The sequence below is a fragment of the Nonomuraea ferruginea genome, from assembly GCF_039540635.1.
Taxonomy (GTDB): domain Bacteria; phylum Actinomycetota; class Actinomycetes; order Streptosporangiales; family Streptosporangiaceae; genus Nonomuraea; species Nonomuraea ferruginea.
In genome coordinates, this window is the sequence record NZ_BAABFD010000010.1 from 230,687 (window position 1) to 331,689 (window position 101,003).

General features: G+C 72.4%; 75 protein-coding genes and 1 pseudogene. 23 read left to right on the plus strand and 53 right to left on the minus strand.

The window, feature by feature from the left end; genetic code table 11:
* Window positions 1–132: 132 nt before the first annotated feature.
* The 3 genes from ABD999_RS20515 to ABD999_RS20525 all read right to left on the minus strand — a co-directional run bounded on the left by ABD999_RS20515 (window position 133) and on the right by ABD999_RS20525 (window position 2,897).
* Entirely contained in the window at window positions 133–504 is a 372-nt protein-coding gene (locus tag ABD999_RS20515) for a helix-turn-helix domain-containing protein (protein WP_148033060.1), read from the minus strand.
* A 592-nt stretch (window positions 505–1,096) separates the two neighbouring features.
* Window positions 1,097–2,338: an NAD(P)-binding domain-containing protein gene (locus tag ABD999_RS20520; RefSeq protein ID WP_148033061.1), complete on the minus strand. Its 1,242-nt coding sequence runs from the start codon at window positions 2,336–2,338 to the stop codon at window positions 1,097–1,099.
* Window positions 2,339–2,348: 10 nt separating this feature from the next.
* A complete protein-coding gene (locus ABD999_RS20525; protein ID WP_148033062.1) occupies window positions 2,349–2,897 on the minus strand; it encodes an OsmC family protein in 549 nt (182 codons plus the stop codon).
* A gap of 80 nt (window positions 2,898–2,977) precedes the next feature.
* On the opposite strand from ABD999_RS20525, the gene metX reads away from it, so the two are divergent.
* The 5 genes from metX (at window position 2,978) to ABD999_RS20550 (ending at window position 10,447) form a co-directional block, all read left to right on the plus strand.
* A complete protein-coding gene (gene metX, locus ABD999_RS20530; protein WP_271277328.1) occupies window positions 2,978–4,198 on the plus strand; it encodes a homoserine O-acetyltransferase MetX in 1,221 nt (406 codons plus the stop codon).
* Between the two features lie 19 nt (window positions 4,199–4,217).
* Window positions 4,218–5,555, plus strand: coding sequence for an O-acetylhomoserine aminocarboxypropyltransferase/cysteine synthase family protein (locus ABD999_RS20535; RefSeq protein ID WP_148033064.1), 1,338 nt, complete (start codon window positions 4,218–4,220; stop codon window positions 5,553–5,555).
* Complete coding sequence (locus ABD999_RS20540) at window positions 5,552–6,034, plus strand: CoA-binding protein (RefSeq protein WP_271277327.1); 483 nt, start codon at window positions 5,552–5,554, stop codon at window positions 6,032–6,034. The genes ABD999_RS20535 and ABD999_RS20540 overlap by 4 nt, the downstream gene beginning before the upstream one ends.
* A 304-nt stretch (window positions 6,035–6,338) precedes the next feature.
* Complete coding sequence (locus ABD999_RS20545) at window positions 6,339–7,724, plus strand: glycoside hydrolase family 43 protein (RefSeq protein ID WP_271277326.1); 1,386 nt, start codon at window positions 6,339–6,341, stop codon at window positions 7,722–7,724.
* Complete coding sequence (locus ABD999_RS20550) at window positions 7,721–10,447, plus strand: beta-L-arabinofuranosidase domain-containing protein (protein WP_271277325.1); 2,727 nt, start codon at window positions 7,721–7,723, stop codon at window positions 10,445–10,447. Before ABD999_RS20545 ends, ABD999_RS20550 begins: the two co-directional genes overlap by 4 nt.
* Before the next feature lie 3 nt (window positions 10,448–10,450).
* Here ABD999_RS20550 and ABD999_RS20555 read toward each other — a convergent pair whose 3' ends face one another.
* Both ABD999_RS20555 and ABD999_RS20560 read right to left on the minus strand, forming a co-directional pair.
* A complete protein-coding gene (locus tag ABD999_RS20555; RefSeq protein WP_271277324.1) occupies window positions 10,451–10,729 on the minus strand; it encodes a cation:proton antiporter regulatory subunit in 279 nt (92 codons plus the stop codon).
* Between the two features lie 20 nt (window positions 10,730–10,749).
* Complete coding sequence (locus tag ABD999_RS20560) at window positions 10,750–11,343, minus strand: SPFH domain-containing protein (RefSeq protein ID WP_271277323.1); 594 nt, start codon at window positions 11,341–11,343, stop codon at window positions 10,750–10,752.
* 322 nt (window positions 11,344–11,665) lie between these two features.
* On the opposite strand from ABD999_RS20560, the gene ABD999_RS20565 reads away from it, so the two are divergent.
* The gene (locus ABD999_RS20565) at window positions 11,666–12,739 is read left to right on the plus strand and encodes a glycosyltransferase family 2 protein (RefSeq protein WP_271277322.1); all 1,074 of its coding nucleotides are present in this window, start codon (window positions 11,666–11,668) and stop codon (window positions 12,737–12,739) included.
* Here the strand turns inward: ABD999_RS20565 and ABD999_RS20570 are convergent.
* A pseudogene (locus tag ABD999_RS20570) lies at window positions 12,703–12,825 on the minus strand (hypothetical protein); the annotation flags it as partial. The gene ABD999_RS20565 and the pseudogene ABD999_RS20570 sit on opposite strands and share 37 nt — an antisense overlap.
* An 85-nt stretch (window positions 12,826–12,910) precedes the next feature.
* On the opposite strand from ABD999_RS20570, the gene ABD999_RS20575 reads away from it, so the two are divergent.
* Both ABD999_RS20575 and ABD999_RS20580 read left to right on the plus strand, forming a co-directional pair.
* Window positions 12,911–13,957, plus strand: coding sequence for an iron-containing redox enzyme family protein (locus ABD999_RS20575; RefSeq protein WP_271277321.1), 1,047 nt, complete (start codon window positions 12,911–12,913; stop codon window positions 13,955–13,957).
* Window positions 13,958–14,062: 105 nt separating this feature from the next.
* Complete coding sequence (locus ABD999_RS20580) at window positions 14,063–14,971, plus strand: glycoside hydrolase family 16 protein (RefSeq protein WP_271277320.1); 909 nt, start codon at window positions 14,063–14,065, stop codon at window positions 14,969–14,971.
* Between the two features lie 63 nt (window positions 14,972–15,034).
* On the opposite strand, the gene ABD999_RS20585 is transcribed toward ABD999_RS20580, so the two are convergent.
* The 3 genes from ABD999_RS20585 to ABD999_RS20595 are packed head-to-tail and all read right to left on the minus strand — an operon-like array spanning window position 15,035 to window position 21,971.
* Window positions 15,035–17,773, minus strand: a complete 2,739-nt coding sequence (locus ABD999_RS20585; RefSeq protein WP_271277319.1) for an NACHT domain-containing protein — start codon at window positions 17,771–17,773, stop codon at window positions 15,035–15,037.
* A complete protein-coding gene (locus ABD999_RS20590) occupies window positions 17,770–18,423 on the minus strand; it encodes a hypothetical protein (protein ID WP_148033072.1) in 654 nt (217 codons plus the stop codon). The genes ABD999_RS20585 and ABD999_RS20590 overlap by 4 nt, the downstream gene beginning before the upstream one ends.
* Before the next feature lie 35 nt (window positions 18,424–18,458).
* Window positions 18,459–21,971, minus strand: a complete 3,513-nt coding sequence (locus ABD999_RS20595; protein ID WP_271277337.1) for a WD40 repeat domain-containing protein — start codon at window positions 21,969–21,971, stop codon at window positions 18,459–18,461.
* A gap of 181 nt (window positions 21,972–22,152) precedes the next feature.
* Between ABD999_RS20595 and ABD999_RS20600 the strand changes: the two genes are divergently transcribed.
* From ABD999_RS20600 to ABD999_RS20615, 4 genes are all read left to right on the plus strand, one after another.
* Entirely contained in the window at window positions 22,153–23,385 is a 1,233-nt protein-coding gene (locus ABD999_RS20600) for a helix-turn-helix domain-containing protein (protein WP_271277318.1), read from the plus strand.
* A 144-nt stretch (window positions 23,386–23,529) separates the two neighbouring features.
* A complete protein-coding gene (locus tag ABD999_RS20605; protein ID WP_271277317.1) occupies window positions 23,530–24,417 on the plus strand; it encodes a cupin domain-containing protein in 888 nt (295 codons plus the stop codon).
* Window positions 24,417–25,529, plus strand: coding sequence for an arginase family protein (locus ABD999_RS20610; RefSeq protein WP_271277316.1), 1,113 nt, complete (start codon window positions 24,417–24,419; stop codon window positions 25,527–25,529). The genes ABD999_RS20605 and ABD999_RS20610 overlap by 1 nt, the downstream gene beginning before the upstream one ends.
* Before the next feature lie 117 nt (window positions 25,530–25,646).
* Window positions 25,647–27,071, plus strand: coding sequence for a S28 family serine protease (locus tag ABD999_RS20615; protein WP_271277315.1), 1,425 nt, complete (start codon window positions 25,647–25,649; stop codon window positions 27,069–27,071).
* Between the two features lie 41 nt (window positions 27,072–27,112).
* Here the strand turns inward: ABD999_RS20615 and ABD999_RS20620 are convergent, their stop codons facing one another.
* Together ABD999_RS20620 and ABD999_RS20625 are read right to left on the minus strand one after the other, a co-directional pair.
* Window positions 27,113–29,746 carry an FtsX-like permease family protein gene (locus tag ABD999_RS20620; protein WP_345482840.1) on the minus strand — a complete coding sequence of 878 codons (2,634 nt, stop codon included), beginning with the start codon at window positions 29,744–29,746 and terminating at the stop codon, window positions 27,113–27,115.
* A complete protein-coding gene (locus ABD999_RS20625; protein ID WP_271276374.1) occupies window positions 29,743–32,754 on the minus strand; it encodes an ABC transporter permease in 3,012 nt (1,003 codons plus the stop codon). Before ABD999_RS20625 ends, ABD999_RS20620 begins: the two co-directional genes overlap by 4 nt.
* Window positions 32,755–32,968: 214 nt before the next feature.
* Between ABD999_RS20625 and ABD999_RS20630 the strand changes: the two genes are divergently transcribed.
* Window positions 32,969–33,580 carry a helix-turn-helix domain-containing protein gene (locus tag ABD999_RS20630; protein ID WP_271276375.1) on the plus strand — a complete coding sequence of 204 codons (612 nt, stop codon included), beginning with the start codon at window positions 32,969–32,971 and terminating at the stop codon, window positions 33,578–33,580.
* 4 nt (window positions 33,581–33,584) lie between these two features.
* On the opposite strand, the gene ABD999_RS20635 is transcribed toward ABD999_RS20630, so the two are convergent.
* Window positions 33,585–34,397: a tryptophan 2,3-dioxygenase gene (locus tag ABD999_RS20635; protein WP_271276376.1), complete on the minus strand. Its 813-nt coding sequence runs from the start codon at window positions 34,395–34,397 to the stop codon at window positions 33,585–33,587.
* Between the two features lie 156 nt (window positions 34,398–34,553).
* Between ABD999_RS20635 and ABD999_RS20640 the strand changes: the two genes are divergently transcribed.
* Window positions 34,554–34,982: an Lrp/AsnC family transcriptional regulator gene (locus tag ABD999_RS20640; protein ID WP_271276413.1), complete on the plus strand. Its 429-nt coding sequence runs from the start codon at window positions 34,554–34,556 to the stop codon at window positions 34,980–34,982.
* Here the strand turns inward: ABD999_RS20640 and ABD999_RS20645 are convergent.
* The 19 genes from ABD999_RS20645 to ABD999_RS20735 form a co-directional block, all read right to left on the minus strand.
* Window positions 34,966–36,090, minus strand: coding sequence for an alpha/beta hydrolase (locus ABD999_RS20645; protein ID WP_271276377.1), 1,125 nt, complete (start codon window positions 36,088–36,090; stop codon window positions 34,966–34,968). The genes ABD999_RS20640 and ABD999_RS20645 overlap by 17 nt on opposite strands.
* 121 nt (window positions 36,091–36,211) lie before the next feature.
* Window positions 36,212–37,225, minus strand: a complete 1,014-nt coding sequence (locus tag ABD999_RS20650; protein ID WP_271276378.1) for an LLM class flavin-dependent oxidoreductase — start codon at window positions 37,223–37,225, stop codon at window positions 36,212–36,214.
* The gene (locus tag ABD999_RS20655) at window positions 37,222–37,548 is read right to left on the minus strand and encodes a TIGR04076 family protein (protein WP_148033081.1); all 327 of its coding nucleotides are present in this window, start codon (window positions 37,546–37,548) and stop codon (window positions 37,222–37,224) included. The genes ABD999_RS20650 and ABD999_RS20655 overlap by 4 nt, the downstream gene beginning before the upstream one ends.
* Entirely contained in the window at window positions 37,545–37,940 is a 396-nt protein-coding gene (locus ABD999_RS20660; protein WP_219546257.1) for a DUF4440 domain-containing protein, read from the minus strand. Before ABD999_RS20660 ends, ABD999_RS20655 begins: the two co-directional genes overlap by 4 nt.
* A complete protein-coding gene (locus tag ABD999_RS20665; RefSeq protein WP_271276379.1) occupies window positions 37,937–39,184 on the minus strand; it encodes an amidohydrolase family protein in 1,248 nt (415 codons plus the stop codon). The genes ABD999_RS20660 and ABD999_RS20665 overlap by 4 nt, the downstream gene beginning before the upstream one ends.
* On the minus strand, window positions 39,181–41,196 hold the full coding sequence (locus ABD999_RS20670) for a hydantoinase B/oxoprolinase family protein (RefSeq protein WP_271276380.1): 2,016 nt from the start codon (window positions 41,194–41,196) through the stop codon (window positions 39,181–39,183). Before ABD999_RS20670 ends, ABD999_RS20665 begins: the two co-directional genes overlap by 4 nt.
* Entirely contained in the window at window positions 41,189–42,886 is a 1,698-nt protein-coding gene (locus ABD999_RS20675; protein ID WP_271276381.1) for a hydantoinase B/oxoprolinase family protein, read from the minus strand. Before ABD999_RS20675 ends, ABD999_RS20670 begins: the two co-directional genes overlap by 8 nt.
* Window positions 42,883–44,934: a hydantoinase/oxoprolinase family protein gene (locus ABD999_RS20680; RefSeq protein WP_271276382.1), complete on the minus strand. Its 2,052-nt coding sequence runs from the start codon at window positions 44,932–44,934 to the stop codon at window positions 42,883–42,885. The genes ABD999_RS20675 and ABD999_RS20680 overlap by 4 nt, the downstream gene beginning before the upstream one ends.
* Window positions 44,935–44,942: 8 nt before the next feature.
* Window positions 44,943–46,871 (minus strand): dipeptide ABC transporter ATP-binding protein, encoded by a 1,929-nt coding sequence (locus ABD999_RS20685; RefSeq protein WP_271276383.1) that lies wholly within the window; start codon window positions 46,869–46,871, stop codon window positions 44,943–44,945.
* Window positions 46,868–47,737, minus strand: a complete 870-nt coding sequence (locus ABD999_RS20690; RefSeq protein WP_148033087.1) for an ABC transporter permease — start codon at window positions 47,735–47,737, stop codon at window positions 46,868–46,870. The genes ABD999_RS20685 and ABD999_RS20690 overlap by 4 nt, the downstream gene beginning before the upstream one ends.
* Window positions 47,737–48,747: an ABC transporter permease gene (locus tag ABD999_RS20695; protein ID WP_148033088.1), complete on the minus strand. Its 1,011-nt coding sequence runs from the start codon at window positions 48,745–48,747 to the stop codon at window positions 47,737–47,739. The genes ABD999_RS20690 and ABD999_RS20695 overlap by 1 nt, the downstream gene beginning before the upstream one ends.
* A 2-nt stretch (window positions 48,748–48,749) precedes the next feature.
* Window positions 48,750–50,411, minus strand: a complete 1,662-nt coding sequence (locus tag ABD999_RS20700) for an ABC transporter substrate-binding protein (protein WP_271276384.1) — start codon at window positions 50,409–50,411, stop codon at window positions 48,750–48,752.
* 145 nt (window positions 50,412–50,556) lie between these two features.
* The gene (locus tag ABD999_RS20705; protein ID WP_271276385.1) at window positions 50,557–51,108 is read right to left on the minus strand and encodes a gluconokinase; all 552 of its coding nucleotides are present in this window, start codon (window positions 51,106–51,108) and stop codon (window positions 50,557–50,559) included.
* Window positions 51,098–52,327 carry a D-mannonate dehydratase ManD gene (gene manD / locus ABD999_RS20710; protein WP_271276386.1) on the minus strand — a complete coding sequence of 410 codons (1,230 nt, stop codon included), beginning with the start codon at window positions 52,325–52,327 and terminating at the stop codon, window positions 51,098–51,100. The genes ABD999_RS20705 and manD overlap by 11 nt, the downstream gene beginning before the upstream one ends.
* Before the next feature lie 24 nt (window positions 52,328–52,351).
* On the minus strand, window positions 52,352–52,975 hold the full coding sequence (locus ABD999_RS20715; RefSeq protein ID WP_219546267.1) for a bifunctional 4-hydroxy-2-oxoglutarate aldolase/2-dehydro-3-deoxy-phosphogluconate aldolase: 624 nt from the start codon (window positions 52,973–52,975) through the stop codon (window positions 52,352–52,354).
* A 2-nt stretch (window positions 52,976–52,977) separates the two neighbouring features.
* Window positions 52,978–54,126, minus strand: coding sequence for a galactonate dehydratase (gene dgoD / locus ABD999_RS20720; RefSeq protein WP_271276387.1), 1,149 nt, complete (start codon window positions 54,124–54,126; stop codon window positions 52,978–52,980).
* A gap of 4 nt (window positions 54,127–54,130) precedes the next feature.
* Window positions 54,131–54,946 carry a carbohydrate ABC transporter permease gene (locus ABD999_RS20725; protein WP_148033094.1) on the minus strand — a complete coding sequence of 272 codons (816 nt, stop codon included), beginning with the start codon at window positions 54,944–54,946 and terminating at the stop codon, window positions 54,131–54,133.
* A complete protein-coding gene (locus ABD999_RS20730) occupies window positions 54,943–55,875 on the minus strand; it encodes a carbohydrate ABC transporter permease (protein ID WP_148033095.1) in 933 nt (310 codons plus the stop codon). Before ABD999_RS20730 ends, ABD999_RS20725 begins: the two co-directional genes overlap by 4 nt.
* 57 nt (window positions 55,876–55,932) lie before the next feature.
* On the minus strand, window positions 55,933–57,171 hold the full coding sequence (locus ABD999_RS20735) for an ABC transporter substrate-binding protein (protein ID WP_271276388.1): 1,239 nt from the start codon (window positions 57,169–57,171) through the stop codon (window positions 55,933–55,935).
* A gap of 184 nt (window positions 57,172–57,355) precedes the next feature.
* On the opposite strand from ABD999_RS20735, the gene ABD999_RS20740 reads away from it, so the two are divergent.
* Window positions 57,356–58,117: a FadR/GntR family transcriptional regulator gene (locus ABD999_RS20740; RefSeq protein ID WP_222709044.1), complete on the plus strand. Its 762-nt coding sequence runs from the start codon at window positions 57,356–57,358 to the stop codon at window positions 58,115–58,117.
* A gap of 55 nt (window positions 58,118–58,172) precedes the next feature.
* Window positions 58,173–58,793 carry an L-threonylcarbamoyladenylate synthase gene (locus tag ABD999_RS20745; RefSeq protein WP_148033098.1) on the plus strand — a complete coding sequence of 207 codons (621 nt, stop codon included), beginning with the start codon at window positions 58,173–58,175 and terminating at the stop codon, window positions 58,791–58,793.
* A 6-nt stretch (window positions 58,794–58,799) separates the two neighbouring features.
* Here the strand turns inward: ABD999_RS20745 and ABD999_RS20750 are convergent, their stop codons facing one another.
* On the minus strand, window positions 58,800–59,261 hold the full coding sequence (locus ABD999_RS20750; protein WP_271276389.1) for a DUF1772 domain-containing protein: 462 nt from the start codon (window positions 59,259–59,261) through the stop codon (window positions 58,800–58,802).
* An 80-nt stretch (window positions 59,262–59,341) separates the two neighbouring features.
* Here ABD999_RS20750 and ABD999_RS20755 point away from each other — a divergent pair, with 80 nt between their 5' ends.
* Both ABD999_RS20755 and ABD999_RS20760 read left to right on the plus strand, forming a co-directional pair.
* Complete coding sequence (locus ABD999_RS20755) at window positions 59,342–60,001, plus strand: TetR/AcrR family transcriptional regulator (RefSeq protein ID WP_271276390.1); 660 nt, start codon at window positions 59,342–59,344, stop codon at window positions 59,999–60,001.
* Window positions 60,002–60,227: 226 nt separating this feature from the next.
* Window positions 60,228–61,679 (plus strand): MDR family MFS transporter, encoded by a 1,452-nt coding sequence (locus tag ABD999_RS20760; protein WP_271276391.1) that lies wholly within the window; start codon window positions 60,228–60,230, stop codon window positions 61,677–61,679.
* A 30-nt stretch (window positions 61,680–61,709) separates the two neighbouring features.
* On the opposite strand, the gene ABD999_RS20765 is transcribed toward ABD999_RS20760, so the two are convergent.
* Entirely contained in the window at window positions 61,710–62,540 is an 831-nt protein-coding gene (locus ABD999_RS20765) for a carbohydrate deacetylase (protein ID WP_345482844.1), read from the minus strand.
* Window positions 62,537–64,117, minus strand: coding sequence for an MFS transporter (locus ABD999_RS20770; RefSeq protein WP_271276392.1), 1,581 nt, complete (start codon window positions 64,115–64,117; stop codon window positions 62,537–62,539). The genes ABD999_RS20765 and ABD999_RS20770 overlap by 4 nt, the downstream gene beginning before the upstream one ends.
* A 271-nt stretch (window positions 64,118–64,388) precedes the next feature.
* On the opposite strand from ABD999_RS20770, the gene ABD999_RS20775 reads away from it, so the two are divergent.
* A complete protein-coding gene (locus ABD999_RS20775; protein ID WP_271276393.1) occupies window positions 64,389–65,582 on the plus strand; it encodes an MFS transporter in 1,194 nt (397 codons plus the stop codon).
* Here the strand turns inward: ABD999_RS20775 and ABD999_RS20780 are convergent.
* From ABD999_RS20780 to ABD999_RS20790, 3 genes are all read right to left on the minus strand, one after another.
* On the minus strand, window positions 65,570–67,795 hold the full coding sequence (locus ABD999_RS20780) for a rhamnogalacturonan lyase family protein (RefSeq protein ID WP_271276394.1): 2,226 nt from the start codon (window positions 67,793–67,795) through the stop codon (window positions 65,570–65,572). The two genes, ABD999_RS20775 and ABD999_RS20780, sit on opposite strands and share 13 nt — an antisense overlap.
* A 172-nt stretch (window positions 67,796–67,967) precedes the next feature.
* Window positions 67,968–69,011 carry a LacI family DNA-binding transcriptional regulator gene (locus ABD999_RS20785; protein WP_148033105.1) on the minus strand — a complete coding sequence of 348 codons (1,044 nt, stop codon included), beginning with the start codon at window positions 69,009–69,011 and terminating at the stop codon, window positions 67,968–67,970.
* A gap of 24 nt (window positions 69,012–69,035) precedes the next feature.
* Window positions 69,036–70,331 carry an aspartate aminotransferase family protein gene (locus tag ABD999_RS20790; protein ID WP_271276395.1) on the minus strand — a complete coding sequence of 432 codons (1,296 nt, stop codon included), beginning with the start codon at window positions 70,329–70,331 and terminating at the stop codon, window positions 69,036–69,038.
* A gap of 177 nt (window positions 70,332–70,508) precedes the next feature.
* Here ABD999_RS20790 and ABD999_RS20795 point away from each other — a divergent pair, with 177 nt between their 5' ends.
* Window positions 70,509–72,209 carry a DUF4132 domain-containing protein gene (locus tag ABD999_RS20795; protein ID WP_271276396.1) on the plus strand — a complete coding sequence of 567 codons (1,701 nt, stop codon included), beginning with the start codon at window positions 70,509–70,511 and terminating at the stop codon, window positions 72,207–72,209.
* 7 nt (window positions 72,210–72,216) lie between these two features.
* On the opposite strand, the gene ABD999_RS20800 is transcribed toward ABD999_RS20795, so the two are convergent.
* The 14 genes from ABD999_RS20800 to ABD999_RS20865 form a co-directional block, all read right to left on the minus strand.
* A complete protein-coding gene (locus tag ABD999_RS20800; protein WP_271276397.1) occupies window positions 72,217–73,833 on the minus strand; it encodes a dipeptide ABC transporter ATP-binding protein in 1,617 nt (538 codons plus the stop codon).
* The gene (locus tag ABD999_RS20805; RefSeq protein ID WP_271276398.1) at window positions 73,830–74,639 is read right to left on the minus strand and encodes an ABC transporter permease; all 810 of its coding nucleotides are present in this window, start codon (window positions 74,637–74,639) and stop codon (window positions 73,830–73,832) included. Before ABD999_RS20805 ends, ABD999_RS20800 begins: the two co-directional genes overlap by 4 nt.
* Before the next feature lie 366 nt (window positions 74,640–75,005).
* Window positions 75,006–75,911, minus strand: a complete 906-nt coding sequence (locus ABD999_RS20810) for an ABC transporter permease (protein WP_219546280.1) — start codon at window positions 75,909–75,911, stop codon at window positions 75,006–75,008.
* Window positions 75,908–77,503 carry an ABC transporter substrate-binding protein gene (locus ABD999_RS20815; RefSeq protein WP_271276399.1) on the minus strand — a complete coding sequence of 532 codons (1,596 nt, stop codon included), beginning with the start codon at window positions 77,501–77,503 and terminating at the stop codon, window positions 75,908–75,910. Before ABD999_RS20815 ends, ABD999_RS20810 begins: the two co-directional genes overlap by 4 nt.
* Window positions 77,500–78,591, minus strand: a complete 1,092-nt coding sequence (locus ABD999_RS20820) for an LLM class flavin-dependent oxidoreductase (protein WP_271276400.1) — start codon at window positions 78,589–78,591, stop codon at window positions 77,500–77,502. Before ABD999_RS20820 ends, ABD999_RS20815 begins: the two co-directional genes overlap by 4 nt.
* On the minus strand, window positions 78,588–79,622 hold the full coding sequence (locus tag ABD999_RS20825) for an LLM class flavin-dependent oxidoreductase (protein ID WP_271276401.1): 1,035 nt from the start codon (window positions 79,620–79,622) through the stop codon (window positions 78,588–78,590). Before ABD999_RS20825 ends, ABD999_RS20820 begins: the two co-directional genes overlap by 4 nt.
* Window positions 79,619–80,770 carry an LLM class flavin-dependent oxidoreductase gene (locus ABD999_RS20830; protein ID WP_271276402.1) on the minus strand — a complete coding sequence of 384 codons (1,152 nt, stop codon included), beginning with the start codon at window positions 80,768–80,770 and terminating at the stop codon, window positions 79,619–79,621. The genes ABD999_RS20825 and ABD999_RS20830 overlap by 4 nt, the downstream gene beginning before the upstream one ends.
* Window positions 80,767–82,086 (minus strand): NtaA/DmoA family FMN-dependent monooxygenase, encoded by a 1,320-nt coding sequence (locus tag ABD999_RS20835; RefSeq protein WP_271276403.1) that lies wholly within the window; start codon window positions 82,084–82,086, stop codon window positions 80,767–80,769. The genes ABD999_RS20830 and ABD999_RS20835 overlap by 4 nt, the downstream gene beginning before the upstream one ends.
* Complete coding sequence (locus ABD999_RS20840; RefSeq protein WP_271276404.1) at window positions 82,083–82,994, minus strand: glutathione S-transferase C-terminal domain-containing protein; 912 nt, start codon at window positions 82,992–82,994, stop codon at window positions 82,083–82,085. The genes ABD999_RS20835 and ABD999_RS20840 overlap by 4 nt, the downstream gene beginning before the upstream one ends.
* Before the next feature lie 13 nt (window positions 82,995–83,007).
* A complete protein-coding gene (locus ABD999_RS20845) occupies window positions 83,008–83,526 on the minus strand; it encodes a flavin reductase family protein (protein WP_271276405.1) in 519 nt (172 codons plus the stop codon).
* A gap of 318 nt (window positions 83,527–83,844) precedes the next feature.
* Window positions 83,845–84,321, minus strand: coding sequence for a (2Fe-2S)-binding protein (locus ABD999_RS20850; protein WP_148033116.1), 477 nt, complete (start codon window positions 84,319–84,321; stop codon window positions 83,845–83,847).
* A 15-nt stretch (window positions 84,322–84,336) separates the two neighbouring features.
* On the minus strand, window positions 84,337–86,649 hold the full coding sequence (locus tag ABD999_RS20855) for a molybdopterin cofactor-binding domain-containing protein (RefSeq protein WP_271276406.1): 2,313 nt from the start codon (window positions 86,647–86,649) through the stop codon (window positions 84,337–84,339).
* Window positions 86,649–87,869 carry an oxygenase MpaB family protein gene (locus ABD999_RS20860; RefSeq protein WP_271276407.1) on the minus strand — a complete coding sequence of 407 codons (1,221 nt, stop codon included), beginning with the start codon at window positions 87,867–87,869 and terminating at the stop codon, window positions 86,649–86,651. Before ABD999_RS20860 ends, ABD999_RS20855 begins: the two co-directional genes overlap by 1 nt.
* A 40-nt stretch (window positions 87,870–87,909) precedes the next feature.
* Window positions 87,910–89,124 carry an oxygenase MpaB family protein gene (locus ABD999_RS20865; RefSeq protein WP_271276408.1) on the minus strand — a complete coding sequence of 405 codons (1,215 nt, stop codon included), beginning with the start codon at window positions 89,122–89,124 and terminating at the stop codon, window positions 87,910–87,912.
* Window positions 89,125–89,317: 193 nt separating this feature from the next.
* Between ABD999_RS20865 and ABD999_RS20870 the strand changes: the two genes are divergently transcribed.
* Window positions 89,318–89,971, plus strand: a complete 654-nt coding sequence (locus tag ABD999_RS20870) for a TetR/AcrR family transcriptional regulator (RefSeq protein ID WP_271276414.1) — start codon at window positions 89,318–89,320, stop codon at window positions 89,969–89,971.
* A gap of 100 nt (window positions 89,972–90,071) precedes the next feature.
* Window positions 90,072–90,206, plus strand: coding sequence for a hypothetical protein (locus ABD999_RS20875; RefSeq protein ID WP_271276409.1), 135 nt, complete (start codon window positions 90,072–90,074; stop codon window positions 90,204–90,206).
* 57 nt (window positions 90,207–90,263) lie between these two features.
* Here ABD999_RS20875 and ABD999_RS20880 read toward each other — a convergent pair whose 3' ends face one another.
* Window positions 90,264–96,311, minus strand: coding sequence for an RHS repeat domain-containing protein (locus ABD999_RS20880; RefSeq protein WP_271276410.1), 6,048 nt, complete (start codon window positions 96,309–96,311; stop codon window positions 90,264–90,266).
* Between the two features lie 204 nt (window positions 96,312–96,515).
* A complete protein-coding gene (locus ABD999_RS20885; protein WP_271276411.1) occupies window positions 96,516–99,776 on the minus strand; it encodes a LamG-like jellyroll fold domain-containing protein in 3,261 nt (1,086 codons plus the stop codon).
* A 500-nt stretch (window positions 99,777–100,276) separates the two neighbouring features.
* Here ABD999_RS20885 and ABD999_RS20890 point away from each other — a divergent pair.
* Window positions 100,277–101,003 (plus strand): RICIN domain-containing protein (locus ABD999_RS20890; RefSeq protein WP_345482847.1); only part of this gene is annotated, 727 nt, incomplete at its 3' end.

Below are 101,003 nucleotides of genomic sequence, written 5' to 3' on the forward strand. Positions count from 1 at the left end.
GCGCCGATTTCTCGCGGCCGTCGTCGGGCAACGGTCCAGCGCGAGCCAGGATGCCACGGTGGTTCCCCTCGGGAGGGATGGCCTGGTCAGCGCGGTCGGAGACCAGGCCGCAGGGTTGGCGAAGCCGCCGCGTCAGTCTCCGGTCTTGCGCTCGCGTTCGTACGCGGCGTTGATGCGCAGCGCCTCGGCGAGCTGGTCTTCCAGGACGATGATCCGGCAGGCGGCTTCCACGGGGGTGCCCTGGTCGACGAGTTCCCTGGCACGGGCCGCGAGGCGCAGCTGGTAGCGGGAGTAGCGGCGGTGGCCTCCGCTGGAGCGTCTCGGCTCGATCAGCTTGGCGGTGCCGAGGGCCCGCAGGAACGTGGGGGTGACACCGAGCATCTCGGCTGCCGCACCCATGCTGTAGGCGGGGTAGTCCTCATCCTCGAACCGGTCGTCGGCCTCGTGTGTGACGCTGCCCGCGGTGCCGCCCGGGCGGGCGCCGGGTGTGTGGGTTTGATCCATAGATGCCTTTCATCATGCGAACAAGGGCCCCGGCGCCTGTATGCGCCGGGGCCCGAAGAGGTTCAACACCATCTACCGGCCATTCGGCCGGCCTACTGTATTCCGCATCCGCCCTGATGTGCGGCGGTGATGCGGGGATCGCGAATGCGTGACCGTAGACCACCTTCCAATCTTGTGGAACTGCGGCACCCGTCCGGCGGGACTCAGCCGGCGACGGGCGATCCTTCGATGGCGTTCAACACTCCCTTCCTCAACTTGCCGGACTGACTGTCCACTTCCACTTCGGCAGCGCGTCCACGATCAGGACCCCTTACCACTGCGTTGGCCCATCACGTCCGACCTTCTGCCTTCACCTACTCAAACCTCGTCACGGGCAGTTCGTCGTGTTGCGGTAACTCTTCTGCTGCCCGGCGGATCCGTTCCTTTCGATGACAGGAACTCTAGCGCGTACGTCTTCGGATGTCTACTACGGCGAACATAGATTTTCGGTTCCAGGCCTCCGCCCCGGCCGGGTACCTGGAAAGGGCGTCGGACGCCGTGCGGGCTGATGCGACGGAGCCGGCGAGGCCGGGGTCCTCGCCGGAAACAGGGCTCAGCTACGTACGGCCAGGTCCTGGGCGAGATGGCCGATGACGTCGCGGGCGTCGTCCTCGATGCCGTTGATGAAGGTGGATCTGCGCCGCCGCAGCATGGGCAGGCCCAGCGCGTACAGTCCCGGGCTGTCGACCACGCCGCCGTCGTGGCGCAGCCGGCCCTTCTCGTCGACCACGGGCACGTCCAGCCAGCCGTAATCGGGCCGGAAACCCGTCGCCCACACGATCGTGCGGATCTCGCCGCTGTTCAGATCGAGCTGCAGGCGCGCCGACTCGGGCACCCGGGTCGGCTCGAAGCTCTCGGGCGGGCCGACCTCGGCCTCGCGGCCGGACGTGCGCGCCCACGCGTCGAAGCCGTCGAGCAGGCGCCTCATCTTGAGGTCCGCGAGCGAGAACACGTTGCGCAGGCCGCCGGAGAACAGCGCGCGGCCGTCGCGCACGGCCGCCCAGCGGCCCACCAGCTCGACGCCCATCGCGGTGAGCGCGTTGAGGTCGAGCGTCGCGCGTTCGGGGGTGCCGACGAGCTGGGGCGAGGGCAGCCGCCTGGCCCGCGTGAGATCGTCGACCTCGTCGTAGCGCTGGTCCCACACGCCGGAGGCGTCCATCCACCACAGCACGTCGCGCCCGCGGTAGGTGCGGGGCAGCCGCACGTGCTCGCCCACCGAGAGGATCACCGGCCGGCCCGACCTGCGCAGCTCGGCGGCCAGTTGCACGCCGGTGGCCGACGCGCCCACGACGAGCACGCCGCCGTCGGGGAGCTGACCGGGTTCGCGGTAGCCGAACGGCGTCAGCTGCCGCACGGAGGACGGCACCGCCTCGCTGAACTTGGGCACCACCGGCTGGTTGCAGGCGCCGCTGGCGATGACGACCGCCCGGCAGCCGATCTCGCCGTGGTCCGTCGTCACGTCGTATCCGCCGTCGGTCCGCCGGACGGACGTGACGTTGGTGCTCGTTCGTACGGGAGCGCCCGAGAGCACGGCGAAACGCTCGATGAACTCGGTCACCTCCCCCATGGTCATGTAGCCGTCGGGGTCCGGGCCCTCGTAGCCGAGGCCGGGCAGGCGGCTCTGCCAGTTGGGGGTGAGCAGGCGGAAGGAGTCCCAGCGCTCGCGCCGCCAGGAGTTCGCCACCTCGCCGCGCTCCAGCACGACATGATCGATCGAACGGTCGCCGAGGAAGCGGCTCGCCGCGAGGCCCGCGTGCCCCGCCCCGATGACGACCGTTGTGACACGCTCGCTGATGACTCGGCCCTCAGGCGACTTCGACGGTGACGTCTGTCGGGTTGGTGATGGCGTCGAACACGGCCGAGCGCTTCTGCGACTGGGCCACCAGCGCCTCGATGTCCTGCTTCGAGGCGTCCGCGTCGATGTTGAAGGTCACCTTGATGTCGGTGAAGCCGTTGCGGACGTCGGCGTCGGCGCCGAGGATCCCGCGGATGTCGTGCTTGCCTTCGAGCGTCGCCTCGACCGAGCGCAGCTGGATGCCGCGGTTCTGCGCGACGGACGCGACGCCCGCCGTCAGGCAGCTGGCCAGGCCGACGAGGAGGTACTCGATCGGCGTGATGCCGTTGTCCTCGGCCGCGAAGACGTCAGGGTGGTCGGCGTCGAACACCGCTTCGTTCTTGTGGGTCTGCTCCTGCCCCAGACCGAAGAACTCCTTGACGGTGGTGGTGCTGTGGACGCCGTTCTGCCACTTGGAGGACGCCCGCCAGACGAACTGCGCGGCCTCCGGCGCGGTCTTCAGCACCTCGCGCGCGTCCAGCAGCGCCTGCACGTTCACTCCGTTGGCGACAGTCGTCATGTCCCGCACCCTTCGGCTACTTCCTGTACTTCCAGTAGGTATTTGACCATACACCCACGGTGGCGGCTACCATAGCTCCCATGTCACAGCCAGCCTCGACGCTCGCGGCCGGCATGGCCGGCACGGCCGGCACCGTGGAAACCCAGTATCTCGACCTGCCGCAGCCTGTCCCCCTCGACTGCGGCAGAGATCTGCACCCGGTGCGCGTAGCGTATGAGACCTACGGAGTCCTCTCGCCCCAGCGCGACAACGTCATCCTCGTGTGCCACGCGCTCAGCGGCGACGCCCACGCCGCCGGCCTGGCCAAGGTGCCGTCCGAGGAGAGCACCCGCGACGGGTTCGGGGCCGCCGACCGCGACGGCGCCGCCGGCAAGGGGCTCGGCTGGTGGGACGGGATGATCGGCCCCGGCAAGGCCTTCGACACCGACCGCTTCTTCGTCATCTGCACCAACCTGCTCGGCGGCTGCGGCGGCACGACGGGCCCGTCGTCCATCGACCCGGCGACGGGCAGGCCGTACGGGGCGGACTTCCCCGTGATCACGGTGGCGGACATGGTACGGACCCAGCGCGCGTTCCTGGACGTCCTGGGCATCGAGCGGCTCGCGGCGGTGGCCGGGGGCTCGCTCGGCGGGATGCAGGCCATGGAGTGGGCGGTCATGTACCCCGACCAGGTCGACGCCGTCGTGGCGATCGCCAGCACGCACGCGCTCCACCCGCAGGGCATGGCCTGGAACGCGATCGCGCGTGACTCGATCATGCGCGACCCCGCCTGGCAGGGCGGCCACTACTACGGCACGGGCCGGGCGCCCGACGGCGGCATGGGCGTGGCCAGGATGGTCGGCCACATCACCTACCTGTCCGCGCCGGCGCTCGACGACAAGTTCGGCCGGCGGCTGCAGTTCGCCGACGACCTCCGCTACACGATCACCGAGCCGGAGTTCGAGGTGGAGAGCTACCTGCGCCACCAGGCCGGCTCGTTCGTCAAGCGCTTCGACGCCAACACCTACCTCTACGTCTCGCGCGCGCTGACGTACTTCGACCTCGCGCGGCAGCACGGCGGCGGATCGCTGACGCGGGCGCTCGAAGGCGTCGCCGCGCGGACGCTGCTGATCGCCTTCAGCTCCGACTGGCTCTACCCGCCGAAGGCGTCGGAGGAGGTCGCGCGGGCGCTGCGCGACCTCGGCAAGCCGGTCGAGTTCGAGGTGATCGAGGCACCGTACGGCCACGACTGCTTCCTGCTCGAAGAAGCGCGCCAGACTCCCATGATCCGCCGGTTCCTGGCTCAGGGCGGGACCGGATGACGTCGAAGAAGAGGCCTTCGTGACCGACCAGTTTTCCCGTGCCGAACAAGCCCGCGAGTTCGGGTTCGAGACCCGGCAGCTGCACGCCGGGCAGCGGCCGGACCCGAACACCGGCGCCCGCGCGGTGCCGATCTTCCAGACGACCAGCTACGTCTTCGAAGATCCCGAGTCCGCGGCGGCGTACTTCAACCTGCAGGAGTACGGCAACACCTACTCGCGCATCATGAACCCCACCGTCGCGGTGTTCGAGGAGCGGGTGGCGAACCTGGAGGGCGGCTGCGGCGCGGTGGCGTTCGCCAGCGGGATCGCCGCGCAGGCGGCCGCGCTCTTCACGCTGCTGGAGCCGGGCGACCACGTCGTCTCGTCCTCGGCGCTGTACGGCGGGACGGTCAACCAGTTCAAGCACCTGCTGCGCAAGATGAACGTGGAGCTGACCTGGGTCGATCCGGACGATCCCGACGCGTGGCGCCAGGCGGTGCGCCCGAACACGAAGGCGTTCTTCGGCGAGACGATCGGCAACCCCGCCGGCAACGTGCTGGACATCGAGACCGTGGCGGCCATCGCGCACGAGCACGGGCTTCCGCTGATCGTGGACAACACGTTCGCGACGCCTTACCTGTGCCGCCCGATCCAGTGGGGCGCCGACATCGTGATCCACTCGGCGACCAAGTTCATCGGCGGCCACGGCACGAGCATCGGCGGCGTGGTCGTCGAGTCCGGCGCGTTCGACTGGTCCAACGGGCGGTTCCCGGTGGTGGCGGACCCGTCTCCGGCCTACCACGGCCTGCGTTTCCACGAGACGTTCGGCACGTACGGCTATCTGATGAAGCTGCGCGCGGAGACCCTGCGCGACCTCGGGGCGGCGCTCTCGCCGTTCAACGCCTTCCTGTTCCTGCAAGGGCTGGAGACCCTGTCGCTGCGGATGGACCGCCACGTCGAGAACGCGCGGGCGGTCGCGGCGTTCCTGGAGTCGCACGAGTTGGTCTCCAACGTGAGCTATGCCGGCCTGCCTGGCAGCAGATACCGGCCGCTGGTGGAGAAGTACCTCCCGCGCGGCGCCGGCGCGGTGTTCTCCTTCGACTGCGCGGGCGGCCGGGAGGGCGGGCAGAGCCTGATCGGCGGGCTGACGCTCTGGTCGCACCTGGCGAACGTCGGCGACGCGAAGAGCCTGGTCATCCACCCCGCGAGCACGACGCACCGCCAGCTCGGCGACGCCGAGCTGCGGGCGGCCGGCGTCGGGCCGGGCACGGTGCGGCTGTCGGTCGGCACCGAGTCCGTCGAGGACCTGATCTGGGATCTGGAGCAGGGGTTCGCCCGCGTCGCCAAGGCGATCGGGGAGAAGGAGGAGACGGCATGACCGAGCTCGGGCGTTACCAGGACCCGCTGACGATCCAGCGCGTGCTCCACGCCACCAGGTCGATCGCGATCGTGGGCCTGTCCGGCAACGAGCTGCGGGCCAGCTACTTCGTCGGCTACTACCTCAAGCGGCACGGCTACCAGGTGATCCCGGTGAACCCCCGGGAGAAGGAGATCCTCGGGGAGACCTGCTACCCGAGCCTGCGCGACGTACCCGTCCCGGTCGACCTGGTGAACGTCTTCCGCGCGCCGGACGCGCTACCCGCCATCGCCGAGGAGGCCGTGGCGATCGGCGCCGCCGCCCTGTGGTGCCAGTTCGGCGTGATCAACGAAGAGGGCGCGCGGATCGCCGAGGACGGCGGCGTGACCGTGATCATGGACCGCTGCATCAAGGTCGAGCACGCGCGCTACGTGGGCCGGATGCACTGGCTCGGCTTCAACACCCAGCGCATCACGTCCGTCCGCGCCGGGCTCCAGTAGTCACGCGCTCCGCCGGGTCGTCCCGTCGCGAACGCGACGGGCTCGGCGACGGCGGCCGCCGGTGAAAGTTTCACGTCGTGGACGCTATAGCGCGGTCTGCTGGACCGTGAAACTCCAGATGCGGGCGCTTCGGGGGCAGGTCCGCACCGCCGGTACGGATCGCCCCCGTTGACGTGAGGGCGGGGTGTCGGATGTACTCCGCGACGACGCACCCACCGGAGCAGGCCATGTGGTTCGGCGGAAAGAAATGGTAGCGCTAACACGCGCTGTGGCCGCCCGCTCCGACCTAGCCAAGGAGCCCTGGATGTCCCTGAGCCGCAGGCAGTTCGGCAAGGCCGCCCTGGCGTCGGCCGCGCTGGCGGCCACCGGTGTGGCCGGTTTTCCCCGCGCGGCGCAGGCGGCCGGCACCGCCTACGTGTTCGCGTACTTCACCGAGTCCCCCAACCAGTCGGCCGCCGACTACGGCCTGCACCTCGCGGTCAGCCGGGACGGCCTGAACTGGGCGCCGCTCAACCAGAACAACCCCGTCGCGACTCCGACCGCCGGGCAGCAGGGCCTGCGCGACCCCCAGATCCACCGCAAGCTCGACGGCGCCTTCGTGGTGATCGCCACCGACCTGAAGGGCCTCGACTTCGGCACGACCAGTCAGTATCTGCACGTCTGGGACTCGGCCGACCTGACCGCCTTCACCGGCTACCGGCGGCTGCGCATGCACACCACCAGCGGCCACACCTGGGCGCCCACGGTATTCCGCGACGCCTCGCGGGGCCAGTACGGCATCGTCTACTCGTTCAACACCGGGGGCCGGGACATCCTGGCGGTCAACTACACCAGCGACTTCCAGTCGGTCAGCGCCCAGCAGCCGTTCTTCAGCCCCGCCTTCAACGTGCTCGACGGGGACATCGTCGTCGACGGCGGCACGACGTACCTCTACTACAAGAACCTCAACGACGGGAACCTCTACGGCGCCCGCTCGGCCACGGGACAGCCGAACAGCTTCACCACGTACACCGGCGGCCTGCGGATGGGCAACGCGATCGAGGCGCCGCTGCTGCAGAAGACCAACGAAGGCGGCTGGCGGCTGTGGGGCGACTCCTTCAGCCCGGTCAACAACGACTACTACCTGTGGTCGTCGTCGAACATCGGCGCCGGCGCGTGGACGGCGGCCAGTCAGCGGGACTACACCCCGCCGCTGAACTCCAAGCACGGCTCGATCGCCTCGATCACCGACGCCGAGTACAACGCGATGGTCGCGCGGTGGGGGCTGCCGAACTGGGTGCGGCTGAAGTCGTACAACTTCCCCGACTATTTCGTCCGGCACGCCGACCGGGTGGGGCGCATCGACCCCTACCCGTTCGACCCGCACCAGGATCAGTTGTGGCGGATGGTGCCGGGGCTGGCCGATCCGGCCGGGGTCTCGTTCCAGTCGGTGAACGTGCCGGGCGACTACCTGCGGCACAGCAACTACGCGGTCCGGCTCGACCCCGACGACGGCTCGTCCGTGTTCCGCGCCGACGCCACCTTCCACCGCGTGGCCGGGCTGGCGGACGGCGGCTGGTCGTCGTTCCGGTCGCACAACTTCCCGACCCACCACCTGCGGCACCAGGGGTACGTGCTGCGCATCGACCCGGTCAGCTCCTCGTCGAGCGCCACCGACCGCCAGGACGCGACCTTCCGGGTGGCCTCATGAGCGAGATCAGCCGCCGCCGGCTCTTCCAGGCCACGGGTGCCGCCGTCGCGCTCTCGGCCGCCGGCCAGGTGGCCGGCGCCTCCCCCGCGTCCGCGGCCGCGCTGCCGTGGGCCAGATCCGACATCGGCGTCTCGGCCTACGCCTTCGACCTCGGCCAGGTCCGGCTGACCTCCGGGCGCTGGCTGGACAACCAGAACCGGACCCTGAACTACCTGCGCTTCGTCGACGTCGACCGGCTGCTGTACGTCTTCCGGGCCAACCACCGCCTGCCGACCGGCGGCGCCGCGGCCAACGGCGGCTGGGACGCGCCCGGCTTCCCGTTCCGGTCGCACATGCAGGGCCACTTCCTGACGGCGTGGGCGCAGGCCTACGCCGTGCTCGGCGACACCACCTGCCGGGACAAGGCCGTCTACATGGTCACCGAGCTGGCCCGGTGCCAGGCCAACAACGCCGCCGCCGGGTTCACGGCCGGTTATCTGTCGGGCTTCCCCGAGTCCGACATCACCGCTGTGGAGAACCGCACGCTGGCCAACGGCAACGTCCCGTACTACTGCATTCACAAGACGCTGGCCGGGCTGCTGGACGTGTGGCGGCTGATCGGCGACACCCGGGCCAGGACCGTGCTGCTCGCCCTGGCGGGATGGGTGGACACCCGCACCTCGCGGCTCGGCGCGAGCCAGCTGCAGGCCATGCTCGGCACCGAGTTCGGCGGCATGAACGCGGTGCTGACCGACCTGTACCAGATGACCGGCGACTCCCGGTGGCTGACCACGGCCCAGCGGTTCGACCACGCGGCCGTGTTCAACCCGCTGGCCGCGGGCCAGGACCAGCTCAACGGGCTGCACGCCAACACGCAGGTGCCCAAGTGGATCGGGGCGGCCCGCGAGTACAAGGCGACCGGCACCACCCGTTACCGCGACATCGCCGCGAACGCCTGGTCGATCACCGTCGGCGCGCACACGTACGCGAACGGCTCCAACAGCCAGGCCGAGCACTTCCGCGCCCCGAACGCGATCGCCGCCCACCTGACCAGGGACACCGGCGAGGCGTGCAACACCTACAACATGCTGAAGCTGACCCGGGAGCTGTGGCTGCTGTCGCCCACCCGGGCCGACTACTTCGACTACTACGAGAACGCCCTGCTCAACCATCTGATCGGGCAGCAGAACCCGGCCGACGCGCGCGGGCACGTCACGTACTTCACCCCGCTCAACCCCGGCGGGCGCCGGGGCGTCGGCCCGGCCTGGGGCGGCGGCACCTGGAGCACGGACTACGACTCCTTCTGGTGCTGCCAGGGCACCGGCATCGAGACCAACACCAAGCTGATGGACTCGATCTACTTCTACGACGGCACCACGCTGTTCGTGAACCTGTTCGCGCCCTCCACGCTCGACTGGAGCCAGCGCGGCATCACGGTCACCCAGACGACCTCATACCCGGTCGGCGACACCACGTCGCTGCGGGTCACCGGCGAGGTCGGCGGGACGTGGACGATGCGCGTCCGCATCCCGGCCTGGACCCAGGACGCGACGATCAGCGTCAACGGGGTGCAGCAGAACATCCCTGTCACCCCGGGCAGCTACGCCGGCCTCACCCGGTCGTGGGCGCCGGGCGACACCGTGACCGTGCGGCTGCCCATGCGGGTGGTCATGAAGGCCGCCAACGACAACCCCGGCCTGCAGGCCGTCACCTACGGCCCGGTCGTGCTGTCGGGCGACTACGGCAACACCGGCCTGTCGTCCGCCCCGGTCCTGGTCCCCTCGTCGATCACCCGTACGAGCACCTCGTCCCTGGCCTTCACGGCGACGGCCGGCGGGGCGACGGTGCGGCTGGGGCCGTTCCACGACGCGCACGGCCACAACTACGTCGTCTACTGGAACACCGGCGGTCAGGGCGGCACCGGCTCCGGCTTCCGGCTGCTCAACGCCGCCAGCGGGCTGGTCCTCGGCATCCAGGACATGTCCACCGCCGACGGCGCCCCGGCGCTCCAGTGGACCGACAACGGCACCGCCGACCACGACTGGGTCCCGATCGTCGACGGCGACGCCCTGCGGTTCCGCAACGCGCACAGCGGCAAGGTGCTCGGGGTCGAGAACATGTCGGCCGCCGACAACGCCCGGGTGGTCCAGTGGGACGACAACGGCACCGCCGACCACCGCTGGACGGTCACCGACACCGGCGACGGCTCGGTCAAGATCCGCAACGTCCACAGCGGCAAGCTGCTCGGCGTGCAGAACGGCTCGACGGCCAACGGCGCCCCGGTGGTCCAGGACTCCGACAACGGCGGCGCGGACAACCGGTGGCGGTTCGTGCCGAGCGGCGCCCGGCGCGTCCAGAACGTGGCCACCGGGATGGTGCTCGGCGTCACCGGCATGTCCACGGCCGACGGCGCGCTCGTCGTCCAGTGGGGCGACACCGGCACCGCCGACCACCTGTGGACGGCGGTCGTCGACACGGGCGGCTACCTGCGGCTGCGCAACGGCCACAGCCAGAAGGTGCTGGGCGTGGAGGACATGGGCACCGCCTCCGGGTCGCGCGTCCTGCAGTGGGCCGACAACGGCACGGCCGACCACCGCTGGCGGCTGCGCCCCGGGCCGGGGGCCGCCTTCCGCATCCAGTGCGCCAACGGCGGCCGGGTCCTCGGCCTCGCCGGGACGTCCCAGGGCGCGCAGGTCGTGCTCGCCGACGAGGGAGCGGGCAACACCCTCTGGAGGTTCCTCTGAGGGCTACGCGGCGGCGGCCAGGCGGCGTTCCACGGCGGCCAGGCGGCGTTCGACCTCGGTCAGCCGGTCTGCCGTGGGGCGGCCGCGCAGCAGGTCGGCGAGCTGGTCGGCCTCCTGCTGTTCGAGCTCCACGGTGTGCGCGGGCGTGTCGGGGTCCGCTTCGTCGTAGAGCAGGAGGGTGCGTCCGGCGGGAGTGACGATGACGGCGAGGTGGTCTCCCCGCCGGGTGTCGGTGTGATGGACGGTCCCGATGCCGGGGATGGTGTTGCTCGTGATCTTCATGGGTCTCCTTCCCTGTGACGTCATGCGGGCAGGCTCTCCTGCCGCCGGTCGCCCCTGCCCCACGCGATCAGATCGGCGCTGAGCGGGACCTGGATGTCGGTGATGTCGAGCAGCGTGACGCGGATGCCCCACTGCCGGGTCGTCTCGCTGACCTGGCCGGCCAGGTCGGCGCCCGCGCCGGCGACCAGGGCGGGGAGTTCGGCCAGGTCGCGCCGGGCGATCTCGCGCCGCAGCACGTTCTCGGCGACGATCGTGGTGGCCGTCAGCGGGCCTTCCACCGCCGTCGCGAAGCGGACCGGGTCCTCGACGGCCGCCATGACGCCGGCCCGCACCCGCACGCTCACGCCGTCGCGGGTGACGGCCTCCTTGCCGAACACGTCCAGCCCCGCCGTGCGCAGCGACACTCGTACGTCGCGCTCCAGGATCGGCCAGACGACCACGAGCCCCGGCCCTCGGACCCCCGTCACGCGGCCCAGCCTGCGCACCACCAGCCGCTCGTCCTCGCCGACGACGCGCACCACCCGGGCGATAAGCGCGGCGAGGAGCAGGAGGCCCAGCAGGAGCCACACGGCCGGCGCCTGCCACGTGACCGTCTGACCGTCCAGCGCGAACATGCCCTCATCCCCTGTCGACCTGGCTCGTCGTCGGCGCGAACCTCGTCACTTGGAGGAAATTCGAGCAATCGGGTCCGCTCACTTACCAGTTTGGCCCAGGAACAGGAATCCGGCTATCGGGGCCGGCACCCATTTCGCGGGGGAAAGACTATGTAGATTTCCGAATTCCACGGTGTAGCCGCACGTGGGGGCCGGGATTCAAGAGCCGGTCAACTGGTGAGCATTCTAACCTCGATTTATTCCCGGCACGCATCGGCCGTCGTTTCCTGAGGGCCTTCCCGGGTACGGTGCGACCGGCATGAGGGATGGAAGACGGCGCCTGATGGATTACGTGCTCCCGCTGCGCTGGGAGGACGACTCCGGCCTTGAGGAACTGACCGCCTACCTGCGCGCCCTGAGCCGCCGCCTACGGGTCGTCGTGGTCGACGGTTCTCCCGGGCCGCTGTTCGAGCGCCATGCCGCCGCCTGGCGCGGCCTCGTGACGCACGTCCGTCCGGACACCGATCTGCTCCGCGCCAACGGCAAGGTCGGCGGCGTGCTGACCGGCATGCGGCTGGCCCGCGCCGAGCACGTGATCATCGCCGACGACGACGTGCGCTACGACGAGTGGGCCCTGGCCAGGATGGATCGCCTGCTGGACGAGGCCGAGCTGGTCCGGCCGCAGAACTACTTCGCGCGACTGCCCTGGCACGCCCGCTGGGACACCGCCCGCACCCTGCTCAACCGCGGTCTGGGCGCCGACTATCCCGGCACGTTCGGGGTGCGCCGCTCGTTCTTCGCCCGGATGGGCGGCTACGACGGTGACGTGCTGTTCGAGAATCTCGAACTCATCCGTACCGTACGCGCGCACGGCGGCCGGGAGCTGCGCCCGCTTGATCTCTACGTCCGGCGCCTGCCGCCCGACGCCGCCCGCTTCTGGAGCCAGCGCGTCCGGCAGGCGTACGACGACCTGGCGCAGCCCGGCCGCATGGCGCTGTTCCTGTCCGTGCTGCCGGGGCTGGCCTTCTGCCTGCTGCGCCACCGGTATGTCCTGCCCGTGGCGGGCGCCGTACTGGCCGTGGGGGTGGCGGAGGCGGGGCGGCGCAGGGCGGGCGGGCGGCGCGTCTTCCCGGGCACGTCGGCGCTGTTCGCCCCGGTCTGGATCGTGGAGCGGGCGACGTGCGCCTGGCTCGCGGTCGGGGCCGCCGTGTGCGGCGGCGTGCCGTACGCCGGGCGCAGGCTCCGCCGGGCGGCCCATTCCGTACGGTGGCTGCGTCAGGCCGGGGCCTCGCGCTCGCTGGGCGCCCGGAAGCCGGCCACCTTGTGCGAGCCGTCGCAGAACGGCTTGACCGACGAGAAGCCGCACCGGCACAGCGCGACCGTCGCCCGCCCCGCCGGGATCGGCACGCCGTCCTGAGTCACCAGCTCGAACGGCCCCCGGATCAGCAGGGGCCCGTCCTCGCAAGGCGTCACCGTCACCACGTCATCTCCCTGATGCGACATCCCACCCCTCTTCCCGGCGGAACAGCGGGGACACCCGGGTTTCGCGCGTCGGTCCCCGGGCAGTTCCGGGCGAGAAGGGGGACTCGTGACAGCGGTTGATGCCAGGAGGGCCAGGAGGGAAGGTCGCGGCGCCACCGGGCGGGAGCCGGCCACGAGGCTGCCCGCTCCGCGCGGGCCGGTCACCGCGACGCTCTTCGACCGCCTGACCCGTCCGCCGGACGACAGCCCGATCCCGCTGGACGTCACCGGCGCCGAGCTGGGCGACGACGACTTCCAGCTCGCCCTGTTCGCCTGCTACGAGCTGCACTACCAGGGCTTCGACGACGTGGACGAGCGCTGGGAGTGGGCGCCGCCGCTGCTGGCCGCGCGCATGGAGCTGGAGCGGCGCTTCGAGGAGACGCTCGCGGCGGCCGTGCCCCGGCCGCCGCTCGACGGGCCGGTCGAGGTACGCCGGGCGCTCAGGGAGCTGACCGCCGACGACGACGGCCCCTCCCTGTCCGCCTTCCTGTCCCGCCGGGCCGGCCTGGAGCAGTTCCGCGAGTTCGTCATCCACCGGTCGATCTACCACCTCAAGGAGGCGGACCCGCACACCTGGGCGATCCCCCGCCTCCGTGGCCGGCCGAAGGCCGCGCTGGTGGAGATCCAGGCCGACGAGTACGGCGGCGGCCGGGCCGAGCGCATGCACTCCGAGCTGTTCCGCGCCACCATGCGCGGCCTCGGCCTGGACGACTCCTACGGCGCCTACCTCGGCCGCGTGCCGGGCATCACGCTGGCCATCTCCAACGCCATGTCCCTGTTCGGCCTGCACCGGCGGCTGCGCGGCGCCCTGATCGGGCATCTCGCCGCGCTGGAGATGACCTCCTCCCTGCCCAACCGCCGCTACGCCATCGGGCTGCGCAGGCTCGGCGGCGACGACACCGCCGCACTCTTCTACGACGAGCACGTGCAGGCCGACGCCGTGCACGAGCAGATCGCCTGCCACGACCTGTGCGAGAACTTCGCCGCCGAACACCCGTGGCTGGCCGGGGACGTCCTGTACGGGGCGGCGTGCGCGCTGCGGCTGGAACGCCTGTGGGCCGAGTACATCCTCGGCCGCTGGGACGCGGGGCTGACGTCGTTGCGGCATCCCTGACGGGGGCTCGCCGATCTTCGTCACGTGAGGCATACTGTTGCCGCCCTAACAGTGATCATTGACTCATGTGCGGGCATCCTGTGGCGGAACCGGCAAAGGAAACAGATGTCTGATCATGGCGTCGACCGGCGTAGATTTCTGACCGTCTCCGGCCTGGCCCTGGGGGTGGCGGCCTTGCCCACCGGCGCGACGGCCGCGACCCCGTCCCCTTCTCCCGCCCGTGCCGAGACGTGGGAGAACATCATCGAGAAGTCGTCCTTCGACAGCTGGACGGCCTTCGACCGGGAGTGGAACCGCCTCTATCCCTGGGGAGGCGACGACGACACCCACAACGGCGCCGCCCGGATGCACGCCGACCAAATCTCACTCTCCGGGGGCGTGCTGACCCTGAAGGCGACCCGGCTGGCCACGGCCGACGGGACCAGCCCGCACAAGCCGTACGCCCCGCTGTGGTACCGCTCCGGCGCCATCCACGCCAAGGAACAGATCATCGTCAACGACCAGTTCCCCGAGTACGACATCGAGGGCGAGTTCAGCGCCCAGACCGGGCCGGGCATCTGGCCGGCGTTCTGGACGACCGGGGAATGGCCGGCGTGGCCGCCGGAGACCGACATCCTGGAGTACGTGGGCGACTCCACCAACCTCTTCAACACCTGGAACAAGACCTCCAGCGGCGATGAGGGCGAGGAGGCCGGCGACGACTACTTCGTCACGCGGGAGCGGGTGCCCGTCGCGGACCCGGCCGCCTGGCACAAGTACCGGGTCTGGATGTACAAAGACGGCGACGACGTCGGGCTGGACTACTACCTCGACGGCTCCTGGGTGGCCACCCACAAGGGCGAGAACTGGGCCGGCGTCCCGCAGTACCTCATCATCAACCTGCAGATGGGCTCGTACGCGTCCGGCCTGGACGGGCCCGGCGACCCCGGCTGGAACCAGCAGCTGCCGGGCCCCACCGGCGACACCCACCTCCGTGCCCGCAACGTCTGGGTGGGCCGCACCCGCGCCTGGTGACAGGCCGCCGTTCCGGAACTCCCCGCGTGTCGGATCTTCGCCCCGCGCCGGCAGGCTCCGGCGTCATCTGTCGCCGGGAGTCAGGAAGTCCTGGAGCTCGCGGTGCCGGAACTGGTACGTGGCGCCGCTGACGCGCAGCAGGTTGGCCTCGCAGGCCCAGTCGAGAAAGGCCCACAGCCGCAGCGGCAGCAGGCCCCGCGCGGCCGCGACGGCCAGGCCGATCATGGTGCGGGCCCAGGCGATCGCGCCGAAGGCCAGGCCGAAGGTCACGCCGCCGACGAGTGCGCACAGCAGCGACTCGGCGACGTCGTGGTTCATGAGGAACACCAGGAAGGCCGCGACGCCGCCGATGAGGCCGAAGGCCAGCCCGATGACCGCGTTGCGGTGCAGGGCCTCTCGCGGGTGGGCCAGCTCCGCGTCCTTGCTCCAGCCCCCGGTGGCGATCGTGAAGACGACCCCGAGCGCGAAGGCGAGGACGAAGGCGGCGGCCACCCCCGCGGCCAGCGGCAGCGGACCGGCGCCGGCCAGCCGCAGCGGCGGCAGGCCGGTGAGCGCGCCGCACAGCCCGAAGCCCAGCAGGGTGAGGGGTTCGGCGCGGATCGCCTCCGGCACGGTCATACGCTCGGCTCCCGGACGACCGGCCGCCGTCAGCCCGATCACGGCGCCCAGCACCAGTCCCCCCGTGCCCCCGGCGACGACCGCGAAGCCTGGACCGAAGGCTCTTCCCCCGGTCAGCGCGAGCCCGGTCAGCCCTCCGAGCACGCCGACGGGCACTCCCGCCAGTGCGCCCACCAGACCGCCGGTGACCCGGCGCCGTCGCGGCACCCCCGTCCGCCCACCGGCGGCGGCCGGCCACGGCGCCAGCGACAGCACGGTGGCGATGCCCACCCAGCCCGCCATCAGCGCCAGAGTGAGCGACTGATCCGGCAGCTCACCGGCCGCCGAGCCCGTCCAGAACGCCAGCATCGCGATCACCGCGAACACCACACACCCCAGACTGTGCAGCACCCGCACCCGCCGCCGCCCCCCGATCGGCCACAACAGATGAGGCACAAGATCGATCGCCGTCAACCCAGGCGACATCCGCCCCACCCGCCCACCCAGGCGTGGGCCAAGGCCGGGCACCGACCCGCCCACCCCAGCAGCGCCACCCACTTGCCCGCGCGGGTGAGGGCCAAGGCCGGGCGGCGGCCCGTCCGCCTCCGCACCGCGACCCGCTTGCCCGCGCAGGTGAGCGCTGAGACCGGACGTCGGTCCGTCCGCCTTGGCACCGCGACCCGCTTGCCTGCGCGGGCGGAGGCCAAGGCCAGGCACCGCCGCATCCAGCCCGGCCTTGCGGGCTAGCTGCCCGCGTAGGTGGGTGAGGAAGCCGGGCCTCGGCCGGTCTGCCTCGGTGGCGAGGGTGGACTGGTCGTGTAGGTGGGCGGCCAGGCGGACGAGCCATGAGCGGACCTGGTCAGGACGGTAAGGGGTGCCGTGGGGGGTGCGGGGTGCCAGGTGGGTGGCCGCAGGCACGTACGCGTCCAGGAGCCTTCCGGCGATCAGTGCCGCTCCGGCGGCGGGGTCGGCGTCCGGGTCGGCGTGGAGCAGGTCGTCGGGGTCGCCGCCGGACTCCACGGCGGTCACGGTCAGCAGCAGCCGCCACGGCGTGGCGAGCGCGGCGTGCACGGCCTCGCCCGCCGGCCCCGACAGCGCCGCGTGGACGGCGTCGCGGTGCGGGGCGAAGGGGTGACCGTCCGGCCAGCGGGCGCGCAGGTAGGTGCCGATCTGCTCGGTGTTGAGGTGTCTCAGCCTGATCAGGGCGGCGTTGTCCAGCCCTGCCCCGGCCGCGCGCAGCTCGGCGTGGCGGTCGGCGCGGCAGGTCACGACGACCGCGCCCGGCCGCCGCCCGGAGAGGTCGCTGTAGCGGTTGAGCTCGGCGAGCAGCCCGATCGCCCGGCGCGGCGGGCCCGACGACGGCTCCGGGTCCAGCTCGTCCAGCCCGTCCACCACCGGCAGCACCAGGCGGTCGCGCACCAGCCGGTGCGCGTCCCTGGCCGCGACCCCGAACTGCTGCGCGAGCTGCTCGGCCAGCCAGGATTCGAACGGCCTGCCCAGGGTCCACCGGGCCGCGTTCAGGCGCACCGGCACCGGCCGGTCCCGGCCGGGTCGTCCCCCCAGCAGGGGTTCCAGCAGTTGCAGCACCAGCTCGACGGCGAGCACCGTCTTGCCCGCCCCCGACTCCCCCACGACCAGCAGGCGCCGCGGGCGCAGGCCGCCGAAGAACCGGCCGATCGCGTGCAGGTCGTGCGCCGCCCCGCCGCCCGAGGCGTCGTCAGGGCCGAAGGGAAGCGGCGCGAGACTGTAGCCGCCGAGCAGCCCTTTGCGTGCCCGGTCCTCCTCCCGGAGCACGCGCCGGGCCAGCAGCCGGACGGCGGGATCGGGCAGGGGGACGTCGGCGGGGGGCGGCTCGGGTGCGGGGGCGGCCGGTTCGGCCAGGGCCGCCCTGGCCGCCCGCCAGCGTTCGAGCTCGGCGGGGATCAGCTCGGGCGGATGGTCGCAGTAGTGGAAGCAGGCGGTGACGAAGGCCCGGACGAAGTCCCACCGGGGCAGCCTGTCGGTCTGCCGCAGGACGTGCGAGGTCGTGCTCTTCGGCAGGGCGTCGACCTTGGTCCCGTCGGCGGTCGACGTCTGACCGCCGAGGACGCGCAGCCTGCTCAGGGACGGCTCGCCCGCCCACTGCCTGAGCAGGGCCAGCGAGCGTACGAAGTCCGCCGTGCCGGCGGTGCCGGGGCCCGGCGGGCGGGGACGCTCCGCGGTCATCCGTCCCCCGTCCGGACCAGCGACCACGCGAAGCTCGCGCGGCCGCGCCGCGGCCACCGGCCGGCCACGCACCGGCCCTCCAGCGTCTGGACGTGGCGGCACTCCATCAGGAAGTTGCGCGCCTCGTCGGCCTCGACGAGCTCGCGGCCGACGGCGATGGGCACGAACCCGTGGCGGGGGATGTAGACCCATCGGCCCCGGTCCCAGTCGTAGGGGTCGAACCAGCGGTGGCGCACCGTACCCGACACGCGCACCTCCGGCCCGTCCCTGGTCAGGACGAACGACCCGTGCGAGCGCAGCAGGCTCATCCTGCTGACGTAGAACAGCTCCGTGCCGATGAAGGCGTTGATCCGCGCGTCCCAGTGGTCGTGCGACCAGCTCGACCCGCCGTCGGGCAGCAGCCCCGCCTCCCGGGTGAGCTGCCGCTCGAACCGGCGCTGGTTCCTGCGCTCGGCCTTCTCGATCACCCGGAACGAGCGCAGCCACCGCGACGACATCGTCCTGGACGCGCCAGCGCCGTCCATGAAGTGCTCCAGGAAGTCGGACGCGATCGGGTGGACGTCGCGGCCGCCGTCGATGATCGAGCGGAACAGCGCCACCAGCTCGGGGACGGGCCGGTCCGTCCGCCGCCGCAGGCCTCGCAGGAACATGCGCGCTCTCCCCCCGAGGGGGCCCGGCTCCGGGGTCATGGACACGTCCGGCGGTACTCTTCCTCCTGCACGTGGTTCTCCCATTCCTCGCGGGTGAGGGCGCGGCCCGCGTTGGCGCACGCCGCGGCCACCAGGTCGGCGGGGGTGCGGACGTTCCAGAGCCGCGCGGCGCCGTCGCCGCCCACCGTGGCGACGGACGCCCCGTCAGGGCCGTAGGCGACGTCGGTCACGCCGCCGGTGTGGCCGGTCATCGGCGCTCCGAGCCTCCGGTGGATCCGCAGGTCCCAGAGCTGCACGCCGCCGCCCGCTGAGCCGGTGGCGAGGATCCGGCCGTCAGGGCTGAACGCGAGCGCGCCGGTCGCCCCGTCCTCGTTGATCAGGGCGATGCCCGCCGGGCGGCGGCGTCCGACGTCCCACAGCCGGACCGCGTCGTCGGCGGCCGTGTAGGCGAGCGTCCGGCCGTCGGGGCTGAACGCCAGGTCGTTGACCAGCCCGCCGGCGGCGGCGGGCGGCGAGCCGGGGATCTCGCGGCGGGTGGCCACATCGAAGAGCCGCACCCGCTCGTCGAAGCCCGCGCTGGCCAGCGTCGCGCCGTCCGGGCTGATCGCCATCCCGGTGACGACGTCGGTGTGGCCGGGGACGCGCAGGCGCGGCCCGGTCTCCCTGCGGCGGGCGAGGTCCCAGAACGCGATGTCCTGACCGACCTGGACGGCGGCGAACCTGCCGTCGGGGCTGAGCTCGGCCACGCCGTCGAGGGCCTGGTCGTGGGCGAGCTCGCGGCGGCCCGCGACGTCCCAGAGCCGCAGGCCGTCCACGCCGGAGGTCAGGAGCGTGCGGCCGTCGGGGGTGAACTCGATCGTGGCCACGGAACGGCGGGTGCCCGTCGGCCTCATCGGCGGGCCCGCGGGCCGCTGGGTGGCGGTGTCCCACAGCTGGATCGCGGGATCCTTCTCGCCGGCCGCCCCGGCGGCGAGCGTGCGGCCGTCGGGGCTCAGCGCGACGGCCGAGCGCGCGGGCACGTGGGTCCCGATCTGCTGGCGGATCCGCGGGTCCGCCAGGCGCACCACGCCGTCCTGGCCGGCCGCGGCGAGCAGCGTCCCGTCCGGGCTGAACGCCACGCATTCGAGGACGCCGACGTTGTCGGCGAGCGTGAGGAGCCGCCGGCGGGCCGCGGTGTCCCACAGGACGGTGCGGCCGCTGCCTCCCGCGGTGGCGATCCTGGTGCCGTCCGGGCTGAAGGCGATCGCGGTGAACCCGGCGAGGTGGTCCTTGAGCTCGCCCGTACGCTCGCGCGAGGCCAGGTCCCACAGGAGGGCGGTCCTTCCCTGGCTGACGGTGGCGAGGGTGGCGCCGTCCGGGCTGAGCGCGACGTCGAGGACGGTGTCGGCCTGCCGGGCGACGGGTTCGCCCCGCGGGCGGGAGGTGACGGGGTCCCAGAGCCGTACGGCCCTGCCTCTCGCGACCGCCATGACCGTGCCGTCCCGGCTGAAGGTCACCTCGCGGACGATGTTCGCCAGCTCCGGCCCGTGGTCGGCGCGGCCCATCGGCGGGCCGTGCGGGCGGTGCGTCGCGGCGTCCCACTGCCGGACGACACCTCTGAAGTCGCCGGTCACCAGGGTCTTCCCGTCGGGACGGTACGCCAGCGCCGACACGACCGCTTCGTGCTCCAGCGGCCGGCCCAGCTCGCGGCGGGTGGCCACGTCGTAGAACCGGACGCTGCCCGCGCACGCGGTGGCCAGCGTCCGGCCGTCGGGGCTGAAGGCCAGGCGGACGTCCGAGCAGTCGTACTTCGGCCGGGTGATGGGCGCGCCGAGCTGCCGGCGCGACGCGGTGTCCCAGAGCCGCGCGGTGCCGTCGTCGCTCCCCGTCGCGATGGCGGAGCCGTCGGGGCTGAACGCCAGCGCCATGACGCCGCGCGCGTGCCCGGTGAGCGTCCCCCTGCCGGTGCGGGTCGCCGCGTACAGGACGCGGTTGCGCGCCTCGTCGGTCGGGGCGATGTCCCACGCGGCCACGGCCAGCAGTGAGGAGAGCGTGGCGTCTCCGGTGACCTCGCTCTGCGCGGCGAGCTGGCGCGAGATCGCCACCGCGCGCTGCCGTACGGCCTCGTCGGCCGCGGCGACGGCGGCGACGGCCGCGCAGAGGGCGAGCACCGACAGCGCCGACAGACCGCCCATGACGAGACGGCGGCGGCGGGTCACGCGCCGCGCCTCCCGCACGGAGGCCGTGACGAAGCTCTCCGCGGTGGGGCCCGGCGGGGGGAAGCTGCCTGGGTCGCGGTCCCAGCGGGGCCTGCTGTCCTGGACGGCCAGCAGCCGGGGGCCCCGGTAGAGGAAGGCGGGGTCGCGGTGGTTCTCGGCCCACTGCCCGGCGGCGTCCAGGAGCCGGTCGTACACCTCCTGCGCGGCGAGGTCGGGTTCGAGCCACTGCCGCAGGGTAGGCCAGGCCGTCAGGAGCGCGTCGTGGGCGATCTCGACGGAGTCCTCGTGCAGGGTGAGCAGGCGGCGGCCGGCGAACGCGGACAGCAGCGCCGCTACCCGCTCCCCTGGGCGCGCGGACGCGGCGGCGTGCAGCTCGGCCAGCGTCGCCGCGCGCCGCGCCGGCCGGCCGCCGGGGGTGATCACCATCATCCGCCGGAAGATCCTCAGCGCGGCCTTGCGGTCCTCCGGTGGCAGCTCGCCGAGCGCCTCGTCGGCCGTACGCCGTACGGAATCGCGGACCCGGCCGGACTCCTCGTAGCCGCGGACGGTCAGGGTGCGGCCCTCGCGTCGCTCCCAGGTGTTGCGCAGCGCCTGGGAGAGCAGGGGCAGGGCCGCGGCCCCGTAGCGATCGCCCGCCGACGGCCCGGCGCGCAGCTCGGCCAGGATGATCTCCACCAGGCCGGGTTCGAGCTCCAGGCCCGCCGCGGCGGCGGGGCCGGTGATGGCCAGCCGGAGGTCCGGCTCCGTCATCGGCTCGACGATCACCTGGCCGTCCTGGATGGCCTCGGCGAGGTGCGGGTAGGCGGCGCAGCGTTCCCAGTAGTCCGCGCGCACCCCGATGATCACCGCGGCGCCTCCGGGGCGGGCCGCCATGGCGTGCAGGGCTCCGACGAACGCCTGGCGCTCCCGCTCGTCGGTCACCAGGGTAAACAGATCCTCGAACTGGTCGACCACCAGGACGAGCCGGCCGGGCGGCCGCGGGTCGGCACGCAGTGTCCGCTCGATCTCCTCCGGGTGCCCACCGAACGCCCGCGCCCAGGCTTCGGCGAGCGCGCGGAACGGCCGCGCGGTCGGCGTGACGAGCAGGCGCGGCCAGTCGTGCGATCCGGCGAGCGCCGGCATCAGCCCGGCCCTCAGCAGCGACGACTTGCCCACGCCCGAGGCGCCGGAGACCAGCAGGACGGTGCCGTGGTCCGTCAGCCGCCTTCTCAGACGGCCGAGGAGGTCGCGGGTCGCCCTCGTACGGCCGAAGAACAGCTCGGCCCTCCCGCTCTCGAAGGGCGCCAGACCCTGGTAGGGGCATAGATCGTGCGCATGGCCGTGATCCTCCCGCTCGCCCATGGCGCTCATTCTGGTCACTCGCCGCCGCTCCCATCAATCGCATTCGAACGGGGATCCGGGATGGCCCGGCCCGTCCGATTCCGTCCGATGTCGTCTCACCAGTGGCCTGAACAGCGTGGACGCGGTTTCGATGGTCCTCTCTGTCCGCACCGGCAGGGCTGACGAAATCGAACCGGGGGGTGTCGGAACCGTGGGGGATCCCTGTGCCGGGATGTCCTTGGGGGCGCTGCTGCGCGGGTGGCGGGAGCGCGCGCTGCTGACCCAGGAGCAACTCGCCGAACGGGCCTGTCTCAACGTCAGAACCGTGCGCCGTATGGAGAGCGGCGCGCTCCTGCGGCCGCGCGTGACGTCGATGCTGCTGCTGGCGGAGGCGCTGGAGCTGAACGGCGCGGACCGGGCGACGCTGAACGCCGCCGCCCACGGCCGGCCCGGCCCGGCGGTGGCGGGGCCGCCTCCGGTGACCGTGCCCCGGCAGCTGCCCGCCGACGTCGCCGCGCTGGCCGGCCGGGATCGGGAGCTGGCCGTCGTGGAGGGCCACCGCAGCGCGCACACGGTGCCGGTCGTCTGCGTCAACGGGATGGCGGGCATCGGCAAGACGGCGCTGGCCGTGCACGCCGCGCACCGGCTCGCGCCGCTGTACCCCGACGGCCAGCTCTTCGTCGACCTGCGCGGCCACGCCCCGAAGGCACCCGTCGAGCCGGGCACGGCCCTCGCCCGCGTGCTGCGCACCCTCGGCGTCCCCGGCGAGCACATCCCCTGGCACCCCGACGACCGCGCCGCGCTCTACCGCAGCGTGCTCGCCGGGCGCAAGGTCCTGATCGTCCTGGACGACGCCGCCGACGAGCACCAGCTCCTCCCGCTGCTGCCCGCGGGGCCGGGATGCCTGGTGATCGTCACCAGCCGCCGCCGCCTGACCTGTCACGGCGACGCCCGCGGCCTGTCGCTGGACGTCCTGCCGGTCACCGCCGGGATCGCGCTGTTCACCCGGCTGGCCGGCCTGGACCGCCGCGCCCCGGCGGACGTCCTGGCGGAGGTCGTGCGGCGCTGCGGGCTGCTCCCCCTGGCCATCCGCATCGCCGCCGCCCGGCTCAGGGCGCGCCCCGCCTGGGGGGTGCGGCATCTGCTCGACCGGCTGGCCTGCGACCGGCTGGCCGAACTGGCGGACGGCCCGCACAGCGTCGCCGCCGCCCTGGACCGGTCGTACGATCGGCTGCCGGACGAGCAGCGGCGGGTGTACCGGCTGCTGGGCTCGGGCGGCCGCGCCGGCTTCGGCGCCGACACGGCCGCCGCACTGCTGGACACGAGCATGCCGCGGGCGCGGCGGCTGCTGGACCAGCTGATGGACGCCCACCTCCTCCAGGAGACGTCACCCTGCTGGTACCGGATGCACGACCTGGTGCACGACCACGCCGCGGCGCTGTGAGCGGCCGTCGGCGCGCTCGACAGATGTTGTGCCCCGCGCCGGATGCACACGACGAATACCCGGTCCCCCCGCTCCCGCCCCCGGCCTAGCATCGTCGGCGAAAACGGGTCTTGTGCCCGATAACTGTCGCACTGGGAGCTTTTGTTGCCCGCTTCGATGCACTTCCCGCGGTCTGTCGCCTCGGTCTCCGGGGACAACCTCCACCAACTGCCCGAGTTCCGCGACACGCGGGTGCTCGGCCTGCTGCCCGACACCCTCGGGGCCGACGCGGACATCACCTTCGGCGAAGTCACGATCGCGCCCGGCCAGGTCGTGCCCACGCACAGCAACGGGCACGCCGAGGCGATCTTCATCGTCGAGGGGACGCTGCGGCTCTGGCGTCCGGGCGGCTCGGTGGAGCTGTCGGCTCCGGGCGCCGCCTATTTCCCGCCCGGGGAGGCGCACTCCATCGCCAACATCGGCAGTGAGCCCGCGCGGTTCCTGGTCGCCTACGCCACCGGCGGCCACGACAAGACCGTGACCTCGCGGCTGCTGCCCGACACGGCGCTGGAATCGGGCGTGAACCCGAACACCGCCCCGTCCACGGGCCTGTTCGACCGGTGGGCGGTCGCCGAGGACATGGTGTCGTGGGTCCCCGTCGAGCCGTCGAAGGGGATGCGGCTGCGCTGCCGCTACCTGCTCGAACCGGCGAACGGCACCAAGGAGTTCGTGATCGGCACGGCGGGCGTCGACCCGCACCTGCACTACACGATCCACCGGCACGCCCCGGCGGAGATCTACCACGTGCTCGAAGGCACCGCGACGATCTACGTGGGCGACGACGGCTACGAGGTGGCGCCGGGTGACACGGTGTACGTGCCGGCGTGGGCGCCGCACGGCATCGACACCGGCGACTCCGAGCTGCGCATGTACTGGTTCTACACGCTCGACGCGTGCGACGGCGCCTGGGCGTGGGAGCCGCTGGAGCCGGTCTACTCCACGCCGCCGCGCCGTCCCCTGGAGACGGGCCCGCGCCGGGGGTTCCACGTCTGATGGCCGGCATCCTCTTCGCCGGCGGCCGGGTCTTCGACGGCACGGGCGCGGCTCCCGGGCGGGCGGACGTGCTCGTCGAGGACGGCGTCATCGTCGCGGTCGGCACCGGCCTGGCCGCCCGCGACGACGTCCGGGTGGTCGACGCGACCGGGAAGATCGTCCTCCCCGGCCTGATCGACACGCACGTCCACCTGACGCTCTCCGACATCAACCTGGTGAACCGCGTCTCCGACCCGTTCTCGCTGCACTTCTTCAAGACAGTGGTCAACTGCCGCAAGACGCTCGAAACCGGCATCACGACCGTGCGGGACGCGGCGGGCGCCGACCTGGGACTGAAGCAGGCGCTGTCACGCGGCCTGATCGAGGGCCCGCGCACCCTGATCGCGGTGAACATGATCAGCCAGACCGGCGGGCACAACGACGGCCACCTGAGCTGCGGCGTGAACCTGGCCCTCTTCCCCGAGCATCCGGGTGTGCCGTCGGGCATCGCCGACGGCCCTGACGAGATGCGCAAGACGGTGCGCACGATGCTGCGCGCCGGCGCGGACGTGATCAAGGTCGCCACCACGGGCGGCGTGCTGTCGCCCGCGGACGATCCGCGCCACGCCCACTTCCGCCCGGACGAGCTCGCCGTGCTGGTGGCCGAGGCGGACGCGGCGCACGTCCACGTGATGGCGCACGGCTTCATGAACGCCAGCTACTACAAGCGGTGGGTGGAGGGGCACGGCGGCACCATCATCACCGGCCGCCAGGTCCGCCGGGCGGGCATCGACGCCGTGATCGAGCAGATGGTGCAGGTCGCCGGCGACGGCACCGACGCGATCTACGTCACCGTGGACGTCGACGTGCTGGAGCTCGGCTACGCGACCGGCACCGGCGCGGCCACCCCGGAGGGCCTGCACCCGGTCGACCTGTACGAGGCGCTGTACGCGCTGGGCCAGCACCCGAAGGTGGCCGCGATCGACTTCGTGGAGCACGATCCGGCGCGGGACGTGTCCACGATGACGGGCCGGACCATGACCGGCGGGCTGCTCAGCTTCCTCGCCGGCCTCTTCCTGCGCCGCAACGACGGCTGGCGCGGTTACGACCCGACCCCCATCACCGACGACTGACCGTATACGCCTCCGGCTCGGCCGGCCGCGTGGGGCCGCTGGGCCGGAGGGTCGCCTTGGAACCGGCAGATCGGTATAAGTGAGACGTCCTGCTCCTCGACGCAAACCAGGAGAAGCATGTCCCCGCGCCCCCGTCTGCTTTCGGCCGCACTCGCCCTCGCGTTAGTCACCACCGGCGCACTCGCCCAGCCGGCTTCGGCCGCCGCCGCGACCGCGAGCGCCGCTTCCGCCGCCACCGTCGCCGATCCCCTGCTGGACAAGCTCGCCGCGATCCCCGGCCTGACCGTCGTCTCCGAGTCCCGGCCGAGCGGTTTCCGCTTCTTCGTCCTCACCCTCACCCAGCCGGTGGACCACCGCCGTCCGGGCAAGGGCACGTACCAGCAGCGTCTCACCCTGCTGCACCGGTCCGACGACGCGCCCGTGGTGCTCTACACCGGCGGCTACGGCCTGGCCGTCAACCCGTCGGCCTCGCAGACCGAGCCGACCCGGCTGCTGGGCGCCAACCAGGTCTCGGTCGAGCACCGGTTCTTCCGCAGCTCCCGGCCGGACCCCGCCGACTGGGGCAAGCTCGACATCTGGCAGCAGGCGAGCGACGAGCACCGCATCGTCCAGGCGCTCAAGACCGTCTACGGCGGCAAGTGGATCCAGACCGGCGCCAGCAAGGGCGGCATGACCTCGGTCTACCACCGCCGCTTCTACCCGGACGACGTGGACGGCGTGGTCGCCTACGTGGCGCCGAACGACCGGGTCAACCCCGCCGACCGCGCCTATGACGAGTTCTTCGAGAACGTGGGCGACGCCGCCTGCCGCACCTCGCTGGAGAACGTGCAGAAGGAGGCGCTCAAGCGGCGCGCCAGGCTGGTGCCGAGGTTCGAGGCCGAGGCCGCGCGGAACGGCTACACCTTCACCCAGTCGCTCGGCAGCGCCGACCGGTCGTTCGAGATGACCGTGCTCGACGCGGTGTGGGCCTTCTGGCAGTACTCGAACGAGAGCGACTGCGCGGACGTGCCGCCCGGCACGGCGACCGACGACGAGATCTACGACTGGATCGACACCGTCGCCGGCTTCTCCTTCTACACCGACCAGGGCATCGGCTACTACGTCCCCTACTACTACCAGGCCGCCACCCAGCTCGGCTGGCCCACGCTCAAGTTCGGGCACCTGCGCGGCCTGACCCGTTACCCCGGGCTCTACCAGCCCAACTCGGTCATTCCCGCCGAGCTGCGGTCCCGCCACGACCCGCGCCCGATGCTGGACGTCGACCACTGGGTGCGCAAGCAGTCCAGCCGGATGATGTTCGTCTACGGGGAGAACGACCCGTGGAGCGCGGAGCGGTTCACGCCCAGCCGCCATGACTCGTACCTGTATGTCGCCCCCGGCGCCAACCACGGCGCGAACATCGCCCGCCTGCCCGACGCCGAGCGGCAGGCGGCCACGGACACGCTGCTCCGCTGGGCCGGGGTGACCGGCGCCCAGGCTGCCCAGCGCGGTGTGTCGTCCATCCCCGACGACGACATGCTCCCCGACCGCCGCACCTTCTGACCCGCCGCCGGGGCGAGGCCTGGCCGCGCCCCGGCCCGGGTTCAGGACCGGAGGACGGCGCCGAGGTCGCGGCGGCGGACGGCGGCGCCGTGCGCGTACGCGCCGAGCAGGGTGCAGACGGCCAGCCCGGCGGCCAGCGCCACGGGCGTGAGGAGTCCCGGCGCGTAGTCGCCGACGGGCAGGCCGCCGGCGTACGAGGACAGGTCCACGCCCGGCCCGAGCGCGACCGGCAGCCCCAGGCCGAGAGCGAGGCCCGCGGGCGCCGTGACGAGGACCAGGGGCAGCAGCTCCAGCACGGTCAGCCGCCGGGCCTGCCTCTCGGTCAGCCCGAGCGTGCGCAGCAGCGACATCGCCCTGGCCCGGTCGGGCGCCCCGGCGACCAGGGACAGGACGATCGCGGCCAGCGCGTACGCCCCCAGCGCCACCGTCACCACGAGCAGCGTCGAGCGGACCGTGCCGGTGAGGGGATCGGCCCGGATGGCGGCCAGCGCCTGTTCCTGGGTCTCCACGGTGGCCGAAGGGACGAGCCGCGCCAGCTCGGCGGGCGAGACGTCGCCCCTGATCAGCAGGGTGTTCGCGGCGGGCCACGGCAGCACCTCCCGCGGCACCAGCAGGAACGGCCCGCCGGGACGGAACCCCGGAAGGGAGTCGATCACGCCCTGGGTGGTCAGCTTCGCCGGGGACAGCCACATGATCTCGAAGGTGCCCCGCTCACCCAGGCCGGGTGAAAGCAGCGCGGACGTGCTCCCCTCCAGCGTGGGCAGGGTGATGGGCGCGTCGCCGATGACCCGCCGCCACTCCGGCAGGTCCACCGCGATGGCCACGGGCCGTTCCCCGGTGGGCCGGATCTGCGCCCGGCCCGTCAGCGCGAGCGCCACCTGCTCGACGCCGGGAGCCCGGCGTACCCGCTCGATAGCGGCGGGCGGGATGTCCTCGTCCGACGTCAGCTTGATCGGCGCGCCCACCCGCTGCCAGGACGCGACCCGCTGCGTGGTGGCGATCCCGTCCGAGATCACCGCCGCGAACACCGACACGCTCAGCGCGGGCAGCAGGACCAGCACCGGCAGCACGCCGGCGGACCGCGCCCTGGCCGCCAGGGTCAGCCCCAGGAACGGCACGGCCGCCCGTCCCCGCGCGGCCAGCCGGACGAGCAGCCGCAGCGGGTACGGGTAACAGCGCATGGTGATCAGCGCGGCGGCGAGCGTCAGCGCGACCGGGATCAGCAGCAGGAACGGATCGCGCTCCGCGGAGCCGGACAGCCCGCGGGCCCGCAGCAGGTAGGCCCCCGCCAGCGCGAGCACGACGACCAGGGCCTCCAGCGTCAGCCGCCGCGCGGACGGCCGGACGGCGGCCACGTCGTCGCGGCGCTCGGGCAGCGGCGTGCGGTGGGCCACCACCAGCCGCGCCCCGGCGAAGGCCACGGCGGTGACGACCACGACCGCCGGTCCGAGGTGGGCGACCGGCGGCGCGGGCCCCGGCACGAGGAAGGACAGCCCGTACCCGGCCAGGGCCGCCGGGCCCACCGCGAACGCGGCCATCGCGGACCCCGCCCCCGCCACCTGCCACAGCGACCCGCCGCGCGCCCGCACCAGGGCCAGCGCGGGCGCCATCCGGTCGGTCAGCAGCCGCACGCCCAGCGCGATCACGCCGAGCGCGACCGCGAGCAGCCCGCCGAGCACCAGGTACATGACGGTCCGCGCGGCGGACAGCCCGGCCTGGAACTCGTCGAGCACCTGGGGCAGCCCGGTGATCAGGCGGTAGCTGGTGGTGCCCGACCTCTCGACCGCCAGCCGCTGCCGGAACCCGGCGACCGCCGCGCCGGCCTCCGGCACGTCCAGCGCGCTCGCGGCCCGCCCGTCGACGGGGAGGACCCAGCGGTAGACGAGGTTGCGTGTCCTGCTGTTGAGCGCGGTGAGCCCTTCGTCGGAGATCAGCGCCGTGGTGTGGAACTCCTCCGGGCCTTCCAGCGGCACGACGTGGGTGACGTGCAGGATGTCGGGGTCGTGGTTCCAGGAGCGGTCGCCGGGGTCCTTCGCCCTGAAGACGCCGACGATCCGCACCGCGGCGTGGGCGTTTTCGCCGATCACTCTGGTCTGGCCGATCCGCAGGCCCATGACGCGGGCGGCCTCGTCCACGACGCCCACCTCGATCAGCGGGATGGTCACGCCCCCGTGGCCGGTCGTGGACGGCTCGCCGGGCTCGCGGCCCTGGATCCAGTCCACCCGCCGTCCGGCGTCGGACAGCCAGCCGAGGTTGACGAAGGTGCCGCGGGTCCCGGTGACGGGCGTGCGGACGGTCTTGGCGCTCACGTGGCCGTCCGGCCTGATCAGGGGGCGCAGCGCCGCCGGGAGGAGTCCGCGCCAGTGGCGGTCGCCGGCCTCGAACCGCGCGCGCTCGTGCAGGTCTCCGTCGAGGGTGACCGGCTGCCCGCTGACCGTCAGGTCGGTCTGGACGGCGTCGGCGGTGGCCAGCGACCGGCGCAGCGCCTCGTCGAACGACGCCTGCGTCAGCCTGGGCAGCCCGGCGACGAGCAGGCAGGCGACCGCCGTCAGCACGGCGAGCAGCGCCGTCGTGCCGGGGTGCGTCCGTACGCCGAGCACGGCGAGCCGCCCCGTCGCACCGCCGTGCGTCCGGAAGCCCAGCACGGCGAGCCGCCCCTTCACGCGGGCCCTCATCGCTCCTCCAGCGTCTGCCCGCGCCGCAGACGCCGCGCCAGCCCGGCCACGATCAACAGCAGCACCCCCGCCACCAGCGCCAGCATCGCGACCGTGGCCGCCCACGGGACCTGGAACAGCACGCCGGGCGTGACCGCCGACGCCTGCCCGGTCAGCACGATGTGCGGCACCACCAGGTTCCCGACGACCACGGCGAGCGCGGTGCCGGACACCAGCGACAGCCCGACGACGAACGCCTGCTCCGTCACCAGCATCCCGAAGATCTGCCGGGAGCCGGCGCCGAGCGCCCGCAGGACGGCGAACTCGGCCCTCCGCTCCCGGGCCGCGACCACGGCGTTCACCAGGAACCCGAGCAGCGCGAACCCCAGCGCCGCGCCGAACCCGAGGACCAGCGCCCCGCGCAGCCCGCTGGCCAGCGGGTCGTCCCGCAGCTTCGCGGCCAGCTCCCCCCGGTCGACGACGGTCACGTCCCACTGGGGGTTCTCGCGCAGGATCGCGCGGGCCGGTGCTGTGTCGGAGGCGGCGAGCCACCATTCGGTCACGGGCCTGGGCGGCTGCGCCGCGGCCAGCTCCCGCGCCTGCAGCGTCTCCCAGTCGGCGAGCACGGCCTGCTGACCGGGGGCGCTCGTCGGCATGCTCGCCACGACGCCGGCCACCTCCACCCGCAGGACCCGGCCGGCGAAGGTGGCCGGCCCGGTCTGGCCGACGCCCAGGCCGAGCGAGGCGGCCAGGCCGGGGGTGAGCACCACGGGCAGCGGTCCCGGCTCCCGCGACGGGCCGAAGGCGACGGCGCCGGAGGGCACCGGCACGTCCCGTCCGTCCGCGCTCAGCCCGGTCAGCCGCAGAGCGGTCCGCCCGTCCGTGACGAGGCCGCGCAGCGACAGCGGGTACGTGATCGCGCCGGAACGTCCGGCCAGCGGGGTCAGATCGAGCTCGACCCGGTTCCCGCCCGGCCGCAGCCCGCCGAGCGGCAGGTCGTGCCACGCGCCCAGCGCGTCGGACAGCACCAGCCGCGCCGGCACGGCGGCGCCCGCCTCGACCCGCACGGTGAGGGCGCGCGGCCGGCCGGGCAGGTCCAGCTTGCCGGCGCGGTCCCCGGGGAGTGCCCGGGACAGTTGCGCGACCGTACGCGCCGACAGGTCGGGACGCAGGCCGAACAGCTCACCGAGCCGGGCGGCGTCGAGCCCGAGCAGCAGCGCGCTCTCGCCGCCCACCTCGGCCTGCCCGCGGAAGGCCGGGGAAGCCGCGGTGACGCCGGGCAGCGTGGTGAAGGCGGTGCCCCGGCCGAGCGGTCCCAGCTCGGGCCCGGCGGCCGGCCCGGACAGGCGCAGGCCCGCCCCCGCCCGGTGGACCGCCTGGTCGAGCTGTGAGGCCTGCCAGGTGGAGGTGGTGGCCATGGACAGGATGCCGATGGCGATCGCCATCGTGAGCAGCAGCGCGGGTCCCGCGTACCTGAGCGGCCGCCTGCCGACCTGCCAGGCCCCCAGCGCGGGGGCGAGCGTGGGCCTGCGCGACATCAGCCGCCCGGCCAGCCGCGACACGCGCGGCACCAGCCGCAGCCCCAGCATGCCGCCCGCGAGCAGGGCCAGCGCCGGGCCGGAGACGATCAGCGGGTCGACGCCGAGGCCGCCCGCCGCCGTCCCGGTGACCGGCGCGCCGTAGTGCTGGAGCTGCCAGATCGCCAGCCCGGCCACGGCCAGCAGCGCCAGGTCCGCGCCCGCCCTCTCGATCAGCCCGCGCACGCCGCGGCCGCGCGCCGTCTGCTCCTCCACGTACGTGCGCCGCGCGCCGGCGAGGGCAGGCAGGGCCAGCAGCACGGCCGCGGCCAGGGCCACGCAGAACGCGACGAGGAACGCGCCCGGATCGGCCGCCGGCGTCAGGCGCACCCCCGAGGCCTCGATCCACGGCAGCCGGTGGACCAGCGCGAGCAGCGGCGGCCCGAGCCACGGCGCGGCGATCGCGCACGGGACCGCCACCAACAGCGCCTCGCCTCCCGCCAGCGCGGCCAGGCGCGCCGTGCCCGCGCCGCGCGAGCGCAGCAGCGCCGTCTCCATGCGGCGGTGGTCGGCGAGCAGCCGCCCGGTGAGCATCGTCGTGTACGCGGCCAGCACCAGCAGTTGCAGCACCGGGACCAGCATGGTGGAGCGGGTCACCAGGGACGCGGTGGCGAGCTGGGTGAGGATGCCGGGCAGCCGGCCGGCGGTCAGGCAGTTCACGCAGCCCGCCGCCGTCAGCCGCTCGCGCACCTGGCCGAGCGCCTCCGCCAGCGGGCGCAGGCGGTCGAGCGTGAGCGTGCCGAGGTCCGGCTCCGCGGTCCAGACGGCCCTGACGTTGGTGGCGAAGCGCGCGGTGAACGTCTCCCGCGCCACCATCAGCGGCCCGTAGGTGGTGTAGTCCCCGTGCTCCACACCCCTGCGCAGCAGTTCCTCGCCCGCCCAGCGCTCGTCGGCGAGGTCGTGGAGCTGGAAGACGCCGACGACGCGGACCGTGACGGGGCGGTGGTCGAGCCGCCCCTCCGTGACGAACTCCCGGCCGGCGCCGAACCCGGGGGCCGAGGCCGCGGGCAGCGGGATCGCCGCCTCGACGACCGGCCCGCCGGTGCGCGGCCACCTGCCGGAGACCAGCCTGGCGTGCCGGTCGAGCCCGTCGTGGCTGCCGAACCTGAGCAGCTCGGGCGCCTTCTCGCCGTCCTGTCCCGGCATGACGTACGAGTCGGAGCGGAGGCTGACGGTGAGGGCCGGGGGTGTGCCGTGGACTCCGGTGAGCACGTCGCGCACGGCCCGGTCGTACCTGGGGAGGGTCTCGGCGGTGACCAGCGAGCTGATCGTGGTGGTGGTCTCGCGGTACGAGGCCGTCTCCATCGCCCGGCGGACACCGGCGTCCCCGATGGAGGAGACGTACATCGTCAGCGCCACCAGCGTGGTGGTCGCCAGCAGGATCGACCCGAAGGCGGCCAGGAGGAGCAGCGGCTCGCTGAACGCCCTTCTGACGACCAGCGGCCCCCGCATCCGTCCCCCTTCACCCCGTCCAGTGAACCTTCGGGGTGCGGTGGTGGCGAAGCAAGGTGAGCTCTTCAACGGTGACGCACCTGATACGCCCGTGTGATGCGGAAACCGTTACACAGCGGCTGACCATCGGGTTCGCCGGAAAGGGTTGGCCCCGGCGTCTTCCGTGAAATATGTTCATGCTGCTGAACACCCCCCTTTTACCTGGAGGTCACCGGTGACGTCGGGAGGCCGGTCCGCGGACGAGCCCCGTCAGGAGCTCGTGGGCGCGCGGATGCGCCAGTTCCGCAAGGAACGCGGGATGACACTGCGCGGCCTGTCGGCCGGTTCCGGCCTGTCGATCGGGTTCCTCTCCCAGGTGGAGCGCGGGATCTCCACCATCGGGCTGGTCGCGCTGAACAGCGTCGCGGCGGCGCTGGACCGGGGCGTCGCCGAGTTCTTCGACGACTCCCCCGGCCACCAGCCCGGGCGGGACGCCGAGCGGCTGCCGGAGCATTTCACGCTCACCCGGGCCCAGACGGCGGCGACAGAGTACGTGTCGGGGGCCCAGACGTACCGGATGCTGTCATCGCGCGGGCCCAGCCTGGTGCTGGAGCCGCTGCTGGTGCACATCGCGCCGGGCGGGCGGCGGGAGCCGGCGTACGGGCACTCCGGGGAGGAGTTCGCCTACGTGCTGAGCGGGGAGTTGCTGTACGAGGTGGACGGGGTGGAGCACCGGCTCCACCCCGGCGACAGCGTCCACCTGCGCTCGACGGTGCCGCACAGCATGTACAACGACACCGACGAGGTGACGACGGTGGTGTCCGTCGTGACGCCCAGGCTGTTCTAGACGCTCAGATCAGGGTCCTGGCCGACCACAGTTCCGGGAAGATCTCGCGGCGCAGCGACCGCTCCAGCCAGCTCGCGCCGCTCGACCCTCCGGTGCCCGTCTTCGCGCCCATCGCGCGGCGTACCACCATGAGGTGGAGGGTGCGCCACCGCATGAACCCCTCGGCGACGTCGGTCAGCGCCTCGGCGAGCTCCCAGAGGTGGTCGCCGGCGCCGCGCTCGGCGTACACGCGGGCCCAGGCCTGCTCGACCAGGGGCTCGGGCTGGTACGGCTGAGCCGGGTCGCGCGCCAGGGTGGTGGCGGGGATCTCGTAGCCGAGCCGGGCCAGCACGGACAGGGCGACGTCGTACAGGCTGGGCGCGCGCAGCGCCGCCAGCAGCTCGCCGTGGGCCTCGGGATTGCCGCGGTGCACCCGCGCCAGGGACTCGGACTTGTCGCCGAGCAGGAACTCGACCTCGCGGTAGAGCGCAGACTGGAACCCGGAGCCCTCGCCGAGCGCCGGCCGGAAGGCGTTGAACTGGCGCGGCGTGAGGCGGTTCAGCGGGCGCCAGGCGGTGTTGACCACATCCAGGTAGGCCGCCGCGCGGGCGATGGCGGCGGTCGCCGGGGGCAGGTCGGGGGTGCCGAGCAGGCGGGCGGCCAGACGCAGTTCGGTGCGCACCAGGCCGAAGTAGAGCTCCATCACCTGAGTGGTCACCAGGAAGGCGGGCTCCTCGGGCGCGTCGGTGCGCGGGCCCGGCAGCGCGCGCAGGGTGTCCGTGCCGACGTACTCGTCGTACGGCGTGGCTTGCGCGAAGCTCAGATTGGGGGTCACCATCGCTTCCTCCTCGTTCACCTCAATGTTCACCGAAGACGAACTGTGATGAAATGGCATGTCGAAGGCGTTGGGACGGGGAGACTTTCCGTTCTCAAAGCAGGACCGCGGGTTCGCCTTCACCGCTGCCGAGAGTGATGGGTGGGTGCCGTGGACGCGATGGACTGGGCGATCCTTACCGAGCTGCAGGCCGACGCCCGGCTCTCTTTCAGCGAGCTGTCCCGGCGGGTGCACCTGTCCTCCCCCGCCGTGGCCGAGCGGGTGCGGCGGCTGGAGGAGACCGGGGTGATCGAGGGCTACCACGCGCACGTCGACCTGGGGCGGGCCGGGCGCACGGTGCGGGCGCTCATCCGGATGTCCTGTTACGGGGCGCGCTGCGTGCTGCGTCACGAGGAGGCGCTGGAGCAGCCGGAGATCGTGCAGGTGTACCGGGTCACCGGTGACACGTGCTGCCTGCTGGTGGTCGCGCTGGCGTCGATGGCGGACTTCGAAGGGCTGATCGACCGGCTGGCTCAGTACGGGCGGCCGTCGAGCACGATGGTGCTGTCCAGCCCCGTGCCGTGGCGGCCGGTCACGGAGCTGCCCTGAGCCTCGCGGCGATCAGCTCGGCGGTGGCGTCCCAGATGGGGGCGGCCGGGTCGATCACGTCGAAGTGGTCGCCGGGGCGTTCCAGGTAGGTGACGTCGTCGTCCGTCCCCGCGGCGGCGTACCGGCGGTTGAAGTCCACCAGGTCCGGGTCGTCCTGGGCGCCCTGCACGACGAGCTGCGGGCCGCCCAGCGGGAGACGGGCCAGCGGGCTGGATCTGGCGTACTCCTCCGGGATCTCGGTGCTGCGGCCGCCCAGCGCCATGGCGGTCGCGCCGCCGCTGAGGTCGCGGCGGTCGCATTCCACCAGGTCAAGCAGCCCGGCGAGGGAGACGGCCAGCGCGGGGGCCGGGCGTCCCGACTGCCACAGGTCGGCGGCCAGGCGCAGTGCGAGCTGACCGCCGGCGGAGTGGCCGATCACGGCGACGCGGGCGGGGTCGAGGTCCGAACGGTCACCGAGCGGCCGGTCGAGGTCCGGCAGGGTGCTGAGCGCCGTGTAAGCGGCGGCGACGTCGGACACGGTCGCGGCCCAGCCGTGCCTGTCCGGGCGGCGGTACTCCACGTTCCACGCGGCGAATCCGCGGGCGGCCAGGTCGGCGGCGAGGGCGTCCATGAGGTCGGCGGCCCAGATGGACCGGTAGAAGCCGCCGTGTAGCAGCATCGCCACGGGGGCGGGCCGCGTCCCCGGCAGGTGGAGCTCGCCGTACTGGTCGGGGTGCGGGCCGTAGGGGACGCGGCGGGGCCGGGCCGCCGCCCGGTGCACGACGTGCCGGATGGCCCAGGTCAGGCCCTGCGCGCCGCGCCCGTACAGGTGGGTGGCGCCGCCGGCCGGGTGCGGGCCGGTCACCCCCAGGTCCAGCCAGACCAGCCGCGACGCGTACGGCCTGGGCGGATCCATCAGGCCGCGCACCTCAGGATCGGCGCCGGGCAGCGCGACCACCAGTCCGTCCGCTCCGGCGGCGTCCAGGGCGACCTGGAAGGACGGCGTGTCCGGCGGCGAGACCACCCGCCCGGCGACCCCGAGCGCCGCGAACTCCCGCCCGGCCAGCTCCCCGAGCAGCCCGAGATCCGCGACGAGCCCGGGGGCGGCGAGCACGGTAACAGTCGTCATGACGTCGCGGACCTCCGCATCGTGACATCCGTCATCGCGTCGCCACGCCCGGCGTCGGCACGGCCTCGTGGTGGTCTGATCGTGTCGCCGCGCCCGGCGTCGGCACGACCCCGTGGTGGTCTCATCGCGTCGCGGGCCTCAGCATGGGGACGACCTCCGCCCCGATCAGAGACACGCCCTGATCGTCGGTGAGGCCGTGCGGGGTGCCGAACTCGACGCGGTGGACGCCCGCGTCGATCAGGCGCTGTGCCTGGGCTGCCACCTGGTCGGGTGTGCCGGAGAACGCGAACAGGTCCAGCAGGTCGTCCGGGATGAGCCCGGCCGCCTCGTCGTGGCGTCCCGCCGCGGTCTCGGTCTTGACCCGTGCCAGCAGGTCGGCGGGGACGTTCGCGGTGGGGTCCAGGTCGGCCACGACGGCGAGGTACATCGCCACCTCACGCCGGGCCTTCGCGCGGGCGGCGGCGCCGTCGGCGGCCACGACGGTGACCGCGCCGAGCACGATGCCGACGTCCTCGGCGGACCGCCCGGCCTGTTCGGCACCCGGACGCAACCGCTCCCTGATCACCGGCACCATCGCCGGGTTGGCGCTGCCGCCCACCTTGATCTCGTCGGCGAGACGTCCCGCGAGCGCCGCGCCGCGAGCGCCCCAGGCGCCGATCAGCAGCGGCGGGCGGGGACGCTGTACGGGGTAGCGCAGCGCGGTGCCGGGCGCCAGCGTGAACACCTCGCCGGAGAAGCCGGAGGTGTCGCCGCCGAGCAGCCGGTACACGACCTCGGCGCACTCGGCCAGCGCGGTCAGCGGGCGCGGCTGCGCCAGCCCCACCTCGCCCAGCCAGGTGCCGCGGGCCAGGCCCAGGTAGGCCCGCCCGCCGGAGGCCAGGTCGAGCGCGGCGACCTGGCCCGCGATCTCGTACGGGGCCATCGAGTAGGGGTTGAGGCAGGCCGTGCCCAGGCGCACCCGGGAGGTGGCGGCGGCCATCTCCAGCAGCGGGAAGATGGGCGGCTGGTACATCAGGTCGCCGAACACCGACACCACGTCGATGCCGTGCTCCTCGGCGATGCGGGCCAGCCGGGCGTAGTCGCCCGGGCGCTTGTCGCTCTGCAGGCCGATGCCGATCTCGAAGCCGCGGCTCATGTGAGGTCCGCCGAGTTCATCGGGCGGCGCCGGACGCGCTCCAGCCGCATGGTGAGCCGCTCCTCCGGGTCCGGGCAGCAGAACAGGGTGTCGCGTTCCAGCCAGTCCCCCGGGCCGAGGTCGCGCTGTTTGGCGGCCAGGAAGGGCAGGACGGCGGCCAGGGCCCAGACGCAGAAGTGGCGGCCGTCGGGGATCCGCAGGTGGGCGCTGTTCTCCAGCTCGAAGTAGTCGCCGACGGCCATGCCGCAGACCGAGCGGCCCTCGATCGTGTCGACGGTGACCCGCAGGTCGTAGAGCTCCATGTCGGTGTCGCCGGTGGTCATGCTCCCTCACTCAGCAGCTCGGCGTGATGGTGGGCGATCAGCCAGCGGCCGCGCGTGTGCCGGAGCACGTCGGTGACCCTGGTGTGCTGGGCGGGGGCGCCGTGCGGCTCGGCCACCAGGACGTACCGGGCCACGCCCACCTCTCCCCAGACGTCGATGCGCTTGTCGCGGGCGGTCAGCGTGTCCATGACCGGCCGGCGGCCGGCGCCGTCCCGGGCGTCGCGGTAGGCGTCCAGCTCGGCGCGGGTGCGCAGGGGGCCCGGCAGGTGGGTCTCCCAGGTGGTCACGTCGGGGTGCAGGTGGCCGTCGAAGCGGGCGCGGTCGCCGGCGACGAACGCGGCGTACATGTCGTCGATGGCGGCGGCGATGTCCGCCGCGGCGTCCAGGGTCACGGTGTCTTCCTTCCAGAGGTCGGGGGGCCGGTCCGCACGACGCGGCCGCCCTTCATCACCCAGTGGACGCCCCGGTACGCGGACGCCGCGGCCAGGGGGTTCTCGTCCATCGCGATCAGGTCGGCGTACCGGCCGGGTTCCACGGTGCCGATGTCGGCCTCGGCGCGGAGCCAGCGGGCGGGGCCCAGGGTGGCGGCGTGGAGCGCGCGGGCCGGGCCGATCACCTCGGCCATGTGCTCCAGCTCGCGCACGGTCGCGTTGGTGCCCTCGAACGACCAGAACGGCGGCATGTCGCTGCCGAGCAGCACCTCCACCCCGGCGGCCACCGCGGTGGCGAAGCTGTCCAGGTGGGCGGGGCCGGCGCCGAGCGAGCGGCACTGCATCCACTCCGGCACGCCCAGCTCGTCGAAGAACCCCTTGCACCGGGTGACCAGCAGGGTGGGCACCAGCGCGGTGCCGCGGGCGGCCATCCGGGCGGCCACCTCGGGGGTGAGCTGGTAGCCGTGCTCCACGCAGTCCAGGCCGAGCTCCACGGCCTGGGCGATCACGGCGGCGGGGCCGGCGTGCGCGGTGACCCTGCGGCCCCAGGCGTGCGCGGTCTCGATCACCGCCGCCATCTCGTCGGCGAACAGCTGGGGCGTGTCGATCGACTCGTGCTGTCCCGCGATGCCGCCGGAGATCATCACCTTGATGAGGTCGGCGCCGGCCTTGAGCTGGGCGCGGGTGCCGCGCCTGAAGCCGTCGACGCCGTCGCACTCCAGGGTGTCGGTGCCCTCGTGGCCGTGCCCGCCGGTGCAGACCAGGGCGCGCCCGGCGGTGAACATGCGAGGTCCGGGCACCCGGCCGGCCTCGATGGCGCGCCGGAGCGCGAAGTCGGCGTGGTCCTTCTCGGCCACGCACCGCACGGTGGTGACGCCGCAGTCGAGGGTGCGGCGGGCGCCGTCGGCCATGTAGAGGGCCAGCTCGTGCGGGTTCAGGTCCTTGACCTGGTCACCGCCGGCGCCGGGGAGGGACAGGGACAGGTGGGTGTGCATGTTGACCAGGCCGGGCGTGACGTACGCGCCGCCGAGGTCGACGCGGTCCACGTCCGTCCGGTCCGCCACCTCGGCCAGGATCTCCTGCCGGGTGCCCACGGCCGCGATGCGGTCGTCCCGTACGAGGATCCCGGCGTCCTCGACAGGGCTCGCCCCGTCGGCCACCCGGCCGTCGGCCACGGTGCAGCCGGTGATCACGACCGTGTTCATCGCATCTCCTTGAGCATGGAGCCCCCCGCCGTCGGAGGTGGGGGCTTGAGCGTGGAGCCGCCCGCAGTCGGGGGTGGGGAGGGAACGGGGAGCGGCGCCGCCACGTCGTAGACGTCGCGGGCGGCTTCCGCTGAGACGTAGCCCTCGGCGACGTCTCGGTGGACCGCCTCGGGATCGCGATCGCGCGGGTCGCCGTGGCCGCCGCCGCCCGCTGTCAGCAGCGTCACCCGGTCTCCCGGCTGGACCTTGACCCGTTTGGTGCTGACCCGCGCCTCACGGTCGGTGCCGGGGAACACGATCACCTGGTTCGGGTCCGGCTCCAGCCCGCCCATCAGGGCCCATGGCCGCGACCGCGTCTTCTTGATCACCGACAGGAACTCGCCCGGCGTGGTGAACCGGATCTCGCGCCGCAACCCCACCCCGCCCCGGTGACGGCCCGCGCCGCCCGAGTCCGTACGCATCTCCAGACGTTCGAAGAACATCCCGGTACGCGCCTCCAGCACCTCGACCGGCGTGTTGCGGGCCTGCGTCTGGGCCAGGTGGTTGGCGGGGCCGATGCCGTCGTGGTCCGGGGTGCCGCCCCAGCCGACGGCGTCGTTGTTGCTGACGGCGAACATCCGGCCGGTGTCGGGATGCGTACCGACCATCATGAAACCGGGCACGTCACCCCCGGACGACGCAGGCAACCGCTCCGGCATGCCCTGCGCCAGCGCCTTGTAGATCAGCTCCAGCGCGACCGTGCCCGTCCACTGGGTGAACGTGGCCGCGGGGTAGGTGGCGTGGAACAGGGTGCCGGGCTCGGCGCGTACCTCCAGCGGCGCGAAGTGGCCCGCGTTGGTCTCCTCCCACGGGGTGGTGATGGCCTTGAACGCGACCCGGCAGGTGGCGATGGTGGCGCCCAGGGGGAGGTTCACCGGCCCGGGCGTCATCGCGGCCGAGCCGTCGAAGTCGACGGTGAAGCGTCCGTCGGCGATCGTGACCGTGACCCGCATCTTGACCGGGTCCTCGGTGATGCCGTCGTCATCCAGCCAGTCCTCGGCCGTCCACGTGCCCTGCGGCAGCGCGGCGACGGCGTCGGCGGCCGACCTGGTGGCGGCCTCGACGGCCCTGTCCACGGCGGCGGCCACCAGGGGCGTGCCGTACCGGGCGTGCACGTCGGCGAGGCGGCGCTCGCCGGTGCGCAGGGCGGCCACCTGGGCGTGCAGGTCACCGATGACCAGGTCCGGCATCCGCGAGTTGAACCGGATCAGCTCATGGATCTCCCGCACAGGCTCACCCCGGGAGAACACCTTCGTACCCGGAAAAATCAACCCTTCCTGATGCATGTCCGTCGAATCCAGGACATAGCCCGGATCCTTGGCGCCCAGATCCATCCAATGCGCCCGCACGCACACGAAGCCCAGCAGCCCGGCATCCCCGTACACCGGGGCGAACAGAGTCGCGTCGTAGGAGTGGGCCGCGTTCCAGTACGGGTAGTTCAGCAGCACCACGTCACCGGGCAGCAGGTTCTCCCGCCCCACGTACTCCACGCCCTTGCGGATGGAGTAGTCGTTCGCGCCGAGGAACCGGCTCAGCCCGGTGGCCTCGGCGACCAGCCGCAGGTCCGGGTCGTAGACCGAGATCCCGTAGTCGCGCACCTCGTAGATGACAGGATTGAACGAGGTCCGCTCCAGGGTGGCCCGCATCTCCTCGGCCACCGCGACCAGATGACAGCGCACGACCTCCGCCGTCGCCCCGTCCAGAGCGATGCCAGGAACCCCGGCACCAGACCGCGCAGGCCCGGACACCCCGCCGTCCGACCGCGCGGATCCGGGCGTCGCGGGGTCCGGCCATGCGTGGCCGGACGCCGCGAGATCCGGCCGCGCATGGCCGGGCGTCGTGAGGTCCGGCCGCGTGGGGTCCGACACCCCGGCGTCCGGCCGCGCAGGGCCGAGCGTCGCGGGGTCCGGCCGCGCGGGGCCAGGCGTCGCGGGATTCGGCCGTGCGGGGCCGGGCGTGGTGGGGTCAGCCATCGTCCACGCCGTAGATCTCGCGGGCGGCTTCCGCTGAGACGTAGCCCTCGGCGACGTCTCGGTGGACCGCCTCGGGATCGCGCTCGCGCGGGTCGCCGTGGCCGCCGCCGCCCGCTGTCAGCAGCGTCACGCGGTCTCCTGGCTGGACCGTGACCCGTTTGGTGCTGACCCGCGCCTCACGGTCGGTGCCGGGGAACACGATCACCTGGTTCGGGTCCGGCTCCAGCCCGCCCATCAGGGCCCATGGCCGCGACCTCGTCTTCTTGATCACCGACAGGAACTCGCCCGGCGTGGTGAACCGGATGTCGCGCCGCAGGCCCACCCCGCCCCGGTGACGGCCCGCGCCGCCCGAGTCCGTACGCATCTCCAGGCGTTCGAAGAACATCCCGGTACGCGCCTCCAGCACCTCGATCGGGGTGCTCCGCCCGGCGCTGCCGGAGACGTGGGTCGCCGCGTTCATGCCGTCGTGGTCCGGCGTGGCGCCCCAGCCGACCAGGTCGTTGTTGCTGACGGCGAACATCTGACCCGTGTCGGGATGCGTACCGACCATCATGAAACCGGGCACGTCACCCCCGGACGAGGCCGGCACCCGGTCCGGCATGCCCTGCGCCAGCGCCTTGAGGATGAGTTCCACCGCCACGATGCCCGTCCAGAGCGTGAACGTGGGCTGCGGGTAGACGGCGTGGAACAACGTCCCCGGCTCGGCGCGGACCTCCAGCGGCACCGTCGTGCCGTGGTTGGACGGCTCGTCGGGCGAGGTCAGCGACTTGAGTATGACCTTGCAGAGCGCGACCGTGGCGCCGAACGGCATGTTGATCGGGCCCGGCGTGGCCGGGGCGGAGCCGTCGAAGTCGACCGTGAAGCGCCCGTCGGCGATCGTGACCGTGACCCGCATCTTGACCGGGTCCTCGGTGATGCCGTCGTCGTCGACCCAGTCCTCGGCCGTCCACGTGCCCTGCGGCAGCGCCGCGAGGGCGGCGCGGGTGCGGGCCTCGCCGTCCTCGACCATGCGCTGGACGGCCGCGTCCACGGTGGGGCGGCCGAACTTGTCCAGGATCTCCAGCAGGCGGCGCTCGCCGGTGCGCAGGGCGGCCACCTGGGCGTGCAGGTCACCGATGACCAGGTCCGGCATCCGCGAGTTGAACCGGATCAGCTCATGGATCTCCCGCACGGGTTCACCCCGGGAAAACACCTTCGTACCCGGAAAAATCAACCCTTCCTGATGCATGTCCGTCGAATCCAGGACATAGCCCGGATCCTTGGCGCCCAGATCCATCCAGTGCGCCCGCACGCACAGGAACCCGACCAGCGTGCCGTCGGCCTCCGGGTCCGCGGGATCAGGCTGGAACACCGGGGCGAACAGGGTCGCGTCGTAGGAGTGGGCCGCGTTCCAGTACGGGTAGTTGAGCAGCACGATGTCACCGCGGTGCAGGTTCTCCCTGCCCACGTACTCCACGCCCTTGGCCAGCGAGAAGTCGTTCGCCCCCAGGAAGAAGGTCAGCCCGGTGGCCTCGGCCACCAGCCGCAGGTCCGCGTCGTACATGGACAGCCCGAAGTCGTGCACCTCGTAGATCACCGGGTTGAACGAGGTGCGGATCAGGGTGGCCCGCATCTCCTCGGCCGCGGCCAGCAGGTAACTGCGGACCACCTCGGCCGTCGCGCCGTCCAGCCGCACGTTCGCCTCGCTCATGCCCGAGCCTCCGGAGTGAGAGTGACCAGCAGATGACCGAAGGGGTCCACCTGGACGCGCTGCCCGGAGTGCACGACCGTGGTGGAGGTGCCCTCGTCGATCAGGGCGGGGCCGTCCAGGGCGTCGCCCGGCTCCAGCTTGGCCCGGTCGTACACGGCGAACTCCGTCACCGCCCGCGTCCCGAAGTCGTAGGCGTCCCGCCGGCCGGTGCGGGCCCGGCCGGGGTCGCCGTCGCCGGGGGCGTGCCGGGGCAGCTCCGGCTTCTCGATGCGCCCGATGCCGCGCACCCGCAGGTTCAGGATCTGCAGCTGGTTGTCCATGACGTGCCCGTACCGGGCGTGGTGCAGTTCCTCGAACGCGGCCCGTACCACGTCGGGGCGCAGGTCGCGGCCGACGGGGACCGTCAGCGAGTGCTCCTGGCCGAGGTAGCGCACCTCCATGGCGCGTTCCAGGACGGCCTGCCCGGCGGGGATGCCCTGCGCGGCCAGCGAGGCCGCCGCCTCGGCCGCGGCCTCGGCGAACACCGACTCCAGCGCGGCCAGGTCGGCGTCCTCCAGCGTGACCATGACGGTACGCGACACGTCGTCCACGATGTCGGCCGCCAGCATGCCCCACGCGGAGAACCCGGACGGCGCGAACGGGACGATCACCTCGGGGATGCCCATCTCGCGGGCCAGGAGCGGCGCCAGCAGCGGCCCCGCGCCGCCGAACGCCAGCAGCGAGAAGACCCGGGGGTCATGGCCCCGCTCGACCGTGATCTGCCGGACCGCGCCGACCGTCCTGGCCAGCAGCACGTCGAAGATCCCGGCCGCGGCGGCCTCGACGCCGAGCCCGAGCGGCTCGGCGATCTGCTCGCGCAGCGCGTCCCTGGCCGCCTCGTCGTGCAGGCGCATGTCGCCGCCGAGGAAGCGGTCCGGGTCGACGTAGCCGAGGGTCACGGCGGCGTCGGTGACCGTGGGCCGGGTGCCGCCGCGGCCGTAGCAGACCGGGCCGGGGTCGGCGCCGGCGCTCTGCGGGCCGACCTTGAGCAGGCCGCGGTCCAGGTGGGCGACCGAGCCGCCGCCCGCGCCGATGGTGCGGATGTCGTAGGCGGGGATGAGCAGCGGGAAGTGCTCCAGCTTCGCCTCGTAGGCCGCCACCGCCGCGCCCCGCTCGATCACGCAGGTGTCCAGCGACGTGCCGCCGATGTCGAAGGTCAGCAGGTTGTCGCGGCCGAGCGCGGCGGCGACGTGCGCGGCTCCGACGATGCCGCCGGCCGGGCCGGACAGCACGGTGTGCATGGGCGAGGTCTTGGCCACCCCCGAGGTCATCGAACCGCCGCCGGACCGCATGATCAGGAACCGGCCGTCGAAGCCGTCCTCGGCCAGGCCCGCCTCCAGGCGGTCGACGTAACGCTCGAAGATGGGGCGGATGTAGGCGTCCAGGACGGTGGTGCTGGTCCGCTCGTACTCGCGGTACTCGCGCACGATGTCCGTCGACACCGACACGGTGACCTGCGGGTACGCCTCGCGGATGAGCCGCGCGGCCTGCTTCTCGTGCTCGGGGTTGAGGTAGGAGTGCAGGAAGCAGACCGCGATCGTCCGGACCCCCTGCTCCTCCACCAGGATCCGGGCGGCCTCCCGCACGTCGTCCGGGTCCAGGTCCTCCACGACGCGGCCCTTGTAGTCGAGCCGCCCCCGCACCCCGATCGTGGCGGCGCGCCGGACCAGGCTCTCCGGGCGCTGGTACTGGAAGTCGTACATGTGGTCCGAGGGCACGTTGCCCCGGCCCAGCAGGAAGACGTCGCGGAAGCCCTCGTTGGCGATGATCCCGGTGGTCTCGCCGCGCCGCTCCAGCACCGCGTTCAGCCCGAGCGTGGTGCCGTGGATGAACAGCTCCACCTCGCGCAGGTCGGTGCCGAGCAGTTCGACGACGGTGAGCACGCCCTCCCAGGGGCGGGCCGGGGTCGTCGGCGCCTTGCGGAAGCGGACCGCGTGGGTGCGCGTGTCCAGCTCCATGGCGTCGACGAAGGTGCCGCCGATGTCGACGGCCAGCCTGATCGCGGGCATGGGATGTGTCACCTCTCTGGTCCTTCGAGATCGGGAAGCGCGCCGGCGCGGCGGCAGGCCACGCGGGCGCGGCCCAGGGTCCGCAGCTCCTGCTCCTCGGTGCGGCAGGCGTCCTCCGCGAACGGGCAGCGCGGCGCGAGCGCGCAGCCGCCGCCCGCGGCGGCCTCCTCCGGGTCCTTGGTCAGGCGCACCCGGCCGGTCTCCTCCTCGCCGTCCAGCGAGGGCACGGCGGCCAGGAGCGCCATCGTGTACGGATGCCGCGGCCGGGCGAAGACCTCCTCGACCGGGCCCTCCTCGACGATCCGGCCCAGGTAGAGCACCACGACCCGGTCGCAGAAGCCGCGCACGGTGGCCAGGTCGTGCGAGATGAACACCGAGCCGCGGCCCCGCTCGGCCGTCACCTCGCCGATCACCTTCAGGATCTGCGCCTGTACGGTCACGTCCAGCGCGGACGTGGGCTCGTCGAAGACGATCAGGTCGGGCTCACCGGCCAGCGCCCTGGCGATGCCGACGCGCTGCGCCTGGCCGCCGGACAGCTCGTGCGGGCGGCGCTCGGCGTACGTCCCGTCCAGGCCCATGCGCTCCAGCACCGCCGCGACCCGCCGGGCCCGTTCGGGCGCCTTGACCCCGGCGGCGCGCAGGGGCTCGGCCACCGCGTCGGCGACGGTGCGGCGCGGGCTGAGCGAGCCGATCGGGTCCTGGAACACGAGCTGGGCGCGGCAGCGCAGGGCGCGCAGCTCCCGCCCGCGCAGACGTGACGGCTCCTGCCCGGCCAGCGTGACCACTCCCCGCGACGGGGTGATCATGCCGAGCATGAGCCGGGCCAGCGTGCTCTTCCCACTCCCGCTCTCGCCGACCACGCCCACGGTCTCCCCCGCCCGCACAGTCAGACTGACCCCACGCAGCGCATGGTGCCCCCCCGCCCCGAACCGGCTCCCGTACACCACATGCGCATCCTCAACCCGCACAACCTCATCACCGGAACCGGCGGAAGGGACGGATTCGCCGGACTCGCCGGACTCGGCAGACACCCCCGCACCTACGGGCCGCGCACGGTCGGCGGGATCGGCGCAGTCGGCGGAACCTGCGGCCTGCCCGGCCTGCCCGGCCTCCCCGGCCTCCCTGGCCTCCCCGGATTCCCCGGACTCGGCGGGGTGGGGGGTTGGGGTGGGGAGGGTGGGGACGGCCGCGAGGAGGGTGCGGGTGTAGGGGGCGGCTGGGGTGGTCAGGATGGCGGTGGTGGGGCCGTGTTCGACGATCGCGCCCGCGTTCAGGACGACGAGGCGGTCGCAGATGCGGGCGATGGACGCGAGGTCGTGGGAGATGAGGAGCACGCCGCGGCCCTCCTCGTCGGCCGCCTCGCGGAACCGGAGCAGGATCTCGCGGGTGAGGGTGACGTCCAGGCCGGTGGTGGGCTCGTCGGCGATGAGCAGTCCAGGGGCGCAGCCGGTGGCGAGGGAGATCATGACGCGCTGCGCCTGGCCGCCGGAGAGCTCGTGCGGGTAGCTGCCGAACCGCCGGGCCGCCGCGCGGATGCCGACGCTCTCGAACAGGTCCACCGCCGCCGAGCGCGCCTGGGAGGCGTCCATGCCCTGGTGGGTCACCAGGCGGTCGGTGAGCTGGCGGCCGATGACGCGGGTCGGGCTGAGCGCGCCGCGCGGGTTCTGGAAGCAGATCGCCGCGCCCGCGCCGCGGTGCGCCGCCAGCGCCGCGGCGTCCATCGTCAGCACGTCCCGATCCTCGAAGAGGACCTGGCCGGTGGCGCGGGCGCCGTCCGGCAGGAGCCCCACGACCGATCTGGCGATCATGCTCTTGCCGCCGCCGCTCTCCCCCACCAGCCCGACGACCTCGCCGCGCGCGACCGTGAGGTCCACGCCGGCGAGTGCCTGTACGGAACCGATGGCGACCTTCAGGTCCCGGATGTCGAGCAGGGTCATCGGGTGACCCCCGCGCGTTCCTGCAGCCCTTCGCCGAGGAGGCTGAACCCGAGGACGCTGACCAGCAGGAGCAGGCCGGGCGGCACCGAGGTCCACCAGCGCCCGGCGACCACGTCCGCCGAGCCGAGACTGATCATGGCCCCCCACTCCGCCGTCGGCACGGTGACGCCGAGACCCAGGAAGGACAGCCCCGCCAGGGTGAGCATGGCCCAGCCGCAGTTCAGCGGCGCGATGACGCGTACCGGGGTGAGGCTGTTGGGCAGCACGTGCCGCCAGAGGGTGCCCAGGCCGGACGATCCCGACGTCCTGGACGCCTCCACGAACGGCAGTTCCCGCACCGTGCGCACCTCGGCCCGGACGAGACGGGCGTACGCGGGCGCGTTGACCAGGGCGATCACCAGGATCAGCTCGGGCACGCCGCCCCCGAGCAGGGCGGCGACCGCCAGCGCCAGGATGAACGCCGGGAACGCCTGGAACACGTCCAGGATCCGCATCAGCACGTCGTCGACCAGCCCGCCGCGGTACCCGGCGACGATCCCGAGCAGCGTGCCGAGCACCACGGCCAGGGCGACCGACGCGACGGCGACGCCCAGGTCCAGGCGGCCCGCGTGCAGCACCCGGCTGAGGATGTCCATGCCGTTGACGTCGGTCCCCAGCGGGTGCGCCCCGCCGGGCGGGGCCAGCGAGGCCGCCGCGTCGATCTCCTCGGGTCCCCAGCGGACCAGCAGCGGCCCGATCAGCACGGCGAGCACGACCAGCCCCAGGATCACCGACCCGGTCCGGATCAGCGTGGTGGCGAAGCCGCGGTCCGCGGCGGCGGCGGCGCGCGGCGGGCCGGCCTCCCCCGCCGTGGTCAGGTCGGCCATCAGATCCTCACTCTCGGGTCGAGGACGGCGTGCACCACGTCGGCGATCAGGAAGATCAGCGTGTAGCACAGCGCGATCACCACGACCGACGCCTGCACCACCGGGTAGTCCCGGAACAGCAGCCCGCGCAGCGCCCACTGCCCGAAGCCCTGCCAGGAGAAGACGTACTCCACCAGCACCGTCGACCCGATCGCGAACCCGAACACCAGCGCCGCCAGCGCGGGCAGCCGCACCAGGGCGGCGCGGGCGAGATAGCCGCGCAGCAGCGTGCGTTCCGGCAGGCCGTGCGCGGCGGCCGCCCGGTACGCCTCCGAGCCCAGCACCTCCAGCGCCGAGGCGCGCACGCTGCGCATCAGCGGCGCCACGATGACGACGACCATGGTCGCCACCGGCAGCACCAGGTGGCCGGCGGCCGACGCGAACGCCGGGCCGTTGCCGGTGAGCACCGCGTCCAGCAGGTCAGCGCCGGTGATCAGCGACAGGTTCGTGTCCGGGTCGACCCGGCCGCTGGGCGCCGGCACCCAGCCGAGGCCGCTGTACACGACCAGGATGAGCACCAGGCCGAGCCAGAACTCCGGCAGCGAGTTGCCCACCAGGGCCAGCACCCGCAGCGTGTGGTCACCGGCGCGGCCCGCGCGGCGCGCGGACCAGATGCCGAGCACGGTGGCCAGCACCGTCGCGATCGTCACGGCGATCACGACGAGCTCCAGCGTGGGCCCGAGGCGGACGGCCATCTCGCCCATCACCGACTGGCCGCTCTGGATGGACACGCCCAGGTCACCGGTGAACAGCCCGCCCAGGTAGTCCACGAACTGCTGCCACATCGGCTGGTCCAGCCCGTACCGGGCACGCGCCGCCGCCGCGTCGGCCTCCGTGGCGTTGGGGCCGAGGATCGTCCGGATCGGATCGCCGGGCAGCACGCGGACCAGCACGAACGTCACCACGACGACGCCGAGGAGGACGGGCACGGCCTGCAGCAGGCGCCGTGCGGCGAATCGGGCGATCCGCACAGTTATGCCTTGGTCAGGTAACGCAGGCGGGCCAGGCCGTCCATCGGCTGGACCCAGCCGGCGACCTCCTCGCGCACCGGGAGGGTGAAGTTCGGCTGGCAGATGATCACCCACGGCACGTCGGCCGCGAGGATCTCCTGCACCCGGGCCCACAGTTTGAGCCGCTCGGCCTCCTCCACCGTGGTGTGCGACTGCTCGAAGATCTTCTCGATCTCGTCGTTGACGTAGTTGGAGTAGTTCAGGTTGGCGCCCTTGGTGAAGCTGGTGCCGAGCATGTACTCGACGTCGTTGACCCACAGCTGCCCGGCGGTGAGCTGCAACGGGATGCTCTTCTTCTCGCGGCGCTCGCCGAGGGTCGCCGGGTCCAGCGGGGCGAGCTTCAGCTCGATGCCGGCCTTCCTGGCCTCGCTCTGCACCAGCACGGCGATCTGCTGCTGCTCGGCGTTGTCGGCCTCGAAGACGAGCTCGGAGCTGATCGACGGCTTGCCGGCCTCGGCCAGCAGGGCCTTCGCCTTGTCCAGGTCGTAGGCGTAGGGGTAGCCGGTCTCGGCGTAACCCGGCATGTCCAGCGGCACCAGGCTCTTGGCCGGGCGGGCGTCGCCGCCGTACACGTTGCTGATGATCTGCTCGTACGGAACCGCGCAGGCCAGCGCCTGGCGCACCTTGACGTCGTCGAACGGCGCGGTGGCGACCGACATCTGGATGGCCACCTGGTTGTTGCTGGGCGCGGAGATCACCTTGATGCCCTGGGCGTCCTTCAGGTCGGCGACGTCGCGGCGGCTCATCCCGAGGGCGATGTCCACGTCGCCCGCCTCCAGCTGGAGGCGCTGGGTGGCGGCGGCCGAGACCACGGTGAGGCGGATGGTGCTCAGCCTGGCCGGGTCCTGGCCGGGGTAGCCGGTGTTGGCGCTGAGCTCGATCTCCTGGCCCTGGACCGCCTTGGAGACCTCGAAGTAGCCGCCGGTCGGCGGGTTCTTGGCGAACCACTCCTTGGCCCAGGGGTCGGCGTCGGTGGCGTGCTTCTTGGCCTCGGCGGAGTCGAAGACGTACAGGGAGATGGCCTGGATCTGCCGGGTGAGCGCGCTGGGGAACGCCTGGTGGAACTCCACCGTGTAGTCGTCGACCACCTTGACCTGGTCGGCCTCGGTGAGCCCGATCAGCCGGTAGACGCCCGCGACGTTGGCCTTGGCGGCGAACGCCCGGTCCTTGGACCATTTGACGTCGGCCGCGGTCATCTCGTTGCCGCTGGCGAACTTGACGCCCTTGCGCAGCTTCAGCGTCCAGACCTTGTTGTCGGCGTCCGGCTCGAACGACTCGGCGAAGGTGGGGGCGATGCTCTCGGTGTCGAGGATCTGCGCCCCGCCGACGTCCTTCACGCCGTAGTCGATCATGTAGGGGAAGACGTTCTTGAACAGCATGAGCGCGGTGAGGTCGAACCCCACGAAGTCCTGGTCCCAGCTGCTGACGTAGCCGCCCACCGCGATGCGCAGCGCGCCGCCCTCCCCGCCGGACGCGGCCCCCGACGGCTGCGGCTGCTCGCCCCCCTTGGTCCCGGCGGCGCACCCGGCGGCGAGCAGCAGCGCCACGCCGCCGCCGAGCCGCAGCGCCGACCTGCGCGACATCGGCAGCGAGCCGGCGGCGACCGCACGTGAGAATCCGGCCATGGGGGTCCTCCTGGGGGACACGGAAGAGACGACGTGTTCAGTCAGGCCTTCCGTTCACTGAACGCTCCCGCGTGCCAGTTCACCGGTCAGAGTCCTGTCTATCTCTGACGTTGTACCGGTAACCGGGCATTAAGGACAAGGACGTTCAGATAATTTCACCAGAGGGAAACATCCGGCCGGGCAGGCCGAGACGGGTGAGCGCCGCCGCCACCAGCTCGTCCGGTGACAGCGCCACGTCCAGCACCATCCCGGACTCGTCCGGATCGAGGTGCTCCAGGATCTGCTGCTGCGAGTCGAGCAGGCTGGCCGCCATGTAGTGGCCGGTGCGGCGGGTCATCCGGTCCCTGATCAGCTCCGGGGCCCCGTCGAGGTGGACGAACTCCACGTCCGGCGGGCCCTGCCGCAGGACGTCGCGGTAGGCGCGCTTGAGCGCCGAGCACGCCAGGACGGTGGAGACGCCTTCGGCGTGCCGGTCGGCCATCCAGGAGGCCAGGTCGCGCAGCCACGGCCAGCGGTCCGCGTCGTCCAGCGGGACGCCGGCGCGCATCCGGGCCACGTTCGCCTCCGAGTGGAACTCGTCCGCCTCGGCGAACCGCAGCCCGGTCGCCTCGCTGATGCCGCGGGCCACGGTCGTCTTGCCCGCGCCCGACACGCCCATGACCACGATGTGCCGGGTGGGCGGACGGTCACCAGTCATGGACGGTGCCGTCCTTGAGCCGGTTGAACGGCAGGTAGGCCGCCTGGTACGGGAAGCGCGCCGCCGCCTCCTCGTCGAGCTCCACGCCGATCCCCGGCAGCTCGCCGGGATGCAGGTAGCCGTTGGTGAAGCTGAACGACTGCCGGAACACCTCGTCGGTGGCCGCGCCGTGCCGCATGTACTCCTGGATGCCGAAGTTGTGGATCGCCAGGTCCAGGTGGAGTGCGGCGGCCATGCCGACCGGCGAGATGTCGGTCGGGCCGTGGATGCCGGACTTGATCTGGTACTGGGCGGCGTAGTCGAGGAGCTTGCGCATGGCGGTGATCCCGCCGGTGTGGGTGACGGCGGAGCGGACGTAGTCGATGAGCTGCTCGCGGATCAGGGTCTGGTAGTCCCACACGGTGTTGAAGACCTCGCCGATGGCCAGCGGGATGGTGGTGTGCTGCCGGACCAGGCGCAGCGCCTCCTGGTTCTCCGCCGGGGTGCAGTCTTCCAGCCAGAACAGGTCGTACGGTTCGAGGTCCTTGCCGAGCCTGGCCGCCTGGATGGGGGTCATCCGGTGGTGCCCGTCGTGCAGCAGCGGCAGCTCGGGGCCGAACTCGTTCCGCACCGCCTCGAAGACGCCGGGCAGGTGGCGCAGGTAGGCGCGGGTGTCCCAGTCCTCCTCGGCGGGCAGCGGGGTGCGCTGGGCCGGCTCGTAGTCGTACCGCTTGCCGTCGATGCTCGGCTGGGCGGCGACGCCGTACACCGCGTCGACCCCCGGCACGGAGGTCTGCACCCGGATCGACCGGTACCCCAGCTCCAGGTGCAGGCGGATCGAGTCGAACAGCTCCGGCAGGTCGCGGCCCGAGGCGTGCCCGTACGCCATGATCCCGTTCCGGGAGGCTCCGCCGAGCAGCTGGTAGAGCGGCATCCCGGCGGCCTTGGCCTTGATGTCCCAGAGCGCCACGTCCACGGCGGCGATGGCGGCCATGGTGACGGGGCCGCGCCGCCAGTACGCCGAGCGGTAGAGGAACTGCCAGGTGTCCTCGATGCGGTGCGGGTCCCGGCCGATCAGCAGGGGGGCGACGTGGTCGGCCAGGTACGACGCGACCGCCAGCTCCCGCCCGTTGAGTGTGCCGTCGCCCAGCCCGGTGATCCCGTCATCCGTCGTGATCTTGAGGGTGACGAAGTTGCGGTCGGGGCTGGTGACGATGACGTCCGCTGCGGTGATCTTCACGTGGATGCCTTTCTCAACGAGGGGTCACGACGTCGCGGCCAGGAAGGCGCGGGCCCGCTCGCGCAGGGCGTCCAGGTCGCCGCCGGACGCCGCGTCGCCGACCAGCGGCCCCCCGACGCCGGCCGCGATCGCGCCGGCGGCGAGGAAGCCGGGCAGCTCGGCCAGGCCGACGCCGCCCACCGCGACGAACGGGAGGTGCGGGAACGGGTCGCGCAGCGCCTTCAGGTAGGCCGGGCCGCCCAGCGAGGCGGGGAAGAGCTTGACCGCGGCGGCGCCCATCCGCGTCGCGGTGTACGCCTCGGTCGGGGTGAGCGCTCCGGCGGCGACCGGGAGCCCTCGCCTGGCCGCCGCGCCGATGGAGTCGACGACGGCCGGGGTGACGACGAACTGCGCGCCGGCGGCGGCCACGTCGGCGACGTCCGCCTCGGTGAGCACGGTGCCGGCGCCGACCAGCGTGCCGGCCGGCGCGGCGGCCCGGATGGCCGCGATGGCGTCGAGCGCGCCGGGGGTGGTCAGGGCCACCTCCAGCACGCGGACGCCCTCGTCGAGCAGCGCGGTCCCGGCGGCGACGGCGGCCGCCCCGCCGGAGCCGCGGATGATCGCCAGCAGCCGGGTGGCGGCCAGGGTGGCGGTGAAGTCGGATGTCATGGTCACCATTCCGCGTAGGAGCCGTCCCGGTGCCGCCAGACGGGGCTGCGCCAGGCGTGTGCCCGCTTGCCGGCCGAGCGCACGGCCTGCTCGTCGACCTCGATGCCCAGGCCGGGCCCGGTGAGCCGCTCGACGTACCCGTCGATGAAGGTCAGCGGGGTCTTGTCCACGCAGTAGTCCAGCATGTCGGCGCCCAGGTTGTAGTGGATGCCGAGGCTCTGCTCCTGGATCAGGTAGTTGGGCGTGGCGAAGCCGACCTGCAGGCAGGCCGCGAGGGCGATCGGGCCGAGCGGGCAGTGCGGGGCGAGCTGCACGTCGTACACCTCGGCGAGCGCGGCGATCTTGCGCACCTCGGTGATGCCGCCGGCGTGCGAGAGGTCCGGCTGGGCGACCGCGATGCCGGCCTGGAGGACGGGCAGGAACTCCTGCCTGCTGTAGAGCCGCTCCCCCGTCGAGACGGGGATGGTGGTCGAGCGGACGAACTCGCCGATGAGGTGCGAGTTCTCCGGTACGACCGGCTCCTCCAGGAACAGCGGCCGGTACGGCTCCAGCAGCGGCGCCACCCGGCGGGCGCTGGCGAGGGTGAACCGCCCGTGCAGGTCGACGGCGACGTCACGGTGGTCGCCGAGCACCTCGCGGGCGGCGGCCACCCGGGCGACCACGCCGTTCAGCTCGGCGACCGACGCGACCGGGCTCATCCTGCCCGAGGCGTTCATCTTCACCGCGGTGAGCCCGGCCTCGACCTGGGCGGCGACGTGGTCGCGGACCTCGCCCGGCTCGTCGCCGCCGACCCAGCCGTACACCCGGATCCGGTCCCGTACCGGCCCGCCGAGCAGCTGGTGCACCGGGGCGCCGAAGTGCTTGCCGGCGATGTCCCAGAGCGCCTGGTCGAGGCCCGCCACGGCGCTGGCCAGGATCGGGCCGCCGCGGTAGAACGAGCCCTTGGTCAGCACCTGCCAGTGGTCCTCGATCCGCAGCGCGTCCTTGCCGATCAGCAGCTCCGCGAGCTGGTCCACGGCGGCCCTGACGGTCTCGGAACGCCCCTCGCAGGTGGCCTCGCCCCAGCCGACGATCCCGGAGCCGGTCTCCACCCGGACGAACAGCCAGCGGGGGGCGACGAGGAAGGTCTCGACGCGCGCGATGGTCGTCATCGGCTCAGCCCTTCGTCGCGCCGGCGGTGAGGCCGGAGACCACGTACTTCTGCACGAACAGGGCGATCACCATGATCGGCAGGGTGACCACGGTGGTCGCGGCCATCAGGCCGCCCCAGTCGATGCTGGCGTACCCGACGAAGTCGAAGATCGCGACGGGCAGCGTCTTGGTGTCGGCGTCGGAGAGCACGAGCGCGAACATGAAGTTGTTCCAGGAGAAGATGAAGGACAGGATCCCGGCGGTCGCGATGCCCGGCACCGACAGCGGCAGCGTGATGCGGCGGAACGCGCCGATGTGGGTCAGCCCGTCGACCAGCGCCGCCTCCTCCAGCTCCGTGGGCAGGCTGTCGAAGTAGCCCATCATGATGTAGACCACCAGCGGCAGCGACACGAACATGTGGCTGATGATCAGCACCTCGTAGCCGCCGACCATCCGCAGGTTGGAGAAGACGTAGTACCAGGGCACCAGGAGCGAGACGCCGGGGATGATCCGGGCCATCAGCACCACCAGCGCGGACTTGCGCATGTTGAACCGGCTCATCGAGTAGGCGGCCGGCAGCCCGAGGATCAGCGACGCCACCGTGGCGGCGAACGCCACCCAGAGGCTGTTGACGATGAACGTGACGTAGTTCGCCTGCTGGAGCACCTTGCCGAAGTTGTCCAGGGTGGGCGAGAACACCAGGGCCTTGCCCGGGTCGTAGATGTCGACGTTGGTCTTGAACGCCGCGGCGACCATCCAGACCAGCGGCGCCACCAGGGCGAGCACCACGACGGTGAGCGCCGCCACCCGGAACACCCGGTACGCGAGACTGGGCCTCATCGCCGCGCCTCCTTGCGCCGGGCGGTCAGGGCCCACATCGCCCCGATGATGATCAGGAAGAACAGGATGAGGACGGTGGAGGAGACCCCGTACTCGTTGTAGTCGAAGCTGAGCCCGTAGGCGTACACGTTCAGGGTCTCCACCTCGTGGAACGAGCCGCCCCCGCGGCCCTTGGTGGCGTAGAGGATGTCGAAGGTCTTCAGCGCGTCGATGCCGCGCAGCAGGATCGCCACGGTCACCGTGGGCATCAGCAGCGGCAGGGTGACGTGCCGGAACCGCTGCCAGGTGCTGGCGCCGTCGATCCTGGCCGCCTCCTGCGGCTCCTCCGACAGCGAGGTGAGCCCGGCGAGCAGGATAAGCACCACCATCGGCGTCCACTGCCACACGTCGATGAAGATCGTGGTGGGCAGGGCGGTGTGCTCGCCGGCGAGCCACGGCTGCGGCCCGATGCCGATCCAGCCGAGCACCTGGTTGGCCATGCCGATGTTCGGGTCGAAGATGAGCCGCCACATCATGCCGACCGCGACCGGGGTGGCGACGAGCGGCAGCAGGATCGCGACCCGCACCCACTTCTGCCCCTTGAACGGCCGCCAGAGCAGCAGCGCGATCGCCATCCCGAGGACCATCTCGAACAGCAGCGCGACGCCGGTGAACGTGGCGGTCCGGCCGACGGCGGGCCAGAACCTGGTGGTGTCGGACAGCACGTCGAGGTAGTTCTGGAAGCCGACGAACTCGCTCTCGGCGCGGACCGATCCCTCGGCGTCGGTGAGGCTGAGGTACCCGGTCCAGGCCAGGGGGAACACGAGCAGCGCGGCGACGAAGGTCATCGCGGGCGCGGCGAACAGCCACTTGCGGTGGTCGTTGACCCAGCGCACCCAGCCGGGCGTGCCGGAGGCGCCGCTCGGCGCCTTGCTGGTGATCGTTGCCATGAGGTCTCCAGGGGTGGGCGGGCGGCGGGCGCTCGGCCCGCCGCCCGCGCGTGCCGCTTACTCGGCCTCGTCGTCCAGGAACTGCTGGAAGGCGGTGTGGGCCGTGTCGGCCGAAGCCGCGGCGTCCTTGCCGGTGATCGCGTCGACGATCGGCTGGCCGACGATCTCACGGGCCTCGGCGACCTTCACCACCAGCGGCCGGTCATGGCCGACGCCGTTCTCGGTGCTGGCCGCGATGGCCTCGGCCAGGTCCTCGGGGAAGGTCGAGACGCCCTCGGGGTCGGCCCAGACCGAGGTCCGGGCGCCCGGCACGCCGGACTTCTGCTGGGCGAGCGTCTGCTCCTTGCCCGTGGCCCACTCGATGAACTTCCAGGCGTTCTCGGTGTTCTCGGAGGCGTCGTTGATGCCCAGCGCCCACGACGGGATGTTGTACGGCTTCGAGCCCGCCGGGCCGGCCGGGAACGGCGCGAAGCCCACCTGGTCCGACACCTTGGACTTGTCCGCGTCGGTGGCGTTCTTGTAGAGCGAGTTCGCCTCGGTGTAGAAGGCGGCCTTGCCCTGGGTGAAGATCGCCATCGCCTCGGGCCAGCCCATGTCGGTGCTGACGTTCGCGGGGCCGTAGTCCTTGATCAGCTCGCCGTAGTAGGCGTACGCCTGCTTGGCCGCGTCGGTGCCGACCGCCGACTTGCCGCTCTGGTCGACGAAGTCGCCGCCGAAGCTGTAGAGGAAGCTGGAGAACTGGGTGACCGCCGCGGACTTGCCCGTACGGGCGACGAAGCCGGCGACGTCAGGCTCCGACTCCTTGATCTTGGCGGCGGCGGCCTTCAGCTCGTCCAGGGTCTTGGGCGGGGCACTCAGGCCGGCCTTCTCCAGCAGGTCCTTGCGGTAGTAGAGGACCTCCTGCTCGGTGATGATCGGGATGCCGACCGGCTTGCTCTCGTACGTGGTGGACTGCGCCGGGCCGGGCTGGAAGTCGCTGAAGTCCCAGCTCTCGGACTTAACCTGCTCCGTGAGGTCGGCCAGGTACTTGTTCCTGGCGAAGAGCTTGCCCTCCTGCAGGGGCCGGTACATCATCACGTCGATGTCGGCCGAGCCGGCGTTGAGCTTGACGTTGTACTGGTCGGAGAGCTGGTCCTCGCCGAGCTGGGTGATCTCCACCTTGAGCCCGGTCTGCTTCTCGAACTCGGGCAGTGCCTGCTTGACGTTCTCCGTCCACACGTGGTTGGCCAGGGTGACCCGGACCGTGTCGGACGCGCCGCCGCCGCCGTCGCCTCCGCCGCAGGCGGTCAGGCTCATGGCGACAACCACGGCCAGAGAAGTACCGGTTATCGATCGACGTCGCACGTCATCTCGCCTTTCTGGCATGGCCGCCGCCCCCCTGAAGGGCGCCACACTCGTCTAACATCTGACTAATGCCGGGATGTTAGGGCAAAAAAGCTGATTTATTCAAGGCTTGGCGTCAACTGATATGCTTTCAGCCGTGAACCAGTCCTCCCCAGGGGGCGCACCCACTCAGCGATCCCTTGCCGAGGCTGGGCTGCACGCACGAGTCCTCGACCATCTCGGCACCGCCATCTGCAACGGCGACGTGGCCGCCGGTTCCGTCCTGAGCATCGAAGACCTGGTCGACCGCTACCAGGTCTCCCGCTCGGTCATCCGCGAGGTGCTGCGGGTGCTCGCCTCCATGGGGCTCATCGAGACCCGGCGCCGGGTCGGCATCATGATCCAGGCCGCCGGCGCGTGGAGCGTCTTCGACCCGCAGGTGATCCGCTGGCGGCTCGCCTCCGGCGGGCGGATGGCGCAGATGCGCTCGATCACCGAGCTGCGGACCGCGATCGAGCCGCACGCCGCCTGGCTGGCCGCCGAGCGGATCGGCGACGACGAGGCGAGCGAGCTGGTCGGGCTCGCGGCCAAGATGTGGGCCGCGGGGAAGGCCGGCGACGAGTCGCGCTTCCTCAGCCTGGACATCGACTTCCACCGCCGGGTGCTGGCCGCCTCGGGCAACGAGATGTTCGCCAAACTGCAACTGATCGTCGCCGAGGTGCTGGCCGGACGTCACCACTACCACCTGATGCCCCACTACCCCCACGAGCAGGCGCTGCAGCTCCACATCGACGTGGCCCAGGCGCTCCAGCGGCGCGACGGCGAGCGGGCCAGGCAGGCCATGGTCGACATCATGGAGCAGGGGTTCGCCGAGATGCGGTCGATGTGGGAGCGGACGGCCGAGCCCGGCGGCGTGTGACCCCGTACGGGGGCCGCGTGTCGTGTCACCCCTTGCCCGCTCCTAAGATCCAAGGGTGGCGAAGTACCTGGACGTACACCCGGACAACCCCCAGCCCCGACTGATCAACCAGGTGGTGGATCTGCTGCACGCGGACGGGCTGATCGCGTACCCGACCGACTCGTGCTACGCCCTGGGCTGCCGGATCGGCAACAAGGACGGCATCGACCGGATCAGGGAGATCCGCGGCCTCGGCGACGAGCACCACTTCACGCTGGTGTGCCGGGACTTCGCCCAGTTCGGTCAGTTCGTGCACGTGAACAAGGCCGTGTTCCGCCTGGTCAAGGCGGCGACTCCCGGCGGTTACACGTTCATCCTGCCCGCCACCAAGGAGGTGCCGCGGCGGCTGCTGCACCCCAGGAAGAAGACGGTCGGCGTGCGGATCCCCGACCACGTCGTCACCCAGGCCCTGCTGGCCGAGCTGGGCGAGCCGCTGCTGTCGAGCACGCTGCTGCTGCCGGACGAGACCGAGCCCCTGACGCAGGGCTGGGAGATCAAGGAGCGGCTCGACCACGCGGTCGACGCCGTCATCGACTCCGGCGAGTGCGGCGCCACCCCGACGACCGTCGTCGACTTCTCGCAGGGCGAGCCCGAGATCCTCCGTCACGGCACGGGGCCCGCGGACCTGTTCGAATAGCACCTTTCAGTCGGCGGTCCGGGCGACGATCAGGCACGCGAACGCCGCGAGGGCGAGCCCGGTCCGTACGAGGTGCAGGTTGAGCCACCGCTGACGGATCTCGTCCCAGCCGGCGGGCAGCGCGTCGGGGTCCCAGGCGTTCGCGGCCTGGTTGAGGGGTTCCATCCCGGCGACGGTGAGGGCGACCGTGAGGACGACCAGGGTCAGGGCGGCCGCGCTCAGGCCGAAGACGAGCCATCCGCGCTGCCATGACAGGACCGCGACGACGAGCAGGGCCGCGACGCTGATCAGCAGGAGCGGCGGCATGCGCTGGCCGTAGTCGGCGTTGAGCGCCTGCCAGTAGCGGACGTACGCGGGCCCCGGGATCCGGCCGACGGACGGGGCGAGCACCACGAAGAGGACGCCGCCCGCGTACACGCCGACCAGTAACAGGGCCACCATCCTGGACGCGCTGAGAGCCAGGGACATCAGCATGCCTTCCTTTTGGCTGGATCAGCACTTTTTCATTAGAGATGAATCCAGTCAATAGATCTGGAAGCATGGTGGCGATGACTGAGCCGAGGAAGCGCCGCTCGTACTCCAGCAGCCTGCGCCGCGAGCACGCGCGGGCGACCCGGCTGCGGATCGCGACGGCGGCGCGGGAGCTGATGGTCGGCAAGGGGTACGCCGAAACCACGATGGCGCAGGTCGCGCGCGACGCCGGCGTGGCCGTTCAGACGCTCTACACGTCCTGCCCCGGCGGCAAGCCCGCGCTGGCGAAGCTGGTCTACGACATCACGCTGGCCGGGGACGCCCTGGCCGTGCCGCAGAGCGACCGGCCCGGGGTCCGGGCGATCATCGAGGAGCCCGACCCGGCACGCAAGCTGGCCCGGTACGCCGCGATGGCCACCTCGATCCTCCGGCGCGTCACCCCCGTGCACCGCGTGCTGCGCGCGGCGGCCGCCGCGGCCCCGTCCGACACCGGGCTGCGCGACGTGCTGGCGGGGATCGAGCGGGAAAGGCTGACCGGAAGCCGCGGACCGGCCGAGCATCTGCACGCTCTCGGCGCGCTGCGCCCGGGCCTCGACCCCGGCAGGGCGGCCGCGCAGATCTACGTGCTCACCTCGACGGAGAACTTCGAGAAGCTGACCGAGGTGTGCGGGTGGAGCGAGGCCGAGTACGAGGAATGGCTCGCCACCGTGCTCGCGGCGACCCTCCTCGCCCCCTGACCCCTACGGCGACTCCTTGACGAAGCCTCTTCCCTATCTGGAGTGCATAGTTTTCTCGGCGGAAAATCGGGTGACATTTCCTGGCGGGTGGCGGAAGGCTGGGCGTCGTCGATGAGTTTTGTCAGTGGCGTCCGTCAGTCTGTACATGACCACGACTTCCAGTGAGTCACAGTGCCGGGATGCCGGCCATGACCATGTCTCGCCCCACGATCCCGATCGAGGTACCGTGTCCAGCCGACTGCTCGACCCACCTGCCAAGCCCGTGGCCACCACCCCGGGCCGCACACCGGCCGTGATCCGGTTGCTGGTGCTCGCCACGTTCGTGGTCATCCTCAACGAGACGATCATGATCAACGCGATCCCCCAGCTGATGGCCGCGCTGCACATCACCGAGCAGACCGCGCAGTGGCTCTCGACCGCCTTCATGCTGACCATGGCGGCGGTGATCCCGATCACCGGCTGGTTCCTGCAGCGCGTCACCACCCGCGCCGCCTATTCGACCGCGATGGGCCTGTTCCTGGCCGGCACGGCGCTGGCCGTCGTCGCTCCGTCGTTCGAGGTGCTGCTGGCCGCCCGCATCGTCCAGGCGTCCGGCACGGCCGTGATGATGCCCCTGCTGATGACCACGCTGATGCGGGTGGTGCCCCAGGAGGACCGGGGCCGGGTGATGGGCAACGTCACCCTGGCCATGTCGGTCGCGCCCGCGATGGGCCCGACGGTCTCGGGGGTGATCCTCCAGTTCGGGTCCTGGCGTCTGCTGTTCGCCGTGGTGCTGCCCATCGCCGCCCTGATCGCGTGGGGCGGCCTGAAGCGGCTGGAGAACGTCGGCACTCCCCAGATCGGCAGCGTCGACTGGTTCAGCGTGGCAGCCGCCGCCACCGGCTTCGGCGGCCTGGTCTACGGGCTCAGCCGGTTCGAGGGCGGTGACGTCCGGGTGGCCGCCGCCATCGTGGCGGCCGGGCTGGCGACCATCGCCGTCTTCGTCTTCCGCCAGCTGTCGCTGCAGAAGCGCGGCGTGCCGCTGCTCGACCTGCGCACCCTGCGCCACCGCACCTACACGATCGCGCTGATCATGATGGCGGTGTCCTTCATGGCCATGCTCGGCTCGATGATCCTGCTGCCGCTCTACCTGCAGAGCGTCCGCGGGCTCAGCGCCCTGGAGACCGGGCTGCTGGTGATGCCGGGCGGCCTCGCCATGGGCCTGCTCGGCCCGGCCGTCGGCCGCCTGTTCGACAAGTACGGCGGCCGGGTGCTGGTCATCCCCGGCGCGATCGGCATCATGCTCACGCTCACCGGCTTCACCCAGGTCTCGATGACCATGCCCTACTGGCAGATCCTCGGCCTGCACACGCTGCTGTCGGTCTGCCTGGCCGCGACGTTCACCCCGGTGTTCACCCTCGGGCTCGGCGCGGTCCCGCCGCGGCTCTACTCCCACGGCAGCTCGATCCTGAGCACGCTGCAGCAGGTCGCCGCGGCCTTCGGCACCGCGCTCGTGATCACCGTGATGAGCACGCGCTCCGAAGCGCTGGCGGCGGCGGGGGTCACCGAGGTGCTCGCCGACCTCGGCGGCATGCGGCTGGCCTTCGTGATCGGCGCGGCGCTGTCCGTGGTCGTGGTCGTCACCGCCCTGCTCCTCCCGGCCCGCGCCGCCTCCTCCGGCGAGGTGGAAGCCGCGTAGGGCTCGATCATCCGTACGGGGAAGCCCGCGTCAGGGCCACCAGCCCGCGACGACTTCGACGTCCTCCCGCCGGAGTGCGTCGTGCCAGACCGGGTCGCGCAGCAGCCGGGCCTCCCAGGAGCGCACGACGCCGTCCGGTCCCTCGACCGCGTCCTCGCGTGACGGGTGCAGGAACAACTCGCTCGTGCCCTCGGGGAGGGCGGCGAGCCGGCGGAGGTAGTCGTCCCGGAGTCGCTCGTACGCGCCGAGTTCGGACGCGGTGCTCCGGTTGGTCGCGATCGTCTCGGGGATGGCCACGCCGAGCGCGTCGGCGTGCGCGACGGCGCGCTCGTGGAGGGCCGCGAGCGGCGGCGGGAGCGGCCCGCCGAAGTACGGCGCCGGGTCGCGGGGCAGCCTGAAGGCGAGGCCGTGGCGCGCGCACCACTCCAGCGCCTCGGCGAGCCACGACCTGCCGTGCAGGCCGTAGAGGGTGCCGGCGTGGGAGTCGGCGGCCACGGGGGTGAAACCCCGCTCCCGCATCCACCGCAGCTGCGCGTCCGCCTCCCCGATGACGTCCCCGGCCTCCCCGCGAGCGCCCAGTGCCATCGGATCCACACTGAGCGTCCCGTCCGGCTCGACCAGGCTGGCCGCGCCGTCGAGCGGCCGCCACCGGGGGACGCCGCGCTCGCTCGTGAGCGTGACGTGCACCCTAGGCAGTACGCCGAGCTCGCGCACCTGTCCGGCCGCCTCCTCCGCGACCGGCGAGACGCAGATGAGCGTCGTCGCGCTGACATGCCCCTCGGCGAGCAGCGACACGATCACCTCGGTCGTCCCGCTCTCCCGCCCGAGGTCATCAGCCGTGATCACGACCCGGCGACTCACCGCGGCCCCTCCACAGCCTCGTCCCCAACCCCAGAGGACGGCTCGGCCACCGAACCGGAGGACGGCCCCTCCCCAGAATCGGATGGCGGCCCAATCACCGCACCTGAAGGCGGCTCCGCCGCCGAACCAGGTGACGCCCCGGCCACAGAACCCGGTGGCTCGGCCACCGCACCGAGCGGCGGCTCCGTCGCCGAACCGTGGGGTGGGTCCGCCGTTGGGGTGGGGGATGCGGGGCCAGAGGGTGGTTCGGAGGCTTCGGGGGGTGTTTCGAGGGGGACCGAGACGAAGCGGGCCGCGACCGCGCCGATCGTGGTCAGGATGAACGGGTAGACGCACAGGTACACGCGGAACGCGAGGCCGGGGTCGGCGCCGGGGTCGTCGCCGGAGTTGTAGCCGAAGAAGACGCCGAGCGAGGTGAGCGAGAGCCCGGTCACGATCCCGTTGAGCCGGCCGAAGAAGCCGAACGCCGACAGGAAGAGCCCTTCGCGGTGTTCACCGTTGCGCGCCGCGTCGGCGTCCAGCACCCGCGCCACGATGAGGTCGTTCGTCGCGAGCATCCCCGACCACCCGGCCCCGACCAGCACCCCCGCGGCGATCGCGGTGACCAGGTCGGTGGCGAGGAACAGGGCGGCGAAGCTGGCCGCGAGGACCGCGAAGGCGACCCGCCAGGCCCACAGGGCGCCGCGGCGCGCGACGACGCGCGTCCACACCACGAGGCCGCCGGCCGAGACGAGGATGACGATGCCCTGCAGGTAGAGCGCGTTGCCGACCGGGAGCCCCAGCGAGTAGCGGACGTACAGCTGGATGCCCGAGAGCACGAGCGCCATGGCGATCCCGTAGCAGGCGCCGGTGAGCCCGACCGTCCAGAACATCCGGTTGCGCACGATCGACCACACGCTGCGCAGCAGCGGCGGCCGTTCGCGGGTGGAGTAGCGGGGGTTCTCGCGGGCGCCGAGCGCCATGAACACGATCACGACGAGCGCGATCACGCCGTAGATGATCGCGGTGGTCTGGAAGCCCTGGGTGGTCTCCTCGGTGCCGAACACCTGCGTGGTGAGCAACGGGGTGACCGCGAGCGAGATGACCAGCGCCACGAGCTGGAAGCCCTGGCGCAGCCCGTTGGCGACGGCGCGGTCACGCTCGCGCGGGTAGAGCTCGGGGAGCAGCGCTCCGTAGTTGGCGTTGAGCATCGAGTCGAAGGCCTCGCAGAGGATCGCGAACACCGCGAACCAGAGCAGGAGGCCGATGCCGTCCAGCGAGGCCGGTGCGGAGAAGAAGCCGATCATGCAGGCCGCGAGCATCGGCGCGCCGACGAGCAGCCACGGCCGGCGCCGGCCGAACCGGCTCCGGGTGCGGTCGGAGAGGTGGCCGAGCACGGGGTTGTCGATCGCGTCGATGATCGCGTAGATCACCATGACCACGCCGTAGGCGCGCACGTCGAGCCCGAGGATGTCGACGTAGAAGAGGATCATCGATCCCTTGATCATGTTGATCGGGATCGATGTGCCGAACATCCCGATGGCGTAGCGCCACGCGGGCGTCCGCGCCGGAGCGGGGGCCGTACCGGGCCGGGACAAGCGATCACCTTCCCTGCTGGTGCGACGCCCCACCGGATGCAACGCTCGATGGCTGCTCACACGTGTTCGACAACTCGCATAAGAAGATGCAGACAAGTGCCGTACGGCGTCAATAGCTGGGATCTTGTCGCGTACATCCGGCCCGGCACGACAAGATCGGATCGGGGCAGAATGTGCATCAACGTCCCCATTAACATGCATCTGTACGCTCGGTGGGCGCGGAAGCCCCAGACCTGCCGGACTGTCCGCACCCCCACGGAGATCTCCCCGCATGGACTTCGCCACGCGCCGGCGCCGGCACGCCCTGTTCCTGTTCTTCTTCCTCCCCGGGATCGCGCTGTCGTCATGGGTGACCCGCACCCCCGACCTCCGCGACCGGCTGGAGGCGTCCACCGCCCAGATGGGCCTGGTGCTGTTCGGCCTGTCGCTCGGCTCGATGATCGGGATCCTGTGCTCCGGCCGCTTCGTCTCCCGTTACGGGACCCGGCCGGTCATCGGCGCGGGCACCGGGCTGATCGTCGCGAGCACGGCGGTCATCGCGGCGGGCGCCCTGACGTCGTCCGCGCTCCTGGTCACGGCGGGCCTGTTCGCGTTCGGCGCGGGCATGGGAGCGGGCGAGGTCGCCATCAACGTCGACGGCGCCGACGTCGAACGCATCAGCGGCACGACGACGATGCCCACCATGCACGGCTGCTTCAGCCTGGGCACCGTCATCGGCGCCTGCGCGGGCATCGCGGCCACGGCCGCTCGCCTCCCGGTCCACTGGCACCTGGCCGCGGTCACCCTCATCACCGCCGCGATCCTCTGGTACGCCATCCGCGCCATCCCCGCGGGCACCGGGAGGAGCCTGCCGGACGAGACCCGCACCGGCCGGTCGAAGCCGCAGGTCTGGAAGGACGGCAGGCTTCTCCTGATCGGCGCGATCGTGCTGGCGATGGCCCTGGCCGAGGGTGCCGCCAACGACTGGCTGCCGCTGCTCATGGTGGACGGGCACGGCTTCAGCGCCGCGTCCGGCTCCCTGGTCTACACCGGGTTCGCCGCCGCCATGACCGTCGGCCGCTTCTGCGGCGCCTTCTTCCTGGACCGCTACGGGCGCGCCGCCGTCATGCGCGCCAGCGCCGTCTTCGGGGCGCTGGGCCTCCTCGTGGTGATCTTCTCGGACCACGCCGTCCTGGCGGGGACGGCGGTGCTGCTCTGGGGCCTCGGCGCGTCGCTGGGCTTCCCCGTCGCGCTGTCGGCCGCGGGAGAGTCGGGACCGGATGAGACCGCGCGCGTCAGCCTGGTGGCCACGATCGGCTACATCGCCTTCCTCGTGGGCCCGCCCGCGCTCGGCTTCCTCGGCGACCACTGGGGTCTGCGCGCGGCCATGCTGGTGGTGCTCGCCTTCGTCGTCTCCGCCATCTTCCTGGCGCCCGCCGTCGGCGCCCGCTCTCCCGCGGCCTCCGCCGGCGATCAGCGCAGGTAGACGTCGGGCTGGGGTGGGGTGCCCATGCCGTCGCCTATGAAGAAGCTCGGGTGCGGCGGCTGGTTGTAGGCGGTGTTCTGCCAGGCCAGGGCCACCCGGTACTGCGGGTCGTGCAGCAGGGTGTGGATCTTGGTGGTGGTCGCGTGGGGCGTGGAGTAGATCCGCAGGGCGCGGTCGTCGGTGGTGGGCCAGATGACCTCTTCACGCCAGTCGCCCAGGATGTCGCCCGACAGTGACGGGGTCGCCTTGGTGCCGTTGTTGCTGTGCACCCCGGAGGCGGTCAGCAGGCGGGTCTCGCCGCCGGTGCCGTACTTGTCGATCCGGGTCTGGTCCAGCAGCTCGCGCACCGGGTCGCCGTCCCACCATGACAGGAAGTTGGCCGAGGACGGCTGGCGGCCGACCACCGTGCCGGAGGTGTTGCGCAGCCCGTTCTGTCCCGCGCCCGCGGCCCAGGACTCGGCGCCTGAGCTGCCGGCGTAGACGTCTCCGGCCACGCCGCGGCCCGGTCCCTCCCCGTCGGACCCGGAGCCGGTGCCGGTCTGCCACAGCACCTGGCCGTTGCGGGCGTCGACCATGTACAGGCCCGGCCGACTCGCCGACTCGGAGATCTTCACGTACTCCTGGCCCGCCCTGGCGGGGTTGAGGTCGCCCAGGTGGGCGGCGTCGCCGTGGCCCCATCCGACGTTCCAGAGGCCGCGGCCGTTGTCGTCGATGGCGGCCGCGCCGTACACGATCTCGTCGCGTCCGTCGCCGTCCACGTCGCCGATGGTCAGCGCGTGGTTGCCCTGGCCGGCGTACGAGCCGTTGCCGGAGGCGTTGGAGTCGAACGTCCAGCGCTTGACGAGCGCGCCGGCGCGGAAATCCCAGGCGGCGATCACGCTGCGGGTGTAGTAGCCGCGGGCCATGATCAGGCTGGGCCGCCGGCCGTCCAGGTAGGCGGTGCCGGCCAGGAACCGGTCCACCCGGTTGCCGTAGTTGTCGCCCCAGGAGGAGACGGTGCCGCGGGGCGGGTCGTAGTTCACCGTGGACATGGCGGCGCCGGTCTGGCCGTTGAACATGGTCAGATACTCGGGGCCGGACAGGATGTAGCCGCTGGAGTTGCGGTGGTCGGCGCTCGCGACGCCGATGACGGTGCCGCGGCCGTCCACGGTGCCGTCTGCGGTCTTCATCGCGACCTCGGCCCTGCCGTCGCCGTCGTAGTCGTAGACCTGGAACTGCGTGTAGTGCGCGCCGGCGCGGATGTTGCGGCCCAGGTTGATCCGCCACAGGCGGGTGCCGTCCAGCTTGATGCCGTCGATGTAGACGGGGTCGGTCACGCCGGACTGGGAGTTGTCCTTGGAGTTGTTCGCCTCCCACTTCAGCACCAGGTCCAGGCGGCCGTCGCCGTCCAGGTCGCCCACGCTGGCGTCGTTGGCGTGGTGGCCGCCGCTGGGCGGCGAGATGGGCACGTCGAGATAGCCGCTCGCGAACCGGAGCGCGGGCTCCGAGGCCGGGCCCTCGGTCCCGCCGGTGACCGGGCGCACCGTGTAGGAGGCGTCGCTCGCCGCGCCGGAGTCCAGGTAGTTGGTGGAGTTCGTGACGGTCGCGACGCGCGTGCCGCCCCGGTAGACGTTGAAGGACGTCGCGCGCGCCTCGTTGCCCAGCAGCCGCCAGGAGACCAGGTTGCCGCTGCCGGAGCGGACGCTGATCAGGCCGCGGTCGAGGTCCTCGGCCTGCTTGTTCCCCTCGGGCACAGGCGTCTGCGTGACGGTCGGGGTCACCGTGGGGGTCACGGTGGGGGTCGGCTCGCCGGGGTCGCCGGTGCAGGTGACGCCGTTGAGCGCGAACGAGGCGGGAGCGGGGTTGCTGGAGCCGTTCCAGGAGGCGTTGAAGCCGAACGTCGCGCTGCCGCCCTGCGGGATCGCGGCGTTGTGGCCGGCGTCCACGGCCCTGACGGCGGAGCCGTTCTGCGTGGCGGTGGCGTTCCACGCCTGGCTGACCTGCTGCCCGGCGGTGAACGACCAGTCGAGGCGCCAGCCGTCGACCGCCTCGCCCACGTTCCGGATGGTCACGTTGGCGGTGAACCCGCCGGGCCACTGGGCGGCCACGGCGTAGTCGACCTCGCACGCCACCGCCGCGGCGTGCGAGGGGAGGGCGACGGCACCCGCGACCACCAGGCAGACCGTGCTGCCGAGCGCCGCGACGAGGTGCGTGGGACGGGATAAACGTTTCATTGAGCGTCCAATCAGAAGGGAGGTTTCGATGGACCGCTGAGCGCCTACACCGTAGAAATCCCCTGCTCAGAGTTCAATCGTGGCCGGGCTCTCCTGACGGGCCGGGTTGTTACCTTTCAGGTCAGAGCGGCGGGCCGGGCGCGGAAGCATGAAACTTTCGGGATCGGCGCGCTCAGCGGCGGGGCGCCGCCGTCGACTCGCGGACGACCAGCCGCGGCCGGTAGACGAGCTTCTGGTGCCGGTGACCCGGCCGGGCCTCGTCCAGGAGCAGCTCCGCCGCGACCCGGCCCAGCTCGCGCTTCGGCTGCCACACCGTGGTCAGCGGCGGGGCGAGCTGCGCGGCGAACGCCACGTCGTCGTACCCGACCACGGACATCTCCTGCGGCACCGCGATCCCCCGTTCGCGCAGGCCGCCGATCACCCCGAGGGCCGCCGCGTCGTTGAGGCAGAGGATCGCGGTGGGCGGGTCGGCGGCGCTCAGCACGTCCTCCAGCGCCGCCGCTGCGGTCACCGTGATGTCGGGCGACGGCACCCGGACGTCCAGCACGCCCCTGCCCGGGTCCAGGCCGGCCCGCTCGAACGCCCTGCGCACCCCGGCGTGGCGCTCGGCGGTCTGCTGCACCTCGATCGACGCGCCCAGCAGGGCGATCCGCCGGTGCCCCAGCTCGATCAGGTGGGTGGCGACCTGCTCGCCGCCCCACTGGTTGTCGATCGACACCGAGCACAGCCGGCCGTCGGACCTGTGGTCCAGCAGCACCACCGGGACGCCGCGCCCGGCCAGGGTGACCAGCGGGTCCAGGTCGGTCTCGACCGGCGTGATGAGCACCCCGCGCACGCCCTGCTTCTCCAGCTCCTGGAGGTAGTGCTGCTCCCGCCCCGGCTGCAGGTCGGTGCTGCAGGTCATGAGCATGCAGCCGTCCTGGAGCAGCCTGTCCTCGACGCCTCGGCACACCTCGGTGAAGAACGGGCCGGCGATGTCGAGGGTCACCGCGCCGACCAGCGGGCTGGGCGCGCCCCGTAACCGCCTGGCGGCGTCGTTCGGCAGGTAGCCGACGCGCTCCATGGCCGCGTGCACGCGCCGGCGCGTCTCCTCGGCCACGAGCTCGGGGTTGTTCAGCACGTTGCTCACGGTCGTCGGGGAGACGCCCGCCTCTTTCGCGACCTGCCGCATGCCGGCGCGGCGCGGCGCGGAAGCGGCCGAAGCGTCCCGGATCACCGCAGCACCATATCCGGGGTCATCTCACCCGGCCACGGCCTTGAGCGACGCTTCGAGGATGTCGACGCCGGTGTGCAGCTCGTCGTCGGTGATCGTGAGCGGCGGGGCGATGCGGAAGATGCCTCCCATGCCGGGCAGCTGGACGATGTTCATGTGCAGGCCCCGTTCGAGGCAGGCCGAGGTGACGGCGTTGCCCAGCGCGTCGGCGGGCGCCTTGCTCCGCTTGTCCTCCACCAGCTCGATGCCCTGGAGCAGGCCACGGCCGCGGACGTCGCCGACGACCTCGTACCTGTCGCGGAGATCGAGCAGCCGGTCGGCGAGCCGGTCGCCGAGCCGTGCGGCGCGCTCGACGAGGGCGTCACGCTCGATGACGTCCAGCACCGTCAGCGCGACGGAGGCGGCCAGCGGGTCGGAGACGTGCGTGGTGTAGAAGAGGAAGCCCCGGTCGTGGCAGACCTGCTCGATCTCGGCGGTGGTGACGACGGCCGCCACGGGCAGCCCGGCTCCGAGGGTCTTCGACAGCGTCAGGATGTCGGGGGCGACCCCGTCGCGCTCGAACGCGTACATGGCGCCGGTGCGGCCGAGGCCGGTCTGCGCCTCGTCGAGGATCAGCAGCATGCCGCGCTCGTCGCACAGCTCCCTGAGGCGGCGCAGGTAGCCGGGCGGCAGGTCGATGATCCCGCCCGACGACAGGATGGGCTCGACGAGACAGGCGGCGAGGCTCCCAGCCGACTGCTGGTCGACCAAGGCGAAGCCGTAGGCGAGCTCCGCCTCCCAGTCGTGCGACCCGTCGGAGGACCGGAACGGCGACCGGTAGGCGTTCGGCGCGGGCAGCGCGAGGTTGCCCGGCGTCGGCGGGCCGTAGCCGCGCCGCCCGGCCGAGAAGGTCGCCGAGGCCGCGCCCTGGGTCATGCCGTGCCACGAGCGGTCGAAGGAGACGATCTCGTAGCGGCCGGTGGCGAGCTTGGCCATCTTGATCGCGGCCTCGTTCGCCTCCGCCCCCGTGGTGAGCAGCAGCATCTTGCCCAGCGCCGGAGGCAGGGTCGCGGTGAGCCTGGCGGCGAGGTCCACGACCGGGGCGCTGAGCATGCCGCTGTAGAGGTGGCCGAGCGACGCGACCGCGGACGAGACGGTGGCCACGATGTCGGGGTGCGCGTGGCCGAGGATGGCGCTCATCTGCCCCGAGGTGAAGTCGAGGATCGGCCTGCCCTGGCGGTCGAAGACATGCGCGCCGGAGGCCCGTTCGATGACCCGCGGGGTGAAAGTGCCTCCGTAGCGGACCAGGAGGCGGTCCGCCTCCTCCCAGAACGTCGTGTCCATCGCCAGTCCTCTCCGGCCGCGCCGAGACGCCGCGTGCCTCGCCCGTGGCCATCTTCGATCAACGGCGGGAGCCGTCACAAGCCCGCGCGCAGCCGCCCGCCCGCGGCGGTCTCATTCTGTCGCCCGCTGCTGCTAGATCTTGCACCGCCGAACCCGCCTCCGACAGGGACGATCCGCATGCACCTCTCCCCCCTCGCGCAGCGCCTTCTCAACCTGCTCACCGGCACCGCGAACGACCCCACCCACTGGCCGGACGCCTCCCGGCTGAGCGTCGGGTTCGTCGGGCTGGGCGGCTCGCCGATCCCGGACGGCGACGGCATCCCGTTGTCGGTCCGGTACGCGCTCGGCGAGCCTACCCGGCAGGTGCTGGTCGCGCCGGCCCGCGAGCTGGTCGGGCGCCTCCTGGAGGACGGGCGGCGGTCGGACGACCCCGTCATGGTCGTGGTGGCGGCGGGGCTGGCCGGCATGGACGCCGAGGTGCGCGCCCGGTTCGCCGGGGAGCGCGGGCCGATCGCGGTCGCGGAGCTGGACGTGCTGCTCGGCTGGGACGTGGAGCGGCGGTCGCTGTTCTGGGAGGCGGTGCGGCCGGACGTGCCGCCGCCGCCCGGCCTGGCCGCCTGGCTCGGCGGCCTGCCCGGCTACCCGGAGTTCGCCCGGACGGCTCTGGAGACGGCCGCGGCTCGCGTCGCGGCGATCCAGGCCGACGAGATCCCGTACGAGGCGGAGAAGGCGTTCGGCAGCGGGGAGAAGGCGGCCATCGGCCGGGCCGTGCGGCTGGCCCTCATGCGGGACGAGCCCTGGCTGCCCGGGTTGCTCGACACGCTGGTGCGCGGGGTCGCGGTGGCGCCCACCGGGGCCGGGACGCTGCCTTCCCAGGCGGTGCTCTTCGAGATCGCCCGCGCGGCCGAGGAGCACCCGACCCCCGAGGTGGTCTCCGCGCTCCGCGCCGCGGGCCGGGCCACCCGGCACGCCGGGGTGCCCAGGCAGCTCGCCCGCATGCTCAAGCGCGTCGAGCCCGCCCTGGCCGACCGGCTGGAGGTGGCGTTCCGGCTGCCCGACGGGCCGGTGCGGCAGACCGTCGGCGAGCACACGGCGGTGATCTCGGCCGACGACGAGGTCGAGCTGTCATGGTGGCACGGCGACCGGAAGCTGAAGACGGTTCCCGTGGCGGTCACGCGGGAGCACCCCGAGGAGGTCGGGCGGCTGCGCGAGCTGGTCAAGCGGACCCGGCAGCAGCGGGCCACCCTGGTCAGGGCGCTGGAAGCCGGGTGCGCCGGCACGTCGGCTCCGCCGTACCGGCTGCTGGAGGGGCATCCGATCACGGACCGGCTCATCTGGGAGTTCGAGGTCTCGCCCGGCGTGTGGCGCGCCGAGCTGGGGCTGACCGTGCCGGACGTGCCGGTGCGGCTGTGGCATCCGGCCCGCGCGCGGGCCGAGGAGGTGCGCGCCTGGCGGGAGGTGGTACGGGGCGAGGAGCTGCGCCAGCCGTTCAAGCAGGCCTTCCGCGAGGTCTACCTGCTCACGCCGGCGGAGGAGGCGAGCGGCGTCTCCTCCCACCGGTTCGCCGAGCAGGTGGTGCGCTACCGCAGGCTCCGCGCGCTGTTCGAGGAGCGGGGCTGGACGTCCGCCTTCCTGGGGGCGTGGGACGGCGCCGAGCTCGACGGCGACGCCCGGCGTGTGATGGCGGGCGGACGGTGGCGGGCGAGGCTGAGCCACCACCTGTACGACGAGGACCACGCGATCACGGGAGAGGTCGGCTTCGACCGTCTCGTGGAGGGCGGGTGGCGCGCCGCGCCGCTGACGGACGTGCCGGCGCCGGTGTTCAGCGAGGCCATGCGCGACGTCGACCTGTTCGTGGCCGCCTCCTCCGGCCGATGACCCGCCGTCACCCGGCGGCTCCATGCTTGATCGACGCGGCTCGGTCGGGGGACGGCGCCGGCCGGGGCACGGAGGCCACCAAGGCGCGCGTGTAGGGATCGCGCGGCCGCGCGAACACCTCCGTGACGTCGCCCTCCTCCACGACCCGGCCGTCCTTCATGACCAGCACGCGATCGGCCACGTGATGGACCACACCCAGGTCGTGGGAGATGAACACCATCGCGGTGCCGTACTCGGCCTGGATGTCGGCGAGCAGGTCGAGCACCTGCGCCTGGATCGAGACGTCGAGCGCCGAGACCGGCTCGTCGCAGACCAGCACGTCGGGGCGGGGGCCGAGGGCGCGGGCGATGGCGACGCGCTGGCGCTGGCCGCCGGACAGCTCCCTGGGGTGGCGGGCGGCCGTCCCGGGCGGCAGGCCGACGCGGGCCAGCAGGTCGAGGACGCGCTCGCGGCGTCCGGCCCGGGGCAGGCGGAGCGGCTCGGCGATCAGGCGGCCGACGGTGTGGCGCGGGTCGAAGGAGTCGAGCGGGTTCTGGGAGACGAGCTGGATGCGGGGGCGCAGCGGGCGGCGGGCGCGTTCGGGCCGGCGGCTCCACGGCTGCCCGTGCAGGGTGACCTGGCCGGCGCCGGGTTCGAGCAGGCCGAGTACGAGCCGGGCGAGCGTGGTCTTGCCCGACCCGGACTCCCCCACGACGCCGAGCGTCTCGCCGGCGTGCAGGGTGAAGAAGACGTCGTGGACGACGCGGCGGGAGCCGTACGAGCGGGCGAGCCCGGTCCCGGCGAGGACCCGGGCGGACAGGTCAGGAGTGGCACGGGCGCGCGGGGCGCCGGTGGTGAGGCGGGTGCCGCGGGAGGCCACGGACGGGACGGCGGCCAGCAGCGCCCGGGTGTAGTCGTGGGCGGGCGCGGACAGCACGTCGCGGGCGGGGCCTTCCTCCACGATCCGGCCGTCCTTCATGACCAGGATGCGGTCGGCGATCGAGGCGACCACGGCCAGATCGTGGCTGATCAGCAGCAGCGCGGTCCCGGCGGCCCGGCGCTCGGCGAGCAGCCGCAGGATCTGGGCCTGGACGGTGACGTCGAGCGCCGTGGTCGGCTCGTCGGCGATGATCAGCGGCGGGTCGGCGGCGATGGCGGAGGCGATCAGGGCCCGCTGCCGCAGCCCGCCGGAGAGCTGGTGGGGATACTGGCCGGCGCGGGTCGCGGGCTCGGGCACGCCCACCGCGTCCAGCAGTTCCAGCACCCGGTCCGCGCGGCGGGCCCGGGGCACGACGTCGTGGACGGCGAGCACCTCGGCGATCTCGGCGCCCACCGTGCGCAGCGGGTCCAGCGAGACCAGCGCGTCCTGCAGGACGAGTCCGGCGAACCCGCCGCGCAGCCGCCGCCAGTCGGCCGGGGTGAAGGCGAGGGCGTCCCTGCCGGACACCCGGAACGCCCCGGCCCGGACCTCCGAGCCGGGTCCGGCGAGGCCGAGCAGGGTGCGGGCGGTGACGCTCTTGCCGGAGCCGGACTCGCCGACGATCGCCACGCACTCCCCGGGCGCCACCGACAGCGAGATGCCGCGCACGACCTCGGCGCCGCCGAAGCTCACCCGCAGGTCCTCCACGGTCACCAGCGAGGTCATGGTGTCCTCCCCTCGAAACGGCGTTGCAGGCGGCGTCCGACGACGGTCAGGCAGACGACGGTGAGCGTGATCGCGAGGCCCGGGAAGAACGCCTCCCACCAGGCGACCCGCAGGTAGTTGCGGGCCTCGGAGAGCATCGCGCCCCACTCGGCGGCGGGCGGCTGCGGCCCCATGCCGAGGAAGCTGAGCCCGGAACCGGCGATCACGGCCTGTCCGAGTCCGATGGTGGCCAGGACGGGGATCGGGCCGAGCACGTTCGGCAGCACGTGCCCCGCGGTGATCGCCAGGCGGGAGCGGCCGAAGGTGACGGCCTGCTCGACGTAGCCGGAGCGGCGGACGACGAAGGTCTGGGCGCGGACCACGCGGGCGTAGCTGGGGATCTGGGCGACGGCGATCGCGAAGATCACGTTCATCGTCCCCGGGCCGGTGATCGCCACGATGAGCAGGGCGAGCAGCAGTTCGGGCAGGGTGGACAGCACGTCGAACGAGCGGGCCAGCGCCTCGTCCAGCCACTTCGGCGACAGCCCGGCGGCCAGGCCGAGCAGCACGCCGGAGGTGACGGCCAGGAAGGTGGCGGCCACGCCGATGCTGATGGAGTGGCGGGCCCCGTACACGACCCTGGCCAGCACGTCGCGGCCGAGGTGGTCGCTGCCGAACCAGTGGGCGCCGCCGGGCGGGGCGAGCGCGTCCATCGGGTCGGCGGCCAGGGGGTCGGCGGCCGTCAGCAGACCGGGCGCGGCGACAGCGAGGGCCAGCAGCGCGAGAAGAGCACCCGGTACGAGCCACCCCAGGACGTTCCCGCGCACAGCAGGACGGAAGAGACGGCGCAGCCCCACAGACCCGAACCGCCCACCACGCCCCCGGCCCTCACGCGAGGACCGGCCGACGCGGCGCGAATCCTCGGGAGCGGGTTCGACGGCGCGGCGCGAATCTTCGGAAGCGAGCCGGTGGGAGGGCTCGACAGCGCCGCCCGGAACTTCGGGAACGGGCCGGTGGGAGGGCTCGACAGCGCCGCCCGGAACTTCGGGAACGGGCCGGTGGGAGGGCTCGACAGCGCCGCCCGGAACTTCGGGAACGGGCCGGTGGGAGGACTCGACGGCCCGGCGCGGGTCGTCGGGAGAGAGGGCGTCGGCGGGGCGGGCGGTGCCGCGGGAGGTCGGGGACATCGGCGGTCAGCCCCTGATCCGCGGGTCGATGACGCGGTAGGCCAGGTCGAGCAGCGTGCTGACCGTGACGTACACGACGGCCGACAGCAGCACGACGGCCATCACGACGGGCATGTCCTGACCGGTCACGGCCTGCATGGCGACCTGGCCGAGCCCGGGCCGGCCGAACAACACCTCGGTGATCACCGCGCCGCCCAGCAGCGCGCCGGTGAACCAGCCGGCCAGCGTCACGGCCGGGATGAGCGCGTGCCGCAGGGCGTGCCGGGCGACCAGGGCGCGTTCGGTGAGCCCGCGCGCCCTGGCCGTCACCGCGAACGGCTGTTCCAGCGCCCGCTCCAGCCCGCCCCGGAGCACCTGGCCGAGCACGCCCGCGACGGGCAGGCCGAGCGCCAGCGCGGGCAGCACCAGCGCCGCCGGCCCGTCCGCCCCGGACACGGGGAACCAGCCGAGGGAGAACGAGAAGACCGACAGCAGCACGATCCCGATGAGGAACGGCGGCACGGACACCGACACCAGCTCGGCGGCCGAGGCGACGGCCCGCGGCCACCGCCCCCTGCCCGCCGTGCCGATCGCGATGAGGCCGGCCAGCACCACGCCGGTGGCCGCCGCGGCGAGCGTGAGCTGCGCGGTCGGCCCGATCTGGCCGGCCAGGATCTCGCCGACGCCGCGCTGCTGCTGGTACGAGCGGCCGAGGTCGCCGTGCAGCAGGCGCCACAGGTAGGACAGGTACTGCACGATCTCGGGCCGGTCGAGCCCCCATTCCGCGACGATCCCGGCCCGGATCTCCGGGGTGTCGGGGCCGTCGCCGACCAGGATGTCGACGGTGTCTCCGGGGGCGAGCAGCAGCGCGGCGTACGAGGCGGTGGCGGCGGCCCAGAGCACCGCCAGCCCGGCGCCCAGCCGTCTGATCATGTGCCGATCCGCACGTCGTACGCGCTCGCCGGGGTGCCGGAGGCGGGATCGAAGCCGAGCCCCTGGACGTTCTTGCTCGCGGCGATCTGGTCGGCGGGCACGTAGAGCGGGAACACGACAGCGTGGTCCGCCACGACCGCCCGCTGCGCCCTGGCGTAGAGCTCCTTGCGTTCGGCCTGGCCGGAGCTTGCGGAGGCGGCGGCGAGCCACTTGTCCAGGTCGGGGTCGGCGAAGCGGGTGCGGTTGATGGCGGCACCTTCCGGCAGGATGAGGTTGAGCGCGGCGCCCGCGTCGGAGTCGCCGCGGGAGTTGCCGAACACCTCGTAGGCGTCGTCGTCCATGGCCTGCTGCGCGCTGCCCTGGTCAAGGATCTTGACCTGGAAGTCGATGCCGGCGTTCTGCTTGACCTGGGCCTGGATGGCCTGGGCGAGGATGTCGCGGCGGTCCCGGACGAACGGCGCCGAGGCGACCTCGCGCACGGTGAGCCGCTCGCCGTCCTTGACCCGGAACCCCTCGGCGTCGCGTTCCTTCCACCCTGCGGCGTCGAGCAGGGCGTTGGCCCTGGCCACGTCGCCGCCGTAGGTGTTCTCCAGGGACGGGTCGTAGAAGGGGCTCTCGCTGCCGACGATGCTCCACGCCCTGGTGGCGGTGCCCTGGTAGACGGACCTCAGCACCGCGTCCAGGTCCACGGCCTCGCGGAACGCCTCCCGTACGCGCCGGTCGTCGAAGGGGGCGTGGGAGGTGTTGAAGTAGTAGGAGTAGGCGGTGCCGGAGTTGAGCGCCGTCCGCAGGGTCAGCTCCGGGTCCTTCTCGATGAGGGCGACCTCGGTCGCGGGGACGCCCTCGATGACCTGCACCTGGCCCGAGGTGAGCGCGCCGACGCGGACAGCGGCCTCGGGCAGGAACCGGTAGGTGATCTCGGAAAGGTGGGCGGGGCCCTGGTGGGCCGCTCCGGCGGGGGGCCAGGCGTAGGCGGGGTTGCGCCGGTAGTGGATCTCCTGGCCCTGGACGTACCGTTCGAGGATGAACGGCCCGGTGCCGACCAGGTCCGGCCCGCCGAACTTGAGGTCCTCGGCGCCCTTCAGCGACTTCGGCGAGACCTGCCCCGCGAGGGGTGAGGCGAGGAAGTCGAGGAAGAGCGCGTCCGGCTCCTTGAGGGTGATCCTGAGCCGGTGCGGCGACACGACCTCGGCCTCGTCGAAGGACCTGAGCTGGATCGCGGCCACCGACGGGTTGTAGCCGGGCACGAGGAACTGGTCGAGGTTGGCCTTGACGGCGGCGGCGTCGAACGCCGTGCCGTCGTGGAAGGTGACGTCGTCGCGCAGGTCGAGGGTGTAGGTCAGCCCGTCGTCCGACACCATCCACGCCGTGGCGAGCCAGGGCCCGAAGGAGCCGTTAGCGGCCTTCGACAGCAGCGCGTCGAACTGGTTGAACACCAGCAGCCTGGCCTTGTTCTGGGCCCACAGCTGCGGGTTCAGGGTGATCGGCTGCGTCTCGACGGCCCAGGTCAGCGAGGTGGTCCGCGCGGTCTGGACGGGTTGCGCGCCGCACGCGGCGAGGGTCAGCAGCAGGGCGGGGAGGATGCGCTTCACGAGCGGTTCCAGGCTTCGGCGAGCAGCTCGTACGAGCGCGCGCGGTCTTCGTGGTCGTGGGTGATGGTCGTGATGAGCAGTTCGTCGGCCCCGGTCACCCGCCGGAGCACGCGCAGCCCTTCGGCCACCTCGGCGGGCGGGCCGACGAACCGGGTGTCGAGGCGGTCCTTGACGAGGTCGCGGTCGGCGTCGGTCCAGACGTGCGCGTCGGCCTCCGCCGCCGTGGGGTACGGGATCGCGCCGGCGCCCGTCCGGATGCTGCGGACCCACAGGTCGTACCCCTTGGCCAGCTCGCGGGCCCGCGCCCGGCTCTCCGCGACGACCGCGTCCGCCGAGACGATCACGTACGGCTCGCCCAGCGCCTCCGACGGCTTGAACGCCTTCCGGTAGGCCTCGACGGCCTCCAGCACGCTGGACGGGCTGACGTGGTAGTTCGCCGCGAAGGGCAGCCCGCGTTCCCCGGCGACCTGGGCGCTCTGCCCGCCGCTGCTGCCGAGGATCCACACCCGCAGGTCCGCGCCCTCGCCGGGCACGGCGCGGGCCTCGTGCGTGCCGTCGAGCAGGGCGAGCACGTCGTCGATCTGGTCGGCGAAGTCGGGCGTCCGCGCGCCCGGCTGCTGGAGGGCCGCGATCTGGCGGGCGAGCCTGGGCTGCCTGGCGAGCGCCGACCAGTCGAAGGGCGGCGGGATCAGCAGCCCGTCCACGACCCGTGCCGCCTGCTTCTCGGCGACCGGGTCCGTGGCGAGTTCGGCGCGGCGCTGCCCGGAGCGCCCGATCCCCAGGTCGATCCGGCCCGGGTGGAGCGCGTCGACGATCCCGAACTGCTCGACCACCGACAGCGGCGTCTGGTGACCGAGCTGCACGGCGCCCGATCCGACCCGGATCGTGGAGGTGGCCGCGGCCACGAGGGCGATCAGGACGGCCGGCGCCGAACTGGCGACGCCGGGCGCGAAGTGGTGCTCGGCCAGCCAGTAGCGGCGGTAGCCGTACTCCTCGGCCCGGCGGGCGAGGTCGAGGGTGTTGCGCAGGGCGTCGCCCGCCGTGCCTCCCGACACGATCGGGGCGAGGTCGAGGATGGACAGCGTCACGTGGCACCTCCGGGGAACGGCCTGCTGGGGATCTCCGCCCGCAGCACGGGCGCGATCTCGGCCTGGAACAGCTCCAGCGCGTCCCGGTGCTGACCGGGCGTGAGCCCGTCGGCGTCGGCGTGCAGGTGCATGACCTCGTGGCCGAACCGCTTGTGGTAGCGCAGCACCTTGTCGACGATCTGCTGGGGGCTGCCGACCAGGATCGAGCCGCGCTCGATGGCGTCCTCCAGGGTCGGGAAGACCACCGGCAGGCCGAGCTTGCGCTGGAACGCCACCCGGGCGTCGTAGACGGGCCGGTAGGCGGCGACGGCCTCCTGCGAGGACCGGGCCGCGTAGTAGCCCGCCGTCCCCGCGCCGACCAGCGCGCCGGCCGGGTCGTGCCCGTAGTGCTCCCAGCGTTCCCGGTAGTGGTCGATCAGCTCGGCGTAGGGGCCGATGGGGTGGGTGACGTTGGCGGAGAACAGCGGGTCGCCGTGGCGGGCGGCCAGATCCACCGACTCCTGGCTGGTGGCGCTGCCGTGCCAGACGCGGATCGGCCGCTGCAGCGGCCGCGGCCAGGTCTCCGCCTCGGTCAGCGGCGGCCGGAACCGGCCTTCCCAGGTGACCTTGTCCTCCCGCCAGAGGCGGCGGAAGAGCTCGTACGACTCCCGGTTGCGTTCCCACTGGTCCTCGGCCGTGACGTGGAACAGCTGGGCCTGCGCCGCGCCGTTGCCCTTGCCGATGATCAGCTCCAGCCGGCCTTCCGACAGGTGGTCGAGCGTCGCGTAGTCCTCGTACGCGCGGACCGGGTCCAGCAGGCTCAGCGTGGTGACGGCGGTGAACAGCCGGATCCGGGTCGTCCTGGCGGCGATGTGGCTGAGCACCACCGGCGGCGAGGAGGAGAGGAAGGGGCGCTCGTGCCGCTCCCCCACGCCGAAGCCGTCGAAGCCGAGCTCCTCGGCCAGCACCGCGTTCTCGACGACCTCGCGGAAGCGCTCGGTGGGCGATCGGTCATCGTTATGGACGATCAACGTGATAGCCAGAAATTTCATGACACCTCCGCGTAGCGGCTGGCCGGGCGCGGCAGGCCGAGCAGCCCGCGCAGCGTGGTGGCCTCGTAGGCGCGCCGGAACACCCCGTGCCCGCGCAGCTCGGCCGTCAGCCCGCGGGTGATCCGCTCCAGGTCGTACGGCAGCACGCCGGGCCGCAGCCGGAACCCCTGGACCCCGGCCCGCCGCCACTCCAGCAGCACGTCGGCCAGCTCGCGCACGGTCCCGGTGAAGATCGCGGCGTCGGAGGCGAGCTCGGCCCCGTCCAGCTCGTCGAGCCGCGCCTTGCGCCGCGCCGCGTCCTCGCCGAGGAAGACGACCAGGTCGGCGAAGATCTTGATGTCGCCCGACAGGGCCCGGACCTCCTCGACGACGGCGCGGGCCTGCTCGTCGGAGTGCGGCGTGACGTACACGACGTCGGCGCTGCCCGCCGCGAACTCGTACGGCAGCCGCGCGTGGGCGAGCGCGGTCACCACCGGCTGCCCCTGCGGCGGCCGGGGCGTGATCGACGGCCCCTTGACCGAGAAGAACCGCCCGGCGAAGTCCGCGTAGTGCAGCTTGTCCCGGTCGATGAACCTGCCTGTGGCCACGTCGCGGATCTCGGCGTCGTCCTCCCAGCTGTCCCAGAGCCGCCGCGCGACCTCGACCGCGTCGGCGGCCTCGGCGAACAGGTCGCGCACGTGCGGGTCGGCGGCGAGGTCGCGGGCCCCCGGGTCGAGCGGCGGGAACCGCCTGCGGCCGAAGTGCCGCGCCTCCGAGGCGCGCGCGGAGATCTGTGCGCGCCAGCCGGCCCGCCCGCCGCTGATGTGGTCGAGCGTGGCGATGCCGACGGCCACGTGGAACGGTTCGGTGTGCGTGGTGGTGGCCGTCGGCACCAGCCCGATCCGGCTGGTGAGCGGCGCGAGGCGGGCCGCGAGCAGCACCGCGTCGAACCTCCCCCGGACCTGGTCGGTGCGTTCGTCGGGGCCGTCGGGCAGGGTCGACTGCGGGCCCAGGGCGTCCTCGATGGTGACGAAGTCGAGCAGCCCGCGCTCGGCCTCGGTCACGAGGGCCGCCCAGTGGCGGGCCGAGAAGACGTCCGCGGACGTCTCGCGCCAGGCGGCGGGGTGCCAGCCCGCGCCGTCCAGCGCCACGGCCAGGTGTAACGTCATGTCAGCTCCAGGTGGTCGCGGAGGGTGGCCCCGGTGTAGTCGGTACGGAAGACGCCGCGCTCCCGCAGCAGCGGCACCACGCGGTCGACGAACTCGTCCAGGCCTCCGGGTGTGAGGTGCGGGACGAGGATGAACCCGTCCGCGGCGTCGGCCTGCACGTGCTCGTCGATCTGCCGTGCCACGCTCCCGGGGGTGCCGACGAACGTCTGCCGCCCGGTCACCTCGATGACCAGCTCCCGGATCGACAGGCCCTTCTCCCCTGCCAGCGCCCGCCACTTGGCGGCGACGGCGGCGCGGTCCTTGATCGGCACCCGGCCCTGGGAGACGCCCTCCGCCGGGTCCGGCTCGATGTCGGGCAGCGGGCCTTCGGGGTCGTACGCCGACATGTCGCGGCCCCACACCTGTTCCAGGAACGCGATCGCGGTCCGCGGCCCGACCTGCTGCCGGCGGATGGCGGCGGCGTTCTCGGCGGCCTCCTCGTCCGTGTCGCCGAGCGCGAACGTCACGCCCGGCATGATCTTGAGCTGGTGCGGCTCACGGCCGTACCTGGCCAGGCGGCGCTTGACGTCGGCGTAGAAGCGCCTGCCGTCCTCCAGCCTGCCGTGCGGGGTGAAGATCACGTCGGCGTGGGCGGCGGCGAACTCGCGTCCCTCGTCCGAGTCCCCCGCCTGGATGACGACGGGGTGTCCCTGCGGGCTGCGGGGCAGCGTGAACCGGCCCTCGACGGAGAAGTGCGCGCCCCGGTGCCCGACGTCGCCGATGGCTCCCGGGCGGACGAACGTGCCCGTCTCCCGGTCGGCGGCGACCGCGTCCGGCCGCCAGGAGTCCCACAGCTCCCGTGACAGCCGCACGAACTCCGCCGCCCGCTCGTACCGGTCGGCCCGGTCGAGGTAGCCGCCGCGGCGGAAGTTCTCGCCGGTGAACGCGTCGGAGGTGGTCACCACGTTCCAGGCGGCCCGGCCGTCGCTCAGGTGGTCGAGCGTGGACAGACGCCGGGCCAGCTCGTACGGCTCGTTGAAGGTGGTGTTGACGGTCCCGGCCAGGCCGAGCCGGTCGGTGACCGCGGCCAGGGCGCTGAGCACGGTGAGCGACTCCGGCCGGCCGACCACGTCGAGGTCGTGCACGCGGCCCTTGAGCTCGCGCAGCCGCAGCCCTTCGGCCAGGAAGAGGAAGTCGAGCTTGCCGCGCTCGGCCGTCCTGGCGAGGTGGACGAACGAGGCGAAGTCGATCTGGCTGCCGGAGCGGGGGTCGGTCCAGACCGTGGTGTTGTTCACGCCGGGGAAGTGGGCCGCCAGGTGCACCCGCTTGCGGGTCATCGGTCCCGCCCGTGCGGCGCGTCCCAGCTCTGGGGCAGGCCCTCGGTCGTCTCGCGGAAGGCCGGCAGCCGGTAGAGGTCGCGGGCGTACGGCCACAGATGCTCGAAGCCGGACAGCCCCCGCTCGCTGATCAGGTGGCCGGGGTTGTGCTCGGCGTCGAACCTGGCCAGCGTCACCCAGAGCCGCACGTCGGCCTCGGTGATCGTGTCGCCGGCCAGGAACCGCTGCCCGGCCAGGCGCTCGTCCAGCCGCTCCAGCGCCGAGACGACCACCCGCCGCTCCCGCTCGCGGTCGTCCTCGGTGGCCGCGCGGGCCACCCGCGAGACGCCCGTGTTGACGTCGTGGTAGATCCAGGCGTTCAGCTTGTTGATCTCCGGGCGGAGCGCGTCCGGGTAGAGGTCGATCGGCGTGCCGGCCCACTGCTCGAACTGGGTGGCCAGGTCGATCGTGATGTCGGGGAAGTGGTTGCTGACGATCGTGCCGGTGTGCCGGTCCCAGAGCACGGGGACCGAGACGTGGCCGCCGTAGCCCTTCTCGGTGGCGTCGTACGCCTCCTCCAGCAGGGTGAAGCCGTTGACCGGGTCGGCGCCGCGGCGCTCCCTGAACGCCCAGCCGCGGCCGTCGCGCTCGTCGTCCACGTACGACAGCGAGATCACCTCCTCCAGGCCCTTGAGCTTGCGGACGATCGCGGCGCGGTGGGCGTACGGGCAGACCCAGGAGACGTAGAGGTGGTAGCGGCCGGGCTCGGCGCGGTGGCCGCTGGAGCCGTCGGCGGTGATCCGGCCCTGGAACGGGTAGACGGGGCGGTTCCAGTCGGGCGACAGGTGCAGGCGGCCCGGCCCGTAGTGGCCGTACGCGACGAGGTCGACGGGGCTCGCGTAGGCGCCCGTCCGGGTGGGTGTGGACACGGGATCTCCGGGTTCAGGAGTCGGGGTGGGCCAGGAAGCGGCCGAAGCGGCCCTGGTGGTAGAGGAGCGGGCGGCCCTGCCGGTGGACGTCGGCCTCGGCGACCAGGCCGACCACCAGCACGTGGTCACCGACCTGCGCCGTCTCGTAGGGCAGGCAGATCAGGTGCGCGGAGACGTCCTGCAGCAGCGGCGCGCCCAGCGGCCCCGGGCGCCAGCGGGTGGGCTCGGCGAAGCGGTCGACGCTCTTCCTGGCGAACCGGGCCGCCAGCTCGGACTGGTCGCTGGCCAGGATGTTGACCGCGAAGTGGTCGGCGGCGCCGAGTCTGGGCCAGGTGGTGGAGGAGCGGTCCACGTAGAAGGAGACCAGGGGCGGTTCGAGGCTGACGGAGGAGAAGGAGGTGGCGGTGAGACCGACGGGGACGCCGTCGCTCTGGGCGGTGATGACCACGACGCCGCTGGCGTGCACGGCCAGCGCCCGCCTGAACAGGGCGGCTTCGACGGCGTGGCCGTCGGTCAGGGATGAAACGGTCACGGGAGTTCCTCACAGGAGAAAGGCATGCTCGCGCGGCGCCCCGGTGACGGTCCGGGGTCGCGGAGAAGGGGAAGTCGTCGACGAGGGCGCGGGCGGCTTCGGCCGCGCCGGGAGCACGGAGGTGGCGGCTACGGATGCGTGATCAACGACACTGCGCGCTGGCGACGTGGCAGAAATCCACGTGGGAGCGCCTAGTCAGGAGGAGACCCTGCCTCATGGGAACGACGTTAGGCCGCGGTCCCGGCGAAGTCAATATTTCCTACTAGCTTTTAGGGGATTTAGGCGCGCGAAAGGCCGTGCCCCGGGCGGGGCACGGCCTCACATGTCTTCGGCGCCGGCTCTGATGGCTTCGCGGATGCGGGGGTACGTGCCGCAGCGGCAGATGTTGCGCAGCCCGTCGAGGTCGGCGTCCGTGATCGAGCGGCCTTCGGCGGCGACGCGGCGGACCAGCGCCACGGCGGCCATGATCTGGCCCGGCTGGCAGTAGCCGCACTGGGCGACGTCGTGGTCGAGCCAGGCCTGCTGCATGGGGTGCAGGTCCCGGCCGACCGTGGCCGCCAGCCCTTCGATGGTCGTGACCTCGTCGGTGGGCTGGAGATCCTGGACGGGGATCGCGCAGGGGTTGACGGCCTTGCCGTTGAGGTGGCTGGTGCAGGCTTTGCAGACGTTGATCCCGCAGCCGTACTTCGGCCCGGTGATGCCGAGGATGTCGCGCAGGACCCACAGCAGGCGGACGTCGCCGGCGACGTCGACGGTGACCTGTTCGCCGTTGACGCGGAACGTGTGCTCGGGCACTCAGATCTCCTTGCTTCAGCGGGCGTGGTCCAGGCCGTCGGTCGGCGACGGCGGGATCGGGGGGACGGTGGGCTTGGGGGTGAACGAGAGCGTCCCGTGGTTGATCGGGAAGCTGGTGGGCATCGTGCCGGTGGCGCGTCCGTACGCGCAGGCGACCGCGGCCATCGACGCGGCGACGCCCAGCTCCCCCGCGCCCCCGGGCTGGTCGGACGTGCTGGGCATGACGATGACCTGGAGTTCCGGCGGGGTGTTCCACTGGCGGGTGTAGAAGTAGTTGTCCCAGCTCGCCTCCAGGAAGTGGCCGTCGCGCAGGTGGAGGCTGGAGGTCAGGGCCAGCGCGATGCCGTCCATGACGCAGCCCATCATCTGGGCCTCCAGGCCGCGGGGATTGACGGCCAGGCCGACGTCCACGGCGAAGACGACCTTGGTGACGCGCGGCCCGGCCACGCCGTCGCGGATGGGCCGGTCGACCGTCGCGGGCCGGCAGTCGATCTCCACCAGCGCGGCGCTGACCGATTTGTACTCGGCGTGGAACGCGATGCCCTGGGCGGTGCCGGGCGCCATGGACCGGCCCCAGTTCCCGGCCTCCGCCACCTTCGCCAGCACCGCCCTGGACCGGTCGTCCTGGAGGAAGTCGCGCCGGAACCGGTAGGGGTCCTTGCCCATCCTCGCCGCGAGCTGGTCGACGATGAGCTCGCGGGCGCAGGTGACGTCGGGCGAGTAGACGTTGCGCATGCTGCCGGTGTTGAAGCCCTTGTCCGTCTCGCTGAGCAGCCGGCTGACGGCCCCGAACCGGTAGGACGTCGCCTGGCTGAGATGGAAGAACGTCTGGGCGAAGCCGATGTCGCCCACCGGGAGCCTCGCGGCCAGGGCGGTGATGATCTCCCCGAGCCCGTGGCCGAGGTCCGTGGAGACGCTGGTGTGCCGCTGCTTGTAGCTGAGCACGGTGTCGCCGAGGTAGGCGACGCGGACCCGCGAGGTGGCCATCGGGTGGGTGCGCCCCTGGCGGGAGTCGTCGGCGCGGTGCCACATGAGCTTGACCGGTTTGCCGATCTTCTGTGACATCTCGGCGGCTTCGAGCGCGGCGTCGAAGAACAGCTTGCGCCCGAAGGAGCCGCCGCCCTCGGTGACGTGCACGGTGACCTTGCCGGCGGGCAGCCCGAGCTTGGCGGCGATGGCCTGCTGGGCGACGATCGGCGATTTCAGCGCCGACCAGATCTCGGCCCGGCCGGCCCGCACGTCGGCGATCGCGCAGTTGGGTTCGAGCGCGCTGTTGCTGCGGAAGTAGAAGGTGAACTTGCCTTCGACGACCGGGGTCGGCGGCCTGAGCCCCATCGGCAGCTCCGCCGCTTCGAGCTGCCGCAGCACACTGGCGTCGGACTTCCCCTCCGCGGTGCCCGGTCTCCAGGAGACCTGCAGGGCGCGTACGGCGTCGACGCACTGCCCGAAGGTCTCGGCACGGACCGCGACCCCGGTGGAGATCGTCACCACGTCGGTGACGCCGGGCATGGCGCGGACCTGCGCGAGGTTCGCCACCGAGCCGACCTTGCCGTTGATGGTCGGCGGGCGGCACACCATCGCCGGCTTGGCGTCCGGGACGTCGAGGTCCATCGCGAACTTCTTGCGCCCGGTGACCGCGTCCAGGGCGTCGACGCGGTTGTGCGGCCTGCCGATGACGGTGAAGCTCTCCCGCGGCGCGAGCTCCACGGACACCCGCTCGGTCCGCGTGCTCGCGGCCTTCGAGGCGAGCGCGCCGATGCCGACGCTCCGGCCGGCGCGGTCCTTGACCACCCCGTCCTCGATCGTCAGGTTGCCCGCGTCGGTGCCGAGTTCGGCCGCCGCGGCGGTCAGCAGGCGCTGCCGGGCGACGGCGGCGGCGACCCGGATCGGGGTGTAGGTGGCGATGGTCGTGTTCGAGCCGCCGGTGAGCTGGTTGAACACCAGCTCGGGCCGGGCGTCGGCCAGCGTGACGCGCACCCGGTCCAGCGGCACGGACAGCTCCTCGGCGATCAGCATGGCCGTCGAGGTGGTGATGCCCTGGCCGACCTCGGCCCGCGGCAGCGCGAACGCCACCGTGCCGTCCTGCCGTACCTCGACCGAGATCAGGTTCGAGGTGGGCAGCGCCGCCGCCGTCATGAGGTCGTTGAGGTCGACCAGCTCGGTCAGTTCGGGCGCGGCCAGTGCCCCGGTCCCGGCCGGGGCACTGGCTCCGGCCGGCGCCGGGGCGAGCTCGGCGGCGGCCACCAGGGTCGGGGCCGCCAGCACGTACCCGAGGAAGCGCCGCCGCCCGATGGCCGAGCCCGGCCCGTCGTCCTGCGGTCCGGTCATCAGGTGCCGGGCCGGTTGGTCGTGGGGATCTCGATCTTGGTCTCCTTGCCCTTGGTGAGGAAGAACATGATGTACTGCCGGACCGCCTCGTCGATGACCCAGGCGATCTGCGGCACCAGCGGCAGCGGGATGAGCCCCTCACGGAACCTGACCAGCTTCGGCCAGGCCGAGCTGATCAGCGGGTCCCACACCGGCTCACGCTCGATACCGTCCCAGTCGGCCACCTGGTCGCCGACCAGGTAACGGGCGAGCGCGTTGCAGAGCGGCCGGCTGATGCTGCCGGGGCTGGTCTGCTCGGCGAGCTGGTCCAGCAGGATGTCGGTCAGCGCCACGCCCTCGGGGGTCGGCCCCATGTTGCGGGGCAGGACCTGGTCCGATTGCGCGTAGGCCTCGTCCCAGCTTGAAGGGATGTACTCGTCCTTGATGCCGAGCATGTGCGCGGTCACCTGCCACACGTGCAGGTACGCCGCGGAGTCGGCGGAGCTGATCGGCACCTTCCATTCGAGCATCTTGCGCATGGCGAAGGTCGGCAGGGTGTGCCAGGTGACCAGCATGTCCTCCTGGCTGATCGGGATGCCGTAGGGCCAGTGGGGCACCTGCCGCAGCAGGTGCCGCACCGCGGCGTGCACCAGCCGGGTCTTCACCGCCTCGACCACGCACGAGCCGTCCGGCCGGTAGGCGTTCAGCGACCCGACGGCGAATCCCAGGATGCTCGTCTTGGCCACGCGGTCCTCCATGTCCGCGCCGCCCTTGGAGTAGTAGACCGCGCGGGCCTCCTTGGGGATGGCGGTGCTCAGCATGCCGCCGCCCACGCCGTTGAGCAGGTTGAGGTACAGCCCTCTGGACTTGTTGAAGTCGGCCGCGGTCTCCAGCTTGCCGCGGTCCGCCCACGACGGCAGCCGGCGTGCCCGCTCCATGAAGTCCCGCAGATCCGCCGGCAGGCCGTCGGGCAACGGCTGGTCGTTCCGGTTCCAGTCCCACAGCAGGCGGTTGACCTCGGGCACGTCACCCCGGTCGATCAGCGAGGCGACCAGTGCGTCGGCCTCCTCGTCCCACACCCATCGCGGGTCCGTGCCGGCGCCGGAGCCCGCGACCGAGCCGCGCGCCGACCAGGTCCAGGGCGTCTGGCTCGCCTCCGCCGGAGGGGTGAGCCCCAGGGCGCCGAGCGCTCCCAGCGTTCCGCCCGAGATCAGGATCTTGCGCCTGCTCAACTCCGCCATTGCGCGTACTCCTCTCCGTGTGCCGGGTGAAAGGGGTCGATCAAGACGGCCGGTTGGTTTCCGGGATCTCGATCCTGATCGGCTGCGCTTCGGACAGGAAGAGCAGAGTCGCCTTGCGCAGGAACTCGTCGAAGAGCCAGTACGTCTCCGGCGCCAGCGGGAGGTTGAGCAGACCTTCGCGGATGGCGATGAACGGCCGCCAGGACAGCCGGAGCAGCGAGTCCCAGACGGGCTCCCTCGGGATCTTCAGCCAGCCGGCTATCTGGTCGCCGAGCACGTAGCGGGTGAACGCGCCGAGGATCGGCTTGGACAGGATGGCGCCGTCGACCTCGGCGCCGAGGTTGAGCAGGATGTCGGCCAGCTTGATGCCCTCGGGGGTCGGCGCCAGGATCGGGGTCAGAACCTGCTCCGCCTGGGAGTTCGCCTGCGCCCACGACGCGGGGATGTACTCGTCCCTGATGCCGAGCATGTGCGCGGTCAGCTGCCACGAGTGCAGGAAGTCCGTGGACTCGGAGGAGGGAATCGGCACCCTCCAGTCGAGCATCTTCTGCATGACGGTCGTGCCCAGGCTGTGCCAGGTGACCATCATGTCCGCCTGGCTGATCGGGATCTCCTCGTCGGCGACCGGGGGCCAGTACGGGGACTGCGGCAGCAGGTGCCGCACCGCGGCGTGCACCAGCCGGGTCTTGACGCAGGTCACGATCATCTCGCCGTCGGGGGCGAAGGCGTTGCGGGTCATGATGTCGTAACCGAGCTTGGCGGTCTTGGTGATGCGGTCCTTCATGTCCGCGCCGCCCTGCGAGTAGTAGACGGCGCGGGCCTCCCTGGGGATGACCGTGCTCATCATGCCGCTGGCCATGCCGTACAGGACGCCGAGGTAGAGTCCCCGCTTTTCGGTGAACCTGAACGAGGTGGCGAGCTTGCCGTGGTCGGTCCAGGCCGGAAGCCGCCGGGCGTCCTCCATGAACGCCCGCAGGTCCGCCGGGAGCCCGTCGGGCAGCGGCTGGCCGTTCTTGGTCCAGTTGCGTAAGAGCCGGTTGACCAGGGGCACGTCGCCCCGGTCGAGCAGCGAGGCGACCAGCGGGTCCGCTTCCGCGTCCCACACCCATCGCGGGTCGGCGCCGACGCCCGTGCCCGCCACCGAGCCCTTGGGCGACCAGGTCCACGCGTACGCCGGGGTGGTGGCGCTCAGCGCGCCGAGCGCGCCGAGCGCGCCGCCCGCCTTCAGCACGTTGCGTCTGCTGGGTTTGTCCATGCCGTCGTTCCTCCTCTTCTCGCCGGGAGAGCGGGATGACACCCGTTGATACGATGAAACAGGGAACGAGTCCGTGTATCATCATCATGAGAGCACAACGTGATGCCCATCACAAGACCGCGGCCACCGTTGTGGGGGAACGAGTCAGAACCGTGTACGTGAGGTGATCGTGGAATCCGCGCTGTCCGCGCTAATGCCGCCGTCGGACTCCGAGTCGTTGCTGGAACGCGCCTACATCGACGCGGTCGAGCAGGTCGACGACACCGACCCGACCCGGGCGCGCATCCTCGACGCGGCGTACGAGCAGTTCTGCCGCACAGGCATCCGGCGCTCCACGATGGAGGACGTGGCCCGCCGGGCCAAGGTCTCCCGCGTCACCGTCTACCGGCGCTTCGCCACGAAGGACAGGCTGGTCGAGCACGTCGTGCGCCGGGAGTTCCGGCGCTACTTCGACCAGTTCCTGATCGACATCGAGCAGGCCCGCACCGCCGCGGACCGGGTCGTCCTCGGCTTCGTCAGCTCGATGCGCGCGATCCGGGGCAACCCGCTGATCGGCGGCCTGATCGAGGCCGAGCCCGAGCTGCTCGTGCCGTCCATGATCAGCGACGGGGGCCGGACCCTCGCCACCGTGCGGCAGTTCGTCGCGGGCCAGCTCCGCCGCGAGCAGCGCGCGGGCCACGTGCCGGACGACCTGGACGCCGACCTGGTGGCCGAGCTCATGGTCCGGGTCTCCGCCTCCTTCCTGTCGACCCCGAGCCACATCGTCGACCTCGACGACGACGAGCAGCTGGCCGCCGTCGCCCGGCAGTTCCTGGTGCCCATGCTGGGCGGCTCCCGGCCGTCCTGAGAACGGTCCGGCGCCGAGGCGGCCAGGTTCGAGGCGCTGCTGCTCGGCGTGCTGGCCGCCGGCCCCGCCCCGATCACGCTGGTGAACGGGGAGGGGCGGGGTGGTGGCGACCAACTCGCCGCGGTTACCCGCCGGCTCCCTGCTCCTGGACCCGGGCCCCGACCGGCACCCGCTGCCCGGGCTGCCATGGAGCATCGTCACCTCGGCCAGGGACCGGGCGATCAGCCCTAGATAGCCGCCCGGATCTTCCGGAGAATGCCCGGCCGGTACCAGACCGGCCGGACACCCTCGCTCAGTACATCGGCTTGATGAAGCCCTTGATGAAGCCGGCGATGAACGCCCCTACCTGCCCCGCTGGGGCGAGAGATTCGCCGTACTTCGGGAAGTGCCCGACGGGGGTGGCCCACTTGTCTCGGTACACTTTTTCAAACTCGAGCCCCTTCTGCACCCCCGAGGTCAGCCGGTTGTGCCGGATGGCGGCCTGCTCCGCGCGGCCCTGGTTGCGAGCTTGGGTCGCGGGGGGCGACTGCTGTGGCCTCACCGGCTCCCGCCGCGCCCTGGGCGGCGACTGCCGTTGGGCCGCCCGATGACTGGTCGGACGGGTGCCAGGCCGGTGCCGCTGCTGGGATCTGGCCGGAGACCTACTCGCGCGCCTGCTGTTCCGCACCTTGGCCGCGAGTTGCCTGCGCTGGGCCATGATCTCCTTCCGGCGTTTCGCCGCCGCCGCCACCCTGCGCTTCTGCGCCGCCTGCGCCGCCCGCTTCCGCTTCTCGGCCGCCCTCCTCTTGGCCGCCTCCGCCCTCTTCTTGGCCGCGGCTGCCTGCCTGCGCTTCGCGGCCTCCTCCGCGGCCTTCTTCCTCTTGGCCTCAGCGGCCTTGCGCTTGGCCGCCTCCGCGGCTGCTCTGCGCTTGGCCGCTTCCCTGGCCGCGCGCCTGGCAGCCTCCTGGGCGGCGCGCCTCCTGGCCAGCCAGGCCGCCAGCCGCCTGGCTGCGGCTCTGGCGGCGAGTATCATCGCGACCCGTGCCGCGACAGCGAACCAGACCCACTGACCGTCGGGGTCGCTGAGGGTGACGGGGCTGTTGTTGGCGTAGGCGTAGGCGTTGAGCTGCTGCGGTTCCTCCGGGTCGATGATCGGGTCCACGGAGAGGAAGCGGCCGTTCCTGGGGTCGTACTCGCGCGCGCCGAGGTGGACGAGGCCGATGGTCTCGTCCCGAGTCCCGCCGACGAAACCGCGCTGCCCCGGCCACCAGGAGGGCGGTGATCCGCGGTCCTCGCCGAACGGCGTCATCCTCCTGACCGCGAGTTCGCCGGTGCTCGCTTTCACGGCCGCCTGGGCGGTGCCCTGGTGGTCGCCGGCCAGGAAGTACACCTGGTTGTCCGGCGTGCGCACCGCGATGGGCTGGCCGCCGATGGTGTAGTAGCGGGTCTGCTCGACGGCGTCCTTCGCGTAGTCGAAACGCAGCTCCATGTCGTCGATGTAGAAGGTGGCGTCGGTCGGGGTCTTGCGCAGCAGGCGGTCACCGTCCGCGTCGTACACGAACGAGGTGACCTTGCCCGCCTCGGTCACCGACTCCAGGTTGCCCTCGGCGTCCCAGACCAGGGTCTGGTCGGCGTTCCCGACCTTGCGCCTGGTGGTGTTGCCGGCCGCGTCGTAGGCGAACAGGTCCTGCCCGACGGACTGCAGCGCGTGCGGCCGGGGGCTGCCCGCCGCCGGGTAGGCGGAGGTGAGCACGGCGTCGGGCCGGCCGCCCCAGCCGTGCCTGGTCTCCTTGATCCGGTTGCCGGTGACGTCGTAGGCGTAGCTGAACGCGTACGGGGCCACGCCGCCGATCGTGGCGGCCTGCGGGCCGCCGGTGGCGCAGCCGTCCGTGGCCGTCCACGCCGAGGTCAGGCGGCGCAGGTGGTCGTGCCTGAAGCACTGGGTGTCCTGCCCGCCGGCCCGTTCCTCGATCTTGGTGATGTTGCCGGCCGGGTCGTAGCTGTAGCGGAGGTCGAGGTCGGTGGCGGGGGCGCCGGCCCGGTCCAGCCGGATGCCGGTCGTCCTGCGGGTGCCCTCGTCGTGGGTGTAGGTCAGCCAGGTCTTCCCGGCCCCCTCGCCCAGCTCGTACTGCAGGGTGTCGCCCATCTTCGAGTAGCGGGCCGCGCTCACGTACGGCGACAGGCCGGCGACCCTGGTCGGCTGGGCGAGCTCGTCGTAGGTGTAGACGACCGACTCTTCCGCCAGCCCGCCGGCGGCGGGGAAGCTGACGGACTGGACCTCGTCGTCGAGCGTGTAGCGGGTGTTGAGCACGTACGAGCCGGCCAGCTTGCCCTCCCGCGCGGGGATGGTGACGGTCTGGCGTAACGTGCGGTAGTCCGCGTCGATCGCGTTGATCTCGGCCTTGTACGCCTGCCCGCCCACGTAGCGGATGGCGGCGTTCAGCTCGCCCTTGGCCAGCGCGTCGTACTTCCACTCGGCCAGCAGCGTGCCGGTCGCCGAGCCCTCGCGCAGCTGCGTCTTGCGGCCCAGCGCGTCGTAGCCGTGCCACAGGGTCCTGCCGCGGGCGTCGGTGGTGGTCACCACCTCGTCGGCGTCGTTGTACGTGGTGGTCGTGACGCCCTTGTCCGGGTCCTCCGTCCTGATCTCCCTGCCGCGCAGGTCGTAGTGGTGACGCCACACGTTGCCGGCCGCGTCGGTCACCGTGGACAGCCGGTCGGCGGAGTCGTAGGTGTACTTGGTGGACTCGTACGCGCCCGTCGGGGTCGCGCCCTTGTACTCCCGCAGCTCGACGAGCCGGTCCTCGGCGTCCCCGATCCGGGTGGTCGCGGTGCCGCCCGGCGGCGGCGTCAGGTGGAGGCGGTCGCCCTCCATCTGGGCGCTCACCCGGAACTTCTCCACGCCCTTCGCCTTGAGGATCTGGGTGTCGAGCTCGCCTGCGCCGTCGTACAGTGACACGACCTGGTTGGGCACGTCGGCGTCGGCCACCGCGATCAGGTTCGTGGACGGCGTGCCGACGGCGAAGTAGCCGGTGTTGGCCTTGTGCTCCTCGCCCTGTGAGTTGTAGAGGGTGTCGGTGATCGTCCGGCCGTCACGCAGCGCGGGGTCGCTCGCCTGGTCGTCGCGGGGCGCGGGCTCCTGGGTCTGGCGCTCGCGCAGCAGGCCGTCGTACAGCTCGTGACTGGTGGTGTAGCCGCCGTCGGCGCGCAGTGTCTTGGTGGTCACGACACTGGGGCCGTCGTTGCGGGTCAGGTAGGTGTACTCGGTGCTCGGCGACTGCCCCGCCGCCTTGCTGCGGTCGGGCTGCCACACCTTGGTCAGCCGGCCCAGCGGGTCGTACTCCAGGTCGACGCGGCGGTTGTTGGCGTCGACCTCGGCGACCGGCTCGCCCCAGGCCGGTTCCAGCTGAGTGCGCTCGGTGTGGCCGAGTGCGTTGGTCTCGGTGGTCTCCGTCACGGGGGCGCCCGAGGCGGGGCTGTAGGCGGTGACGGACCGGGTGCCGACCGGGTCGGTCTCGCTGGTCTCCCGGCCGTAGACGTCATAGGTGTGCGCGCTGCCGGTGATCGTCCGGCCGTCGGCGGAGACGAGCTCCTGAACGGAGGTCACGTCGCCCTTGGTGGGCGGCTGGCCGTTCGCCTTCCCGTCGTACTGGATGCGCTCGTCCGAGAGCACCTCACCGGCGGCCAGGGCCGCGACCGGAGTGTCGCAGCCGGCCGAGACCGACTCGATCCGGCTCGTGTAGTCGAGCATCCAGGAGGTGTCATTCCTGGCGTAGCTGTACCGGACGCACTCGTCGTCGCCGGCGTCGGCCAGGTCGCCCTTCTCGTGCACCCGCAGGAGCAGGCCCGTCTCGTCGTACGAGCGAGCCTCGCCGGTGCGCCGCCACCGGCCGTCCTGGAGCGCGGTGCGGGTGACCATGGAGGCGGGCTGGATCACGTGCGCGGCCTTGGTGACGCCGTCATGGGTGGACTCCGCCGTCTTGACCGACCACGGCGCCTCCAGGGTCGCGGTCAGGATCGCGCCACCGTCGCCGTCGAAGAGGATCTCCTCGCGCTCGAAGCCTGCCAACTGGTCGAGGTCGTCCAGCTTGCCGCCTTCGGAGTCCTCGACCTCCTCGCTGCGCCGGGAGCCGTCAGACCGCTTGTCGCCGTGCAGGCCGCGGAAGTACCGGTACTCCTTGAGCGTCCGCTCCGCGTCCTGCCCGTCGCCCTCCCTCACGCGTACGCGGCCGTACCCCCGCCAGTCGGACCACGTCCGGTGCGCGGGCTTGACCAGGATGTTCTCGGCGTAGCGCCAGCCGGCGCCGTCCAGGTACTCGTAGCCGGTGACCACGTCGGGCGAGCCCGCGACCCGGTCGACCTCGACCGTCTGGGTGACCAGGTACTTGTGGAACCAGTCGGTGACCTCGGTCTCGTCCGGGGGCGCCCAGCGCTGCGGGAAGCAGCGTCTGGCGTTCCGGTCCGCGACCGGCGTGTCACCTGGGGCGCAGTCGGCGGGCGAGTAGTTGATGCGCAGCTCGCCGCCGGACTCGTTGCCGATCGCCTGCACCCGCCACTTGATCAGCGGGGGACGCCCTTCGAGCGCGTCCACCCGGTTGGGCAGCTGCTTGCCCGTGAACGTGATCGGAGGCAGCGTGAGCGAGCCGCCCACGTGGCCGGACTGCTGGATCGAGGCCAGCCACAGCGCCGGGCTCATGCCGTCCCCGGAGGCGGGGAAGGTGTGCGTCAGCTTCCACGAGTCCACCGGCTGGTACTGGCCGGAGGCGTTGCGGATCTGGGTGGTGACCTTCGCCAGCCGCTTGCGTGAGAAGAAAGTCGGCGCCAGCCGGTCGGTGCACTTCACGCCGGCGTCGCAGATCTGGTCGAACGGCACGTCCGGCCAGTGCTTCGCGGTGTCCTTCTTCAGCTCGCCGGGTGCGCATGTGACGGCGCCGGAGGGGACGCAGCGCTCGGCGTGCTCGAACAGCACGCGGGCGGCCGGAGCCCTGGTGAACAGCTCGTCCTTCAGGTATCCGTAGTCGATGCGGGCGAGCGGGGCGGCGCGCACGTACCGGGTGCCGAGCTCCGGCTTCATGCTGCGGCCGTAGTGGTTCGTCTCGTGCTGGTACCAGTACGTGGTGGCGTTGCCGTGGGTGTCGGCCACGTAGTCGAGGTTCCACCGGTAGGCCTGGTGGCACCAGGCGTTGGCGGGGGTGCCCGAATGGCACGGCTCGCCGCTGTTGTTGCCGAACACCGGTACGGTCTGCACCGACTTCGTCTCGGGGTTGCCGGTGGTCTCGGCCCAGCGGGGGAGGCGGTTCAGGCCGAAGGTGTACTGGGTGCCGTCGGGGCTCGTCATCCGCCAGTACTCGCCGTTGTTGTCACCGTTGGTGGCGCCGACGAGCGCTTCGATCCTGGTCCCGTCGTCGCGCTTGGGCCGCCACCGCCCGCTCACGGCGTCCTTGACGAGCTCCATGGCCGTGCCGTCGAGGGACATGGTGGCGTTGTCCTGGTCCCAGCACAGGTCGCCGGTCTTCTTGCCGTCGAGCATGCAGGCCTTGTAGCGGCGTTCGATGTAGCCGCCCGGGTTCAGCTCGAAACCCTCACCGGCCCAGGACGCCTGGTTGTTGGTGGAGGCGGTGCGGCCGTCCACGCTCTGCGAGGAGTAGGCCAGCGCCGGCTCCGGCTCGTCGCCGCCCAGGGCGGGCGGGGTGCGCAGCTCGTACCCCCAGGTGAAGTCGCCGGACTGGGCGCCCACGCTCCACGTGGCCGTGGGTGACAGGGAGGTGGCGGCGTGGTCGCCGGACGGTCCGGAGGGGGCCGCTGTGAGCGCGTACAGGCCGTCGGTCCCGACCTCGGCGGTGACCGTGCCCTTGGCCGCGTCGTTCTCGCTCTTCACCGGCAGCGACGGGGCACAGCCGGTGGCGGCGGCGTCGAGCGCGCACTCCTCCAGCTTGACCACGCGCAGGCGGGAGCCGTAGTCGCCGCCGTACGCGTGCCGGAAGCCTGAGTAGTCGATCTCCAGGCGGGTCGTGGCCGCCGTCTTGACACCCGCTCCGGGCTTGAGCCGCAGGGCCAGGCCGGGCAGGTCGGTGTCCAGCAGTTCGACGCTCACCGGGGCCTGGGCGGCGGCGGTTTTCGCGGTTCCGGGCGCCAGCCTGACGGGGAAGTCCTCCACCTGGACGGCGGCGGAACCGCCCAGCACGGCGCTGCGCGTGCGGGGCCAGCGGACCTCCGGGGGCTTCTGCCACGCCTGCTCGGCGGCGGGGTCGGCCATGGGCGGTCTGACGGGGACGTCAGTGCCCTTGACCGGCGCTTCCCGCTGCACGGCAGGGTCCTGGCGGGGAGCCGCCTGGGCCGGTGTGGCCTGCACCAGCTGCACCACGAGCAAGATCGTGAGGGCGGGGGCAAGCTTGCGGGGCCAGCGGGCTTCGGGCTTGTTCTCTCCCTCGAAGCGGTTCCATGAGCTGTCGGGGATGTCGGGCTGCCGAGGGGCCTGCTGGAGGCCGTTCCATCGGGATTCGGGTAACTCTAACTCGCCTGGAACATCCATGAGCGTCTCTCCAGTGGGGGGTTCTGGATGGGTGTTCTACTGCGCGGCCAGTTGGGCGATCTGCTCGACGCTCAGCACTCCGTCGTAGAGGCGGATGTCGTCGATCGTCCCCGGCCAGTGACCGGTGAAGACTCCCGCGGTCTTGGTACGGCCCAGTTGCAGCGGCCTTGAGGCGTTCCATTGGCTGAGATGGTCGGTGTGGGTGGTCGACAGGCGGCCGTCGACGTAGACGCGGAGCTGTCCGGCGAGCGGGTCGTACACGCCGGCGACGTGCGTCCACACCATCGGCACCGGCACGGCGTCGGAGCGGGCACGCACGAGGGCGGTGGTGTCGGTGTCCGCGCCCGCCATGCCGAGCATCCACCGGCTCCGCGCCCCGTCGTAGCCGAGCTGGAAACCGGCGGCCCGGTCGCCCGGCTGGGCGACGAGCGCGGCGTCCCCGGCGGGGAGATAGTCCAGCTGCGTCCAGCCCGCGACGGTGAACCCCGTCCGGGTGTTCACGGCGGGGCCGGCCGTCTGGGCGTGGCCGGTGACTCCGTCGAGGGCGAGCCCGCCGCCGAGCCAGCCGCCGGTCCACGACGCGCCGCCGGTCACAGTGGCCGGCGTCGACCGGCCGGAGGAATCGGCCGCGGACAGGCCCTCGGTCTCGTCCATCTTCCAGTGGCCGACGAGCGTGGTGGCGCTGTGGATCAGGTCGGCGACCTCTCCGGCGAAGACGGCCCGGCCGTAGACACGGACCTCGTCGACGTCGCCGGGCCAGAACTCCGCGGCGCCGCCTGCCTGGCCGCGGCCGATGGTGAGACTGCCCGTGGCGGCCCACGACCGCGCCGCGACGGTCGATTCCAGCCTGCCGTTGACGTAGAGGGAGACCCGCCCGGCCGCGGCGTCGTACACCCCGGTCAGGTGGGTCCACTCGCCGAGCCTCGGCGGTGCCGCGGAGAGCGCGCGCACGGCCGGGGCGCCGGCGGTGTCCGAGCCGGCGACGGCCAGCGCCCAGCGGTCGTCGGGCTTCGAGTACTGCAGGGCGAACGCTCCCGTGCCCGTGCCTTCCTGGGTGAGCGCGGTGGCCGTGGCGCCGGTGCCGGTCAGACGGACCCAGGCGGCGACGGCGAAGTTGCGGCTGGTGTCCACGACCGGGCCCTGGGTCTGCGCGTACGAGCTCGCGAGGCGCAGGGCGGCGCCGTTCCTGCCGGAGGTCCATGTGGCCCCGTGCAGCGTCACGGGATGGGAGCCCGCGGCGTCGGCGGCGAGGGTGCCCTGGCCTTCGTCCAGTTTCCAGTGGGCCGCCGGATCGGCGCCGGGGTTGACGTTGAAGATGTAGGCGCGGATCGGGCCGAGCCCGCCGGCGTGGTCCTTGCTGCGCACAGAGAGGACGTTGGGGCCGTCGTGGCGCGGGGTGAGCCGGATCGTGGCGGTGCCGTTCTGCCCGGCGGCGACCTCAGCGCCGGGCGTGGTGTCGAGCCCGTAGAGGTAGCCGGCGACGTCGGCGACGCCGTTGGGCGCGAAGGTGAACGTGCCCGCGAGGCCGACACCGTCGCTCCAGGCGTTCTCCCCGTACTCGGCCGAGGTCACCACGGGCTCCCTGACCGGTGCCGAGGAATCCACCCTGATCTCGCACCAGGGGCTCCACGCGCTGCCGACGGTGCCGTCCTCCGCGAGCACGCGCCAGCGGACCACCGAACCGTCGGTGTACGCGCCCTGCGGCACGAGCGCGGAGTACGCGTTGCCCGTCGAGCCCATGGGCGTGACGTACTCGCCCAGTTTGGTGACCCCGTCGGCCGCGTACCACTCGAACCGGCCCCGGACGGAGTTGTCGGCGTCCCTCAGCTTGGCCCAGAGTCTCGGCGTGGCGGTGCTGCTGACGGGCCGCGCGTCACCGGAGACGCAGGCGCCGCCCGGGTCCGACCACACGTCGCCGGTCCCGGGCGTGGCGGGCAGCGAGTTGTACTCGATGACCAGGACCGGGTTGTTCCTGAACTTCTTCCAGGCGTACACGTCGGACTCGCTGGTGGCCCGCAGGCCGATGGTGGCGTAGGTCCAGCCTTCGGACGCGGCCCGGACGACCCACGGCGTGGCGTCGAACTCGACCCCGCCGGGCTTGCACGCCGTGCCCCAGCCCTTGGCGACGTTCACCGTGGCCAGCTTGGTGGACCAGTACGGCTGTTTGCTCCAGGTGGTGCTCTTGCTGATCGCGCCGGTCCCCCAGGCTTCGACCTTGCGGGCCTGGCAGGAGTACGACCACGTCTCGTACGTGCGCAGGGTCGCGTTGATGATCTGCTTGCCGTGGACTGTCGGGCCGACGGTGAACTGGAAGAACGAGCGGTTGGTCTGCGAAGTGCTGATCTTCCCCACCCGGGCGATGTCGCTGGCGTTGAGGTAGTTGCTGCCGGCGTGGTTCTTCCAGACCGCCGTCCACGAGCCACGCGCGGCCGAGAAGTAGGGGTCCAGGTAGACGGGGAACGTCGTCTCGGGGCCGGTCAGCAATTTCTTGTCCGGCTTGAGGAGCAGTTTCCCGCCGACGAGCTCGACGCCCATGGTGGCCTCGCGAGCGTCCGGGGAGCGTCCCTCCCTGAGCGCCCGCGGGCTGGCGACGCCCTCCGAGTCCCACATCTTGGGGGTGGGCGCGATGAAGATCGTGCCGCCGTTGCGGTCGACGGCCTCCAGGTTGCCGGCCTCGTCCGTCTTCAGCGAGAGGCTCTCGGCCGACAACGGGTAGGCGAGCTCGGTCAGGCCTGCCGCGGCGGCCCGCGACTTGACCACCAGGATGTGGGAGAAGCCGTCCACGTCGGCGGTGACCTGGAGGTCCACGCCCGGCATGACCTCGGCGTAGGTGGCGGTGTCGCCGTTCAGCACCGGCTTGGGCAGGGCGCCGTGCCAGCCGAGCTCCATCGACTTGCCGCCCCGGGCCAGGCGGGCGAGAGGGGCGGTGCCGCCGCCGGAGAACGTCATGTCGACCGCCGTGGCGACCGGCCCGATTGTCCCGTCGGGACGCGTGCGGAGCGTGGTGTCGACGGGCACCCAGCCGTCCCCGTCGCGCACGCGCACCGGGCGGACGTGCTGCTCCAGGAGGAAGGTCCCGCCGGGCTGGGCGAAGACCCGGGCGGTCTCGCTGCGCAGCGACTCGACCTCGACCCGCTTCCCGGTGCTCTGGGCGCGCGCCAGCGCGGCGGGCTCCGGCTCGACCGCCGACCCGCGGTCGACGGCCTGTACACGGCCGGCCCCCGCGTCTTCCGGCGGGGGGACTACCAGGATCGCGGTGATGAACGCCGTCGTGATCAGGCCATGCACTGCACGCATAGGTTCCTCGCCCGTCGGTGAGCAGCAGTTGTCGCCCGGTAAACGATTACCTGACGTAGCCCCGATCTCGTGTGTCGATCGGATTGTCATCCCCTGTCAGGGGCGCGTCCATAGTCTCGCCACCCTCTATTTAAAATATTTTCATGAATCATTCTCGTCCGAAAATATCCTTCAAGGCGTCCGGAAAATTATCGAGGCACGTGGCAACCGGTTGCAGAGACAGCTGGAATATGGCGGATAAAGGCGAGTGCTCTCGCAGCAACCGCTTGCACGAGCATCGATGAAAGTTTCATCGTCCGCACGCTTCCCACCGCCCTCCCCGGGGCGGCTGACCAGCCAAGACGGTAGGCGGACCAGGCGGCTCGCCCGGCTGGGCCTTCCCGGCCTCGGCCGCCTGTGCTTCACTGCGAAGCACTGACGGGAAAGCGCTTACCCACCACCACCCCGCTCGCCGTGCTCCCCCTACCGAACTGGAGTTCTCCGTGCGCGAAAAAAGAAGATTGGCGCTATCGCTGGCCGCCGCTCTCGTGACGAGCAGCGGGCTGGTGGCCGTGATGGCGGGCGCCGCCTCGGCGGCCCCGTCCAACGGCTCCTACACGCTGGTCAACGCGGGCAGCGGGCTGTGCGCCGCCGTGCCGGGCGCGAGCACCGGCGACGGTGTGCAGCTCACCCAGGCCACCTGCACCGGCGCCGCCGGCCAGGTCTTCACCCTCAGCGGCGGCCAGCTCAAGGCGGCGCACAGCGGGAGGTGCCTCGGCGTCAAGGACGCCTCCACCAGCGCGGGCAAGGCCGTCCAGCAGGAGACGTGCACCTCCGCCGCCTCCCAGAGCTGGCAGTTCACCACCTCGGGCAGCAACTACCGGATCGTCAACGCCAACAGCGCCAAGTGCCTCAACGTCAAGGACAACTCCACCTCCTCCGGCGCCGCGCTCCAGCAGAACAGCTGCGACTCGGTCGCCACCAAGCAGTGGACGCTGCGGCCCGCGAACGGGGGCGGCAACCCTGACCCTGACCCGACGCCGACCATCACCCCCACCAGTGGCGGCGGCGACGGCAGCGGCGCCTGGCCGTCCGACACCGGCAGCGTGCACCAGACCACCACCCGCAACGCCGGCACGTTCTTCGACGGCGGCATGAAGCGCTACTACGGCATCGGCGACGGCGGCCAGAGCGAGAGCCAGGACCCCATGTTCGTGGTGGCCAACGGCGGCACCATCCAGAACGTCA

Excerpts from the sequence above, each read along its gene's own strand:
- ABD999_RS20755 (WP_271276390.1), top strand. The coding sequence starts at position 59,342 with ATGACTGAGCCGAGGAAGCGCCGCTCGTACTCCAGCAGCCTGCGCCGC.
- ABD999_RS20560 (WP_271277323.1), bottom strand. The coding sequence starts at position 11,343 with ATGTTCGCGCTGGACGGTCAGACGGTCACGTGGCAGGCGCCGGCCGTG.
- ABD999_RS20735 (WP_271276388.1), bottom strand. The coding sequence starts at position 57,171 with ATGAGCCTGACCGCCTGCGGCGGAGGCGACGGCGGCGGCGGCGCGTCC.
- ABD999_RS20550 (WP_271277325.1), top strand. The coding sequence starts at position 7,721 with ATGAGCGAGATCAGCCGCCGCCGGCTCTTCCAGGCCACGGGTGCCGCC.
- ABD999_RS20690 (WP_148033087.1), bottom strand. The coding sequence starts at position 47,737 with ATGGCCGACCTGACCACGGCGGGGGAGGCCGGCCCGCCGCGCGCCGCC.
- ABD999_RS20670 (WP_271276380.1), bottom strand. The coding sequence starts at position 41,196 with ATGGCTGACCCCACCACGCCCGGCCCCGCACGGCCGAATCCCGCGACG.
- ABD999_RS20870 (WP_271276414.1), top strand. The coding sequence starts at position 89,318 with ATGCCGCCGTCGGACTCCGAGTCGTTGCTGGAACGCGCCTACATCGAC.
- ABD999_RS20675 (WP_271276381.1), bottom strand. The coding sequence starts at position 42,886 with ATGAGCGAGGCGAACGTGCGGCTGGACGGCGCGACGGCCGAGGTGGTC.
- ABD999_RS20540 (WP_271277327.1), top strand. The coding sequence starts at position 5,552 with ATGACCGAGCTCGGGCGTTACCAGGACCCGCTGACGATCCAGCGCGTG.
- ABD999_RS20795 (WP_271276396.1), top strand. The coding sequence starts at position 70,509 with ATGCACCTCTCCCCCCTCGCGCAGCGCCTTCTCAACCTGCTCACCGGC.
- ABD999_RS20715 (WP_219546267.1), bottom strand. The coding sequence starts at position 52,975 with ATGACATCCGACTTCACCGCCACCCTGGCCGCCACCCGGCTGCTGGCG.
- dgoD (WP_271276387.1), bottom strand. The coding sequence starts at position 54,126 with ATGACGACCATCGCGCGCGTCGAGACCTTCCTCGTCGCCCCCCGCTGG.
- metX (WP_271277328.1), top strand. The coding sequence starts at position 2,978 with ATGTCACAGCCAGCCTCGACGCTCGCGGCCGGCATGGCCGGCACGGCC.
- ABD999_RS20810 (WP_219546280.1), bottom strand. The coding sequence starts at position 75,911 with ATGATCAGACGGCTGGGCGCCGGGCTGGCGGTGCTCTGGGCCGCCGCC.
- ABD999_RS20595 (WP_271277337.1), bottom strand. The coding sequence starts at position 21,971 with ATGAGCGCCATGGGCGAGCGGGAGGATCACGGCCATGCGCACGATCTA.
- ABD999_RS20860 (WP_271276407.1), bottom strand. The coding sequence starts at position 87,869 with ATGGCGGAGTTGAGCAGGCGCAAGATCCTGATCTCGGGCGGAACGCTG.
- ABD999_RS20835 (WP_271276403.1), bottom strand. The coding sequence starts at position 82,086 with ATGACCCGCAAGCGGGTGCACCTGGCGGCCCACTTCCCCGGCGTGAAC.
- ABD999_RS20525 (WP_148033062.1), bottom strand. The coding sequence starts at position 2,897 with ATGACGACTGTCGCCAACGGAGTGAACGTGCAGGCGCTGCTGGACGCG.
- ABD999_RS20640 (WP_271276413.1), top strand. The coding sequence starts at position 34,554 with ATGGACTGGGCGATCCTTACCGAGCTGCAGGCCGACGCCCGGCTCTCT.
- ABD999_RS20650 (WP_271276378.1), bottom strand. The coding sequence starts at position 37,225 with ATGAGCCGCGGCTTCGAGATCGGCATCGGCCTGCAGAGCGACAAGCGC.
- ABD999_RS20615 (WP_271277315.1), top strand. The coding sequence starts at position 25,647 with ATGTCCCCGCGCCCCCGTCTGCTTTCGGCCGCACTCGCCCTCGCGTTA.
- ABD999_RS20620 (WP_345482840.1), bottom strand. The coding sequence starts at position 29,746 with ATGAGGGCCCGCGTGAAGGGGCGGCTCGCCGTGCTGGGCTTCCGGACG.
- ABD999_RS20830 (WP_271276402.1), bottom strand. The coding sequence starts at position 80,770 with ATGACGTTACACCTGGCCGTGGCGCTGGACGGCGCGGGCTGGCACCCC.
- ABD999_RS20580 (WP_271277320.1), top strand. The coding sequence starts at position 14,063 with ATGTCTGATCATGGCGTCGACCGGCGTAGATTTCTGACCGTCTCCGGC.
- ABD999_RS20855 (WP_271276406.1), bottom strand. The coding sequence starts at position 86,649 with ATGACCGGACCGCAGGACGACGGGCCGGGCTCGGCCATCGGGCGGCGG.
- ABD999_RS20590 (WP_148033072.1), bottom strand. The coding sequence starts at position 18,423 with ATGTTCCTGCGAGGCCTGCGGCGGCGGACGGACCGGCCCGTCCCCGAG.
- ABD999_RS20565 (WP_271277322.1), top strand. The coding sequence starts at position 11,666 with ATGGATTACGTGCTCCCGCTGCGCTGGGAGGACGACTCCGGCCTTGAG.
- ABD999_RS20885 (WP_271276411.1), bottom strand. The coding sequence starts at position 99,776 with ATGCGTGCAGTGCATGGCCTGATCACGACGGCGTTCATCACCGCGATC.
- ABD999_RS20625 (WP_271276374.1), bottom strand. The coding sequence starts at position 32,754 with ATGCGGGGGCCGCTGGTCGTCAGAAGGGCGTTCAGCGAGCCGCTGCTC.
- ABD999_RS20730 (WP_148033095.1), bottom strand. The coding sequence starts at position 55,875 with ATGGCAACGATCACCAGCAAGGCGCCGAGCGGCGCCTCCGGCACGCCC.
- ABD999_RS20680 (WP_271276382.1), bottom strand. The coding sequence starts at position 44,934 with ATGCCCGCGATCAGGCTGGCCGTCGACATCGGCGGCACCTTCGTCGAC.
- ABD999_RS20750 (WP_271276389.1), bottom strand. The coding sequence starts at position 59,261 with ATGTCCCTGGCTCTCAGCGCGTCCAGGATGGTGGCCCTGTTACTGGTC.
- ABD999_RS20780 (WP_271276394.1), bottom strand. The coding sequence starts at position 67,795 with ATGAAACGTTTATCCCGTCCCACGCACCTCGTCGCGGCGCTCGGCAGC.
- ABD999_RS20635 (WP_271276376.1), bottom strand. The coding sequence starts at position 34,397 with ATGGTGACCCCCAATCTGAGCTTCGCGCAAGCCACGCCGTACGACGAG.
- ABD999_RS20545 (WP_271277326.1), top strand. The coding sequence starts at position 6,339 with ATGTCCCTGAGCCGCAGGCAGTTCGGCAAGGCCGCCCTGGCGTCGGCC.
- ABD999_RS20800 (WP_271276397.1), bottom strand. The coding sequence starts at position 73,833 with ATGACCTCGCTGGTGACCGTGGAGGACCTGCGGGTGAGCTTCGGCGGC.
- ABD999_RS20775 (WP_271276393.1), top strand. The coding sequence starts at position 64,389 with ATGGACTTCGCCACGCGCCGGCGCCGGCACGCCCTGTTCCTGTTCTTC.
- ABD999_RS20705 (WP_271276385.1), bottom strand. The coding sequence starts at position 51,108 with ATGACTGGTGACCGTCCGCCCACCCGGCACATCGTGGTCATGGGCGTG.
- ABD999_RS20825 (WP_271276401.1), bottom strand. The coding sequence starts at position 79,622 with ATGAAATTTCTGGCTATCACGTTGATCGTCCATAACGATGACCGATCG.
- ABD999_RS20790 (WP_271276395.1), bottom strand. The coding sequence starts at position 70,331 with ATGGACACGACGTTCTGGGAGGAGGCGGACCGCCTCCTGGTCCGCTAC.
- ABD999_RS20725 (WP_148033094.1), bottom strand. The coding sequence starts at position 54,946 with ATGAGGCCCAGTCTCGCGTACCGGGTGTTCCGGGTGGCGGCGCTCACC.
- ABD999_RS20665 (WP_271276379.1), bottom strand. The coding sequence starts at position 39,184 with ATGAACACGGTCGTGATCACCGGCTGCACCGTGGCCGACGGCCGGGTG.
- ABD999_RS20865 (WP_271276408.1), bottom strand. The coding sequence starts at position 89,124 with ATGGACAAACCCAGCAGACGCAACGTGCTGAAGGCGGGCGGCGCGCTC.
- ABD999_RS20555 (WP_271277324.1), bottom strand. The coding sequence starts at position 10,729 with ATGAAGATCACGAGCAACACCATCCCCGGCATCGGGACCGTCCATCAC.
- ABD999_RS20515 (WP_148033060.1), bottom strand. The coding sequence starts at position 504 with ATGGATCAAACCCACACACCCGGCGCCCGCCCGGGCGGCACCGCGGGC.
- ABD999_RS20685 (WP_271276383.1), bottom strand. The coding sequence starts at position 46,871 with ATGACCCTGCTCGACATCCGGGACCTGAAGGTCGCCATCGGTTCCGTA.
- ABD999_RS20585 (WP_271277319.1), bottom strand. The coding sequence starts at position 17,773 with ATGACCGCGGAGCGTCCCCGCCCGCCGGGCCCCGGCACCGCCGGCACG.
- ABD999_RS20645 (WP_271276377.1), bottom strand. The coding sequence starts at position 36,090 with ATGACGACTGTTACCGTGCTCGCCGCCCCCGGGCTCGTCGCGGATCTC.
- ABD999_RS20700 (WP_271276384.1), bottom strand. The coding sequence starts at position 50,411 with ATGGCCGGATTCTCACGTGCGGTCGCCGCCGGCTCGCTGCCGATGTCG.
- ABD999_RS20610 (WP_271277316.1), top strand. The coding sequence starts at position 24,417 with ATGGCCGGCATCCTCTTCGCCGGCGGCCGGGTCTTCGACGGCACGGGC.
- ABD999_RS20655 (WP_148033081.1), bottom strand. The coding sequence starts at position 37,548 with ATGACCACCGGCGACACCGACATGGAGCTCTACGACCTGCGGGTCACC.